This window comes from Microbacterium dextranolyticum (assembly GCF_016907295.1).
In the GTDB taxonomy this organism is placed as follows: Bacteria; Actinomycetota; Actinomycetes; order Actinomycetales; family Microbacteriaceae; genus Microbacterium; species Microbacterium dextranolyticum.
In genome coordinates, this window is sequence record NZ_JAFBBR010000001.1 from 229,658 (window position 1) to 343,807 (window position 114,150).

Here is a 114,150-nt window from a genome sequence, read left to right on the forward strand (position 1 = left end):
GTGCTGACGCCGCTTCTCGGGGACTGGTCGCCGGCCGAGCTGCGCGCGGCCGTGGAGAAGGGTGCGGTCATGGCCGCGGACGAGGTCGCCGAGGCGGTGCTGTTCATGGTCACGCGCCCTGCGGGGGTCACCGTCCGCGACCTCGTGATCCTGCCGACGGCGCTCGACGTGTGAGAGTTCCCTGCGCGCGGCACGCCGCGAGCAGGGAACTCTCAGTCCTCGGCGCCGACCTCCGGGGTGTTCGCCGTCGTGCTCTTCGGCGTCCGCCACACCAGCACAGCGACGACGGCGACGAGGATCACCGCTGTCAGGGCGATCGGCACAGGGATCAGCGGGTCGATCAGCACGAGCATCGCGCCGAGGGGAACGACGGCGTTGACGATCCGATCGGCGCGACGGCGGATGGCCACGAGCCAGACGCCGAGGATGAACACCGCGATCGGCACGGTATACGCGAACGACGCCCACGGCGCGTGCAGGTGGCTCTTGCCCTGCAGCACGTCGATCTCGACCTCGATCCCCGCCGAGAACGCCGCCGCCGCTGCGAGGATCACGTAGTGACCGTAGCCGTACCCGAGCGAGTTGCGCAGCCCCCGGATCGCCGAGTGGTGCGGCGGCCAGAAGTAGATCCACCACAGCGACGCCGTGACGATGAGCGTCAGGGCGGCCACGCCGATGAGGGGCGTGACGTTCTCGGTGTCGTGGAGGGCCTCGATGATCGCGTTGGCCGACGTGAGCAGGCTCTCGCCCAGGACGATGAGGGTGAACAGGCCGTACCGTTCCGTGATGTGGTGCGGATGCCACGGCGTCGTGCGGGCACTCTCCGCGATGACGGGCACCGCGAGCTCGGCGCACACGAGCACGATGATCGCGACGAGGAGCGCTTCTCTCGGCAGGAACAGCGCCACGATCCACAGCACCTGGGCGAGCGCGATCCCACCCGCGTAGCGAAGCGCCGTCGAGCGGAGCGCACCGGCATGCCGTGAGGCTCGCAGCCACTGCGCCACCATCGCGAGGCGCATCACGATGTAGCCCGCGACCGCGATGCGGAAGTCGTCCTCGAACATGGGCGGGATGCCTGCCGCGAGCACCAGCACGCCGCTCATCTGCACGATGGTGAGCAGCCGGTAGAGCCAGTCGTCGGTGTCGAACGACGTGGCGAACCACGTGAAGTTCATCCATGCCCACCAGATCGCGAAGAACGCGATCGCGAACATGCCGATGCCGTGGACGACGTGACCCTCGGTGAGGGCGTGGTGCAGCTGCACCGCCGCCGTGCTGACGGCGACGACGAAGACGAGGTCGAAGAAGAGCTCGAGTGTGGATGCCGCGCGGTGCGGCTCGTGCGGATCGCGCGGCTGCATCGGCACGAGGCGCAACCGCGCGACGGCGCGTGCAGGAGAGGTCATGCGCAGAACAGTAGCGCTCAGTCCAGGACGAGGCGCACGTTCGGATGTCCGGCGAAGACCTCGCACACCGTGTCGAAGTACGTCGGCCCTCGGCCGGCATCGAGTTCGGCGAGCTGGCGGCGGAAGCGTTCCACGTGGAACACCTCGGGGTGCGAGAGCTTCTGCAGATAGTAGGCGCGGGTCGCGGCGACGCCGAGGGCCTCTCGCACCCGCTCGTGATGCCTCATCACGATGATCGGCGACGTCACCTCGGCGAGTTCGCCGATGCCGCCGTAGAGGAGATCGTCGAGGGCGTCGAGGCTGGCGCCGAGCGTCCATTCCTCGTTCGGCATGAGCGCGCGATTGAGCTCGTCGTAGAACGATGCGATGCCGGTGACCCGCCGACCGTCGAGTTCGAACCGCGCTGACTCCACCACGGCACGAGCGTACGTCACCGGCATCCGTCCAGGCCCGCTCGGTACACTCTCCTGTGCTCGAAACCACGCCCGACCCCGCTTCCGACGGCCCGGAGCCCGCCTCGTCGCGCTCGTTCGGTATCGACGCACCCGCCGATGCCGCCGTCTCGATCGACCCCACCGACCTCGAGATCGCGCTCCGCGTCATCGCGGCGGCCGCCGACCTCGACCACGACGATCCGGCCTACATCGCCCTCCGCCGGCAGACCGGCAAGCTCTACAAGGACGTGAAGCGGCAGTCCCGCCGGGAGAAGCGGCAGCGCATCGCCGACGCCGACCGGGCGGTCGTCGCCGCGACCGCCACCGGAGCACCGGACCGCATCGACGACGAGACCCGAGGCATCCCGCTCGCTGCGCGCACCGCCGCGCCGACCGCCGGCGAGCTCATCAAGCCGCGCGCCTGCTACATCTGCAAAGAGCTCTACACGACCGTCGACGCGTTCTACCACCAGCTGTGCCCCGACTGCGCGGCGATGAGTCACGCCAAGCGCGACGCGCGCACCGACCTCACCGGTCGGCGGGCACTGCTCACCGGAGGACGTGCCAAGATCGGCATGTACATCGCGCTGCGACTGCTGCGCGACGGGGCGCACACCACGATCACGACCCGGTTCCCCCGCGACGCGGTGCGACGGTTCTCGGCTCTGCCCGACAGCGCGGACTGGATCCACCGCCTCAAGATCGTCGGCATCGACCTGCGCGACCCCGCGCAGGTGATCGGGCTCGCGGATGCCGTGGCCGCCGACGGTCCCCTCGACATCCTCATCAACAACGCCGCCCAGACGGTCCGCCGCTCTGCCGGCGCCTACAAGCCGCTCGTCGACGCCGAGCTCGCTCCGCTGCCGAACGGGCCGCTCCCCGAGCTGCTCACGTTCGGTCACACGAACGACGCCCACCCGCTGGCCCTGGCGCAGTCGGTGTCGAGCCATCCGATCCTCGCCGCGGCCGCACGGACGGCCGACGAGCTGACGGCCGAGGCCATGGCCGCCGGGTCATCGTCGCTCGAGCGGCTCGCCGCGGGCACCGCGATCGACGCCGGCGGTCTCGTGCCCGACGAGAACCACATCAACAGCTGGACGCAATCGGTCGACCAGGTCGAGCCGCTCGAGATGCTCGAGGTGCAGCTGGCCAACATGACGGCGCCGTTCTTGCTCGTCTCACGCCTGCGCCCCGCGATGGCGGCGTCGCCTGCGCGGCGGAAGTACATCGTCAACGTATCCGCGATGGAGGGGGTCTTCGGTCGCGGGTACAAGGGGCCCGGGCATCCGCACACCAACATGGCCAAGGCCGCGCTGAACATGCTCACCCGCACGAGCGCCCGCGAGATGTTCGAGACCGACCGCATCCTGATGACGGCCGTCGACACCGGCTGGATCACCGACGAGCGCCCGCACTACACGAAGGTCCGACTCGCGGAAGAGGGGTTCCACGCACCGCTCGACCTCGTCGACGGTGCCGCGCGCGTGTACGACCCGGTCGTCCGAGGCGAGGCCGGCGAAGACCTCTTCGGCATCTTCCTCAAGGACTACCGCAAGGGCGCCTGGTGAGCGCTCGGCGGGCCTGATCCCGCGGCTCAGCGCTCGGTGGCCCGATCCGGTGCATCAGCGCTCGGGCAGGAAGTACGTCGCCGCGAGCGGGGCGACCTCGAGGTCGGACGCCTCGGCGCGAGTCACCCAGCGGAGCTCTTCGATCTCGGCGTCGATCACGGGCTCCTGGTCACCGATGTCGACGCGGAACACGTCGGCGACGACAGCGAAGCCCGCCTCGTTGGCGGCTGCTGCACGGTAACGCCCGAGCGGTTCCGCCGTATCCGGGTCGATGCGCAGACCGAGCTCCTCGTGCAACTCACGCACGAGAGTCTGCAGGGGCGTCTCGCCGGGCTCGGGCTTGCCCCCGGGCTGCATGAACGCCGTCGTCCCGGCCTTGCGGACGAGCAGGAGGCGCCCCGATGCGTCCAGGATGCGCGCTGCCGAGACGTGGATCTCGCGCTCGCCCGAGGACGGGGAAGCGGGAGCCGTCGGACCCTTTGCGGTGATGCCGTCGGTGGGGGAATCGAGATCGTCGGACACCCTGGCACGCTATCACCGGCCCGCGACGCGTCACCCGCGCCGGCTCCTGTCGGTGCCTGTCGGAGGTCGTCGGCCCCGCCGAAGCCTCGCAAACCTAGGCTGGAGGAGATGACTCCCTCGCCGCAGTCCCCCCGCCCCCGTCCGCGCTCCCCGCTCATGCGGCGCGATCCCGCTGCGCTCGGCATCCCGCAGGCCGCACTGCTCGCGCTCGCCGATCGGCTCGCCGAAGAAAGCCTCGACCCGCATGCGCTGCTCATCGCGCGCGGCGGTGATGTCGCCTTCGAGACGGCCTGGGCGCCGTACGCGCTCGACCGCCCCGCGCTCGTCTACTCGGCGTCCAAGACCTACACGGCCCTCGCGATCGGCTACCTCGCCGACGAGCGACGGCTGAGACTCGACGACTCGGCGGGCATGCTGCTGGGCCTGCCGGATCCGCACGGGATCACGGTGCGTCACCTGCTGACGATGAACACCGGCCACACGGGTGCGCAGATCGAGGCGATCGGCATGGACCCCGCGCGACTGCTCGCCACCGGGCCGTCGCATGCGCCGGGAACGTTCTTCGCCTACAACTCTCCGGCCAGCCACGCGCTCTCCGCCATCGTCACGGCCGTCACCGGCGAGAGAATGACCGACTATCTGCGCCCGCGGCTTCTCGACCCCCTCGGAATCGGCGAGCGATGGATGGATTCCGTCGATGGCATACAGACCGGGGCGTCGGGGTTCCACCTCACCGTCGACGACCTCACCCGAACCGCGACGATGCTCGGCGCCGGTGGTGTCTTCCGTGGCACCCAGGTCGCCTCCGACTGGTTCATCGAGGAGATGACTCGGCCGTGGTCGAACACCGCGGCCTTCGACGGACCCGTTGCCGCCGCCGGCGAGGTGAACGATTGGGCCCTCGGATATGGCTACCAGGTGTGGCGCAGCCGCCACGGCTTCCGCCTCGACGGAGCCGCCGGGCAGTTCGCCCTGGTGGTCCCCGAGCTCGATCTCACGATCGCCTATCAGGGGGCGACGCTCGACACCCAGGCCACCCTGCGGGCGTTCTGGGCCTTCGTCGACGCCGTCGGAGTCGCATCGGTCGCCGGCGAGGCGGCGGATGCCTCGGAGGGCATATATGCCTCTGAGCTGCCAGCCGCCGGCGATCCGGCGCCCGACACCTGGTCGTCTCGCGAGCGCCTGACGATCATGACCGAGGCATCCTTCGAGGCCGACGGCCTCATGCTCAGCGATGCGGGCGATGGCTGGACGCTAGCGCTGCCGGGCGTCGGCACGCTGCCGGTGTCGGATGCCTGGACCGCAGCCCGGCTCTCGCGCGGCGATGCGCTCTCAGCACCCAGCTCGAGGCCCGAAGCCGTCGCCGACCCGGCGGCGGATGACCTGCGACTGGCCGCTCGAGGTGAGCAGCGCTCCGACGGCTCCGTCCTCGTCCACGTCGTCGACACCACGTCGCCGCACCGGGTGATCGTGATCCGCGAGGCGGACGGTTCGCTGCGGGCGGGATGGCACATCCCGCCGATCGGCGGCGGGTGGGAGGTGCTCCGGGTTCCCTCCGTCGTCACGCGACGCCTCGCGCGGTCATCCGCGCTGCTGCTCGACATGGACGGGACGCTCGTCGACTCGCACGCCGTCGTCGAGCGGCTCTGGACGCAGTGGTCGATCGACCACGGCATCGATCCGGCGTACACGCTCTCGATCATCCACGGGCGCCAGGGCCAGGAGTCGATGGCTCTGCTGCTGCCGGACCGGCCGCCCGAGGTCACTATCGCCGAGAACCGTGAGCTGCTCGCCGCCGAGACCGCTCAGACCGAGGGCGTCGTGGCGATCGCCGGAGCGGGGGCCCTGCTCGAGGGACTCAAGACGCTGCCGCACGCCCTGGTGACCTCGGCGACCCGGGCGCTGGCCGACGCGAGGATGGAGGCCGCCGGCATCCGCATGCCCGCCGTCGCCGTCACCGCCGAGGACGTCGTGCGCAGCAAGCCCGACCCCGAGGGGTTCCTCGCCGCCGCCCGTCGACTCGGAGTCGAGCCCGCGGACGCGATCGTCGTCGAGGACTCGGCCAACGGCATCGCCGCCGGCCTCGCTGCGGGCATGCGCGTGATCGGCATCGGACCGCACGCCGCAGCCGCCGGCCCGACCTGGACGGTGCCGGATGCCACGGCCATCCATGTCCAGGACGACGGCGACGGGGGCATCCGCCTCACCCTCGACTGAGGTCCCGCACGTTCACGCGGTCGCGTGCCCCCGTGCCGTGCCCGTGCCCGGTTGGCGCGGTTTCGGGTCGCGTGTGGCCTGGTGGTGATGACTTCGGGGTCGCGAGGGGTCGCTGGCCGTAGAGGTGAGCGACCACACGAGACCCCGAACCGGCGCGCGAAGGGTCTGCCTGGCGAGAGCGTGAGGGATGGATTCCGTGAGCCGCGCGCGGACGGATGCCGGGGGTCAGTCGGTCTCGTCGTGCGGCTCAGCGACCGCGACGGGCGCCCGATGGCCCTCGTTGAAGCTGAGGCTCTTGCCGAAGGCCTTGCCGATCACGAGCGTGATCCCCACGATCACGAGCCCCAGGGCGAGCCCGGCGACAGCGGAGACGGCTGTCTCGCCGAGCCAGACGACCACGGCTCCGGCGGGCTCGAGCGCGTGCTCGACGGCGTGCAGCAGGTCCAGGGGCGCGTGCCATCCGACCTCGCCGAGGTTCGCCAGCACGAGGTGCCCGCCGACCCACAGCATCGCGACCGTGCCGATGATCGAGATCACCCGGAACACCGCCGGCATCGACCGCACGATCCGCATGCCGGTGTGGCGCACCCGCGCCGACGGATTCTTCGCCATCCGCAGCCCGATGTCGTCGATCTTCACCAGGAGGGCGACCGCGCCGTAGACGACACCGGTCATCGCGAGGGCGATCACGGCGAGCACGGCCAGCCGCGGCCAGAAGTCCAGACCTTCATCGATGTTCGACAGTCCGATCAGCATGATCTCGGTCGACAGGATGAGGTCGGTGCGCACCGCGCCCAGGACGAGGCGCTTCTCGTCGCGTCCGCCCTCGTCCTCCTCCCCGCCGTGGTGGAAGCCGAACCACTCCAGCACCTTTTCGGCGCCCTCGAAGCAGAGGTACGCGCCGCCGACGATCAGCAGCCAGGGCAGCACCCACGGCGCGAAGGCCGTGAGAAGCATCGCCACCGGGATGATGATCAGGAATTTGTTCGCGAGCGACCCCAGCGCAATCCGCCCGACGACCGGCAGCTCGCGCGCGGGGCTCAGCCCCTGCACGTACTGGGGCGTGACCGCCGCGTCGTCGATCACGACGCCGGCGGACTTGGCGGATGCCTTGAGTGCGGCGCTCAGGATGTCGTCGACGACGGCGAGGAGACCTACGGACATGCGTGCCACAGTACCGGCCGCGCCGAAACCGAGGTTTCGCGTCGAGACCGTGACTCGTACCCGGGGTCTCGACGCGCGATCACGGTCTCGGCGCGACGCCCCGCGCCCCGCGGCCGCTGCGCGACAGCAGGCGCACGCGCAGGGTGCCGGTGCGCGATCGCACGCGCAGGCACGCACACGGCGCGACTTGCGATGCGTCGAATCGATTCGATAGGGTGAGGGCGTGGCGCTCCGATCGGGGCGCCGTTCGTCGTCCTCCCCAGAGCAACCATGTCCCGCACCCTCACCACCGGCAGCCCGTGGCGCGTGATCCTCGCGTTCTCGGTGCCCCTGCTGATCGGCAACGTCGTTCAGCAGCTCTACCAGTTCGTCGACGCGATCGTGGTCGGTCGTCACCTCGGCGTCGATGCGCTCGCCGCGGTCGGCGCGACCGGCGGGCTGCTGTTCCTGCTGCTCGGGTTCGCCTGGGGTCTGACGAGCGGATTCGCGATCCCGACGGCCCAGGCGTTCGGGGCACGGGACGTCGCAGCGGTGCGCCGATCGGTCGCTACTGGCACGGTGCTGACCGCCCTGACCACCGTGATCCTCACGGTCGCCGCGCCCCTGCTCGTGCACCCGGCTCTCGTGCTGATGCAGACGCCGGCCGCGCTCATCGAGCAGGCGACGGTGTTCGCCCAGATCAGCTTTCTCGGCACGGCCGCGATCATGGCGTTCAACTACCTCGCCTCGATCATCCGCGCGATCGGCGACTCGAAGACGCCGCTGGTGTTCCTCACGATCGCCTGCGCACTCAACGTCGGCCTCGTCATCGTGATGGTCGGCCCCCTCGGCTGGGGCGTGGCCGGAGCGGCACTCGCGACCGTCGTCGCGCAGGCCGTGTCGGTGCTGCTGTGCCTCGAGTACGTGCGTCGCCGGGTACCCGTGCTGCACGTGCGCCGCGCCGACTGGCGTGTGTCCCGTGCCGACCTCGCCGAGCACCTGCGTCTCGGCCTGCCGATGGGCTTCCAGGCCTCGATCATCGCGATCGGCGCGCTCGCCGTGCAGGTCGCCCTGAACACGCTCGGTGCGGATGCCGTGGCCGCCTACACCGCGGCCTCGCGGGTCGACGGCCTCGCGGTCGCCCTGCTGCAGTCGCTCGGGCTCGCCGCCTCGATGTACGCGGCGCAGAATCTCGGCGCCCGCCGACCCGACCGCATCCGGCGGGGCGTCGTGCAGGGACTCGTTCTCGCCGTGGCATCCGCGGTCGTCCTCGGCGTCCTGCTGATCACCTGCGGCGCGACGCTCGTGCGCCTGTTCGTCGGCGACGGCGCGCCCGAGGTGGTCGACCTCGCGGCGTTCATGCTGCTCATCAACGGCGCCAGCTACGTGGCGCTCGCCGTCCTGTTCATCCTGCGCGGCACGCTGCAGGGCCTGGGGTCGACGGTGATCCCGACCGTGACCGGCATCGTCGAGCTCGTCATGCGCGTCGGTGCGGCGGTCGTGCTCGGCCACCTCTGGGGCTTCGCCGGTGTCGTCTGGTCGAACCCGCTCGCCTGGGTCGGCGCCTGCCTGATCCTCGTGCCCGCGTACATCCGGGCGCATCGCGCGCTCGAGCGCATGCCGGTCGATCCGCTCGAGGTGACCTCAACGACCGCGATCCCGGTCATCGGACCGACGGACGGGTCGATGGTGGTGGATGCCGTCGTCACCGCCCCCATCGGCGTGGTGGCCGACCGCGGCGAGTCCGGGCCGGCGTGGCGTTCGCGCCGCCGGGCGAAGGATGCCACACGGCGTGCACCGAGCACCCGCCAGGGCACCGCGCCGAGCACCGGCCAGGGTGCCGCGCCGAGTACCGAGCGCTCGCATCGGAGCGCGGGGGAGGGCCCCCGAGGTCGGCACCCGGAGTAGCCTGGCCTGGTCGCTCGGCGTCGCTGAGCGGTCCGTGGACGAGGAGACGATCGTGAAAGCCGTACTGGATGACACCGTGATCGCGGAGGCTCCGCGCGAAGAGCTCATCTCGATCGAGGGGAACTGGTACTTCCCGCCGTCGAGTGTGCGACGCGAGTACCTTCGCGACAGTCCGACTCCGTACACGTGCCCCTGGAAGGGGGAGTGCCAGTACTTCACCGTGACGGTCGACGGCACCGAGCTCGCCGATCGGGCGTGGAGCTACCCGCACCCGTATGCCTCGGGCATCGAACGGGTCGGTGCGGACTTCTCGGACTATGTCGCCTTCTGGAAGGAGATCCGTGTCGTCGACTGACGCCGCCACGGCACCCGCCGTCGCCGGGCTCACGGAGATGCCCGATCCGCAGTTCATCATGGTCGGCGACGGCCTGCGCATCGCGACGTATTCGTGGGGCGATGAGAGCGACCCGGTCGCCGTCGTCGTGCACGGGTTCGCGTCGAGCACCAAAGACAACTGGGTCGCCACCGGGTGGGTGCGCGATCTGCTGCGCAGCGGATTCCGGGTGATCGGAATCGATCAGCGCGGGCACGGTGCGAGCGACAAGCCGCACAACTCGAGCGACTACGACCTCCGTCAGATGGCCCGCGACGTCGAGACGGTGCTCGACACCTATCTCGTCGACGACGCCGTCTACGTCGGCTACTCCCTGGGTGCTCGCGTCGGGTGGGAGGTGCTGCAGGACATCGCCGGACGGATCCCTCGCGCCGTCCTCGGCGGTGTGCCCGACGGCATCCCGCTCGCGAGACTCGACATCGGCCAGGTGCAGGCGCTCATCGAGCACGGCACGCCGGTCGAGGACCGCGTGACGCAGAACTACATCCAGCTGACCGAGCGCGTTCCGGGGAACGATCTGCGTGCGCTGCTCGCGATCGCGAACGGCATGCGCGAGTCGAAGACCATCGACCCCGATCCCACGCACGCGCCGGAGCAGCCCGTGCTCTTCGCGACCGGAACCCTCGACGCGATCATCGAGGGCTCGCGCGCACTCGCCGAGGCCTGTCCGCAGGGTCGTTTCGTGGAGATCCCCGACCGGCACCACTTCAACGCCCCCGGATCGCGGGTGTTCCGGCAGGAGGGCATCGCCTTCTTGCAGGGGGATGCCTGACCCCGCCCGCCGCCCGCGCGCGACCACTCCTCGAACGGACGACATGATCAGACTCGCCACCATCGGGACGAGCACCATCACCGAGCGGTTCGCCGCAGCGGTGGCCGCAACCGAGGGCATCCGCATCGACGTCGTCTTCTCGCGCGACATCGAGCGCGGTCGCGCCTTCGCCGACCGCCTCGGCGTCGCGAACGCGACCGACGATCTCGAGAGCCTGCTGCGCTCGGGCACGGTCGACGCCGTCTACATCGGCTCGCCCAACGGCGCCCACGCCGCGCAGGCGCACGCCGCGATCGCCGCGGGTGTGCACGTGTTCCTCGAGAAGCCCGCGACCCCCACCGCGGCCGAATTCGCCGACCTCGTCGCGGCCGCCCGGGCGCGGGGCGTCGTGGTGTTCGAGGGCATGCGCAACGTCTACGATCCGGGGATGGCTCTCGTCGCCGACCTGCTGCCGCAGATCGGCCGGGTGCGTCTCGTCTCGTTCGGACAGTCGCAGTACTCGGCGCGCTACGACCTCGTGCTGCGCGGCGAGACCCCGAACATCTTCGACCCGGCGCTCGCGGGCGGGGCACTGTTCGACCTGGGCGTCTACCCGCTGAGCGCGCTCATCCATCTCTTCGGTGCGCCCTCGTCGATCACCGGATCGACCGTCACGGTTGCGACCGGCGCCGACGGCGCGGGCGCCGCCGTGCTCTCTTACCCCGATCACGTCGCACAGGTCTCCTTCTCGAAGATCGGCGTCTCGCGTCGACCGAACGAGATCCAGGGCGAGCTCGGCACGATCGAGATCGACGAGATCACCGCACCCCGCGAGGTCGTCGTGGCGCTGCGGGGCGCCGAGGCGCAGACGTACCGCGTGGACGGGGCCGAGAACAACATGCGGTACGAAGCGGCCCGGTTCGCCGAGCTCGTCCGCGGCGAGGCCGATGCATCGCCCGACCAGGAGCGCACGCTCGCGGTGCTGCTGGCCGTCGAGGCGATCCGAGCGGCCGACGCGACGACAGGGAACGAGGAAGGCGGACGACGATGACCGAGACGCACAGCGGCTTCAGCGCCGACGAGCGCGCCGCGATGGCACAGCGTGCCGAAGAGCTGCGATCGACCAAGGGGCTGAAGGGCGCGGCCCGGCTCGCGAAAGAGCTCGAGGCGTGCGGTGAGGCGATCGAGGCTCTGACCGGCATCGACGGCGAACTCGCCCGGGCCGTGCATCGGATCGTCTCCGACGAGGCACCCGCGCTCGACCCGAAGACCTTCTACGGCTTCCCGGCGTACGCGACCGACGGCAAGGTGGTCGTGTTCGTCCAGCCTGCGTCGAAGTTCGACACCCGCTACCCCACCGTGAGCTTCACGGAGCATGCGCGGCTCGACGACGACGCGATGTGGCCGGTGTCCTTCGCCGTGGTCGAGGTGACGGATGGCGTGATCGAACGCCTGCGCGCACTGGTGCGCCGCGCGGTCTCCTGAGGTTCGAGGCGGCGGAGCGTTCGGGGCGACGACTTAGACTGGGAGGGTCCCGATTTTTCCCAGCCCGGATGAGCCCCACGTGACCGACGCGACGTCCCGCACCTTCGAGGTGCGCCATCTTCAGCTTGCGCGCGCAGTGCTGGCGGCCATGGCGGCGATCATGATCACGTTCACGGCCGATCACTCCGCGGCCGTCGGACTCGCGGTCTTCAGCGGATACGCGATCGCCACCGCCCTCGTCCTGCTCGTCGCCGCGTGGCTCGTCTACCCCTCCGGCTCGCGCGGACCGGTGGTGCTGCTCGGTGCCCTCACCCTCGTCGCGGGGATGCTCACGGGCATCCCGCCGCTGCGGACCACGACGCTGTTCTTCGTCGCGGTGATCGTCTGGGCCTTCGTCACGGGCATCGTGGAACTCGTCACCGGCCTGCGGGCGCGGCGCGGGCGCGACCCGTTCGCGCGCGACGCCATCCTCATCGGGGCCGTCACGATCGCCCTCGGCGTGGGCCTGCTGCTGGTCAACCCGGGCTACAGCCTCGAGTACGTCATCCGCGAGGCGGGACCCCACGCTTTCACCCTCACCGGCATCACGATCGGCGTCGGCCTCTTCGGCGGCTACGCGGCGATCGTGGCGGTCTTCCTCGGCATCGCCGGCTTCTCACCGCGTCGGGAGGCGTCCGTCCCGTCGGTCGCCGACGGCTCCGCGCAGAGCCCTGACCGTGTCGACGCGGCTCGCGCCGACAACACCCCGACGCACCCCGCAGGAGAGACCGCATGAGCGATCATCGCCCCACCCGCCGCGATCTCATGAAGCCCGTCCAGCTGCTCGGGTTCGGGTTCGCCGCGGCCGCCTTCGCCGGCATCATCACTCTCATGTCGATGGGCTTCTTCCAAGACCTCGACGGCGCCGAACGGATGAAGGTCGTCGTGGTCTCGCTGGTCGTCGCGGGGATCGCGTTCATCGCGACGCTCGTGATCATCGCGCTGCTCATGCTCGCGGTCGACCCCGCGCAGGTGTCGCGCCCCGTCGACCGTGCCGTGCTGCTTCCGCCCGACGAGGGCGACGGCTCCGAGGCGCCCGACGCGGGGGCATCCGGCGGCTCGCACTGACCGCTACGGGCTGCCTCTTGCCGAGCGCCGAGCGCCGAGCGCCACAGGTGCGCACGCGCCCACGGACGCTCACGCCCGGTCGCACCGCGTCGGCGCGCGGCCCGACCGGGCGGTGATGGTCAGCTCTGGTCGACCAGGGCGTCGGCGAGGCCCGTGTAGGTCGCCGGCGTCAGCGCGATGAGGCGGGCCTTGGCATCGGCGCCGATGTCGAGTCCCTCGACGAAGGCGACGAGCTCGGTGTGGCCGACGCGGCGACCGCGGGTGAGGTCCTTCAGCAGTGCGTACGGGTCGGTGATCTGCGAACGGCCGGCGACGATCTCGGCGCGCACGACGGTCTGGATCGCCTCGGCCAGCACCTCCCAGTTCGCGTCGAGATCGGCCAGCAGCACGTCGCGGGCCAACAGGATCTCGGTCAGCCCGCGCTGCAGGTTGTCGAGGGCGAGCAGCGAGTGCCCGAACGCGACGCCGATGTTGCGCTGCGTCGTCGAGTCGGTGAGGTCGCGCTGCATGCGGCTCGTGACGAGGGTGGATGCCAGGGTCTGGAAGAGCCCTGAGGCGATCTCGAGGTTGGCCTCGGCGTTCTCGAACCGGATCGGGTTGATCTTGTGCGGCATCGTCGACGAGCCGGTCGCACCCGCGACCGGGATCTGGGCGAAGAACCCCATCGAGATGTAGGTCCAGATGTCGGTGGCGAGGTTATGCAGGATGCCACCGACGTGCCGCGCACGGTCGTAGAGCTCCACCTGCCAGTCGTGCGACTCGATCTGCGTCGTGAGGACGTTGAAGTCGATGCCGAGGCCCTCGATGAACGTGCGCGAGAGCGCCGGCCAGTCGACGTCGGGGGCGGCGGCGAGGTGCGCCGACCAGGTGCCGGTGGCACCGGAGAACTTCGCGAGGTACTCGCCGTTCTCGATCTGCGCGGCGACGCGCTCGAGCCGCCACGCGAAGACCGCGATCTCCTTGCCCATCGTCGACGGGGTCGCCGGCTGGCCGTGCGTGCGCGAGAGCATCGCGGCGTCGCGGTGCTCTCGCGCGAGGTCTCCGAGCGCGTCGATCACGGCGCGCAGCTTCGGCAGCCAGACGTTCTCGACGGCGCGCTGGACGGTGAGGGCATACGACGCGGAGTTGACGTCCTCGCTCGTGCACGCGAAGTGCGTGAGTTCGGCGATCGCGCCGAGGCCGAGCGTCGACAAGCGATCGCGCACCAGGTACTCGACGGCCTTCACGTCGTGACGGGTCACCGCCTCTTTCGCGGCCAGCCAGTCGATCTCGGCCTGCCCGAAGTCGCGGTAGAGGGCCCGGAGGCTCTCCTTCTGGGCATCCGTCAGCGCCGTCGAGCCGAACAGGCCGCGGTCGGTCAGGGTGATGATCCACTCGACCTCGACCTCGACCCGCGCGCGGTTCAGGCCCGCCTCGGAGAGATAGTCGGCGAGGCCGGCGACGGCGGCACGGTACCGGCCGTCGAGCGGGCTGAGGGGCTGCGGCGGCAGGGAAGAGGCAGAGGTCAAGGCGCGGGGCTCCGATCGGTGAAAATCGGGCGCTCAGGACGTCGTGCGGATCGCGGGTTCGAGCTGCCGGAAGAGCGCCCGGCTCGCACTCTCGATCATAGCGAGCACCTCGTCGAACATCTCCGGCCCCGCGTAGTAGGGATCGGGCACGTCGAGCACATCGCCGGCGTTCGTGTCGAAAGAGAGCAGAAGGGCGAGCTTGTCGGTGTCGTCGGGCGTGCGCGCCCAGCTGGTCAGGATGCGTTCGTGGGAGCGGTCCAGCGCGACGATCAGGTCGTTGCGGTCGAAATCGTCGAGCGTGAACTGGCGGGCGCGATGGTGTGCGCCGTCGTAGCCGCGGCGCGCCAGAGCGTCGATGGTGCGGGCATCCGCCCGTTCGCCGACGTGCCAATCGCCCGTGCCCGAACTCGTCGATGCGACGAGGGCGCCGAACCCGGCCCGCTCCGCGAAGCCGCGGAAAACGATCTCGGCCATCGGCGATCGACAGATGTTCCCGGTGCACACGAAGGCGACGCGGAACGGCTCGGCACGTCGGGGCATTCCCTCATTCTGGCGGTGTCGGGGCCGAAGGGGTAGGTGCGGGCGACATTGCGGTCCGGTGCGGTGCGGTCGCCGGGGTCACCGCCCCCTCCCCGGGTGGCCTCGTGCGCGATCTGTCCACCGATCCGTCGTTCGGGGCGCATCGCTGCGCTCCACGGGGGCAGGGTCGGATCATGCCGACCCTCGCCGACCCTTCGACACTCGCCGCTCTCGCCGCCGCTCGGCGGCTGCTCGATCGTGCCCGCGACGACGCCGTGACGTTGCGCGGCGATGTCGGAGCGCTGGCGGATGCCACCGACTGGCACGCGCGCGCGACCGACGGATATCGGGCGGGCGTGTCGTCGCTGAGTGACAGCCTGGCCCGGCTCGAGCGTCTCATCGACGCGGCGGATGCCGATCTCGCCGCCGCCGCATCCACCCTTTCCCGGGCACCGGACGGTGCCGCGTCCCTGGCGCTGTCGGGGTGGTGGTGAGATGGGCGAGGATCTGGACATCCGCAGCGGCGGGGTCGTGGCCGTCGACACCGAGACCCTGCGTGCCGCTGCAGGTCGCCTGCGGATCGTCGCGGGGGAGTGCGACGGCGTTCGCGACACGATCGAACAGGCCCGCCGCGCTCTCGTCGCGGCGGGCGTCTGGGCGACGACGTGGGCGATCCTGCCGAGCACCGCCGCCGCCGGAGCAGGCGATCGGTGCCGGCGGCTGGCGTCCGACCTCTCCTCCATGGCCGACACGTACGACGTCGCGGAGTTGTCGTCGGCGGCATCCGTCGCCGAGTCCGCGGGCGACACGGCGCTCGCGGCGCAGCTGCGCTCCCGCGCCATCGCGATCATGAGCGCCGACCCGTCGGTGCCGCTGCGCTTGGCGGCCGCGACGCTCGCGTGGCGTACCGAGACCGTGGCGGCCCTCGCCGCCCAGTACCGCGCTCCGACCGTTCCCGGGACGATGGAGCCGTGGGGGGCGGAGGCGCTCGCGCTGCTGGCGACGGGCGTGATCGGCGCTGTGGGGCTCGGTGCCGTGCCGTCCGGCACACGGCTCACGGGTCACCCCGACCCGGTGAGCGTGCAGCGCCTCTCGGCCGGGCGCACCACGGCGCCCACGTCGCTCGCCCAGACCGTCGACCGGATTCCGCAGGGCGACGGGCGCGTGCGGGTCGAGCGCTACACCATGCCCGACGGCGGTCGGCGCTACGTCGCCTACGCCGCCGGCACGGCTCTCGGCGGTCGCGACGACGAGGTGTGGGACATGGACTCGAACCTCGGGCTCTACACGCGCTCGCAGGGCGAATCCCTCGACGCCCTGACGGGCGCGCTCGCCGATGCCGGCGCGAAGCCGGGCGACACGGTCGGACTCGTCGGCTACTCGCAGGGGGCGATGGATGCCTCGTACGCCGCGATCTCGGGTGTCTACGACGTGCCGTTGCTGATCACCTTCGGCGATCCGGTGCAGGCCGAGGTCGGCGACGGAACGCTCAGCGTCGCGGTGCGCCACCTCGACGACCCGGTCTCGGCGCTGTCGGCGGGGGGCTTCGCCGGAGGGGTCGGCGCGGTCGGCAGCTTCGTCGCATCACGGGAGTCGCCCGGCACCGCGTTCAGCGGGCAGGGAATCATCGGTCAGCATGCGCTGGATGCCTACCGCGATACCGCGGTGCTGCTCGACCGTTCGGGTGATCCGCGCATGGACGGTGTCCGCGACCGGCTCGGAGATCTCTCCGCAGCGGTCTCGGTCGACGCCGTCGTCTACGGGGCGGCCCGCAGCGAGGAGGCGGAGGTCAGCGTCGGTCCCTCCGCTGCGGGCGGAGGATGATGCCGAACACCCAGTTGATGAGGGAGATCACGAGGGCGGCGACCACCGCGAGCCAGAAGTCGCCGAGCGACAGTCCCCAGCCCCACCACTGCGTCACCCAGGCGGTGATCCACAGCAGCAGACCGTTGATCACCAGCGAGATCAGCCCGAGCGTCAGGATGTACAGCGGAAAGGCGACGATCTTGAGGACCGTGCCGATGATCGTGTTGACGAGGGCGAACACGGCGGCGACGGCGAGGAGCGTCAGCACGAGCTGGAGCGTCTCGCCGGGGGCGAAGGGCGTGACGACGACCTGCAGCGAATCGATCAGGGTGACCACCCAGATCGCGAAGGCGTTGACGGCGACACGGACGAGGAAGCGCATGGTCCATCCAGTCTTCCACGGTGCCCGGCCGGAGGGAATGGCATCCGGTCACGCGCACCCGTCCCCGCGTCCCTCATAAACTCGGGGCGTGACCGAATCGCCCGTCCGCATCCGTCCCGAGATCGCCGCTCTGCCCGCCTATAAGCAGGGCAAGCAGGCCGGTGCCGAGGCGTTCAAGCTCTCCAGCAACGAGAACCCGTACCCGCCGCTGCCGAGCGTCGTCGCCGCGGTGCAGAACGCGATCGCGTTCAACCGCTACCCCGACGCGTCGTCGCCGCGGCTGCGCGCGCGGCTCGCCGAGCGCTTCGGAGTGAGCGACGACGCCGTCCACATCGCGGCCGGTTCGGTGTCGATCCTGTTCCAACTCGCGCAGGCGACGAGCGGTCCCGGTGACGAGATCCTCTTCTCGTGGCGCTCGTTCGAGGCCTACCCGGGCCTCGCGGTCATCGCCGGGGCGACGGCGGTCACGGTGCCGAACGCCGCCGCGGGCGGGCACGACCTGGATGCCATGGCGGCGGCGATCACCGACCGCACCCGCATGGTGATCGTCTGCAGCCCGAACAATCCGACCGGACCCGTCGTCACGCAGGAGCGTTTCGATGCGTTCCTGACGCGGGTCCCCTCCGACCTGCTCGTCGTCCTCGACGAGGCCTATGTCGAGTTCGCGACCGACCCCGACGCGGTCGACGGTGCGAGCGTGCTCGCCGCCGGGCATCCGAACGTCGTCGTGCTGCGCACGTTCTCGAAGGCGTACGGCCTCGCCGGCCTGCGCGTCGGCTACGCCGTGGGAGACCCGGCGATCCTCTCGGCCGCGCGCAGCGTCGGCATCCCGCTGTCGGTCACCGCCGCCGGCGAAGAGGCGGCGCTCGCGAGCCTGGATGCCGAGGACGAGCTGCTCGAGCGCGTCCGCGACATCGCACTCCGGCGCGACGCTCTCGTCGAGCGCCTGCGCGCCGCCGGCTGGGACGTCCCGAACGCGCAGGGCAACTTCGTCTGGCTGCCCGCGGGCGAGCGCACGATCGACGTCGCCGCGGCCTTCGACGAGGCGGGCCTGATCGTCCGCGCCTTCCCGGGTTCGGGCGTGCGGATCTCGATCGGCGAGCACGAGTCGATCGACCCGATCGTCGCCGTCGCCGCCTCCGTCGCTCCCTCCGTCGCCCTCTGACCCCACGCGCCGCCGCCTCGGCTTCAGAGGCGCCGATCTGCGGGTGCAGCCCCTGGCGCCCCACAATTCGGCGCCTCTGAACCGCGCCCCGTCGCTGTCAGTCCCGACGGCGGATGCCTCGACGCCCAGAGGCGGCAATGTGCGGGTCTCAGGCGGCGCGACCCGCGATTCGGCGCCTTCGAGGGGCATCCGAGGAGCATCCGAGGGGCCTCCAGGCCGCCGAGGCGCCCCGGCGCGGCAGGGGATTGTGGGGCACGGACGGGGGAACGAGGCATCCGTTGTAGCGCGCATGCAGACCCGCGCATGCTCCCGCGGCTACCGTGGAGGGATGACCACGCCCGACGATCCGGCACTCGTGCGCGTTCTGGCCTCCGACGGGACGTTCGCTCCGACGCCCGAAGCGGAGCGCTACCTCCCGCTCATCGACGCGCTCACCGATTCCGACCTCGAGACGCTCTACCGCGACATGGTCGTCGTGCGGGCGTTCGACCGGCAGGCCACGAACCTGCAGCGGCAGGGGCAGCTCGCCCTCTGGCCGCCGTCCTTCGGGCAGGAGGCCGCCCAGGTCGGCTCCGTCCGCGCCGCGCGCCCCCAGGACCACCTTTTCCCCTCGTACCGCGAGCACGTCGTCGCCACGACGCGCGGCGTCGACCCGATCGACATCATCCGCGTGATGCGCGGACTCACGCACGGCGGGTGGGATCCGACCGATCCGAAGAACGGGAACGTGCACATCTACACGCTCGTGCTCGGCTCGCAGACCCTCCACGCGACCGGCTACGGCATGGGCATGGTCTTCGACGGGCGTTGCGGCACGGGCGACCCCGAGCGCGACGCCGCCGTCATCGTCTATTACGGTGACGGCGCCTCGAGCCAGGGCGACGTGCACGAGGCGATGGTCTTCGCGAACACGTATCGCACGCCGCAGGTGTTCTTCCTGCAGAACAACCACTGGGCGATCTCGGTTCCCGTCGCGACGCAGTCGCGCGCCCCTCTCCACCACCGCGCCGCCGGCTACGGCATGCCCTCGACCCTGGTCGACGGCAACGACGTGCTGGCGAGCTTCGCGGTGTCCAAGCTCGCACTCGACGAGGCCCGCGCCGGCGACGGCCCGCGGGCGATCGAAGCGCTGACCTACCGCATGGGCGCGCACACCACGAGCGACGACCCGACGAAATACCGCACCTCCGACGAGGAGCAGTCGTGGGCGCGGCGCGATCCAATCCTGCGCATGCGGGCGTACCTGGAGGGTCGCGGCGCCTCGGCGGCGTTCTTCGACGAGACGGATGCCGCGGCCGCCGCCTATGCCGACGACGTGCGCGTCCGCACGAACGAGCTCGGTGGGCTCGAGGCATCCACGATGTTCGCGCACGTCTACTCCGACCCGCATCCGCTCGTCGCGGAGCAGGGGCGCTGGCTCGCCGACTACGAGGCGTCGTTCGAGGGAGGCGCCGCATGACCGGGTCGATCACCACGATGCCGTTCGCGAAGGCGCTGAACGCGGGCCTGCGCGCCGCGCTCGCCGCCGACGACCACGTCCTGCTCATGGGCGAGGACATCGGCAAGCTCGGCGGCGTCTTCCGTGTCACCGAGGGACTGCAGGCCGAGTTCGGCGACCGCCGGGTGCTCGACACCCCGCTCGCCGAGTCCGGCATCGTCGGAACCGCGATCGGCCTCGCCATGGCGGGGTTCCGCTCGGTCGTCGAGATCCAGTTCGACGGGTTCGTCTTCCCCGCGTTCGACCAGATCACGACGCAGCTGGCGAAGCTCACCAACCGGCTCGAGGGTGCGGCATCCTTCCCCGTCGTCATCCGCATTCCGTACGGCGGCCACATCGGCGCCGTCGAGCACCACCAGGAGAGCCCCGAGGCCTACTTCGCGCACACGCCGGGGCTGCGGGTGGTCTCGCCCTCGACCCCGAACGACGCGTACTGGATGATCCAGGACGCCATCGCCTCGCCCGACCCCGTGATCTTCCTCGAGCCCAAGGCCAAATACTGGCTCAAGGGCGAGGTCGACACCGCCGAGCGCGCGCTGCCGCTGCATGCGTCGCGCGTCATCCGCCGCGGGACCGACGTCACCCTCGTCGGGCACGGCGCGATGGTGACGACCCTGCTGCAGGCCGCCGCGCTCGCCGAAAGCGAGGGAACGAGCTGCGAGGTCGTCGACCTGCGCTCCCTGTCGCCGATCGACTACGGGCCGATCCTCGATTCGGTGCGGCGTACCGGTCGCATGGTCTACGCGCAGGAGGCCCCGGGCAACGTGTCGGTGGGGTCGGAGGTCGCCGCAACCGTCATGGAGCGGGCCTTCTTCGCCCTCGAATCGCCCGTCCTCCGGGTGTCGGGCTTCGATGTGCCCTTCCCCCCGGCGAAACTCGAGGGCGCGTACCTGCCCGACGTCGACCGCATCCTCGAGGCCGTGGACCGCGCCCTCGCCTACTGACGGAGAACCTCATGAGCACGCAGACGTTCCACCTACCCGATGTCGGCGAAGGTCTCACCGAAGCCGAGATCGTCCAGTGGCGGGTCGCCCCCGGCGACGCCGTCGCGGTGAACGACGTCCTCGTCGAGATCGAGACCGCGAAGTCGCTCGTCGAGCTGCCCTCGCCCTTCTCGGGAACGGTCGACGAACTGCTCTCGGCCGAGGGCGAGACGGTGACCGTCGGCGCCGCCATCATCACGATCGAGGGTGCCGCTCAGCAGCCGGATGCCACGTCGGGCCTGTCGGCCCACGGCGAGCCGGCGGCGCCGGCCGAAGACGACGGCGAAGGAGCCGTACTCGTCGGCTACGGTACGGGCGGCGCCGTCTCGTCGCGGCGCAAGCGTCCGGCCGAGCGCAGCGAGGCGGTGCGGGCATCCGTCGGCGTCGTCGCGAAGCCGCCGGTGCGCAAGCTCGCCCGCGACCTGGGCGTCGATTTGGCGCAGGTGGTCCCGAGCGGACCGGCCGGCGAGGTGACCCGCGACGACGTCGTGGCGCACGCCGAGCAGGCGAGCGTCTTCCGCAACATCGCGACTCCCGCCGCCCCCGCTGTGCGCGAGCACATGATCCCGGTGGCTCCGGCGCCCGCCGCGACGCCGACGCCGGCGGCGACCACCCGCGTGCGCGAGGTCGACGACCGCGAAGAGACGATCCCCGTCAAGGGCGTGCGCAAGGCCACGGCCTCCGGCATGGTCCGCTCGGCGTACACCGCGCCGCACGTGTCGGTGTGGACCGACGTGGATGCCACACGCACGATGGAGCTCGTCAAGCGCCTCAAGGCGTCGCCCGATTTCGCCGACATCAAGGTGTCGCCGCTGCTGATCATGGCGCGCGCGGTCATCTGGGCGTGCCGCCGCACGCCGCTCGTCGGCGCCGCGTGGGTCGACAACGAAGACGGCTCGGCCGAGATCCACGTGCGCAACTACGTCAACCTCGGCATCGCCGCGGCCACTCCGCGCGGACTGCTCGTCCCGAACATCAAAGATGCGCAGGACCTCAGCATGCGCGGCCTCGCGCAGGCGCTCGAGAAACTCACGCTCACGGCGCGCGAAGGCCGTACGACGCCCGCCGATCAGCAGGGCGGCACGATCACGATCACGAACATCGGCGTGTTCGGGATGGATGCCGGCACCCCGATCATCAACCCGGGCGAGTCCGGGATCGTCGCGATGGGCACGATCCGGCAGAAGCCGTGGGTCGTGGACGGCGAGGTGCGCCCGCGATTCGTGACGACCGTGTCGGGCTCGTTCGACCATCGCGTCATCGACGGCGACGGCATGAGCCGGTTCATCGCCGATGTGGCATCCATCCTCGAAGAGCCCGCGCTGCTGCTCGACTGAGCTTCGCGATTAGTTCCGGTGGCGGGGCTGGTCAGCGCTGTGGGTGAGATGTCACAGTGTACGTGTGACCGCTAACAACTCTCTCAATGCCCGAGGTGAGACGCCCGCGACGCCGTGGGTGCCCGCCGACGGCCCCGTCTCCGACGCCGACGTCGCCACGATCGACCTGTGGTGGCGCACCGCGAACTACATGAGCGTGGGCCAGATCTACCTGAAGGACAACCCGCTGCTGCGGGAGACCCTGACCCGAGACCACGTCAAGCCGCGCCTCGTCGGGCACTGGGGCACCACCCCCGGGCTGACGTTCATCTACGCGCACCTCAACCGCGCCATCGCGCGCCGGCTGCAGCCGACGATGTACATCATCGGTCCGGGACACGGCGGGCCGGGACTCGTCGCGGCATCCTTCCTCGACGGCACGTATACGTCGACGTACAACAGCATCTCGAACGACGAGGCCGGGCTGAAGCGGCTGTTCACCCAGTTCTCGTTCCCGGGTGGCATCCCCTCGCACGTCGCCCCCGAGACCCCCGGGTCGATCCACGAGGGCGGTGAGCTCGGCTACGCGCTCTCGCACGCGTACGGCGCCGCGTTCGACAACCCCGACCTGCTGGTCGCCGCCGTCGTCGGCGACGGCGAGGCCGAGACCGGCCCCCTCGCCACAAGCTGGCACTCGAACAAGTTCATCGACCCCGCGACCGACGGCGTCGTCCTGCCGATCCTGCACCTGAACGGCTACAAGATCGCCAACCCGACGGTGCTCGCTCGCATCCCCGAAGAAGAGCTCGTCGCCCTCATGACCGGGTACGGTCACAAGCCCTACGTCTTCACCGCGGGTTTCGACGACGAGGACCACCTCTCGATCCACCGCCGCTTCGCGACGATGCTCGACGAGGCCCTCGACGAGATCGCCCGGATCAAGGCCGAGGCCGCGACGAACCCCGACATGGACCGCCCCGCGTGGCCGATGATCGTCATGCGCACCCCGAAGGGCTGGACGTGCCCGCCCGAGATCGACGGCAAGCGCACCGAGAACTCCTGGCGTGCGCACCAGGTGCCGCTCGCCTCGGCGCGTGACACCGACGCGCACCTGAAGGTGCTCGAGGGATGGCTGCAGTCCTACCGCCCCGAGGAGCTGTTCGACGAGGCCGGCGCCCCGCGCCCCGAGGTGACGGCGCTGACCCCTCCCGGCGACCTGCGCATGAGCGCCACGCCGCACGCCAACGGCGGTCTGCTGCTGCGCGACCTCGTGCTGCCCGACTTCCGGGAGTACGGCGTCGACGTGCCGACGCCCGGCGCGACGATCGCCGAGGCGACGCGCGTGCTCGGCGGATGGCTCGAGGCGGTCATGGCGGCGAACCTCGACAACTTCCGTGTGTTCGCGCCCGACGAACTGGCATCCAACCGCATCCAGGCCGTGCTCGATGTCACCGACAAGAGCTGGAACAACGGCCTCGACAGCGATGACGAGCACCTCGGCAAGCGGGGACAGGTCGTCGAGATGCTGTCGGAGCACCAGTGCCAGGGCTGGCTCGAGGGGTACCTGCTGACGGGGCGTCACGGCCTGTTCACGTCGTACGAGGCCTTCATCCACATCGTCGACTCGATGTTCAACCAGCACGCGAAGTGGCTCAAGGTCTCGCGCGAGCTGCCCTGGCGTCGGCCGATCGGAAGCCTGAACTACCTGCTCTCCAGCCACGTCTGGCGGCAGGACCACAACGGCTTCTCGCACCAGGACCCGGGATTCATCGACCACGTCGTCAACAAGAAGGCCGAGGTCGTCCGGGTCTACCTGCCGCCGGACGCGAACACCCTGCTGAGCGTCTACGACCACTGCCTGCGCTCGCGCGACTACGTCAACGTCGTCGTCGCCGGCAAGCAGCCGCAGGCCTCGTGGCTGACGATGGACGAGGCGATCGACCACTGCACCCGAGGAGCCGGCATCTGGGAGTTCGCGTCGAACGTCCCCGCGGGTGAGGAGCCGGATGTCGTGCTCGCCGCCTGCGGCGACGTGCCGACCCTCGAGGTGCTGGCGGCGATCGACATCCTGCGCCAGGAGCTGCCCGACCTGAAGGTGCGGATGGTCAACGTCGTCGACCTCATGCGCCTGCAGCCCGAGGAGGAGCACCCGCACGGCATGAGCGACCGCGAGTTCGACCAGCTGTTCACGACGGACAAGCCGATCATCTTCGCCTACCACGGCTACCCGTGGCTCATCCACCGGCTCACCTACCGTCGCAACGGTCACGCGAACCTGCACGTCCGCGGCTACATCGAAGAGGGCACCACGACGACTCCGTTCGACATGGCGATGCTCAACAAGATGGACCGTTTCTTCCTCGTGCGGAAGGTGATCGAGCGCGTGCCCGGACTGGCGTCGAGGGCGGCTCTGCTCAGTCAGAAGCTCGAGGATCAGCGCATGGCGGCGCGCCGATACGCCCGCGCCACAGGCGAGGACCCGGTCGAGATCCGCGACTGGACCTGGCCCGACGCGCGTGGTCTCGCCGATGCCGGCGCCGTCAGCGCCACCGCGGCGACCGGCGGTGACAACGAGTAATCGCCCCATTTCGACAGCAGGCTGAACCGACGGAGCGCCGCCACGCGGCATCCGCCTCGCGCTCAGCCTGCTGTCGGCGTTTCGGGAGCATCCGTCGTCGTGCGCATGTCGCGAAGCGACGATCCGCTCGGCGCCGAGGGGGCGGAGCCACGCGAATGCTCAGCAACCTCTTAACCGCTGAATTTGATAACGATTATCAGCACGCCTAACGTGGAGGGCATGAAGCGTCCCCTCCTCCTCGTCGCCGCGCTCTCCGTGGCCACTGCCCTCGCCCTCACCGGCTGCTCCAGCAGCGGTGGCACCGCCCCGTCCGCTTCGGGCACGTCCGGCGGCACGATCGCGGTCGTCGCGTCGACCAACGTCTACGGCGACATCGCGCAGACCGTCGGCGGCGACCACGTGAAGGTGACCTCGCTGATCGCCGACGAGAGCAAGGACCCGCACGAGTTCGAGGCCACGGCGACCGACCAGCTCGACATCCAGGGCGCGCAGCTGCTCATCCAGAACGGCGGCGGCTACGACCCCTTCATGGCCTCGCTGAAGGATGCCGCGAAGTCCGACGCCCCGCTCATCAGCGCGGTCACCTTCTCGCCCGAGTGGAAGGGCAGCGACCCGTCGGAGGCGGTCGAGGGCTTCAACGAGCACGTCTTCTACGACCCGCAGACGATCGCTGCGGTCGCCGACGACATCGCCGCGAAGCTCGGCGCCATCGACCCGGCCGACGCCGACACCTTCACCGCCAACGCGAAGGCCCTGCGCGCCGACATCGACGCCACAGTGACGCCGATCCTCGACGGCATCGCCAAGGCGCACACCGGGGCCGAGATCTTCGTCACCGAGCCCGTGCCGCTGTACCTCGCCGAGGCCGCGGGGCTCAAGAACGTCACCCCGTCGGAGTTCAGCGAGGCCGTCGAAGAGGGGCAGGACGTTCCGCCCGCCACTCTGCTCGAGGCGCTGAATCTCATCGGCTCCGGCTCGGTGAAGCTGGTGTTCGTCAACGCGCAGGCCGGCGGTGCCGAGACCACGCAGGTCGAGTCGAAGGCCGCAGAGACGAAGATTCCGGTCATCAAGGCATCAGAACTTCTCCCGGACGGCGACACCTACGTATCGTGGATGACCGACATGGCTACCCAGATCAAGACCGCGCTCGGTTCGTGAGTTCCCCCGTACCTCTTCGCATCGTGGCCGCCGCGCTCTCGCGTGGCGGCCACGAGCTGTGGCGCGGCCTCGACCTCGAGCTGCAGCCCGGCGAGCTCGTCGCTGTCCTCGGGCCGAGCGGGGCGGGCAAGACCACGCTCCTGCGAGCCATCCTGGGCCTCGAACGGCTCAGCGGGGGATCGATCGAGGCGCTCGGCGAGCGGGTGCACCGGGCGGGGAACCGCCGCATCGGCTACATCCCCCAGCAGCGCCCGCTGCCGCGGCACACCTCGATGCGCGGGCGCGACCTGGTGCGCCTGGGCGTCGACGGCCACCGCTTCGGCTTTCCCCTGGTGCGCCGCGGCGACCGCGAGCGCGTGCAGAGCCTCATCGAGGCCGTCGGCGCGGCCGCGTTCGCCGACCGGCCCGTGGGCCTGCTCTCCGGCGGAGAGCAGCAGCGACTGCGCGTCGGACAGGCGCTCGCCGACGATCCCGGTCTGCTGCTGTGCGACGAGCCGCTGACGAGCCTCGACCTCGCCAACCAGCGCGACGTCATCGACCTCATCGACCGGTACCGCCGCGACAGCGGCGCCGGCGTTCTGCTCGTCACGCACGACATCAACCCCGTGCTCGACCAGGTCGACCGCATCCTCTACCTCGCCCGCGGGCGCTTCACGCTGGGGCGACCCGACGACGTGCTCACCTCCGAGACCCTCACCGCCCTGTACGACACCCCGGTCCACGTCGCCCGGGTCGGCGGGCGGCTGGTCGTCGTCGGCGTTCCCGATTCGGATGCCGGGCACCACCACCACGGCGACCACGAGGACGCACCGGTCGCCGCGGCGGGCGCCCAGGCAGGGGAGGCCGCGTGAACTGGGACCAGATCGGGCAGGCGCTCTTCGGCGGGGCATCCCGCTACGGCGAGATCCTCGAGCTCGTGCAGAACTCCGTCTGGGCGGGAGCGGTGCTCGGCATCGTCGGCGGGCTCATCGGTGTGTTCGTGATGCAGCGCGACATGGCCTTCGCCGTGCACGGCATCAGCGAGCTCTCCTTCGCGGGAGCCGCCGCCGCGCTGCTGTTCGGCATCGACGTCGTCACGGGGTCGATCATCGGATCGCTCATCGCTGCGGGCCTCATCGGATGGCTCGGCGCGCGCGCCCGCGACCGCAACTCGATCATCGGGGTGCTCATGCCGTTCGGCCTCGGCCTCGGCATCCTCTGCATCTCGCTCTACAACGGCAGAAGCGCCAACCGGTTCAGCCTGCTGACCGGCCAGATCGTCTCGGTGCAGAGCGACCAGCTGACGATCCTCATCGTGCTGAGTGCGCTCGTACTGGTGGCACTGCTGCTCATCTGGCGCCCGCTCACCTTCGACTCGCTCGACCCGCAGTCCGCGGCGGCGCGCGGGGTGCCCACGACCGCCGTCTCGTTCGCCTTCATGCTGCTGCTCGGCATCGTCGTGGCCGTCGCGGTGCACATCATCGGCGCCCTGCTCGTGCTCTCGCTGCTCGTCACACCCGCCGCCGCGGCGATGCGCGTCTCGACCGGCCCGCTCGCCGTGCCGCTGCTGGCTGCCGGCTTCGGAGTCACCGCGGCCGTCGGCGGCATCCTTCTCGCCATCGCGGGCACCTTGCCGGTCAGCCCGTACATCACGACGCTCTCGTTCCTCATCTACCTGGTGTGTCGGGTGATCGACGGAGTGAAGCGGCGCGGCACCGTCGAGGCGTAGCCCGCGCGGCTGGTGGTGCGGGCAGGGGCGCGGGGGTGCTCTCGGGCCGCTCGCGGGGTGCTGCCCTGGCATCCGCCCCGTGGGGTCGGGGTCGCGTGTGGTCGCTGGGGCGCGTGTTTTTGCGCGTTCGGGGTCGTGTGTGGTCGGGTCGCGGGTCGTGGGGCGGCACGACGAGGCCCCGAACTGTGCGGAGGGATGCCGTGGCCGTGGCCGTGGCCGTGGCCGTGGGCGCGGGCGCGGGCCGAGTCGGGTGGTGAGGGTGGGGCGTTCTTGCCTGGCATCCGCCTCGTTGGGTTGGGGTCGCGTGTGGTCGCTGTGGCTCGTGCGTGTGCGGGTTCGGGGTCGCGTGTGGTCGCGTCGCGGGTCGTGAGGCGGCGCGACGGGACCCCACACCGAGCAGAAGTGGCGCCGAGACGCCGGTAAGGTGCGGGCGAGGGGGCGGATGCCGGGGGTGCAGCGCGGGGCCGCGAGATCTCCCAGCCAGCTCCGAAACCCCACGGGTAGGATTCCGGGCATGGCCCAGCGCAACACCTGGCAGCGCGATCGCGTGCGCGCGGCGCTCGGCGACGCCCCCGGCTTCGTCAGTGCGCAGGATCTGCACGCCGCACTCCGGAGCGACAACACGGGCATCGGCCTGGCGACGGTCTATCGCGCGCTGGCGACGCTCGCCGCGAGCGGTGAAGCCGACCAGCTGCAGAGCCCCGACGGCGAGGCGATCTACCGCGCGTGCTCGACGACCGGGCACCACCACCATCTGATCTGCCGGTCGTGCGGCCGCGCCGTCGAGATCGAGGCACACGAGGTCGAGGCGTGGGCGCAGCGGACGGCTGCCGCCCACGGCTTCACCCAGGCCGAGCACGTCGTCGACATCTTCGGTCTGTGCGGCGCGTGCGCGCTCGCCGCCGACACGGCCGCCTCGGCCGAACCCGTCACCCCGGCCGACGGAGCCGCGCCGGCGACGACCGAGCACGTCACCCCGGAGAACGGTGACTGACCGGGCGCTGACCCCGCGCACCGCGCGACTGCAGCGCGACCCCCGGGTGGGTCGCGCCCTGCGGCAGTCGCTCGCCCTCGGCATCGGGATCGTGGTCGTCGTCGCGCTCATCGTCCTCACCCTGGTCTCGCCGGGCCCCGCCCTGCCGACACGGCTGCAAGACGGACTGACGCTCTCGATCAGCGTCCTCATCGAATCGATGCCGTTCGTCGTGCTCGGTGTGCTGCTGTCGATCGTCGTGCAGGTGTGGGTGCCGCCGGGCGCGATCGAGCGGTGGATGCCGCGTCGCGCCTGGTCTCGTCGGATGGTGCTGTCTCTTCTCGGCATGCTCGTGCCGGTGTGCGAATGCGGGAATGTGCCGTTCGCGCGAGGCCTCATGATGCGCGGCTTCACGGTTCCCGAGACCCTGACCTTCCTCATCGCGGCGCCGATCGTGAACCCCATCGTCATCATCACGACGCATCAGGCGTTCGGGTTCGACGACGGCATCCTCATCGCGCGCCTGCTGGGCGGCTTCGCCGTCGCGAACCTCATCGGATGGCTGTACAGCCGGCATCCCGACCCCGACGGTCTGCTCACCGAGCGGTTCGCCGCGTCGTGCGCGTTCGCGCAGGACTCGGATGCCGCGGGGGGCCGCGACCGCGGTCGTCGCAGCCTCGCGCAGTTCGTCGTCGAGTTGCGCGCCGTGATGCCGGCGCTCGTGATCGGATCGGCGGTCGCCGGCGCCGTCCAGGTGCTCGTGCCGCGCGACGCGCTGCTGGCGATCGGGTCGAACCCGGCGCTGTCGATCGTCGCGATGATCACGCTCGCGATGATCGTGTCGATCTGCTCGAACGTCGACTCGTTCTTCGCGCTGTCGTTCGCGTCCACCTTCACGCCCGGATCGATCGTCGCGTTCCTGCTGGTCGGTCCCCTCGTCGACGTGAAGATGCTGGCGCTGCTGCGCACGACCTTCCGCTCGAGAGTCCTCGTCGGCCTCGTCATCACGATCGTGCTGTTCGCCGTCGCCGTCGGATCGGTGGTGAACCTCTTTGTCTGAGCGTCGTCTGGCGGCCGCGCGTCTGCAGGCGCAGCGCCTCGAGGTCGAGCAGGCCGAGCGGGTCGAGCCGCACGAGCACGCCACCGGCCTGCGGGCGCACATCAACTCGCGCCTTCTCGGGGTGGGGCTCGCGGCGGGCCTGTCGGCGTTGACGATCGCCCTCTGGCTCACCGGGCGACTCGGGCTCTACATCAACCCCGAGTCGACGTGGTTCGCCGTGTCGATGGCCCTCGTCGCGCTCGTCGGGTGCGCCGTGAGCTTCGCCCTGCCGCGCGGTGCCGAAGCCGACCACGGGCACGACCACGGCGACGCGCACGACCAAACCGACCACGGGCACGGGCGCGCCGACCACGGCCACGAAGCGCACGACCACGGCCACGGCCACGCCGAACGCCCCCATGATCACGACCACGCAGCGCCCGCTCACGGACCCGGACGGTTCTGGGGCGGTGCCGCGACGGTGACCGGTGGCATCCTCGCGACGGGCTTCGTCGCGCTCGTGGTGCTGACGCCGCCGGCGACCCTGTCGGCCGAGCTTGCGATGCAGCGGAACACCGGCTCTGCCCCCCTGTTCCAGGGGGCCGACACCGTCGCGCTGGCCGCGACCGGCGACACCGCCAAGTTCGGCGTCGGCGAGTGGGCGAGCGTGTTCGCGACGGCGACGAACCCCGAGACGTTCGACGGCAGTCAGGTCACCCTGACAGGGTTCGCGACCCCCGGCTCGGACGGGTTCGCCCTCACGCGCCTCGTCATCACCCACTGCGTCATCGACGCGCAGCCGGCGAGTGTGGCCATCGCGACCTCCGACGCGGTGAGCACGGGCCAGTGGGTCACGATCACCGGCACGATCCGCGACGACGGCGGTCACCTCGCGGTGCATCTGACGTCGATCGACCGGATCGACGAGCCGAAGGACCCTTATGAGTACTGAGGTCGGCTCGCGGCGCGCACGCACGCGTCGCCGCCGCTCGCGCGCCTATCTGGGCGTGTTCGCGATCGTGCTCGCGGTGCTCGGCGTGCTCGGTCTCGCCGGTGCCGCCGTGACGACGGTGCAGGGGCCGCGCGTGACGCGCGTCAGCATCGATCCGGATGCCGCGGTGAACGCCGCCGGTTCGCGCGTCATCTTCACCACGACGCAGTCGCTCACCGCGGTGCGACCGGAGCAGGTCACCGTGACGCCGGCGACCGCGTTCACGGTCGACACGTCGGGCCGGAGCGTCGGCGTGCGTTTCGCGCTGCCGCTGTGGGACGACACCGACTACACCGTCACGATCTCGGGGGTCACCGGGCTCGGCGGCGGTGCGGCGACGACGATCGACGAGAGCTTCACGACACCGCCGTTGCAGTCCTTCCTCCTGCAGCGGTCGAAGACGGGCGACACCGTGTTCCGCACGGACCTGAAAGGCGATGCCGCCCAGCCCGTCTTCAGCGACCCGCAGATCGAGGACTTCCGGGCGACGTCGAGCCACATCGTCGTCTCGACGGTCGACGACAAGGGCCATTCGCACCTGACCGTGACCGACCTCGACGGCGGGAACGTGCGCGAGCTGAAGCTGCCGGGCACGGGCACGGTGTCGAACCTGCAGAACGCCGACCGCGGCAACCTCATCGGGTACACGTTCACCGACGCCGCCGTGGGGGCCGCGGGGGCGCGGGCGAGTGTGCTGTACACGGCGTCGCTCGCCGACGCGCAGCGCGACGACGAGCCGACGGCGATCACCCGCAGCGGTGCCGAGTCGCGCGTCGACGACTGGCGCTTCGTGCCCGGCACCGACAGCCTGCTGACGCTCACCTTCGACGGTGCGCTGACCCTGGTGTCCCCCTCGGGCGGGCCGCCCGTCGCCCTCGGCAACGCCGTCGCGATCACGGGGATCGCGCGCGGGTCGACGACCGTCGTCGTCGACCGCGTCTCGGGGCCGGTCGCGATCGACCTCGCCACCGCGAAAGAGACCCCGCTGCCGCCGACGACGGCGGGGCTCGGACAGGTGAACAAGGTCATCCCGCTCGCCGACGGGTCGACGCTGCGCGTGCTCGCCGTGCTCGACGGCTTCACCGTGCGCTCGACCACGGTCAACTTCGTCGATACCCAGGGAAACGCACGCGCCGTGTTCTCGGTTGCGCCCGCCGATACCCTGCTCGAGACGTGCGTGTCGCCGAGCGGTCGTTACGCCGCGTTCCTCGTGGCGCCCAATGCCGTCGCGAACCCGTACGACGGCCACGTGCTGCCGTTGCCGCAGACCCTCGAGACCCACGTCGTCTCGCTCACCGACGGCCACGAGGTCGTCGCCCTCACCGGCTTCGACATCTCGTGGTGCCAGACCCCGCCACGGATATGACGCCCCGCGGCGCGCGGCCCGAACACGACGACGGGGCGGCAGCGTCGGGGGCGGCGCCCGCCGGCTCTGGCCCCGGCGGGCGTGCCCTCGCGGGCACCGGCACCTCGCTCGGCTGGCGGCAGGGACTCGTGCCCGCCTCGCGGTCGGCGCTCGACGCCCTGCCGCTGGAGGTCGCGCCCCGCCTGCTCGGCGGCGTGCTCGAGGTGACGACCCTCGCGGCAGGCCCCGCCGTCGCTGCCGTCGATGCGGCGGGTGCCGACGCCGACACCGCCACTGTCGCGGTGCGGATCACCGAGGTCGAGGCGTACCACGGCGCGGGGACGGGCCCGGTGCCCGACCCCGGATCGCACGCCCGGATGGGACGGACCGCCCGCAACGCGACGATGTGGGGTGAGCCGGGGCACCTCTACGTCTATCTGAGCCACGGCATCCATTCGTGCGTCAACGTCGTCTGCGGCGCGGACGGCGAGGCCGGTGGAGTGCTGCTGCGCGCCGGCGAGGTGATCGAGGGGATCGACGTCGCGACGGCACGGCGTCCCGCCGCCCGGACCGCGCGCGATCTCGCCCGCGGCCCGGGGCGCCTCGGCGAGGCCGTCGGCCTGCGCCACGCGCTCCACGACGGGATCGACGCCGTCACGGGCGAGCCTCGCGCGGGTGCCGTCGCCCGGCTGTGGCTGCCGGAACACGCGCGGCGCGATATCGCCCGGGGCCCGCGCGTGGGCGTCGCGGGGGTCGCGGGCACGGATGCCTTCCCGTGGCGCTTCTGGATCGCCGGCGACCCGACCGTGTCGCCCTTCCGGTGGGGGCGCGGCGCCGGGCCGGCGGCCTGACGCCGGGTCCGGCCCGGCCTGCGCCGGCCCGGACCGAGGTTCAGCGGAGCGAGGCCACCCCCGCATACGCCTTCTTGAGCGCGATGAGCTGCCGCTCGTAGCGTGCGGCGATCACGATCAGCAGGATGCCGCCGGCGCCCACCCACAGCCACCACGGCACCGCGGTGTAGCTGAGGGCGATCCACGGCCACAGCTGTGCCACACCGTGCACGAGCAGCACGACGGTGCCGATGACGAGAGGCGCCTGCAGGCGGCGGGTCGCGCCGATCACGACGAGCGCGAGGGCGACGAGTCCGAGCGCGACGATCCGCCACAGGGCGTTCGGGCCGACGTCGTGGAGCAGGGACGGCGCCGTGAGCAGCGCGAGACCCGGCCCGAGCGACGGCCACGAGCGGGCGCTCGGCTCCATGCGCAGGCGGCGGACGCCGAGCACGATGAGGCCCACCGCCGGCGCCGCCGTCACGACCTCGACCGGTCGCGCCGCCCCGACGAGCAGGGCGGTCGCGGCCACGATCACGACGGCGATGACACCGGCGAGGGCCGGGGCGGGTCCGAGGCGAGGCCGTGCGAGGGTGGCACTCACGGCGGCTGCGCTGAGCAGGGCGACGGCGATACCTGCGCGCACCGGGCCGTCGTCGGACAGCCCGGTCATGAGCAGCACGGACTGCGCAACGGCCGCGGTGACGGCGCTCGCCGCGAAGACCCCCGCCACGACGCGGGTCGTGGTCGACGCCGCTCGCAAGGGGGCGCCGCCGGGTCGAGGGTCGTCGACGGATGCCGCCAGGGCGTCGTTCCGGGACGCGCGGAGGGCGACCAGCCCCACGAGGCCCACGGCGACCGCCCCGGCGAGCACCCAGGCATCCGGTTCGAGCCCCGCACCCGACGCGACGCACACGACGAATCGCAAGCCGATGGCGGCGACGGCCGTCAGCGTCGATCCCAGCGTGACGACGCCGGCGACGGCCCACCACCGCGGGCGCGCGAGTTGTGCGGCCACGGCGCATGCGGCGGCGGTCGCGCAGACGGCGATGAGTCCGCTCTGCAGCGCCGACCCGTCACCGCGCAGCGCGACCGTCACCGCTGCCAGTCCGGTTCCGGCCGCGGCGGCGAGGGCCGGCAGCGGTGGAGCGAAGCGTCGCCACACGAGGACCGCCGCGAGGGCGGTCACGCCGCCGCCGGCGACGAGGGCGATCGCGAGCCCCGCCCCCGTCGTGAGCTCGATCGCCGCGCGCAGCCCCATCGCGACCGCTGCCGAGGCGAGGATCGCGATCGACGCGGCGGCGAGCCGCATTGCGCGGACACCTGCCACGACGGCGAGGCCGACGGCGGCCAGCAGCACGGCGGCGACGCCGAGCCATGCCCGGCCTGCGTGCGCCGGAGCGAGCACACTGGGCACGACCGCGACGGCGATGCCCGCGAGCCAGGGCGCCCTCTCCGCCTCGGGCCAGGGCGCCGCGGCATCCGTCGACCTCGCGAGGCGTCGCATGGCGAGTGCGGCACCGGCAAGCACGGCGATTCCCACGGGCGCCGACACCAGCTCGACGGGGTCGACGGCGGGAAGGATCGCACCCGCGACGAGCGCAGCCGCACCGGCCGAGGCCCATCGCGTCGCCGCGCCGAGGGGAGCGATGTTCACGGCTGCGGCGGCGACCGACAGGCCGAGCAGCGTGACGAGAGCGACCGCTGCGATCAGGCCGTCCGTGTGCAGGAAGACGCGGAGGGCGACGGTGGTCCCGCCGAGGACGGTCGCGATCGCGGGAGCACCCACGGCGAAGGCATGCTGCGCGACGCGCGCCGGAGCACCCGGCTGCGCGACTCGTCTCGACGCGCCGACCGTGCCGGCGACCACCGGGGACGCCACCGGAGCCGAGTCGGGGTCGGCCAGGGCGCTGGGGCGGGGTCGGGTCTGTGCCACGCGGGCGAATGCTGCGCCCGCCGAAAACGCGGCGGCCGCCGGCAGCGCCGCCCAGGCGGCGTGGGCACTGCCGGCCCACATCGACATGACGAGCGCGCCCGGCGTGGCGATCGCGAGAGAGGTGACGGCGAGCGAGACGGATGCCGCGGGGACCCGCCGCACCGCGGTCCACGCCGGAACGGCGCACAGCGCTGCGGCGACGAGGGTGGTCACGATGGTGCGCGTCGGGTCGTGGACGACGGTCAACGCGGGCACGCCGACCCCGGCGAGAACGGCGAGGCCGACCGCGATCGCCGCCTCGGTGTGCCGACGCAGCCAGGTGAGGGCGGTGGCGAGGAGCGCGAGCGCGATCGCGGGCGGGAGGGCATAGGCCTCACGCGTCGGCACGGTCGGCGTCGCGGTCGCGAGGATCGTCCAGAGCGCACCCGAGGCGAGGGCGAGCGAGACCCAGACGAGCAGACGTCGGGGCGCGGCCCCGAGGGGAGCACCCGCCGATCCGGATGAGGGCACCCCCGGCAGGGCGTGCGACCGGGGCGCTGCCCACCCGCGGGTGACGCTCATCGCGGTCGCTGTCGCGGCGACGAGCAGCACGGTCACGCCGGCGAGGGAGCGCGGTGCCGTGCCGCCGACGAGGATGATCGTCGCGATCGCGCCGAGGTCGACCCCGACACGCACGTTCCACGGCGCCGATGCGACGGCATCCACGGTGGGGCGACGCATCGACACGACCGCGGCGATGAGGCACAGCGCCGCGGCCGATCCCACGGTGAGCGGTGCGAGGAACTCTGCCCCGCCGACGATGCCGACGGCCGTCACCGCCAGAGCGGCCGTCGCGGGAGAAAGCAGTATGCCCGCGAAGGTGCGGATGCCGTCGACGCGCGATCTCGCCCCCTCCGCACTGCCGGAACCGTGGCGCCAGGTGGCCCAGGCGAGTGCGCCGAGAACCGCGATGAGCGCTGCGCCGCGCACGATGCCCGCCCAGGGTTCTCCGATCGCCGCGGCGACGGCGCCCGCCCGCGGCACGGACCCTGGCGCGGCGGCGGCCCCGATCAGCACCGGCAGAACGGATGCCGCGGTGAGCACGAGCCCGGATGCCGCCAGCGCGCGGGGCACGAGAGCACGGCCCCTGCCGTCGTTCTCGCCGTCGTTCCCGTGTCGGGCGCCGCGTCGTGCGCCGACGAGAGCGAGCGTGAGCGCCGCGAGGGCGACCCACTGCACGAGAGCGCCGCCGGCGTGGACGGATCCCGAGGCATCCTCGATCACGGCGGCGATCGCCGAGGGCGCGACGAGCGCGCTCATCGCGGCGATCAGCACCGCGGCGATGCTCAGTTGCGCGCCCTCGCGGGGCGTGGCTCGGGAGGCGACCGCCACGGCGATCGGGGTGAGGATCGCGGCCACGGCGGCGAGGGTCCACAGTGCGGGCGAGGAGAGTCCCGCCGCATACGCCGTCGCTCCGCCGAGCACGGCGGCTGCGGCCCACGCCGCCGGTCGACGATCACTGCGGGCGATGCCGACGGCCGCGGCGCACACGAGCACGCCGACGCCGACGACGATCGCCGGCACGGCGGTCGCGAGCGCCGCAGCGAGCACCACGACCGCAGACGCCGTCGGGCGCGCGGTGCGCAGGGCGCCCCGCCGCAGCGAGGGCGCGAACCACAGTGCGGCGGCGAGTGCGGCACCGCCGACGAGTGCAGGCAGCGCGCCCGGCGCGAGCGCGGCGACGGCGTCGGTGTGCCAGAGCGCCCAGCGCCGGCCGATGGCCTCGGCGCCCGAGGCGACCCAGCTCGCGGCGGTGAGCAGGGCGCCGACCCCGGCGATGCCGCCCGCCGCGACGACCGCCTGCGCCGGCAGGCCCCGACGAAGGCGCACGCGGTCGGCGACGACGGCGACGGCCGCGGCGACCACCGGTCCCGCGACGGAGATCTGCCACGGCCACGGTTCGCGCAGCGCGAGCTGCCACCCCCACGTCGCCGCGCCGGCCACTCCGATGCACGCGACGGCGGTCGCGAGCAGAGGCGCCCACCCTTCCGCGATCGTCGTCGCGCGGCGGCCGAGCACGATCCACCACGCCGCGGCGAGGATCACGAGAGCCGGGACGATCCAGAGCACGAAGCCGACGCCGTCGTACGCCACGAGGAACGAGCCGCCGAGGGTGGACGCCAGTGCGGCGACTCCGATCGAGGCGAGGGCGGTCCGCTCTCCGCGCGACTCCGCCCGCGCGGCCGACCACGGTGCCGGGAGGGCGAAGGTCAGCGCCCCGGCGGCAGCCGCCGCCAGTCCGACGATGGCCGCGGGTGCCGGTGACAGCCCGGACGCGCCCGCGGCGAGCAGGGCGACGCCCGTCGGCACACCGAGGACCGCTGCGACGTCGGGGGCGCGTAGGCGCGACACGCGGGCCCACAGGCGGCACAGTGCCCCGACCGCGAGAGCGGCGGCCCCGGCGTAGAGGACCGGGTCGGAGGCATCCGCGCCGAACAGGCCGTTGGCGCGGGCGCCCCACGCGTCGAGAGCCAGCAGAACCACCCCGATGACGGCGACGCCCTCGGCCGTCGAGGTCAGCGCGCGGCGGCGCAGGAACGTCGCCGTCGCGATCGTCGCGAGCGTCACCGCCCCGACGATCAGGGCCCGCACGGCCATCGTGGCGACGAACCACGCGACCGTCAGGAAGAAGATCGCCGCGATGCCGACGAGGCAGACGCCCACGATGAGCAGCAGCATCGGAACCGTGATGCGCCGACGTGGCGTGCGGGGCGGGGCGATGGGCTCGGGCCGCGGGCCGTCCGCCGCGACGCGCGGGCGCGGGGATGCCGGGCTCGTCGCCCCCGAGGGCGCGTCGACCGCGAGCGTCGGAAGAGCCGGGGGAGCGGCAGAGATGCGCGCGGCGGGGAGCTGGGCGGCTGGAGCGGCTGCGACGTGCGCAGCCGTCACGGACGCTGCCTGCGGGGCCGTCGCGAGCGCTGCCTGCGCCGCGCGCACCTCGTCGAGCACGGCGCGCCGTTCGCGCTCGAGCCCGAGGATGTTCTGCCCGAGCGTCAGCACCGACGCCAGGCGACGATCGGTCAGGGCGAGGCCGCACCCGGCGCATTCCGTCGGCGGGCCGCCGGCCGGTGTCGGAAGGATCGGGCGGAAGCAGGCCGGGCATCTCGTGGTGTCGGCGAGGTCCTCCGCCCGCCGTGGCCAGGCAGTGCCCGGGGCATCCGTCTCGTTCGTCGACACGTCGTCTCCTCCTCGCTCGGGGGCGGAGATCTCATGGTGGCATCACAGGCATGACCGGCGCGGCATCCATGCACAGTCGGCGTCGGCCCCGCGAGGCTCGGACGTGCTAGGCTGTTTCTTTGTCTGCGCGCACTCCAGCACGCAGTTCGTATCCCACTCACCGAATCCGGCAGGAATGCCGTGCTGCGGCGTGGGGTGCAGACAAGGGATCTTGGGTGAGGCCGTCCGGCCTCACGGTACAGAGGGAGTAATCACCATGGCAGCAGTGTGCCAGGTGACCGGAGCGGTTCCCGGCTTCGGTCACAACATCTCGCACTCGCACCGCAGGACGAAGCGCCGCTTCGACCCGAACGTGCAGAAGAAGACCTACTACGTTCCTTCGCTTGGTCGCAAGATCACGCTGAACGTCTCGGCTAAGGGCATCAAGGTCATCGACGCCCGCGGCATCGAGTCGGTCGTGAAGGACCTGATCGCGAAGGGTGTGAAGCTCTAATGGCGAAGAAGGCTCAGGACGTTCGTCCGATCATCAAGCTGCGTTCCACCGCCGGCACGGGGTACACCTACGTGACGCGCAAGAACCGTCGCAACAACCCCGACCGCATCGTGCTGAAGAAGTACGACCCGGTGATCCGCAAGCACGTCGAATTCCGAGAGGAGCGCTGATCTCATGGCCAAGAAGAGCAAGATCGCGCGCAACAACCAGCGCGAAGAGGTCGTCGCCCGCTACGCCGAGAAGCGTGCCGAGCTGAAGAAGACGCTCGTCGACACGAACGCGACCGACGAGGCCCGCGAGGCCGCCCGCGTCGGCCTGCAGAAGCTGCCCCGCAACGCGTCGCCGGTTCGCCTGCGCGGCCGCGACGCGATCGACGGTCGCCCCCGCGGCTTCCTGTCGAAGTTCGGCATCTCGCGTGTCCGCTTCCGCGACATGGCGCACAAGGGCGAGCTGCCCGGCGTGACCAAGTCGAGCTGGTAAGCACCCGCTTCGCACGAAGGCCCATCCCTCCGGGGGTGGGCCTTCGTCGTCGGCGGGGTGGCCGTCTCGCAGAATCGGAGAGCGGTCTCGGAATCGAACGGAGCGGTCTCAGGCATCCGAATCTGCGACGGTTTTGCGATTCTGCGCGGGTGGGATGCCGGGGGTGCGGCGGCCGCGGAAGGCCGGATGAGGGGCGACACGCCGGTGAAGATGGTGTGGATGAGCCGGAAATCCGCGGAATTCCGGGGTTCGTGGGTATATTCGGGACCGGTCCATCCGACCGCCCCGGGCTCCGGTCCGGTCCGAAGTAACTGAAGGCGGCACCCGCTGCCGTCTGGAGGAACCCCTATGGCTATCACCAAGACCGAGCTCGTCGCCAGCATCGCCAGCGCCACCGGCGAGAGCCAGGCCACCGTCGGCCGCGTCGTCGACGGTCTGTTCTCGGCTGTCACCGAGGCCGTCGCCAAGGGCGAGAAGGTCACGATCCCCGGCTTCCTGTCGTTCGAGACCGTCGCCACCGCCGCCCGCACGGGCCGCAACCCGCAGACCGGTGCCGAGATCAAGATCGCGGCCGGCCAGCGCGTCAAGGTCACCGCGGGCTCGAAGCTCAAGGCTGCCGCGAAGTAATTCCGCCGCACGCCTCGAAGGGGGGATGCCTGCGGGCATCCCCCCTTCGTGGTCCCCGCCCGCGCGGACCGGGCCTCGAGCGGCGCACCGTAGGCTGGACGGGTGCATTCCCGAGGTTTCCGGGTCGCAGGCCCTGCGATCCTCGTCGTCGCGGCGTTCGCGGCCCTCGCCGCGGGGCTGCTGTACGGCGGTGGAGCCGCGCCTCTGCTGATCGGCGACCCGGGCCCGGTCGTGCGCTGGGGCCTGCCGTCGGCGACGCTCGCGGTGAATCTCTCCGCGGCGGGCATGATCGGTGCGCTCGTGCTCGCCCTTTTCGCGCTGAAGGCCGAGACGAAGCCGTTCGACACCGCTCTCGACGTGGCATCCACGGCGGCGGCGATCTTCACCGTCTCGAGCGCTCTCGTCGCGTTCCTGACCTTCCTCAACATCTTCAACGCGACCCCGAGCGCGGGAGCGGAGTTCGGTCAGCAGCTCGGCCGATACCTCGTCGGCACCGACGTGGGCCGTGCCTGGGCGATGACGACGGTCGCGGGAGCGGCGCTCACCGTGTTGATCTTCGCCGTGCGCGGATGGACGGCGACCCTCGTGGTGACCGCGGTCGCCGTGGCATCCCTCGTCCCCATGGCCACGCAGGGTCACGCGGGCGACGAATCCGGGCACAACACCGCGGTCGTCTCGCTGACGCTGCATATCGTCGGCGCCGCGGTCTGGCTCGGCGGTGTGCTCCTGCTCGTCGCGCTGCGTCCGCAGCTCGACCGCATCGCCCTCGCCGACGTGCTCACGCGGTACTCGTCGATCGCGCTCGCGGCCTTCGTCGTCGTCGCGCTCTCGGGTGCCGCCCGCGCGATCGTGGGGGTCGTCGCGGTGCAGAACCTGCTGTCGCCGTACGGGGCGATCCTCGGCATCAAAGTCGTCGCGCTCGTCGCGATCGGCGTGCTCGGAGCCTGGTACCGCACCGGACTGATCGCGCGCATCCGCACGGATGCCTCCGGCACGACCGGTGCCGCATCGAGGCGCTTCTGGGGTCTCATCGGCCTCGAGCTCGCCTTCATGGGCATCGCGAGCGGCGCGGCGGTCGCGCTGTCGCGCACGCCGCCGCCGGTCGACACGAAGCTGCCGCCCGTGCCGAGCCCCGCCCAGGTGCTCACCGGATCCGTTCTTCCTCCGGAGCTCACCCCGGCCCGCTGGGTGACGACGTGGGACGTCGACGTGCTGTGGGCGTTCGCCGTCGGCTTCGGGGCGTTCTTCTACATCGCCGGCGTCTGGCGGCTGCATCGGCGCGGAGACCGCTGGCCGGTGTACCGCACCGTGCTGTGGCTCGGCGGCCTGGTGTCGCTTCTCTGGGTGACATCCGGCTCGATCAACGCGTACCAGGACTACCTGTTCAGCATGCATATGGTCGGCCACATGCTGCTGTCGATGGCGATCCCGATGATGCTGGTGTTCGGCGCTCCCGTGACGCTGGCGTCCCGCGCGATCGCGAAGCGGTCCGACGGCAGCCGCGGGGGGCGCGAGTGGATCCTCTGGGCCGTGCACACCCCGTTCGCGCGAGTCATCACCCACCCTCTGTTCGCGGCGGCGATGTTCATCGGGTCGCTCTGGGCCTTCTACTACACCGACCTCTTCCGCTGGAGTCTGTACGACCACCTCGGGCATGAGTGGATGGTGGCGCACTTCCTCATCTCGGGGTATCTGTTCGTGCAGTCGCTCGTGGGGATCGATCCCGTACCCCTGCGCTACCCGTACCCGTTCCGGCTGCTGACCCTCATCGGCGTCATGGCGATGCACGCGTTCTTCGGGATCGCGATCATGATGTCGACGGGGCTGTTCGTCGCGGAATGGTTCGGATCGATGGGTCGTACCTGGGGGGACACGCCCCTCGTCGACCAGTACACGGGCGGCGGCGTCGCCTGGTCGATCGGTGAGATCCCGACGCTGATCCTCGCCATCACCGTCGCCGTGCAGTGGAGCCGATCGGACGACCGGGCGCAGCGCCGCAGCGACCGTCAGGCGGACCGCACCGGCGATGCCGAGCTCGAGGAGTACAACGCCCAGCTCGCCGCGCTCGCGGCCCGCGACGCCCGCACCCGTCGCTGATCGGCCGCGCGGTCGTCGTGGTCAGTTCCCGTCGGTGACCTGGATGGATGCCGTGCCGTCGGGCAGGATCGTCACCGTGCCGCCGACCGAGAAGGGCACGGCCTCGTCCAGATGGCGGGTGCTGCCGTCGAAGATCGACCGGATCACGACGTCGATGTGGGCCACCGCCGACGCCCGCTGGATCGCCCAGTCCGCGCCGTGGGGCACCAGGCTGATCTGAGGCTGCTGCACCATCGTCCAGGTCGGGGGCGAGTCGATCCGGTTGCGCACGACGAGCCCGAACGGGCATCCGGTCGGCTGCAGCACCTGCTGGGTGGCGCACGCGGTCAGGAAGGACTCGACTTCGTCCTGGATCGCCTGGCGGAAACGGTCGGTCGGCACGGTCTGCAGGTCGACCGGGATGCTCGCCTGCGGGGTGTCGGAGAGCACCGCCACACCCGCCGAGGCCGAGACCGGGGTGTCGACGGAGATCGAGTACAGTCCGGGCGAGAACACCAGCAGTGACACGGGCGTCAGCGGATCGGCGTTCTCGCGCTGCGGCGAGACCTGCCGCGTGTCGACGCCGAAGCCGTTCACCGAGAACTGGCGCGCCCCGCGCACCGTGAGATCGACCGCCGCGAGCGGACTCTTCGCGAAGCGCCAGGTCGGGGCGACGCCGACCCACCCCGCACGCTCCACGCTGAAGACCGTGCTGCCCTCGTGACCGCCGGCGGTGTAGCGGACGGCGACCGCCGTGGTGCCGTCCGGGCGCTCCTCGGCGCTCTGGACCGACACGTCGGAAAGCGCGCCGAGCGCGCTGGAGCGCAACAGCGCCTCACTCGCGCCGGACGGGAGACCCGTGGCGCTCGCCTGTGCCGAGTCGATCGCGACGCCCGGCAGGGCCAGCGCATCCGCCGCCTGCTTGCGGCTGAGGAGGTCGAGATAGCGGGTCACGAACGCTGCCGGGCTGTAGAGGTCGCGGTAGAGCACCGCGCCGGTGGCGGCGAAGGCACCGGTGAGCAGCACGCCGACGACGGCGAGCACCGCGAGGTCGGCCCCCAGAGCGCGGGCGCGCCGACGGCGGCGGCGCGGCGGGGCATCCGCCTGCGCGTCGTCATCCACCGTCTGCACGGCCCCAGTCTAGGAAACCCGGCCTGATAGCTAGCATGGGGACGGTGAGTCTTCCCCCGCTGTCGCGCGAGCAGGAGGAGCTGTTCCGCCTCATCGAGGACACACGTGAGCACGTGTTCGTCACCGGCCGCGCCGGCACCGGCAAGTCGACCCTGCTGCAGCACCTCGCCTGGAACACGGAGAAGCAGATCGCGGTGTGCGCGCCGACGGGGGTCGCCGCGCTCAACGTCGAGGGGCAGACGATCCATTCGCTGTTCCGTCTGCCGATCGGGCTCATCGCCGACAGCGAGCTCGAGCAGCCCGAACCGGCGCGCAAGATCATGAACGCGATCGACACGCTCGTGATCGACGAGATCTCGATGGTCAACGCCGATGTGATGGATGCCATCGACCGCTCACTCCGGCAGGCGCGCCGGCGGAGGTCCGAGCCGTTCGGTGGCGTGCAGATCGTCATGTTCGGCGATCCGTACCAGCTGTCGCCCGTGCCGCCGCGGGGAGACGAACGCCGCTACATCGACGACCACTACCGGTCGTTCTGGTTCTTCGACGCGCAGGTGTGGGCGGGGCCGCGGCCGGACGGCGGGGCGGTGCGCTCGGACGGACTGCTCGACCTCGGTCGGGTGGGGGCGCCGCTGCACATCCGTGAGCTGCGCGAGATCCACCGTCAGGCGGACGACGGGTTCAAGGCGATGCTGAACGCCGTGCGGTACGGGGTCGTGACGGCCGACATCGCGGGGCAGCTCAACGCCGCCGGGGCCAGGCCGGTGCCCGAGCCGGTCGACGGTGAGCCGCCGATCATCACGCTCGCGACCCGCAACGACATCGTGAACCGCATCAACCAGCGCCATCTCGATGCGCTCGCCGGCCCCGTCCAGACCGCGCGCGCCGACATCTCGGGCGACTTCGGCCGAGGCGAGACGGGCTACCCCGCCGATTCCGAGTTGCAGCTCAAGGTCGGCGCGCAGGTGATGTTCCTTCGCAACGACATCGGCCATGGCGGCGACGGCCCGCGCTGGGTCAACGGCTCGATCGGCACGGTGACCCGTATCGCGGGCGGCACCGTCCGAGTCGAGCTCGACGGCGAGGAGCACGACGTCGAGCCCGCCGTGTGGGAGAGGTTCCGCTACGCGTACGATCCGGCGACCCGCAAGCTCAGCCGTGACATCGTCGCCGAGTTCACCCAGTTCCCGCTGCGGCTGGCGTGGGCGGTCACGATCCACAAGTCACAGGGCAAGACGTACGAGCGTGCCGTGATCGATCTCGGCTCGGGGGCCTTCGCCCCCGGCCAGACCTATGTGGCGCTCTCGCGCTTGACCTCACTCGACGGGCTCTACCTCACCCGGCCGCTCCGGCCGAGCGACATCCTGGTCGACGCGGACGTGCGCCGGTTCATGGCCGGCGTCCGGGCATCCGGGTTCTGATCCGGCTCCACCGCGGCTGCTGCGGCGCCCCCTCCGCGCGCTCAGGCCGCGGCGGCCTTCGCGGCGGCGAGGTCGACGAACAGGTCGGTGTTGAGCTGGTACGCGTAGAGGACCTCCTCGATGACGCGCTCAGCCTCGGCGGCATCCCACGGCGCGGCGTCGAGCTGCTCGCGGTAGACGTCCTTGAACGCGGCCGGGTCGGCGATCTCGTCGAACACGTAGAAGCCGATGCCGTTGGTGTCGAACCCGAACTGGCGCGCCATGAGCTTTCCGATGAACTGGCCGCCGGACAGGTCGCCGAGGTAACGCGTGTAGTGGTGCGCCACGAACCCGCCGGCCCAGCCGTCGCGGGCGATCTCGTCGATGCGCGCGACGTAGCGCTCGGTGGTGGGAACGGCGGTGATCCGCTCGCGCCAGTCCGCGCCGATCAGGTAGTCGAGGTCGGACTCGAGCGCGGGCAGTCGGGTCAGCTTGTCGCTGATGAACGGAGCGGCCACCTCGTCGTCGGCGAACCGCGCCGCGGCCGACTCGAGGGCCGAGTAGATGAACCAATGCTGCGCGACGAGGGCGACGTAGTCGTCGCGCGTGCCCTTGCCGCGCATCAGGTCGGCCATGAATCCGGCGTGCTCGCTGCCGGAGTGTGCGGAGCGCGAGCGCTCGCGCAGAGCGGTCGAGAAGGAGATCACTTCCGTCATGACCGTCAGCATAACTGAAAGTAAGGCTCAACTAAACTGAAGGTTCGGAGAGAATCGTCTGTCCGTGCGCCGCATCGCGACGCAGACATCAGTCGTGCGGGCGGGCGTCGACCCCTAGGCGCGCGCAGGCGGCGTCATACAGAGCCACGATCTCGCGCCGCACCTCGCGTCGCTCGGCGATCTCGCCGCCCGGCCACGGCACCTGGATGACGTCTTCGACGCCGTCCGCCGTGATGACGTGCCACTGGCCGGCTGCGCCGTCGAAGGTCGTCATCGTCGCGGAGATGACGTCGGCGATCGGCGAGAAGGCGCGCGCGATCAGCAGGTTGTCGTCGGAATGGTCGCGATTCATGTGGCCGAGGACGCCCGTGAGCGTCTCGTCGTCGAACGTGTGGGGCATGCCCCCACTGTATTGGTCGCGCCGCGTGCGGCCCCGGGCCGGGGGCTGGGCGGAGCCGGCGCGGCCCGGCCTGCGGAGCACGCCGGGCCTACGACCTTCGTATATCGGTCGGGTCACGCTGCCGGGTCCGCATGGCATCGTCAACTACGCTGGAAGGGAGTATCGGGGGTAGGGATGGCACGACCGCATCGCATGCGGCGTTTCGCGGCGGCGGCGGTCGCGACGGTGTTCGCGGCAACTCTGGTGGCGTGCTCGCCCCAGGCATCCGTCACCGTCCATCTGCCGTCGCAGGTGGACGCCGCGCTGCCCGACGACGCGCAGGCGCAACTGCAGACCGCCGTCACCCGCGCTGTCGCCGCGTCGGGGGCGACGGGCGCCATCGTCGGCGTCTGGGCGCCCTGGGCGGGCACGTGGCTCGCGGGCGTCGGCACGCTCGGCCCCGACGGAGCGGCGACGACGACGGATGCCGGTTTTCCCGCCGGGGCGATCACGCGGCCCATGACCTGCGACATCCTCTACGGACTCGTCGCCGACGGCACCGTGCACCTCGACGACCCGGTCGGCACCTACGTCCCCGGGATGATCGGTCACGAATCGGTGACCCTCGAGCAGCTCTGCGACTCGACGAGTGGACTTGGCTCGTACACGCCCGCGCTCGCCGGCCGGTTCATGTCGAACCCCGACCGCACGTGGAAGCCGCGCGAGCTCGTCGGCTTCGGCACCGGCCTGAACGTGACCGGCCAGCCGGGCGCGGGATTCGCCGACTCCGACACCGGCTACGTCCTTCTCGGCATGGCGCTGGAGCGGGCATCGGGACGCACGGCCGCTCAGCTGCTGGACACCTACGTCTTCCACCCGACGGGCATGGGCTCGAGCTCGCTGCCGCAGGACGCCGACCCCGACCTGGTCGGGCTCTGGAGCCCCGACGCGCAGGGCGGCGGCGTCGCGTGCACCGCCCCCACCGTGGTGGGTCCCCTGTCGCCGAGTGCCGGGTTCACGGCATCCGGTGTGATCTCGGACCTCACCGACCTCGGGCGATACACCCAGGCCCTCGCGACGGGCGGTCGCTCGTACGACGCGCCGGGCCGGTTCGAGACGACGCTTCCCGCGGCCGCCGACGCCCCCTCGTGGTTCACCGCCACGGGCGGCGCGTATCAGGCGGGCAGTCTCATCGGCCAGTACGGCTCGACGCTCGGCTACCTCACCGCGGCGTTCGCCGACCGGAACACGGGCATGACCGTCGTCGTCGTGCTGAACAACTCGCGCGGCTCGGCCGTGATCGCCCGCAGCCTCGCGTGGCAGCTCGCCGCGGTCGCCTCCAAGCTGCCCGCGGCGGCGGGACAGACCACGCCCGACGCCGGACTGCCCTGGACGGCCGACGACATGGGGGCGCAGGTGACGGCTGCCGCCGTCTGCCCCATTCCGTGACGTCCACCCCCGCCGGAGGATCGACAGCTCGCAGCCGTGCCGGATCCGCCGTGCTGCTGGTCGTCGCCGGCCTCGCCTGCCAAGAGGTCGGCGCATCCATCGCCGTTCTGCTGTTCCCCGACACCGGGCCGCTGGGCATGGTGATGCTGCGCCTGGTGTTCTCGGCTCTGATCCTGCTGCTCGTCGCGCGGCCCTCGGTGCGCGGTCACGGGCGCGCCGAGTGGGTCGCCGTCGTGCGCTTCGGGCTCGTGCTCGCCCTGATGAACGGGGTCTTCTACCTCGCGCTGGAGCGCCTGCCCCTGGGCGTCACGGTCACGATCGAGGTGCTCGGGCCGCTGGCCCTGTCGATCGTCGCGAGCCGTCGTGCGTCGGCGTGGGTGTGGGCGGCGCTCGCGCTGGCCGGAGTGGCGGCGCTGGCGGGCGGAGGGTGGGACCGCCTCGACCTGCTCGGGGTCGCGTTCGCCCTCGTCGCCGCGGCCGCGTGGGCGTTGTACATCGTCGCGTCCGCGCGGGTCGGTGCGGCCTTCCCGCGCCTCGACGGGCTCGCCCTCGCGATGGCGGTCGGTGCTCTCGCGTCGATCCCCTTCGGCATCGCGGATGCCGGTGCCGCACTGCTGCGCCCCGAGATCCTCGGTCTCGGGGCGGCCGTCGCGCTGCTGTCGTCGACGCTGCCGTACGCGCTCGAGCTGATCGCCCTGCGCCGGCTCGCAGCCTCGGCTTTCGCGATCCTCATGAGTCTTGCACCGGCGACCGCCTCGATCGCGGGGTTCATGCTGCTGGGGCAGCACCTCTCATGGCTCGAGGTCGCCGGGATCGCCCTCGTCATCGCGGCATCCGTCGGCGCGGTCCGCGCGGCCGGCCGGCACGCGCGAGACGCCGCCGAACCCGTCGGCTGAGGCGGGGGGCTCGGCGGGCCGCGTGGGGCTCGGGAGGGGCTGGGTGGAGCTCGGGCCGAATGGGGCTGCGGCTGGGCTGGGTGGGGCTGGGCTGCGCTGGGCTGTGAGCAGCTTCGCTCTGTGTCGCGGTTTTCGCTGCGTTCCGTGTCGGGTTAGGTGGTGCCGATGACGAGGGTGCTGCGGGCGGCTTCGACGACGTCGTTGGTGATGACGTCGAGCTCGTTGATCTTCAGGACACGTTGAATCTGTGGGAGGAGACGTTCGAGGAGACGGAAGTTGCCGCGGGTGATGCGTTCGACGGCGGCGATGGCTTGCGCGTCAGTGAAGTCGTCGGGGTCGAGGGTCTTGCCGAGCTTGCGCCATTGACGTTCGAGGACGAACAGCAGCTCGTCGTGGCCGAGGGGGCGGTACTGGTGGGCGAACCCGAGTCGGCTGTAGAGCTGTGGGTAGTGAGTGAACTGCTTCTCGATGCCGGGCATGCCGATCAGGATCATCGCGATGCCTGTTCGGTCGTACTGGTCGCGGAGCCACTCGATGGCGTTGCCGGTGAGGCGTTCGGACTCATCGATGATGATCAGCTCGAGCAGTGACGGGTTGGGGCCGTGCGCGTGGTCGACGTGGCCGCCGTGGAGGACGAGGTGTTCCTCGATGCAGCGTTCGGTGCGGATCATGTCGTGCCGGAGGTCCTCTTGCAGGGCGCGCATCGTCGCGGAGACCTCGGGCGTGTAGAAGACGGTCCGGGCGCGGTGGGCCGCGGCATAGATCTTGGTGTCGTCTTCACTGCGTGCGGCCCACCTGGCGATGAACGGGCCGATGCTGTCCCAGTGCGCGTAGCGGCGCGCTGAGAGGGTCTTGCCGACGCCGGCGGGCCCGAAGCAGACGCCGATGGTGTTCTGCTTCCGGACCGCGTCGGCAAACTCTGCGAACCGGCGGTGCTCCTTGGTGACGATGAACTGGCTCGTCATGACCGGTCCTCCTCGTAGGTCTTCAGTCGCGGCCGATCCGTCTCGACGGCTGCCGGTGTGGTGGTGTCGTCGAGTTTGGGATTGACGATCGCGATGCGTTCGTGGATCTGCCCGCGTAAAGCCCGGCGGTGAGCGTTCCTGGCGGCTTGGATCTGCTTGAGGCTGATCGTCTCGGTCTGGTGCTCGGTGCTGATCGCGGTGCAGAGGAACACGTCGCGGTGGAAGACGCGGATCTCGGTGACGTCGCGTGGGTCGTACCGGACACTCACGGTGCTACCGACGAACGGCGCGAGAGTGGCCGCGGTGTAGCGGAGGCCCTCGAAGTGGATGCCATCGCGCTGCACGACCCGCGTCGTGGGGACGGTGAGCAGGAACCCGTCGAGCTGTTCAAGGGACTCCGGGAGCCGTGGCAGCCACCCGTCTGCAATCCACGCGTGCAGTGGGCTCGTCCGGAGCTCGCGGTGGGTGCGGGCGTTGTAGCTGCGGATGAACGTGCTGATGGCACTGTCGACGCCGCCGAGATCCAGCGCCGGCGTCGGCGCCGAGGATCCGGCTGCGAAATGGCCGGGGAGCGTTGGGAGCAGTTCGGTGTTGATCGTGCCGAAGAACCGCTCGATCTTCCCGCGCCCCTGGGGCCGGGCGACCTGCGAGTGGATGATGCGGAGGTGCAGCACAGCGGCGGTGTCGCCGAGACGATGGCTGGTGAAGTCGGACCCGTGGTCCGTGTAGAGCACGTCCGGGATCCCGCAGACGGGCCAGTCCGGTTCCGGCTTGTGCCAGATCGCTTGGCGCAGCGCGAGCGCGGTGTTCGCCGCTGACGGGGCACCGAGGAACACCATGTACCCGCAGATCGCGCGGGAGTAGTCGTCGAGGATCACCGTCAACCACGGCCGTGCGGGCTTGCCGTTGGGCCCGACGATGAGCAGGTCAAGCATCGTGTGGTCCGCCTGCCAGATCGCGTTCGGGCGGTCCGCGCGACGTCGGAGCAGCAGCTCGTGTTTGTCACGGTATGACGCTGGCCCCTCGAGTGCGAGCGTCACCATTCCGGGATCGAGCCCGTTCACGATCGACCGCACGGCGGAGTACGACGGCGACGGCAGTCCCCGTTCAGCGCAGTGGACGCCAACCTGACGGTGAATGGTGGCGATCGACGGCCGCGGCTTGGTGAGCGCAAGCCCTTCGACCAGGCGGACGAGTTCCGGTGCTGTGCGTCGGACGCCATGGTCGGCGCGAGCGTCGTCGGCGAGGGCGGCGTATCCGCCTGTCCGGTAGCGGGCGAGCCAGCGTTGCAGGGTGCGCTCGGTGACGCCCGTGCTGCGGGCCAGAGTGGCAAGCGGGATTGCGTCCTCGACGTGCAGTCGAAGGATTCGCCACCGCTCGCTCGCGTCCATGACCGGCTACATCGTCGGTGAGGGCTTTGCGCGTCGGCGGGCGACGGGTTCGGCGTGCTTCGCGAGCGTCCGGTAGATGGTGGTGCGGCTGACGCCGAGGACATCGCCGATCTGCGCGACGGTCATGTCCTGCTGTTCGTAGAGCCGGCGTGCGGTGCGCACCTGGTCCGCGGAGAGCCGAGATGGTCGGCCGCCGGTTCTGCCGCGGGCTCGGGCGGCGGCGAGGCCGGCGTTGGTGCGTTCCTTGATGAGGTCCCGTTCGAACTCCGCCAGCGCAGCGAAGACGTGGAACACAAGCCGGCCACCGGGTGAGGTGGTGTCAATGGTCTCCTGCAGCGACCGGAACCCGATGCCGCGTTCGGCGAGTGCGTGCAGCTGGTCGATGAGGTGCCGGATGGATCGACCGAGCCGGTCGAGTCGCCAGACGACGAGAGTGTCGCCGGGGCGGAGCTGGTCGAGGAGCTTGTCGAGCTCGGGCCGGTGTTGCAGCGACCCGGACATGGTGTCGACGAACACGCGGTAGCAGCCGGCGGCGCCCAGCGCGTCGATCTGTAGCGACGCGTCCTGGTCGGTGGTGGACACGCGCGCGTACCCGAGGAGGTGACCCATGGAGAGAACGTAGCGAAACTCGACCAGGAGGGGTAGTGGCGGCACGTAGATTCCGGGATTGGGTTCCGTTACAAGACACGCCGCCTCACACGCTGCCGAACCGTCGGCACGGGCAGTTGTAGCGGAGTCGTTCGTATTTGCTACAGCCGGTGAGTCAGCGCCGCGAGCCGGAGCGCTCGGACGGAACGTCGTTGTTGTTCCGCGCGATGGCGGCCGTTGGCCGGAGAGGGGTGTGGTGCCGCGATGACGGGTACGAGTCGGGGGTGCTCGTCCAGGGTGAGGTGCCGCATGACTCCGTCGAGGGCGGCGGTACCGTACGTGACGATGGCATCGAGCACGGGGAGCACCTTGAGCAGAGTTTCGAGGGCGTGTCGCCCCTCGTCGATGTCCACAGGTCGGACGCGGCCGAGAATCTCCCACGGGATGAGGTTCCAGCGGAGGTAGTCGTTGCGTGCGAGTCCGGACTCGATGCGGGCTGCGCGGAACGCGGCCGCGGTCGGGCCCGGGTTGTCCTCGCTGCAGATCGCCGTGTGCGCTGCGGCGATCGTCTGGGGGCCGGGCGACTGCATGAGGACCAGGACGCGGCTGGATGTGCCGCCGGATCTCGGGTCGAAGTTCGGGACGAACCGCCGTGAACCGTCGGGTGCGGTGCGCCATGCCTCGGCGAGGGCGTTCAGGGATCGAACGTCCGCGACCTCGTCCGCGAGTTCGTCGGGGGTGCTCATGCCGGCTGTGGTGGTGCGAGGAGTGTGCCGCGGATGACGGAGCCGTGGAAGGTGCGGACGGCAACGGTGATCCACGCGGCGACGAGGCCCACGTAGTAGACGACTGCGAGGACGGCGACGACGGTGAGTCCGGAGTGCAGGGCCAGGCCGTTCAGGCCGGTGACGCAGGTGCCGACGGGGAACGTGAATGACCACCAGGTCAGGCTGAACGGCAGGTGTTCGCGGGCGGTGCGGATGGTGATGGCGAGGGCGATGACGGTCCACAGCAGCGCGAAGCCGAGCATCGCGAACCCGTACACCAGCGCCACGACCAGCAGTGCGTGGGCGGTCGACGCGTCGACGACGGCGGGGGCGTTCGATGCGAGGAGGTTTACCGCGGTGATGGACTGTCCGACCGGTCCGAGGACGATCCACAGGGTCGGCACCATACCGGCGGCACCGACCTTGTGTTGCGCGAGCCGGTTCCAGATCAGGGCGATGACGACCAGCGACGTGATGAGGCTGAGGCCGAAGAAGCCGTAGCAGGACCACAGCAGCGTCTCCCGCGCCTGTCCGGCGGGGGCATAGGGCAGCAGGAGCGCACCGGTGGAGGCGGACACCATCGGCGGGACGATCGGCATCAGCCAGCCGCCGAACGCGGAGTCGGGCTTGTTCTCGTGGCGGGTGAACGCGAGGTACGGCACCAGGACCGCGGTGAGCAGGCCGCCGATGGTGCCGATGGTCCAGAGGACCCAGTCGATGGTGACGGCGGCGGGGAGGCCGATCCAGTCCTTGCCGAGGAGGATCGTGCCGGCGCCGACGGTGAGGAACGCCATGGGCGGTGCGCCGTAGAAGTGGGAAATCACCGGGTTGAGGTGGTGCTTCGCTGCGGTGCTCCGGTAGCGGACCCAGTGCAGGACCGTCGCGATGGTGAGGGCGACGAGCAGGACCGCCGCGATCGCCCAGACGACCGTCGCCGCCGTGCGCAGACCGGGGAACTGCAGCGGTAACGACGCGGCCGCGACGGCGACGATCCCGGTCCCCATGATCGACGCGAACCAGTTCGGGGTCAGGTTCGACACGATCAGGCCGGGCCGCTCCAGCTCCCGGAACAGCCGCCGGTCGCGCACACCGTGCTCAGAGGCTGCGGGTGCGTGGGCGAGGTGAGCGGACATGCACCCATCGTGCGCGTGTGCCCCGTGGTTCGGGAACGGCGGACTCGTTGGCAGGGCACAATGGTTGCTTGTGGCACTGCGGCGGTTGACGGACCGGATCCTGGACCTCGACACCCTCGAGGTCCTCGTCCGCGTCGCGGAGACCGGGTCGTTGACCCGCGCGGCCGAGGTGTTGGGGGTGACACAGCAGGCGGTGTCTGCGCGCTTGCGTGCCGCGGAGCAGGCGACCGGTCAGCCGCTGGCGCACCGGACGGCATCCGGGACCGCGCTGACCGACGCCGGCCGGGTGGTGCTCGGTCTCGCCGTCCCGGTGTTGGAGGCCTCCCGGCGGCTTGAAGCAGGCGTCGCCGCGCTGCGGGAACCGGCGGGATCCCTCGTGATCGCAGCGTCGCAGACGATCGCCGAACTCCTGCTGCCCGGATGGCTGCTCACCCACCGTGCTGCCACGCCGGATGCGTCGGTGCGTTTGATCGCGGGGAACTCCGCCGACGTGACCGACCTCGTCCGTTCCGGCGCTGCCGACGTCGGGTTCACGGAGACTCCTGCTGCGCCGATTGGCCTCTCATCGTTGGTGGTCGATGAGGACGAACTCGTGGTCGTCGTCGCCCCGCACCATCCTTGGGCAAGCGCTTCGGCCATCACCTCGGATGACCTCGCGGAGACGCCCCTGCTGCTCCGTGAGGAAGGGTCCGGCACCCGCTCCACGGTCGAAGCGTGGCTCGACGACGCGGGTCTGACCCTGGTCCCGCCGGCTGCAGTGCTGGAAACGACTGGCATCATCCGCGCCAACGCTCGAGCGGGCATCGCGCCCGCGGTGATGAGTCTCCGCACCGTCGACACTGACCTCGAAGACGGTGCCCTCGTCCGGGCGCTACTGCTCGGCCCGCCACTGATCCGGCCGCTGCGAGCGATCTGGTCAGGCCGCCCGGGGCCCGCTGTGACGGCGTTCCTGGACACTGCTCGCAGCTCGAGTACCGGTGGTCAGATCAGTCCGTAGGGCAGCTCCGGGTGCTGCTCGGCGATCTCGGTGAGCCGGTTGTACTTCGCGACGCGTTCCCCGCGGCCGGGTGCGCCGGACTTGATCTGCCCGGTGCCGGTCCCGACAACGAGGTCCGCGATGAACGTGTCCGTGGTCTCCCCAGAACGGTGGGAGACCATGCTGGCCATCCCGATGCTCTTGGCGGTGGCGATCGCGCCGAGGGTCTGGGAGACGGTCCCGATCTGGTTCGGCTTGATCAGTGCCGCGTTCGTCAGCTGCTGCTCGCCGCCGTCGCGGATCCGCTGTGGGTCGGTGACGTAGAGGTCGTCGCCGACGATCTGGATCCGGTCGCCGAGCGCCGCTTGCATGCGGCGGAACCCCTCATGGTCGTCTTCCGCGAACCCGTCTTCGATGCTCCGGATCGGATACGTGTCGATGAGGTGCCGGTAGTAGTCGACCAGCCCGTCCCGGTCGAGGCTGTCGTTGAGCACCCGGTAGGAGCCGTCGCCCTGGGAGAACTCGTTCGCGGCCGGATCGAGCGCGATCGCCACCTGATCGACGCCCGGCTCGTAGCCGGCGGTACGGATCGCGTCGACGAGCAGGTCGAGCGCTTCCTCGGGCGCAGCGATCGACGGTGCGAAACCGCCCTCGTCGCCGAGGCCGAGGCTGCCGAACCGGTCCCGAACCAGCGCCGCGAGAGCGTGGTACACGTCTGCGCCGATTCGGACGGCGTCTGCCATCGAGCCTGCGTTGACGGGAGCGATCATGAACTCCTGGAAGTCCAGCTCGTTCGCTGCGTGCGCGCCGCCGTTGAGGACGTTGAAGTGCGGGACCGGCATCCGCGGCGTCGAGCCGGTGATCTCAGCGATCCACTGCCAGAGCGGGAGGTCCGCGGCATGGGCGAGGGCCCTGGATGCGGCGATCGAGGTGGCGACAACGCTGTTCGCGCCGAGCCGGCGGTACCCGGTGGTGCCGTCGAGTTCGGCAAGGGCGGCGTCGATCTGCCCGATCGCCGACCACGACCGGCCGGTGAGGAGCCCTGAGATGTCGGTGTCGATCAGGTGGAGCGCCTGGGTGACGTCGCGGCCGCCGAACGCGGAACCGCCGTCGCGGAGCTCGACGGCTTCGTGGGCGCCGGTGGATGCGCCCGCGGGGGCGTCCCCGGTGACGGTGCGGCCGTCGTCGAGCTCGAGGGACACGCGGACGGTCGGGTAGCCGCGGGAGTCGAGGATGCGGGCGCCGTGGACGGCGTCGATGGTGACGGGGTGGTCGTGGTGGGTGACGTACTCACCCTGATGGGCTCCGTGGTGGTGGATGCCGCTGATGTAGTCGTTCATGGTGACGCTCCTTCGGTTCGGTTCGGGTCATGCGTCGAGCTGGTCTGTGGTTGGAAGGGGAAGCCGCGGGGAGGCGGAGGGACGACCTGCTGGCGATCACTCAGCGCCAGTGCCTCCCCGCGGCAGTCTGTGGACCCGTGGGTCACGGGTGTCGGGTGTGGGCGTTCTGTGCGGTGCGGATGACGGCTTCGGCAGCAGCACGGTCGGCCCACCCGTTGGTGGTGACGTGCTTGCCGTGCTCGATCTCCTTGTAGTGGGCGAAGAAGTGCTCGACCTCCGCCAGCGTGTGTTCCGGCACATCGGTGATGTCCCGCAGCTGCGCGAAGCGGTCGTCGCCAGCGGGAACGGTGAGGATCTTGTCGTCGCCGCCGTTCTCGTCGACCATGCGCAGCATCCCGACCGGCCGGACCGTGATGACGACGCCGGGGAACGTGGGACGGGGCAGGAGCACCAGGGCGTCGAGGGGGTCGCCGTCATCGCCGAGGGTGTTGTCGATGGAGCCGTAGTCCTGGGGGAACACCATGCTGGTGAACACCGCCCGGTCGAGCCGGATCCGGCCGGTGGTGTGGTCGACCTCGTACTTGTTGCCGCTGCCGCGGGGAATCTCGATCGTGACGTCGAACAGCATGGGTACCTCCGGTGCTGGAGCGGGTGTGTGGTCAGTGAGTGGGGTGGTCACAGGGTGCCGCCGAGGAGGATGCCGGCGGTCGCGGCGGCGACGGAGACGACGAGCATTCCGAGACCGTTGATCGCGGCGGCGGTGATCCGTCCGCTGCGGGCGAGGCGGACGGTTTCGAAGCTGGCGGTGCTGAACGTGGTGTAGCCGCCCATCACCCCGGTGCCGAGGACCGCGACCGGCACCGCGCCGAGGTGCGTGGCGGCGCCGACGATGATCCCCAGCAGCAGCGACCCGGTGATGTTGATCGTCAGCGTGCCGACGGGGAGCCGGAACTCCCGGCCGGTGTTGATCAGCCCGTCGAGGAGGAACCGACCGGCAGCGCCGGCACCGCCACCGAGGGCGACGACGACGATGAGGGCGGCGTTCATGCTTCCTCCGTTCGGGGACGGAACCAGCCGGCGACGACGAGACCGCAGGCGGTCGCGATCGCGCCGGATAGGACAGTGAGGAGCGCGTAGCCGGTGCCAGCGAGGCCGTGGCCGTCGAGGAACATGGCGGCGGTGGACTCGGCGAGGGTGCTGTAGGTGGTGAACCCGCCGAGGACCCCTGTCCCGAGGAGCAGCCGCAGCACCCTCCGGCGACCGGCATCGGGCCCACGGTGCGCGAGCGCTTCCAACAGCACACCGAGGGCCAGCGCCCCGGTGATGTTGATCCAGAAGATCGACCAACTCACCCCGCCATCGGCAGGGAGCACGCTACTGATGACGTCGCGGAGGGCAGTACCGCCGGCCCCACCGACGGCGACGAGGCCGACGTACCGCCACCGCAGATGCACCGGCCGCATGGTCGTTGCCGGGTCGGAGACGTCGACGTCCGGGTCGGGAGGGAGCTGGTCGTCGGGCATCGGGGTGTCCGTTCGGGTGGTCATGTTCCGCCTTCTGCCGCGACCAGCGCCGCGGCGTGCTGTGCTGCTACCGGATCCAGGAACGCCCCACCCCGCGGGACGAGAGCACCCGTCGGGGCGAGGTGGTACTGCACGGGTTGCCCGGTCGGCAGGTTGAGCTGCTCGAGCTCCGGGTCGGTGAGGTCGTCGATGCATGCGCAGAGTGCGCGGAGCGAGTTCCCGTGCGCGACGACGAGGACGCTCCGCCCTGACCGCACCATCGGCAGGAGCCGGTCGTGCAAGACGGGGCGGACCCGCTTGATGACGTCCGAGAGTGCCTCGGTGCGTCGGAGGGCGCCGTCGGGCAGGCCGCGCAGCGCGGAGCTCGACCGCAGTTCCTCCCACAGGTGCAGCGACATCGGTGGCGGTGTGCCGGTACGGGACCTGCGGAGCCGCACGTACTCGTCGTCACCGAGCATCCGACGGGCGTCGGTCTTCGTCATCCCGGTCAGGGCACCGTAGTTGCGTTCGTTGAGCTGCCACACCGCTTCCGTGGGCAGCTGTGTCCCGAGGGCGTCGCAGACCAGTTCGGCGGTGCGGACGGCACGGCGCAATGTGGAGGTGACCACGACGTCCGGCGTGATGTGGTTCGACCGGAGGAGCTGTCCGGCTGCGGATGCTTGCCGTTCGCCGCGGTGCGTGAGCGGGACGTCGAGGAGCCCGGTGAAGGTGCCGGCTTCGTTCGCGGTGCTCTCCCCATGCCGCAGGAGCGTCAGCATGCCCGTCACGGGGCTTCCGACGGGAGGAGGACGGTGGCGCCGACCGGGTCGTGCGGGACGACCAGTATCGGCCGGTGCTGCTGATGCGTCAGGTGCGCGGCGACGGACCCGGTGAGCAGTTCCGCTATCCGGCGTCGGCCAGCCTGGGATCCGACGACGATCATCACCGCGTCACGTTCCTCAGCCACCGCAGCGAGTGCGTGACTCGGGTCCCCGACGCGGGAGACGAAGTCCACGTCGACCGATCGCGCCGCAGCAAGATCTCTGATGACCCGCATGTCTTCGTCGGGGAGCTGCTGCGGGTCGCTGTCCGCCGTGTCCGGGTCGATCGGTTCGATGATCTCCGACCCGTCCGCACGCACCCCCGCTGACAGCAGCGCCGGATCGACGACCACACACACCAGGCGGGCGCTGAAGCGTTCAGCGACGGCAGCCGCGACACCGACGACGTCGTGCCCCTGCCCGGACTGCACACCGACCACGACAACACCGGCAGTGCTCGACTCGACCATGACATCTCCCTACCTCAGGCGCACAGAAGCGCAACCAGCTGAGATAGGGACTGTTGTCGACGAGTGTCGAGGTTGGGTCCGGCAAGCCCCACTGCCGGGTCCGAAGACACCACCAGTATGCACCCACCACCCCATGCCCGCACCGACGATCTTCCGCACCTCGAGAACCGGTCCGCTTCGTGACGCGGGACGACAGGGAGAGAAGCTTGAAGGGCGACACTGAGCGGAGCTGCTCACACGCTGGGCTGCGCTGGGTCGCAGTGGGCATGTCCCGAAAACTGCTGCTTCGGGATGCTCGGAGCGACACTTCCTGGGACATGCCCCGCCGAAAAGGGGACATGGCCTGCCGCAAGTGGGACATGCTCTGTGATCAGGGCGGGCGAGCCGTCGGGTGGCAGGGGCAGGCCGCGGTCGGTCCATCGGGGTCGCGCATGTCCCGAAAACTGCTGTTCCTGGGTGCCTGAAGCGACACTTCCTGGGACATGCTCCGCCGAAAAGGGGACATGGCTGGCCGGAAAGGGGACATGCCCCGCTCAGTGGTGGGCAGGCCCCGCCTTCGTCGGCGAGCGGGCCGGCGGCGGGGCCGGGCGCGGGCAGCCCACCCGGGGCAGCCATGTCCCGATAACTGCTGATTCTGGGTGTTCGGACAGGTACTTTTTGGGACATGTCCCGCCGAAAAGGGGACATGCCCTGTAAAAAGGGAACATGGCCTGCGGAGCGCAGCAGCGGTGGCGGTGGGGCGGGGTCAGCGGCAGCTGTCGACGAATGTCTCGTCGGACAGGGCCGTCACCAGATGCTCGGCCGACGGCCAGAACTTCGCGTAGTGGTCGGGGTCGCGGTTGATCTGCACGCGGTGGGCGATGTCGGTGGGTTCGAGCGTCGACCGCTCGGGTTCGGGCACGTCGGCGATCATGGCCCGGTAGAACAGGGCCGCCGCGGTGGCGGGGTCGAGACGCTGCTCGCGGGTACCCCAGCCGTTCTGCTGTTGGAACAGGCCGAGCGAGGTCGTCGCAGTCCCGTCGGGATTGGTGACACCGCTCGTCTCCCAGTCGCCGTAGTCGAGGTTCCGCAGGCTGGACTCGCCCATCGCGGTCATGACGGCGATGGCCTGGTCGCGAATCGGCAGGCCGTCGGCCCGCCCCACGGCCATGATCGTGCGGGCATTGTCGAGCTGTGCTGCGTCGTACGCGGTGAAGACCTCGCAGCGAGCGGCGGCAGCGGATGCCTGCGCGAGCGCGATCACGCCGACCACTGCCGCGACGGCGAGGACCGCGCCGATGGCCAGCGCGACGGCGCGGCGGGCACGGAGCACGCGCCGCCGACGTGCGGACGGCCTACGGCGAGGCGCGCGGCGACCGGCCGCGGAAGGCCGTCGGCGTCTCGTGCCCGCTGTGCTCACCGCGGCATCCTGTCACGCGCGGCTGGCGATCCGCCCAACGGCCGAGCGCCGCGCACGAACGCAGGGTGAGCGCGGGGCGCAGGGGGTACGAACGCAAGGTGAGCGCGGGGCGCAAGGGTAGGGGTGCGCCGGACGGGTGCAGGTGGACAGCGGGCGCGGAGCACCAACTCAGACGGGAGAGCCCGGGGCGCAGAGGGTACGAACGCAAGGTGAGCGCGGGGCGCAGGGGTGCGAGCCCGAGGGGCGGGTGCAGGGGACGGATGCAAGGGGCGAGCGCGGAGCACCAGCCCAGATGTGCGAGCGCGGGGCACGAGCCCGGACGGGCGAGCGCGGGGCACCAGTGCGGACGGGCGGGCGCAGGGGCAAGCGTCGAGCACGAGCGCAAGGTAAGCCTGCACAGGCGTGGGGGCGCCCGTTCGGGCGGGCGCCCCCACCGGCGCGTCAGCCGGTGATCCGGTGCCGGCGGCGCAGAATAACTCCGGCGGCGATCAGCAGCGAGGCGAGTGCGCCGAGCACGAGCCACGGCGTCGCGTCGCCGCCCGATCGGGCGAGCGAGGTCGCGCTGGCGGCGTCGGAGCTCCCGGCACCGGCCGATGTGCCCGAGCCTGTCCCCGCCGAGCCCGTACCCGCGCCCGGGTCGACCGACGGCGCGGTGACCGTCGGGGTGAACGTCGAGCTGGCGACCGTGCCGCGGGTGTCCGCGACGCGGTACGTCACGGGCGCGGGGGTGCCCAGGTATCCGGCGTCGGGGGTGAACACGATGCGGTCGCCGTCCAGCGTGTAGCGCCCGGCCTGCGGCACGGTGACCGCCGTGGCCGCGGCGCCGTCGGCGCCCACGAGCTGCAGCGTCGAGGCGACGAGCGGCACGTCCGCGTCACCGGGCTCGTCGTTCGCGAGCGGTGCGACCGAGATCGCCGATCCCGTGGGGCCCGAGGCGGTGTCGGGGTGGGCGATCGGCGTGACCGCGACGTAGCCGTCGCCGAGGTCGGCGACGAAGGATGCCACCCAGGCCAGCGCCGAGTTCCAGTTCACCGTGATCTCGTTGACCGACCACGCACCGAGGTCGTCGACGTAGCAGGTCTGGGGTGCGCAGCCCTTCAGCCACGCGCCGGCGACCGGGTCCTGAATCGACGAGTTCGGACCACCCGCGACCGTCCCCTTCGGCGGGTGCGGCAGCGACGGGTCGAGCGCGTGCGCGTACCAGCGGCTGTGCTGGTTCTGCGAGTACTTCGTGCCGTAGCCGGTGACGTACGACTGGGCGAGGGCGTTCCGACCGAACAGGTAGTCGTAGCCCTCGATGACGGCATCCGCGTACCGCGGACGGTGCGTCAGATCGAACGCCGTTCCGATGACGACCTGATTGTTCAGGATGCCCGAGTTCGATCCCCAGTCGTAGAGCCCGCCCTTCGGCGCGTACGGCTGGCCGAACGGCTCGGCCTTCTGCGCGGCGACGAGAGCGTCGGCGGCGGTCACCACCGATGCGCGGATCTGCGCGATGTCGGGAAGAGCCGTGCCGAATCGGGCGAGCTGCATGCGGGCGATCGCGGCGACGTCGCCCCAGAAGAACCCGCCGCCGGCGAAGACGTCGGACGTGTGGAGCGGGTTCGACTCGACCGCGTCTCGGTAGATGTCGGCCCCGGTCGTCAGGTAGAGCTCGGCGGCCGCCCAGTAGAACTCGTCGGTGACCTTCGTGTCGTCGTAGGTGCCGCCGCCGGTGCCGTCCTCGGCCGGAGCGTAGAGGTCGGGGTGGGCGAGCGCCGCCGCGTACGCGGTCTCGGAGGCGGTGAGCAGGCGTGCGGCGAACGCGGCGTCGTACGGGGCGAACAGGCGTGACCCCTGTGCGGCCACGGCGGCGAGGATCAGCGTCGCCGCCGTGGACGGGCGGTGCAGCAGACGCTCCTGCGGGTCGAGGTGCGGCAGCAGGGGCAGACCCGTCCAGTTGCGGTCGGTGACCTTGTGCCACGCCATGCCGGCGAGGTCGTCGCCCGCGGGAACCTGCATCTTCAGCATCCACTCGAGCTCCCAGCGGGCCTCATCGAGGATGTCGGGAACACCGTCGCCGTGCTCGGGAACGGCGAGGGTCCCGTCGGCGAGCGCTGCCGTGGTGCCCGCCGCCTTCGCGCGTTCCCAGGCAGAGAGCACCTGTGCGACCGCGATCCCGCCGTTGACGACGTACTTGCCGTGGTCGCCGGCGTCGTACCAGCCGCCCGACACGTCGTGCCGGTCGGTGCACGTCCAGCCGTCCGACCAGGTCTGCGGCTCGAGGCAGGTCACGTCGACATCGCCCTGGTTCGGTGAGACGCCGATGTGCCCGGCCGGTCGCGCGTAGGCGTCGCCCGCGACGTCGCCGCGGATGGGGGTGCCGGAGCGGTTCGTGTAGAAGAACCGCATCGAGTCGGCGCGCAGCGACTGGAAGACGTCGTCCGAGATGGCGAACGGGTAGCTGTCGGAGCCGCCCGCGGACAGGACGTAGCCGCTGCCGTCGGCGACGACGTCGCTGAAGTCGATCACGTGCACGTTCTCGCCCGCGCTGGGGTCGACACCGGCGGGCTGCGTGTCACCGGAGGCGACGGTGTCGCCGGCCGCGTTGCGCAGCGACCAGGGGAGCGGGGTCGTCGCGTCGGTGACGAGAGTCGCCCGCTTGGGGCCGTGGGTGAGGTAGCCGACCTGGTTGACCTTCACGGCGGGCCCGGCGTCGGCGTGGTAGGTGTACTTCGTGCCGGTGAGGGTGACGTCGTCGAAGCAGACGACCGTGCCCACGGGCATCCCGCCGATGCGGAACTGCACCTGTCCGAGGTGGAACGTCGACGCTGCGGTGGTCGTGAACGTGAAGGCGAAGGATGCCGGTGCGGAGCTCAGTTCGAACGAGCGCTGCAGCCACGCGACCTGGTCGGGGCCGGAGTAGGTGCCGACCTGCGTCGACGCCGTTACGGGGCTGGAGTCGCCGGGGGTCACCGCGGAGGCCGTGAAGGCGAGCCGGAAGGCCGTGTCGCCGGGCATCGGGATGTCGTTGTGGCCCACGAGCAGGTCCCAGACGTTCGCGGTCGATCCGCCGATCGTCGCGCACATCCGCTGGTCGGGGTTCGAGAGGCTCACCTGCCCGCTCGTCCACCACGGCGCGGTGCCGTCGGCGAAGGTCGGGTTCGGCAGCAGCTGGTCGGTGCCGACGGCGGGCTCGGTCGGACCGACCGGACCCCCGGAGTCGCCCACGCGTGTGAGTGAGACGTCGTCGAGCCAGAACGAACCGGCCGTGTTGCCGCCGAGGCGGAACTGCACCGTCGAGGTCGTGCCGTGCCCGAAGTCCTCGGCCGTGAGCGTCGTGGTCACCTGCTGCCACTCGGCGCCGAGAGTGGTCGACACACTCGCGAACGTGCGATAGGCCGCGTCGGGCTCGCTCGGAGCGATCTGCGTCACCAGGGCGACATCGGCGCGGTCGGCCTTCACACGTGCCGAGAACGTGTACTGCTGGCCGGCGACGAGCTCGAGCCCGTCCTGTGCGACCATCGCGTCCCAGGGGTTCGTCGTCGTGGGGAACGCGGCGCGCAGCGCGCCGTCGGCAGGAGCGATGGTCGTTCCGGAGGTCGCCCACCACGGGTCGGTGCCGGTGGCGAAGCCGCCGTTGGCGATCAGGTCGGACGAACCGGCCGCGAGAGCCGGCGGCGCGGTCAGGACGGATGCCGCAGTGAGGGCGGCCACCACCGCCACCAGCAGTCGGCGTGGGCGTCGTCGGGGTGCGGACATGCAAGCTCCTTCGCTTGAGGTGACCGGGAGGGGGGATCCGTTCTCACCGTGAATGGTGTGGGAGCGCTCCCAGGGAGCGCTCCCACGAACGTAGCAGATCGGTCGCCGACATGGCATCCGATCTTCGTCGTGAATCGTCAGGCGACGCGGCCCGCCTCGAGTGTCACCACGCGATCGGCCGCCGCGATCACCGCAGAGTCGTGCGAAACGCAGAGCACCGCGGTGCCGGCGGCGGCCTCGTCGCGCAGAACCGCGCGGATCCGGTCGCCGCTGTCGCGGTCGAGGCCCGTCGTCGGTTCGTCGAGCAGCAGCAGGTCGGCTCGTCGAGCCAGGGCCTGCGCCAGCAGCGCCCGCTGGCGCTGACCGCCCGACAGAGTCGCAAAGGGGCGCCCGGCGAGGGGGGCGAGTCGCATCCGCTCGAGGGCTGACGAGACGGCGTCGCGCGACGCGGCGTCGGAGCGCCGCCAGGCGCCCAGGCGCCCCCACGTGCCGATGGCGACGACGTCGCGAACGGTGACCGGAAGGCGATCGGGAAGTGTGCTGCGCTGCGGGACGAAAGCGACTGTGCGCGCCGCGGACTGTCGGATGCCGGACGTGGGCTCGCGTGTGCCGGCCGCCACCTCGAGGAGCGTCGACTTGCCCGCGCCGTTCGGACCGACGAGCACGGTGAGCTCGCCGAACGCGAGGTCGAGGTCGACGCTGTCGAGGGCGGGCGCGCCGTCGAAGCGGACGCCGATTCCGGCCAATCGGACGGCGGTGGCGATGCGCGCGGCAGACGCGGGGTCAGAGGGCGCGGCGGGAGGCATCCGTTCAGTATACGAGTTTGAGAATCGTTCTCATTAACAGTACGGTCGAACCCCATGACCCTTCCTCCGCCCTCTGCGACCCTCGCCCTCGCGAGCGCCCGCAGTCCGCTCGACGGCCTCGCGGCGCTGGGGGAGCCCCTCGGCAGCGTGTTCTTCCAGCGGGCACTTCTGGGCGGAGGGCTGGTCGCCGTGCTGTGTGCGGTCGTGGGCACCTGGGTCGTCATCCGCGGCATGGCATTCCTCGGCGAGGCACTCGGCCACGGCATGCTGCCCGGCGTCGCGCTGGCGACGGTGATCGGATTCCCCGTGCTGCTCGGCGGCGCCGTGAGCGCCGTGGCGATGAGCCTCGGCGTCGGTGCGCTGCAGCGGCGCGGGCGGATGTCGTACGACACCAGCATCGGCCTGCTGTTCGTCGCGATGCTCGCCGCCGGCGTCATCATCGTGTCGCACTCGGGAAGCTTCGCCACCGATGTGTCGACGATCCTGTTCGGCGAGATCCTCGCGATCGGCACGGGCGACCTCGTCGTGCTCGCCGTCGCGACCGTGCTCGGCCTGGTCGTCGCCGCGCTCGCTCATCGCCCGCTCGTCGCGCTCGCCGTCGACCCGCGCGTCGCCGCGACGCTCGGTCTGCGTCCGCGACTCGCACAGGGTGTTCTCGTCGGCCTCGTCACCCTCGCCGTCGTCGCGTCGTACCAGGCGGTCGGGTCGCTCCTCGTGGTCGGACTGCTGCTCGCACCTGCGGTGGCGGCGAGCCCGTGGACGACCCGCATCCCGACGCGGATGCTGCTGGCATCCGGTATCGGCATCACCTCGGTCATCGGGGGGCTGTTCGTCTCGTGGTTCGCGGCGACGGCCGCCGGCGCGACCGTGGCTGCCGCGGCGATCGGCGCGGCAGCGATGTCGGCGGGCATCCACGCCGCGCGCGCGGGGTGGCTCGCGTGCCGAGAGCGTGCTGCAGACCGCCGGCCCGCGGCGATTCCCGTGTCCTGAACCTCATCGCCCCCCGCTGAGATCTCGTCCGACTCGACAGAAAGGCTCGCGTGCCCTCTCGACCCTCTGCCCCCTCGACCCTCTTCGCACTCGCTCTGGCGGCCCTCGTGCTGTCGGGATGCGCCGGCGGCGCGCCGAGCCACGATGAGGCGTCTGCCCCGACGGACGCCCACGGCGCGCGCGCCGACGCCGTCGAGGCGGCCGAGCCGCAGCTCGCGCTGACGATGGTCACCGCCTCGGGCGCCGTGACCCAGCTCGATCTTCTCGACGAGAGCGTCCGCACCGTGGGCACGGTCGGCGCGCCCGCCTCGACCCACACCGACGGGCGTTACCTCTTCGTCGGCACCGGCACGGGCGTCGACGTGGTCGACAGCGGCGTCTGGACCTGGGATCACGTCGACCACTTCCACTACTACCGGGCCGAGCCGCGCATCCTGGGCACGGTTCCCGGCACGGGCGCGGCGACGGTGGCGACCACGACCCAGTCCACATCCGGATCGACGGGGGTATTCTTCGCCGACTCGGGTGAGGCGGTGCTCGTCGACACCGAGGCGCTCTCGCGGGGCGAGGTCGTCGAACGCTTCCGACGGGCGGGAACACCTCATGCGGGGCTGGTGGTGCCCGTCGGCGCCTTCGCCCTTGTGTCCGAGCCTGCCGAGGCGTCCGACACGGCCGGCACCGACCGCGGCGAGGCCGACCGCGTCGTCGTCTACACCGAGGACGGTCGCGCGACCGGGCGCACAGAGCAGTGCCTGAAGGCACGGGGAACGATCACGACCCGGGTCGGCGCGGTGATCGGATGCGCCGACGGCGCGCTGCTGGCGACGGCCGACGACGCCGGGCCGACGATCCAACGCATTCCCTACCCCGCGGACGTCTCCGCCCCCGCGGCGACCGCCTTCGCCAACCGTGAGGGGCGGCCCGTCGTCGCGGCGCTGGCCGGAACGGATGCCGTGTGGCTGCTCGACACACGGGCGCGCGCGTGGACGCTCCTCCCCGCCCCGGCGCCGCTGGCCGCGGCCACCGCCGTCGACGACCAGAACGACCACGTCCTCGCGCTGGCCCGAGACGGGCGGCTGTTCGTGCTCGACGGCGCGAACGGCGGGGCCGTCCTCGCCGAGACCGAGCCCCTCCTCGCTGCGCCGCTCGGCGAGGCCGATCCGGCGCCGGTCCTCACCGTCGATCAGCACCGCGCGTACCTCGGGGGAGGGGGCCAGTCCCGCGTTCTCGAGATCGACTTCGCCGACGGTGCGCGCATCGCCCGCACGTTCGAGCAGGCGCAGCCGCTCGGCGGCTTCGCCGAGACGGGACTGTGACCGTGCAGGGCATCCGCCGCACCGCGCTCGCCGCCGCGGCCGCCATCGCCACGTTCGTCGGCCTCATCGGGTGCGCCGCGGGTCCCGCCGACCGCCCGCTCGTCGTGGTCTCGACCAACATCCTCGGCGACGTCGTCGGCCAGCTCGCGGGTGATCAGGTCGAGGTGCTGACCCTCATGAAACCCAACGCCGACCCGCACTCGTTCGAGATCTCGGCGCGCGAGGCCGCGCGGATGCGTGCGGCCGACCTGCTGGTCTCGAACGGACTGGGCCTCGAAGAGGGACTGCAGAAGCACCTCGACGCCGCCGCGGACGAAGGTGTCCGCACCTTCGTCGCCGGGGATGCCATCGACGTGCTCGACTACGCGGAGGGCGACGCGGCCGGCACGGCGGATCCGCACTTCTGGACCGATCCGGCGCGGATGCGCGCCGTGGTGGATGCCCTCGAACCGGCCCTCGCCGCCATCGACGGCATCGACGGTGCCCGCCTGCACGCGGCGACGGAGGGCTATCGAGGACGGCTCGCGAGCCTCGATGAGGAGATGACGACGGCGTTCGAGGCGATCCCGGCGGCGCAGCGTGCGCTCATCACCAACCACCACGTCTTCGGATACCTCGCCGACCGATTCGGATTCGCCGTCGTCGGCGCCGCGATCCCCGGCGGCACCACACTGGCCGCACCCTCCGCGTCGGACCTCGCCGAGCTCGTCTCGGCCATCGAGACGAGCGGCGTGCGCACGATCTTCGCAGAGTCATCGTCGCCCGACCGGCTCGTGCGCGCGCTCGCCGACGAAGCCGACCTGCACGTCGACGTCGTCGAGCTGTACACCGAGTCGCTCACCGACCGGGGCGGCGAGGCCCCCGACTACCTGACCATGATGCGCGTCAACACGGAGCGCATCGCCCGCGGGCTCTCGCCCTGAGCGTCCGCACGCCACCGAAAGAGGAGAACATGCACGAATCCCCCATCCGTACGCCCGCCGCGGGTGCCGCCGGCGCCCCGCCGAGGCGCATCGCCGCCGTCGCCGCGCTCGTCGTCGGCACCGCTCTCGCCGTCGCCGGCTGCGCGGCGCCCGCCGCGGATGCCCCGGCATCCGACACCGCCTCATCGCCCGCGAGCGCGGCGGCAGACGGCGAGGGGCGCATCGCCGTCTCGTACGCGGGAGGCATCCTCGTGCTCGATGCTGACACGCTCGAGACGCTCGCCGACGTCGACTCCGAGCAGTTCACCCGGCTGAACCCGGCGGGCGATGACCGCCATGTGCTGGTCACCACGAGTCGCGGGTTCCAGGTGCTCGACACCGGAGCGGGCGGCGCGGGCGAGGCCCGGCTCACCGACCTCGTCTTCGAGGCGCCGAAGGCGGGGCACGTCGTCCGACACGGCGGAAAGACGATCCTCTACTCCGACGGCACGAGCGACACCACCGTGTTCGAGACGGCGGCGCTCGCCTCCTCGCCGGGCAGCCTTCCGCCGGTGCAGGTCACCCCGGGCGTCGAGGCGCACCACGGCGTCTCGATCGTGCTCGAGGACGGCACGTTCCTCACCACCGTCGGCGGCGCCTCGGGTCGTACGGGCATCTCGGTCGCCGATGCCTCCGGCGCTCAGATCGCCCGCAACGACCAGTGCCCGGGCGTGCACGGCGAGGGCACGGCGCTCGGCGAGGCGGTCGTCTTCGGCTGCGAGAACGGCGCCCTGCTCTACCGTTCCGGCGAGATCGTGAAGCTCGACGCCCCCGACCAGCCCTACGGGCGCATGGGCAACGCGTACGTCAGCGAGACGAGCCCGATCGTCGTCGGCGACTACAAGAACGACCCCGATGCCGAGGGGTACCTGCTGAATGCGGTCACCCTGATCGACACGAAGGCCGCGACGCTGAAGGTCGTCGACCTGCCGAAGGATGTCGCCTACACGTTCCGCGACGTGGCGCGCGGCCCCGGCGACCTCGCCTACATCCTCGCCAGCGACGGCGCCGTGCACGTGCTCGACCCCGCGACCGGGCAGATCACGAAGCGACTCCCGGTGATCGCCCCGTGGCAGGGCCCGGCGCAATGGCAGGATGCGCACCCGGCGATCGTCGTGTCGGGGAGCACGGCCTACGTGACCGAGCCTGCGACGAAGAGCATCCACGCCGTGGACCTCACCACGGGCGCGGTGCGCGCGACCGGCACGCTGAAGGCGGCACCCAACGAGATCGCCCTCGCGATGGGCTGAGCGGGTCTCGGTTCGGGAGGTCGATTCCGGTACGGTTCGACCTCCCGAACCCCGAAAGCGTGCCGAGGGATGCCGCGCTGAGGCATCCGGGGGAGCGCGCGACGTGGCGCCGCGCGCTCCCCCGGCCGCGCGCTCCGCTGCCGCGGGTCGTCGGGTCAGTTCCCGACGTGCCCGCGGTGCTCGCCGCGGTGCTCGAACGAGCTGAGCGCGATGGGAAGGGCGACCGCGAGAGACACCAGAAGGATGCCTGCGACAAACACGAGTCCCTCGAGCCCGGGGACGGTGGCGGCGTACCCCATCAGGCCCATGCCGCCGAGGAACAACACCAGATACAGCACGAACACGATCCGCATCTCCCTGTTCTGCGGGCGCTCGCGCGAGTCGCGAGGCTGAAGCCCGCTCATACGCACGATGATTCGCGCATAGATACTTAGTGTACTAAGTAAAGCGCCGAGCGACAATCCCCACCGCGCGGCGTCAGGGTCAGCGGGTCGAGTGCCGGGCACGCTCCGCGAGGTCTGCGAGGCCGTCGCGGTCAAGGCCCGGGTGACCATGCAGGATCGCCACCTCATCGGTCGGCAGGTCGGCGACTCCCCACAGGGCGCCCGCGAGCCCGCCGGCGATGGCGGCGACGGTGTCGGAGTCTCCCGAGCGCACCGCGAGGTCGAGGCATGCGCGCGTGCTTGTCGCGTGACCGACAGCGCTCCACGCGGCACGAAGGGCGTCGACGCTGTAGCCCGAGTTCGCGAAGTCCCACGGCATGAGGCCGTCGGCGGCGTCGCGCTGCAGACGCTCCGTCCACACTGCTCGTCGCTCGGCACTCAACTGGGCGAGCCCGCGGTCGAGAGTAGGGCCCTCGCCCCGCCCGTCGCGTAGTACGGCCGTGATCGCCACGGTCCAGATCACGCAGGACTCCTCCGAGTCCTGGCCCGGGTGGGTGAGCGCCGAGACGGCGCGCGCGACCGCCGCGACCTCGTCGTCGGCGCGATCCTGCAGAGCGATCGCGACGGCGTGCGTGCGCATGAGAGAGCCGTTACCACTCGAGCCCGTGGTCTCGAACGCCCGCCGAGCGGCTGTGCGGGCGGCATCCGCCAGCACCGCGTCGTCGTCCGACGCGCCCACGCTTCGACGCACGTCGCCGATCACGCGGGCGGTCTGGTTGCCGATGTCTTTGGTGACGAGGGCCCACTCCATCCAGTGGCGGAAGGCGTGCCCCTGCGCGTCGTCGGATGCCAGGTCGAGCCCACGCGCCGCCGCCTCGAGCAGGGGAATGGCCATCGCGGTGTCGTCGGTCCACTCGCCGCGCTCCCACATCGCGTTCGCGTGCAGCTCGATGGGCTGGGGAGGCAGGACGATGGGGATGAACTCGTACGGTGCGCCGAGAGCGTCCCCGTAGGCGGATGCGAGGGCGACGTCCTGTCCCGTGGTCATGGTGTCCATCATCGCCCGTGGGGAACAGGGTGGCGGGGTCGTCGCGTCGGCGCGCTTCCTCGCGCCGAAACAAAAACCCCCGGTCTGACCGGGGGTTTCTCGTATGGAGGGGCTGACGGGAATCGAACCCGCGCTGTCTGCTTGGGAAGCAGAAGTTCTGCCATTGAACTACAGCCCCGTGGCGCGACGACGATTCGGCGCGACATCCTCAGCATACCGGGCGCGCTACGGGCAATGTCGCATCGCCGAACCTCACATCGACCCCACACCCCGGCGACCTCGCGCGACGTCCCGGCGTATGCGTCGTCGTGCGACGGTTTCTTTCGTCCTGTTGCACTCCGTGTCGTGTGACGTTTCATCACGTCGCCTCGGCGGGGGACGCTGAGTCAATGCCGCACCTCATCGATGTCGCCGAACTGCGCGCGCAGCTCGCCGGCGCGCGTCCGGTGCGACTTCTCGACGTGCGGTGGCGACTCGATCTGCCCGAGGGACGCCCGGCATATCTCGCGGCGCATCTGCCGAACGCCGTGTACGTCGACCTCGAGCGAGAGCTGGCGAGACCGGGGCATCCGGAACAGGGCCGCCTTCCGCTGCCGCAGCGCGACGACCTCGAGCGCGCGGCACGACGCTGGGGGCTCGACGACGGCGACGTCGTTGTGGCCTACGACGACAACGCCTCGGTCGCCGCCGCGCGGGCGTGGTGGCTGCTGCGCCCGCGCGGCGTCGACATCCGGGTGCTCGACGGAGGCATCCGCGCGTGGATCGCGCAGGGCCTGCCCGTCGGCCGGGGCGACCACGTGGCGGTGCCGGGAACCGTGCGGCTCGGCGACGTCGGCCCCCGTGTCGCAGAGATCGAGGATGCCGCGAGAGCCCCGTACCAAGGGACGCTGATCGACGTGCGCGCCCCCGAGCACTACCGTGGCAGCGCCGGCGGGGCCGACCCGGTGTCGGGGCACATCCCCGGCGCGATCAACCTGCCGACCGCGACGCACATCGCCGAGGACGGACGATTCCGCGATGCCGAACGGGTGCGGGCGGCGCTGCACGAACGCGGCATCGCTCCGGGGGACGACGTCGTGATCTACTGCGGCGCGGGGGTCGCCTCGGCGCACTCGGCGCTCGCGCTCGCGACCGCCGGCGTCACCGCCTCGGTCTACGCCGGGTCATGGAGCCAGTGGTCGCGCGACCCCGAGCGGCCGGTGGCGGTCGGCCCCACCCCGGAAGGCGTGTTCCAGGGCTGGTGACCGCCCCCTGCGGCCACGGTGCCACGGCGCGGCGCGTCAGAGCGGCGCCTGCACCGAGCTGAACCGCGTGCGCCGACGCAGGTGGAATCCGAGCCGCTCGTACGTGGCGATCGCCCCCGTGTTCGATGCCGCGGCATGCAGCAGCGCCCGATCGCCCCGCTCCTGGATGTGGAAGGCGACGTCGAGCACGAGCCTGGACGCGAGTCCCTGACGGCGGTGACCCTCGTCGACCGCGACGGCGCTGATCTCGGTCCATCCCTGGGGGTGCAGCCGCTCACCGGCCATGGCGACGAGACGCCCGCCGCGACGGATGCCGATGTAGCGCCCCAACTCGATCGTGCGGGGTCGGAACGGGCCTGGTTGATTCCGCTCCACGAGCGCCAGCATCTCGGGCACGTCGCCCTCGTCGAGGACGACCGCATCGGCATCGGGACGCGTCTGCAGAGCCGGCGTCTCGACGAGCTGCACACCCTCGGCGCCGCCGAGCACCGTCCAGCCGGCGGGCGCCTCGCCCTCGAAGCCCGAGGCGCCGAAGCTCTCGCCCGGCTCGAGGATCTCGCGAAGGGCATCCCACACCGCGGGCTCGTCCCACGAGCGCACGGCGACGAACGGCGACACGTCCTCGGGATAGCGGCGTGCGAGATCGCCGCCGATCGCGAACGCCGCGTGCGGACCCGTCAGCGACGACCAGGGAGCGTTGTCGAGCACGCTCTCGTGCGCGTGCGGCGGGCGGGCGACGGGCTCGGCGGAGGTCATTCGTCCACTGTCGGCGTTCGCGACGACGAACGCAAAGCGCACGGGCCGCACTGACATCACATCTGGCGCACGAAGTCCGCAGGATGTGACGAAGTCCGCACTGATTGCGGGGGTTTGGTGCGGAGTTCGTGACGATCTGCGGAGTTCGCGGGCCGACCGACCGCAGGAGCCACGCCGGCGGCCCATCGGAGCAGGTCTCCCCGGGCGATTGAGCGGCCCGGCGTCCAGGCGCTTCTCGGGGGGAGCCAGGTAGAGGACGCAATCGCGAGAGCAGTGAGCCGTCCCGAGGGATGCCGCGCCGACGGATGCCGCGAGGCCCGGCCCCGCTCGGCGCGGCCGCCCGCGCTCAGCCCTTGAGCCCCCGGAAGTCGCTCTCGCGGAACTCGGTCTCGATGCGTTCGCCGGCGCGCGCGATCTCGCGATCGCGCAGCTCGACGCGGCGGATCTTGCCCGAGATCGTCTTCGGCAGCTCGGCGAACTCGACGCGCCGCACCCGCATGTAGGGCGGCATGTGCTCGCGCGCGTGCGCCAGGATCGCTCGGGCCGTCTCGGCATCCGGCGTCGCTGTCGCACTCAGCTGCACGTACGCCTTCACGACGTTGAGGCGCACGGGGTCGGGCGCTCCGACGACCCCCGCCTCGGCGACGGCGGGGTGGGTGAGCAGGATCGACTCGACCTCGAAGGGCGACACCTTGAAGTCGCTCGCCTTGAACACGTCGTCGGTGCGCCCGACGAACGTGAGGAACCCGTCAGCGTCGCGCACGGCGACATCGCTCGTGTGGAAGAGTCCGTCGTGCTCGACCTTCGCCGTGCGCTCGGGCTCGCCCAGGTAGCCGGGGGTCAGGTTCAGCGGGCGGACGGGCACGGTGGGCAGGCAGATCTCGCCCTCGTCGGCCTCTTCGCCGGTGACCGGATCGATCAGCACGATGTCGTTGCCCGGCAGCGGCCGGCCCATCGACCCGGGCTTCAGCGGGGTGCCGGGGGTGTTGCCGATGACCGCGGTCAGCTCGGTCTGCCCGTAGCCGTCGCGGATCTGGATGCCCCACCACCGCTCGATCGTCGCGATGACCTCGGGGTTCAGGGGCTCACCGGCCGAGAGCAGCTCGCGCAGGGCGTGCGGGCGCTTCTCGAGCGAGGCCTGGATGAGCATCCGCCACACGGTCGGGGGCGCGCAGAAGGTGTTCACGCCGACCCGGTCGAGCTGGGTGGCGAGCGCCACCGGATCGAACCGCGTGTAGTTGTAGACGAAGACCGTCGCCCCCGCGATCCACGGTGAGAAGAAGAGGCTCCACGCGTGCTTACCCCACCCGGGAGCGCTGATGGTCATGTGCACGTCGCCGGGGCGCACGCCGATCCAGTACATCGTCGAGAGGTGCCCGACCGGATAGGTCAGGTGGGTGTGCTCGACCATCTTGGGCCGTGAGGTGGTGCCGGACGTGAAGTAGATGATCGCGGCATCCGTCGAGGCCACCTCGACGCCCGGTGCGTCGTCCGAGGCGAGGTCGGCGTCGTCGAAGGTCTGCCACCCGTCGCGACTGCCGCCGGCGACGATCCGCACGAGGCTCGGGTCCAGGTCGTCGAACTTCGCGGCATCCTGCGCATCGGCGATGACGGCTCGGATCTCGGCCCGCTCGATGCGCTCCGCGAGGTCGTCGGGACCCAGCACGATCGAGGTGGGCAGCATCACCGCTCCGATCTTCATGATCGCGAGCATCGCCTCCCACAGCTCCATGCGGTTGTCGAGCATCAGCATGACGCGGTCGCCCCGGCCGACGCCGTGGGCGCGCAGCCAGTTCGCGACGCGGTTCGACTGCCGGCGCAGGTCGTCGAAGGTGACGGATGCCTCGCTGCCGTCCTCCTCGGCGATCCGCAGCGCCACCGTGTCGTTGTCCTCGGCGATGCCGTCGAACCAGTCCACGGCCCAGTTGAAGTGGTCGCCGACATCGGGCCATTCGAAGGCGGTGCGGGCCGCGTCGAGGTCGTGGGCGTTCTCGAGCAGCAGGTCGCGAGCGGCGCGGTAGGCGGCGCCGGCAGGAGTGAGGGGCATGGCGGTTCTCGATCTGCGCCGCGGGGCCGCCGCGCGTTCTCGCCAGTCTACGAGCGCGCGGGCTCCGCGCCCCGGGGACGGGCCGTGCCTACGATGAGACGCGCGACGCGAAGGGGGAGCGGATGGGGTGGCGGATTCTCGGCCGACGTCACGGCGGCCCCGACCGGCGGCACGCGCCGGCGGCGCGGCCCGGGGTCGGCTTCACCTCGCTCGCGGCGACGCCCTATGGTTTCGCCCGACCGGGCGCGCGCGATCTCTCGACCGCGTTTCCGGCGCTCGTGGGTGCGCCGATCCCGACGGGGGCGGAGCTGCGGTACGCGATCCTGCCCGAGTGGGGTGACGACGGTCGCGGCCCGTTCCGGCGCCTCGGTGACGAACTGCAGGCCTGGTGGGCCCGACGGGCGGGGCGAGGTGAGATCGAGCCGATCGACGCGGCGCGGTGGGCGGACCGGTTCGCCGCCGACGCGGTGGTCGTCGACCTCGTGTTCACGGACGGCTCACGGCTCAGCGGTCTCGCCGTCGTCGACCAGTACGGAATCCGGCTCGACGCGACGGCGCAGCACGACGGGGCGATGGCGCACCCCGATCAGTGGCACCTCGTGCGGGTGGGGCTGGATGCCGCGGCGGGCCGCACCGTCGCACGCGTCGAGCTCGTCTTCACCGACCCCCGGACGCGGCGACGGGGAGAGGTGCGGGGCTGGGTCGATGCCGTTGCGCTCGCGGGCGTGCCACCGCTCCCCGGGCGGCCGGTCGAGTGGGCGCGCACACGGCAGGGCACGCATTCCAGTGATCGGCTCTCGCGCGGCGGAAGCGCCCCGAGCGTCGGCGTGCCGAACGGGTTCGTCAGCGGCATCCCCGTCACGAACGCGCGCGAGATCGGCTGGCCGTATGCCTGGCATGCCGACAACGGCGACGACAACCGGCCTGCGCTGCAGGCGTTCGCGACCTCGCACCTGCCGAGCCCGTGGATGGGCGAGCGCGGCGCGTTCCAGATCATGCCGGTGATCGTCTCGCCCGGCGGGGCGGTCGACGGCTCGCCGCGCGGCCGGGCCCGCTCGTTCGACCACGACGCCGAGACGGCGCACCCGCACCTCTACCGGGTCGCTCTCGTCGGCGGCATCGAGGCAGACCTCACCGCCACCGACCACGTCGTGCTGCTGCGCGTGCGCTTTCCCGAGGGGGCGACCGAGGGAACTCTCGTGTTCGACCAGATCCGGGGCGACGGCGAACTGCGCCTGCCGTCGCCGGACGGCTCTGGGGCGTTGGGTGCGTCGGGGGTGTCGGGGCCGGATGCCGCGGTCACCGCGCTCACGCGTGACGAACGCAGCGTCGGCGTCGACCGCGCCGCCTCCCCGCCGTACCACCTGCACGCGGTGTTCGATCGCCCGGTGATCGCGACGGGCATGCTGCCCCAGCTAGGCGCCGGCGACGTGCGCGGGTGGGTGCGCGTCGCCCTCGGCGCCGACCGCACCGTCGTCGTCCGCGCCGCGACGAGCGCGATCGGGGCGGATCAAGCGGCCCGCAGCATCGCGCTCGACGGCGCCGACGCCCCCTTCGACACGGTCGTCGAGCGCGCCGCGGATGCCTGGGACGACTGGATCTCGCGGGTCGAGATCGACGGGGCGACGCCCGAGCAGCGTGCCGTGATGGCGACCTGTCTTTTCCGTGTCGGGCTGTTCCCCCGCCGCGGCCACGAGAACCTCGGCACGGTCGAGGCGCCCGCACCCCACTACGCGAGCCCATTCGAGCCCGCCGAGCCCGCGGCGCCCGCCGCACGCGTCGTCGCGGGCGAGCTCAGCGTCGACCAGGGCTTCTGGGACGTCTACCGCACGGCCTGGCCGCTGTACGCCCTGCTCGATCCGGCACGCTCCGCGCGGCTGCTCGACGGGTTCGTCGAGCACTACCGCGCGAGCGGGTGGACGAGCCGGTGGAGCGCACCCGGGCCGATCGACTCGATGACCGGCACCTCGAGCGACGTCGTCTTCGCCCATGCGGTGGCCGCGGGCATCCCGACGCGCACCGAACCCGCCGACGGCCAGGGCGACCACCGCCTCGACCTGTGGTCGGCATACGATTCGGCGCTCCGGAATGCGACCGCGCCCTCGGACGAGACGAGAGTCGGGCGCAAGGGGCTCTCGCGCGCGATCTTCCGCGGGTTCGTGGACACCAGCGTGCACGAGGGGCTCTCCTGGACGCTCGACGGGGCCATCGGCGACCTCGCTGTGGCACATCTCGCGCGCGAGCTGTCGACTCGTGTGGGCGACGACCATCCGCGGGCGGGCGAGCTCCGGGCATCCATCGCCTACTTCACGGCGCGGGCGGGGGCGTACGCCGCCTCGTTCGACGAGCGGGTCGGCTTCTTCCAGGGGCGCCGGCCCGATGGGCGCTTCCGGCACGACCCGGATCGCTACGACCCCCGTGTGTGGGGCGGCGACTACACCGAGACCGACGGGTGGGGGACGGCGTTCTCGGCGCCGCACGACGGTGCCGGCCTCGCAACGCTGCACGGCGGCCCCGCGGCGCTCGCCGACCGGCTCGAACAGCTGATCGCGACGCCCGAGACCGCGTCGTGGCTGCTGAAGGGCAGCTACCCCGTCGTCATCCACGAGATGGTCGAGGCGCGGAACCTCCGGTTCGGCCAGTGGGCGCCGTCGAACCAGCCCGCGCACCATATTCCGTTCATGGCATCCTTCGCGGGACGACCCGACCTCATGCAGCGTCTCGTGCACGAGGCGGCGACGCGGCTGTTCGGCGGCGGCGAGATCGGCCAGGGCTGGCCGGGCGATGAGGACAACGGCGAGATGAGCGCGTGGTGGATCTTCGCCGCCCTGGGGCTGTACCCTCTCGTCCCCGGCACGGCGGGATACGTGCTCACCGCCCCGATCGTCCCGCACGCGCGAGTGCGGCTGACCGAGGGGCGCGCGCTCACGATCGAGGCCCCGGATGCCGGGCGCGACCGCCCCTACATCGCTTCCGTCACGATCGACGGGCGGCCGTGGACCTCGACGTTCGTGCCGCACGAGGTCGTCGCCGCCGGGGCGACGATCCGGTTCGACCTGTCGGCCGAGCCGCAGGCGTGGGGCACGGATGCCGCCGCGCAGCCGCCCTCGCTGACGCCGCCGGGCGAGCGACCGACGGTGCTGCACGACCTCGCGGACGAGGCGCGCGTCACGGCGGTGATCGGCGGACGCACGATGGATGCCGGGGCCGTGATCGACGACGACTCCGAGACCCCGGGCCTGCGCCTCGCGCCGGGCGATGCCATCGAGTTCGCTTTCGATCACGACGTGGTGCCCGAGCTGATCACCGTGACCCCGCGCGCGGCGGGAACCGTCGCGTTCCGGATCGAGCGGGTCGCAGGCCGCGATGGTGCCCCCGAGTCCGCGCGCTGGGTCGAGCCGTTCCGATGGGATCGCCAGATGCGGCCGTTCCTCTGGGACGATGCCGCTGGGCACTCGCCCGCGGCAGCGAGGATCTGGCGCTGGGTCGCCGAGTCCGACGTCGACATCGTGCAGCTCGAGCTGCTCCGCCGCGCCCCGTGGCGTGCGTGACCGCGGCGCGTCGCCGGGGCGCGGCCGCGGCGCTGCGCCGCGGTGTTCGTCGCGTGCATGCACGGATGCGGATCACCCGTGCGCACTAGGCTGACGACGTGCTGCTGAGCGACCGCGACATCCGCCTCGAAATCGACAACGGACGCGTCGGGCTCGACCCGTGGGACCCGCAGATGGTGCAGCCCTCCAGCGTGGATGTGCGCCTCGATCGGTACTTCCGGCTGTTCGACAACCACAAGTACCCGTTCATCGACCCCGCCGTCGACCAGCCCGAACTGACCCGGCTCATCGAGGTGAAAGCCGACGAGCCGTTCATTCTGCATCCCGGTGAGTTCGTCCTCGGCTCCACGTACGAGCAGGTCACGCTGCCCGATGACATCGCCGCGCGCCTCGAAGGAAAATCCTCGCTCGGGCGCCTCGGCCTGCTGACGCACTCGACCGCCGGGTTCATCGACCCTGGATTCTCGGGGCACGTCACCCTCGAGCTCTCCAACGTGGCCACCCTGCCGATCAAGCTGTGGCCGGGCATGAAGATCGGCCAGCTGTGCTTCTTCCGGCTGTCGTCGGCGGCCGAGAACCCCTACGGCACCGGGCCGTACCTCAACCGGTACTTCGGGCAGCGCGGTCCCACGGCATCCCGCTCGTTCCAGAACTTCCACCGCACCGACGTCGGTGCGTCCGACGCGGGGTCCCGCGGCGCCTGAGCATCCCCGCCTGAGCATTCCCGCCCGAACCGCCGGGATCGGCAGACCGCTGGGCCGGATACCGGCTGCCGCGGCGGCGTCGGATCAGTGCGAGGTCGTGACCCCGACGAGGTCGTGCACGAGAACGGCGGCGACGCGCGCGCCCTGGCCCGCGGCGACGATGAGCTGCTGCGGCCCCGATGCGGCGTCGCCGGCCGAGTACAGGCCCGGCACGGACGTGCGGCCCGCGCGGTCCGTCGCGAGATGGCCGGCGGCGTTCCGCTCGACGGCGACGCCGCGCAGCAGGTCGAGCGCCGGCTCCCACTCGGGGCGCACGAACCCGCCGTCGATCGGCACGGCGTCCCCGCCCTCGAGAGCGACCTCCGCGACCGCTCCGCGCTCGCCGCGCAGCGCCGTGATGCGGCGCCGGTCGACGGCGATCCCGAGAGCGGCGAGTTCCGCCTCGTCGGCGGCGTCGACCGCGGTCGAGCCGTGCGTGAAGACGGTGAGCCGGTCGGTCCAGCGTGCGATGAGCCGGGCGCGATCGGCCAGGTCGTCGCTCTCGCCGATCAGCGCGAGGGGTCGGCCCTGCAGCTCCCACGCGTCGCAGGCGGCGCAGCTGAACAGCGACATCCCGTAGAAAGAGCGCAGATCGGCGATGTCGGGCAGGGTCTCTCGCAGCCCGGTCGCGACGACCACGCTCCGCGCGTGCACGACCGGCAGTTGCACCGCACCGCGGCCGGTGAGCGCGACCTCGAAGCGGATGCCTCCGTCGCCGTCCGCGGGGACGATGGACTCCGCCAGGGTGCGCTCGAGGATGCGGACGTTCGGATAGGCGGCGAGTTCGGCGTGCGCGAGCTTGCGCAGTTCGATCGGTGGGATGCCGTCGCGAGTGAGGAATCCGTGCGAGCGCAGGGTCGCCGCGTTCCGCGGGCGACCGGCGTCGATCACGACGACCGTCGCGCGCGCCCGCGCGAGGTTGAGTGCGGCCGACAGGCCGGCCGGGCCGCCGCCGATGACGACGGCGTCGACGGATGCCTCCGTCGGAGGCGCCTCGTCCGCCGGCGTCCGACCGCCGTCGGATGCGGTCACGACCCGACCAGAGCGCCGCTCCGCGAGACCGCGACCTGCTCGTCGCGCGGCACGACCTTGACGCGCTCGCGCGCGTGGGCGTGCGCCTCGCCGAGAGCGCGCTCATGGGCATCCAGCACCCGCCAGCCCTCCCACGTCGTGTACTCCACGCCGCGCGCGTCGAGCTCGACGAGAACGTCGCCCGAGACCGTCGGCACCGAGAGGGCGCCCGCGTGGGCGTCGGCGACGAGGTGCGTCACCGTCTCCAGAGCATCCGACTTCGTGTGGCCGATGAGGCCGACGGGGCCGCGCTTGATCCAGCCCGTCGCATACAGTCCGGCGATCGGCTCCGCGGTCTCGTCGACGACGCGGCCCTCGACGTTGGTGATGACGCCGCGCCGCTCATCGAAGGGCGCCCCCGGCACGGGCGTGCCGTAGTAGCCGACCGCGCGGTACACCGCCTGCACCGGGATGTCACGGATCTCGCCCGTGCCGCGGACGACGCCGTCCTCGGCCGGTGCGGTCCGTTCGAAGCGCAGTCCCTCGACCGCATCGTCGCCGAGGACGGCGACCGGGGCGTGGAAGAAGTGCAGGTGCAGTCGTCGAGCGCGTTCGCCGTGCGTGCGCTCGGCCTCAGGTTCGCGCGTGCGCCACGTGTCGAAGATGCGGCGGATGACCTTCAGCTGGTTGCCGGCCGGCGCGCCCTTGACGACCGGCGCCTGAGCGGCCGCGACGATCGCGGCATCCAGTGCGGCGAAGTCCTCGTCGGCGAGCACGATGTCGACCCCCGGCACCTCGCCCAGCTCGCGCAGCTCGATGGGCGTGAACTTCACGTCCAGCGGCCCGCGGCGGCCGAACACGTGCACGTCGGTGACGGCGGATGCCTCGAGACCTGCGAGCACGTTGTCCGCGACCTCCGTCGAGCGCAGGTCCTCGGCGTGCTTCGCGAGGATGCGGGCGACATCGAGCGCGACGTTGCCGTTGCCGATGACGGCGACCTCGCGTGCCTCGAGCGGCCACGTGCGGGGCACGTCGGGATGCCCGTCGAACCACGCGACGAAATCGGCGGCGCCGTACGAGCGGGGCAGATCGATGCCCGGGATGTCGAGGTCGGCGTCGCGGATCGCCCCGGTCGCGAGGATCACGGCGTCGTAGCGTGCGCGCAGCTCGTCCAGCGAGATGTCGCGCCCGACCTCGACGTTGCCGATGAAGCGGATCGACCCCGTATCGAGCATCTCGTGCAGCGAGTTCACGATGCCCTTGATGCGCGGGTGGTCGGGGGCGACGCCGTAGCGGATGAGACCGTAGGGCGCGGGGAGCGACTCGAACAGGTCGATCGCGACCGTGCCGCCGAGCTCCGACACGGCGTTCGAGAGGATGTTGCCCGCGTAGATGCCGGCGGGTCCCGACCCGACGACGGCGACACGGAGGGAGAGAGTGGTCACGAGGATGCCTTTCCGAGGACGGGTTCCTTGACGGCGACGCTGGCGGCGAGCTCGGCCGGCGCGAAGGGGCTGAGGGCCACGACGTCGCCGACCACGACGACGGCGGGTGAGCGGACGCCGCGGGAGGCGGCCTGATGCGCGATGGTCGCGAGGGTGCCGACCGTGACGCGCTGGCGCTCGCCGAAGCCGTCCTCGACGATCGCGACGGGGCAGTCCGCCCCGCGCTCTCCGCGCGAGAGGGTCAGCGCGGCGTGCGCGAGGGTGCCGACACCCATGAGGAGCACCACGGTGTGGTCGCGCGCGCCGCCGAGTGCGGAGATCTGGTCGTGCGCCGTGACGACGGTGAACGCCGTCGCGATGCCGCGATGGGTCAGCGGGATGCCCGCGAGCGCCGGAACCGAGACGGCGCTGGTGACCCCCGACACGACCGTGACCTCGACGCCGTGCGCACGGCAGTGCGCGAGCTCTTCGAGGCCGCGTCCGAACACATAGGGGTCGCCGCCCTTCAGGCGCACGACCGCCTTCCCGGACTGGGCGAGCTGCACCAGCAGGGCGTTGATCGCATCCTGCGGCACGGCATGGTGGCCGGGCGACTTACCGACATCGACGATCTCGGCCGTGAGCGCGTATCCCTCGGCGGCGAGGCCGTCGAGCACGGCGCGCGCACCGAGCCGGTCCGCGACGATGACGTCGGCCTGCTGCAGCGCGCGCAGGCCCCGAAGGGTCAGCAAGCCCGCGTCGCCGGGGCCCGCCCCGACGAGCATCACGCGCCCGCTCATGCGCCGGACCCCACGAGCAGGCCGCGGTTGCGGAGCATCCGTCGCTCGAGCGGCGCGAAGACGGCCAACTCGACGAGGATGCCGATCGCGAGGATCACGAGGATCGTCGCCAGGACCCCGGCGAGGTCGGCGAGCTGCCGGCTCTGATCGAGCATCTGACCGAGACCGAACCCGATCGTGCCGCCCGTCGTGATGATCTCGGCGGCCATGAGCGAGCGCCACGAGAACGCCCATCCCTGCTTCAACCCCGCCACGTAGCCGGGGAGCGCAGCGGGGAGCACGATCAGCAGCGGCTGCGTCACGCGATTCGTCCCGAGCACGGTGCCGACGCGCCGCAGCTGCGGCGGCACCTGCGCGACGCCCGCGATCAGCCCGTTGACGATCGAGGGGATCGCTCCCATGAGGATCACGAAGTAGACGGTGGCGTCGGTGAGGCCGAACCACAGGATCGCCGCGGGCACCCAGGCGACGGAGGGCAGCACCTGCAGACCCGAGATGATCGGGCCGATGGCACGCCGCAGAGGGCGGACCTCGGCGAGGAGGAGTCCGATCGGCGTTCCGACGACGATCGCGATGACGAAGCCGATGAGGCCCCGTTCGAGGCTCGTGACGACGGCGAGCTGCACGCGCCCGAGGTCCCAGGCGTCGCCGAGCGCGGTGGCGACGTCGAGCGGCGAGGGCACGATGTCGGGTCGCGGGTGGGCGATCACGACGTAGAGCTGCCACACCACGAGCAGGACGAGCACGAACAGCACGGGCGGGAGTGCCCCCGCCGTGACGCGCCGCCACCGGCTCGGTGTGTGCTCCGCGTCGGTCTGGAGTCGGTCCAGTCCGGCCGCGAGAGTGCGGAGCTCTTCGTCCGAGGCGGATGCCGCGGCATCCCCCCGCGCGGCGGTCGTCGTCTCAGGCGGCATTGCGGCGGATCTCCTTGCGCAGACGGTCGGTGATCTCCGCCGACAGCTTCGACACCTCGGGCGACTCGATGCGCCGAGCGGTCGTTCCGGGAACGCGCCACTCGTCGGCGATGCGCCCGGGACGGCTCGAGAGCAGGATGACGCGCTGGCCGAGCCGCACCGCCTCGCGCACGTTGTGGGTCACGAACACGATCGTGCGGCCCGTCGCGCGCCACACCCGCTCGAGCTCTTCGTGCAGCAGGTCGCGCGTGATGGCGTCGAGCGCGGCGAACGGCTCGTCCATCAGCAGCACGGGTCGGTCCTGCGCGAGAGCGCGAGCGAGGGCGACGCGCTGGCGCATGCCGCCGGAGAGCTCGTGCGGGCGCTTGTCGGCGGCGTCGGCGAGGTTGACGATGTCCAGCAGCTCCCGGGCGCGCTCGCGGCGCTGCGCGCGCGCGACGCCGCGCAGCTGCAGGGCGAGCTCGACGTTGCGCGACGCGGTCAGCCACGGCATGAGAGCCGACTCCTGGAACATGACCGCCGTGCCTTCGGCGGGCGTCTCGATCGACCCGGTGGATGCCGCGTCGAGCCCGGCGATGAGGTTCAACAGCGTCGACTTGCCGCAGCCGGAGGCCCCGATGAGGCACACGAACTCGCCCGGTGCGATGTCGAGACTCACCCCGTCGAGGACGAGAGGACCGGCGCCGAAGCGCTTGCCCACGCCGTGCAGACGGACCAGCGGCGGCACGACCGGCTCGGCGGGTGCGGGCGGTGCGGCGAGGTCGAAGCTCGGGCCGAGGAGCGACGGTGCGGGCGCTGTCGACGCGGGAGGCGCGGCAGACGTCGGCGGCGTCGTGGGGCGGGGATGAGCCACGGTCACTCCTTGCCGAGGCCGCCGGCCGAGACGGCCGGGGCACCCTTCTCCGTGAGCAGCCCGTTCAGCAGGCGCAGGTCGAACAGGCCCTCGATCGAGCCCTTCTTCTGCGTGCCGGCGTCGCGTCCGTGGTCGACGAGCGTCTGGAACGTCTCGGCGTGGGGATCGGCCGAGAACGTCACGTGTGCGAGCGCGCGGGCGAGCACCGCCTCGCTCAGACCCTTGCCGGTGTCGGCGGTGAGCTTCGCGTTGATCTCGGCGGGAGCGGTGTCGGCGTGATCGGCGATCCACGAGATGGCGTCCAGGTTGCCCTGCACGAGCGCCGACACGGTCTGCGGGTGCGCGTCGAGGTAGTCCTTGCGCACAAGCAGCACGGTGGTCGGGAAGGCGCCGTTCGGCCACAGATCGGCCTCGTCGACGAGCACTCTCGCGCCCGCGTCGACGACCAGTCGAGAGACCCACGGCTCGGGAAGCCACGCGCCGTCGATCTGCCCCTGCTGGAACAGCGTCAGCGTCTGCGCGTTCTCGGTCGGCGTGACGTGGACGTCTCCGCCGCCGGTCGTGTCGGTCGTGAATCCCTGATCCTTCAGCCAGCTGCGCAGGGCGACGTCCTGCGTGTTCCCGAGCTGCGGCGTCGCGATCGTCGCACCCTTCAGGGCAGCCGGGCTGTCGATCCCCTCCCGGACGACGAGCGCCGCGCCGCCGGTCGTCGCACCAGCGACGATGCGCGCCGAGGCCCCGCCCGACTGGATGAACGTGTTGATCGAGGGGTTGGGACCGATGAAGGTCGCGTCGATCGCGCCCGCGGAGAGCGCCTCGATCGCGGCCGGTCCGGCGTTGAAGGTCTGTGTCGTGAGCGTCGTGTCGCCCAGCACCTTCTGGAAGATGCCCTCCTGCAGCCCGATCAGCGCAGGGGCGTGGGTCACGTTCGCGAAGTAGCCCAGGCGCAGCTCGGTCGCCGGCGTGCCCCCGGTGGGGTCGCCGTCCGTGTCGGCGGATGCCGCGGAGGAGCAGCCGGCGAAGGCCAGCATGCTCGCCACGGCCAGTGCGGTGAGGGTGAGGATACGGGTGGGCTTCTTCATCGGTTCGCCTCCTTCGGGATGCGGGTGAGTGCGCGGGCGCGCGGGTCGTAGGGGTAGTGCGGCCAGGGCGGAGTCAGGCCTGGATGGTGCCGGCCGCGAGGGTCGCGCCGTCATGCGGGTGGATGACGAGGAACGATCCGGTCTCGCGATTCGTCGCGTACGGCTCGACGGCGAGATCGGCCGACAGACGCAGCGTGGCGCGACCGATCTCGTTCACCGCGATCTCGGTCGCCGGCTCGTGGGCGAGCGTGTCGAGGTCGCGCCGCGAGGCGATCTCGGCGACGAGGGCCTGCACGGTGCTCGTGCCGTGCTTGACGAGCACGCGGGCGCCGGGCATCAGGGCGCGCGGGTCGAGCTGGAAGAGCTCGGCGTCGATCGTGCGCGTGGCATCCGGCAGCGTTCCGGCCCCGGCGATGACGGCGCCGCGCGCGGCATCGACCTCGTCGGCCAGCTGCACCGATACCGACTGGGGCGCGACCGCCTCGTCGACGGGGGCGCCGGCGACGTCGATCGCGGTGACGGTCGTCTCGACTCCCGCCGGAAAGACGGTCACGCGGTCGCCGACCCGCACCGCGCCCGATGAGATCCGTCCCGCGAACGAGCGGTGGTCGCGGTAGCGCTCAGCGGCGTCGGGGTCGGCGGCGAGTTCGGGCGCGAGGCCGCCCTGCGGCCGGAGCACGAGCTGTACCGGCAGGCGGAAGTCGTCGGAGGGCGTCTCGAGCTCATCCCGTGCGGGAAGAGCTTCGAGAAGTTCGAGCAGGGCCGGCCCGTCGTACCACGGCGTGCGTGTCGAGCGTTCGACGATGTTGTCGCCCTCGAGCGCCGACACCGGAAGCACGTGCACGTCGGCGATGCCCAGCTCGCCCGCGACGGCGTGCACCTGCTCCGCGACCGGGGTGAAGCGGTCCTCGGCGAAGTCGAGCAGGTCGATCTTGTTCACCGCGACGACGACGTGCGGCACGCGCAGCAGGGCGACCACGGCGAGATGGCGCCGGGTCTGCTCGAGCACGCCCTTGCGGGCGTCGATCAGCACAACGACGGCGTCCGCCGTGGTGGCGCCGGTGACCATGTTGCGTGTGTACTGCACGTGGCCCGGGCAGTCGGCGAGCACGAACGAGCGGGCGCCGGTGGAGAAGTACCGGTAGGCGACGTCGATCGTGATGCCCTGCTCGCGCTCGGCGCGCAGACCGTCGGTCAGCAGGGCGAAGTCGAACGCGCCGTGCGCGAAGCCGCGCTCGGCGGAGGTGCGCTGCACCTGGGCGAGCTGGTCGGCGAGGATCGCCTTCGAGTCGTGCAGCAGCCGTCCGACGAGGGTCGACTTACCGTCATCGACCGAGCCCGCCGTGGCGAAGCGGAACAGCGTCGGCGTCTGCGTGCTGGTCGCGGTCATCAGAAGTACCCGTCCTTCTTGCGATCTTCCATGGCGGCCTCTGACAGCCGGTCGTCAGCCCGGGTCGCGCCGCGCTCGGTGAGCGTCGTGGCGGCGACCTCGTCGACGATGGATGCCACGTCGGCGGCATCCGATTCGACGGCGCCGGTGCAGCTCATGTCGCCGACCGTCCGGTAGCGCACCGTACGGAGGACGATCTCTTCACCGGGGCGCGCGGGCGAGAACTCGCCGATCGCGCGCCACATGCCGTCGCGGGCATACACGTCGCGCTCGTGTGCGAAGTACAGCGGCGGCAGGGCGATGCCTTCGCGCTCGATATAGCGCCAGATGTCGAGCTCGGTCCAGTTCGAGATCGGGAAGGCGCGCACGTGCTGGCCCGGCGTGTGCCGCCCGTTGTACAGCGACCACAGCTCGGGGCGCTGGTTGCGCGGGTCCCACTGGCCGAACTCGTCGCGGAGCGAAATGATCCGCTCCTTCGCCCGCGCCTTGTCCTCGTCTCGGCGCGCGCCGCCGAAGACGGCGTCGTGGCGGCCGGCGGCGATGGCATCCAGCAGCGGCTGCGTCTGCAGCGGATTGCGCGTGCCGTCGGCGCGCTCGTGCAGGCGACCGTCGTCGATGTAGTCCTGCACGCGGGCGACCTCGAGCGTGAGCCCGAGCCGAGCCACGGTCTCGTCGCGGAAGGCGAGCACCTCGGGGAAGTTGTGTCCGGTGTCCACGTGCAGCACGGGGAAGGGCACCTTGCCGGGGAAGAACGCCTTCGTCGCGAGGTGCAGCACGACGACCGAATCCTTGCCGCCCGAGAACAGCAGCACGGGGCGCTCGAACTCGGCCACCACCTCGCGGATGATGTGGATCGCCTCGGCCTCGAGGAGGTCGAGCGTGCTCAGACGCGCCGGCGCGGGCGCGAGATCGATCGTCATTCGTGCAGCCCGCATTCCGTCTTGGCGGTGCCGGCCCAGCGGCCGGACCGGGGGTCGTCGCCGGGCGCCACGGGGCGGGTGCACGGCTGGCATCCGATCGACGGATAACCGAAATCGAGAAGGAGGTTGACCGGCGCCTTGTGGGCGGCGGCGTAGCCCATGAGTTCGTCGAAGCTCCACGCGGCGACAGGGTTGACCTTCACCAGGCCGTTCTTGCCATCCCATGTGATGAGCGGGGTGTGCGTGCGGGTGGGGGCCTCGTCGCGGCGGACGCCGGTGAACCACACCTCGTAGCCGCCGAGCGCGCCCTGCAGCGGCTCGACCTTGCGCCGGGCGCAGCACAGCGACGGGTCCCGCTCGTAGAGATGCTCACCGAACGCGGCATCCTGCTCGGCGACGGTCTGCTCGGGCAGCACGTCGACGACCCGCACGTCGAGCACCCGCTGCACCTCGTCGCGCGTGATGCGCGTCTCGGAGAAGTGGTAGCCCGTGTCGAGAAAGAGGACATCGACTCCCGGAAGCTGCTCGGCGACGAGATGGGGGAGGGAGGCATCCGCCATCGAGCAGGCGACCGCGGCCGCCTCGGGGGCGAAGTTCTCAGCGACCCAGCGTACGACCTCCGCAGCGGACGCCTCGCGGTCGGTCAGGCTGCCGAGCGCGGCGTTGCCCACCTCGGCGAGGGCCTGCAGCTCCTCCGCGGTGCGGCGGGTCTGCGTGCGAGGCGCGAGCGAGACGCTCATACGAGGGCCTCTTCGTCGACGCGGTGCGCCCACTGGGCGAACGTCTCGTCGGATGCCTCGTCGCGGCTTTCGAGGAAGCGCGTGACGACCCGCTCGACATAGTCCGCGATGCCGTCCGCGGCGACCTTGAGCCCCCGGACGGTGCGGCCGAGGCCGGCCTCGTCGCGGTCCGTCGAGGCGAGTCCGCCGCCCAGGTGCACTTGGTAGCCGGGAACCTGTTCGCCGTCGATCGTGACGAGCTGGCCCTTCAGCCCGATATCGGCGGTCTGAATGCGCGCGCACGAGTTCGGGCAGCCGTTCACGTGCAGCGAAATCCGGTGCGGCAGCTCGAACTGCGCGAGGCGCTCCTCGAGGTCGAGGACGGCCCGCGTCGCGTGCCCCTTCGTCTCGACGATCGCGAGCTTGCAGAACTCGATGCCGGTGCACGCGATCGTGCCGCGGCGGATGAGGCTCGGCCGGGCCGACAGGCCGAGCTCGTCGAGCCCGGCGACGAGGGAGGGCACGCGGTCTTCGGGAATGTCGAGGATCACGAGCTTCTGATGCGGTGTCGTGCGCAACCGCGTCGAGCCGTGCGCCTCGATCAGGTCGGCGAGCGTCGCGAGGGTGGGACCGGAGACCCGGCCGACGATCGGGGTGACGCCGACGTAGAACCGGCCGTCCTTCTGGCGGTGGATGCCGACGTGGTCGCCGGCGCTCGCCGGCTTCGGAGCGGCGGGGCCGTCGGGGAGGGCGTACCCGAGGTACTCGTCCTGCAGTACCTGGCGGAACTTCTCGGGGCCCCACTCGGCGAGCAGGAACTTCAGGCGCGCCTTGTTGCGCAGGCGCCGGTAGCCGTAGTCGCGGAAGATCTGCGCGACCCCGTGCCACACCTCGGGCACCTCGTCCGCGGTGACGAACACGCCCAGGCGCTCGCCGAGGCGCGGGGCGGTGGAGAGGCCGCCGCCGACCCACAGGTCGTAGCCGATGCCGAGCTCGGGGTGTTCGAGCGCGACGAAGGCGACGTCGTTGATCTCGTGCACGACGTCCTGGCTGGGGTGGCCGGTGATCGCCGACTTGAATTTGCGGGGCAGGTTCGACAGCGTCGGGTCGCCGATGAAGCGTGACTGGATCGCCTCGATCTGCGGGGTGGGGTCGATGAGCTCGGATGCGGAGATTCCCGCGACGGGCGAGCCGAGAATGACGCGCGGCACGTCGCCGCACGCTTCGGTCGTGCCGAGGCCCACGGCCTCGAGGCGGCGCCAGATCTCGGGCATCGACTCGACCTCGATCCAGTGCAGCTGGATGTTCTGCCGGTCGGTGAGGTCAGCGGTGTTCCGGCCGAAGTCCTGCGAGATCCCCGCGATGACCCGGAGCTGCTCGGTGGTCAGTTGCCCGCCGTCGATGCGGATGCGCAGCATGAAGTAGGCGTCCTCGAGTTCATGCGGCTCGAGCGAGGCCGTGCGCCCGCCGTCGATGCCGGGCTTGCGCTGCGTGTACAGGCCCCAGACGCGGACGCGCCCGTGCAGATCGGTGGGGTCGATCGAGGAGAAACCGCCCTGCGCGTAGATGTTCTCGATGCGCTCCCGGACGGCGAGGCCGTCGTCGACCTGCTTCCACTCCTCATTGGCGTTGAGCGGCGCCCTGCCGTCGATCTTCCACTGGCCGTGCGGCTTCGACGCGGGACGGGCCGGGCGAGAGGCGGAAGCCGTCGCCGGGGCGCCCGTGGTCTGCGCGCGTCGCGCATCCACGCGCGGCAGCTGCGCGCCGCGTGCATCGGTGTCGCTCGTGGTCATTCCGCTCCTCGGACATCAGGCGCGGCGAGCTCGCCGCGACCGCATCAGGAGAGAGTAGGAAGACCGCCGGAGGCGGCATCGCGGTGACCGACATCTCGCGTCATGTGTCGTCATCTGACGACACAATGCGGATGCGACAGCCTGCGATGTGCTGCGCCAGGTGTGCCCGCCTGGGTGCCGCGGGCGCGGAGAGCGCAGACGGGGGAGCGCGCCGAGGCCTCGTCAGGCGGTGCTGCGGAAGCGCGCGACGACCAGATCGACGAGGGCCGCCGCAGGTGGGTCGGCATCGAGCAGCGGTCGGGCGACGATCGCGCCCGGCGCCTCGCGCACGGCGAGGTCATGGAAGTAGCCCGGAGCGAGCAGGTACGTCGCCACGAAGACGCGGTGGCCCCCGGCGGATGCCCGCGCGACCGCTTCTCGCACGCGCGGCTCCGCCGCGGCGAGAAAGGCGATGCGCACGGGGCGCCCCAGGCGCCCGGCGAGCAGACGCGCCGTCTCGCGGCAGTCCTCGTTCGCGCGTTCGTCGCTCGATCCCGCGACGGCGAGGATGATCTCTGCATCCGCCCCGTCGCGGTAGCCGGCCTCGACGAGACGGGCGACGAGCACATCGACGAGCCGATCGTCGGGGCCGAGGGCCGCCGTGATGGTCACGTCGGCGCGGTGGGCGATCGCCCGTCGCAGATCGACGTGGACGTGGTATCCCGCCGACAGCAGCAGCGGCACGAGCGTCACCGGTTCGGCGGTGAGCGCGGAGAGTGCGGCGGCGACGTCGGGCTGCTGGACGTCGACGTGCCCGAGTCGGACGACGGTATCGGGCAGTGCGGTGGTGACCCCCGCGACGAGGGCGGCGACCGCGTGCTGCCCGGCGGCATCCGCCGTTCCGTGAGAGATGCCGAGGAGCGCCGTCATGCGGGCCATTGTCTCGCATGCCCGCAGTCGACGACGGCGCGAGGGAGACCGGGGCCTCCCTCCGTCGAGATGCTCGCGCTCAGGCCGCGTCGGCCTCGCGTCCTCGTGCGAACCCGGCGTCGAAGCCGCGCTCGTACGCGTGCTCGGCGCGGGGGTCATGTCCGTGGCGCTCGCCGCAGCCGCCGTGGCCGGGGCCGAACCCGTGACCGGGCCCGAACCCGTGACCGGGCCCGAACCCGCGAGCGGGGTCGAACCCGTGGCGGCCGGGCCCGAATCCGCGATGCCCGAATCGGTGCGGCATCCGCTCGTCCGGCGTCCCGCCGAACTCGCGGACGAGCGCCTCGAGGCTCGCCTGGGTGGTCGCGAGGTCGTCGTCCGAGACGGCCGTCGAGATGCGCGTGCGGACGCGCTCGGTGGCCTCGTCGAGGCGTGCGGCGGTGGCGCGCCCCTCGTCGGTGAGCGTCCAGGCGCCGTCGTTCTCGGCGACCCAGCCGCGTTCGACGAGGCCGCGCAGCTTCTTTCCGCCGTGGCGGCGGATACGCTCCGCGAGTTCGGGCGGCAGACTCTCCGCGCCGAGCAGGGTCAGCAGGCGCGCGTCGCGACGGCCGATCCCTTCCGCGGTGACGGCGGCCCGCAGCTCGCGGGAGATCAGTCCATGGGCGGCGCGGAGCCAGAATCCGAACGGGCGTGTCGGGGTGTGGGGTGTGTCAGAGGTGTTGTCGTGGGTCTCCATGGGAGAGGTCCTTTCGTGAAGAGATGTGAGGGGCGGTGCGATGACGCTTCGCCGATGCATGTCATTGTGCATGCACATGCAGTATGACATGTAATTTTCTTGCATGTCAAGGTGCATGTAAATTCGTCGTATGACGGATGCCTCCCCACCCGGCTCGGGTTCGCCCGACATCGATGCGATCGCCGCAGCCCTCGCCCGGCTGCGCGGGCGAGGGCGCGGACCGGCAGGGTTCGGCGGGCCCGGAGGATTCGGCGGCCCGGGAGGAGGGGGCGGCCCGCACGGGCACCACGGCCATCGCAGCATGCCGGAGAGGCCGGGCCCGGAGGGACCCGGTCCGTTCGGGTTCGGCGGCGGAGGACGTATGGCCGGCCTCGCCCGCATGCGCATGCTCGAGGCTCTCGCCGGGGCATCCCACGCGCTGAGCGTCAGCGAGATCGGCGAGACGATCGGCGTCGATCAGCCGCGTGCCTCACGCCTCATCCAGCAGGCGGTCGAGCTCGGGCTCGTGCGGCGCGAGGCCGATCCCGATGACGCGCGTCGCACGCGGGTCGCGCTCACTGACGAGGGTGCGCGCCTCGTGAGCGGCTTCCGCGGCCAGCGTCGCGCACACCTCGAACATGCGCTGCAGGACTTCTCCGACGCCGAGCGCGCCGAGCTCGCCAGGCTGCTCACGAAGCTCGCGACGGCGTGGATGCCGGAGCGCTGACCCGCCTCTTACGGTGTGCGCCGTTTCGGCGCAAGGGGGCGTACACGGTTCGATTGCGGGGGAAGCCGGCGGTTAGCCTGGGGCGATGACCGAGATCCAGCCGGCCGCCGATCCGCTCGCCCCTCGGGGCATCTCTCCCTGGGTCTTCTGGCCCGCCGCCGTGGTGGTGGTGGTCATCGCGGGGTTCGCGATGATCTTCCCGGCTGTCGCCGAAGAGACCTTCGCGGAGTTGCAGGCCGCCATCGTCAGCACGTTCAGCTGGTACTACGTGCTCATCGCCGCGTTCTTCGTCGCGTTCGCCCTCGTTCTCGGCTTCAGCCGCTTCGGCGACATCAAGCTCGGCAAGGACGACGACGACCCGGAGTTCTCGCTGGGCGCGTGGTTCTCGCTGCTGTTCGCCGCGGGGATGGGCATCGGTCTCGTCTTCTACGGTGTCAGCGAGCCCCTCAGCCACTTCGTGAACCCGCGACCGGGCGTCACGGGCACCGACGCGCAGCTCGCCCAGAACGCCCTCATCCAGACCTATCTGCACTGGGGTGTGCAAGCGTGGGCCATCTACGTCGTCGTCGGCGTCGCACTCGCTTACGCGATCCACCGTCGGCGCCGGCCCATCTCCATCCGTTGGGCACTCGAGCCGTTGCTCGGAAAGCGCGTGCGCGGCGTCTGGGGCAACGTGATCGACGCCCTCGCCCTCGTCGGCACGATCTTCGGTGTCGCGACCTCGCTCGGGCTCGGCGTTCTGCAGATCGGGGCGGGGTTGGATGCCGCCGGGTTCGGCGCGCCCGACACGTTCACGCAGATCCTCATCATCGGTGTGATCACCGTGTTCGTGCTGGCATCGGTGCTCTCGGGTGTCGCCCGCGGCATGAAGTGGCTCTCGACGTTCAATCTTCTTCTCGCAGGCCTCCTGCTGGTCTTCGTCCTGTTCGCCGGTCAGACCGTCTACCTGCTGCGGGAGTGGGTGCAGTCCATCGGCTCGTATCTGCAGAACTACATCGGGCTGAGCTTCACCGTGAGCGCCTTCCAGGGCGAGGCCGGCGAGCAGTGGCAGGCGGCGTGGACCTCGTTCTACTGGGGCTGGTGGATCTCGTGGGCGCCCTTCGTCGGGATCTTCATCGCGCGGGTGAGCAAGGGACGCACGGTGCGCGAGTTCGTGCTCGGCGTGCTGATCGTTCCGACGCTCGTGGGCATCCTCTGGTTCGCCGTGCTGGGCGGGTCGGCGCTGTATCAAGAGCTGCAGCAGCCCGGATCGATGCTCACGCCCGACGGTGGGGTCAATCTGCAGGGTGCGCTGTTCCAGCTCTTCACCCATCTGCCGGCCGGTCAGGTGCTGACGATCGGCGCGATCATCCTCATCGCGATCTTCTTCGTCACCTCCGCCGACTCCGGCGCGCTCGTCATGGGCATGCTCGCCACGGGCGGCGACGCCGAGCCCCGCCGGTGGATCCGCGTGTTCTTCACTGTCGCGACCTCGGTGCTGGCGGTGGCGCTGCTGCTGGCGGGCGGCCTCACCGCGCTGCAGACGGCGGCGATCACGATCGCGCTGCCGTTCAGCGTCGTGATGCTGCTCATCTGCTGGGCGACCGTCATCGCATTCCGACGCGAGCGCCGCGTCTACGACCGTGCCGAACGTGCGCACCTGGTCGAATACGTCGGCGAGCACTACGGGCTCGACGTCGAATCCGGTAACGAGCAGGGCGTTCGGATGCCGTCGTGGCTGCGGCCGCGACGGTCGTCGCCCCGCTGACCTCGCGCTCCGGCGGGCTCCGGCGGGCTCCGGCGGGCTCCGGCGGGCTGATGGGCGACTCTCGCGGCGGGCCGCTCGCGGTCAGTGTGACGCGTCGGGCGCGGTCCGCGGCGGTGCCGTGACGAAGACGAGCATCACGAACCCGACGGCGAGCACGAGCGCGATCCCCAGAATGCCGTAGAGCGTCTGGTTGGCCGCGAGGGCGATGAACACGCCCCACAGCAGCGAGGCCATCCAGCTCGCGGCGCGCCCCGTGGTCGCGTACAGGCCGAAGACCTCGCCCTCGGTGCCGGCGGGGGTCACGCGCGCGAGGAACGACCGCGACGCCGACTGCGCCGGCCCGACGAAGACGGCCAGGACGATCCCGACGACCCAGAACAGGCCCTTGCCCGCGCCCGCCGCGAAGAAGACCGCGAGGCAGCACAGCACGATCCCGCCGATCGCGACGAGAATCACCCGTTTGGGACCGAAGCGGTCGTCGAGCCGCCCCGCGAAGATGGTCGAGACGCCGGCGACGAGGTTCAGGGCGATGCCGAAGACCACGAGGTCGGTGAATCCGAAGCCGAACACCCGCCCCGCGATGACGGTGCCGAACGTGAAGACCGCCGCGAGGCCGTCGCGGTAGACGGCGGATGCCAGCAGGAACCAGAGCGTCGGGCGGGCGTCGTGCCACAGTCGCCGGATCGAGCGGACGACCTCGGCGTAGCCGGCGAAGAAGCCGACGTCGCGCGAGCCCGTGCCCGCGGGCGGCTCGGGCACCCGCAGGAAGATCGGGATGGAGAAGACGAGGGTCCACACCGTCGCTCCGGCAGCGACGAGCTGGAAGGTGATCGACTGCGTTCCGTCGAGCACGCCCGCGAGGATGAGCCCGACGACGATCGTGAGCGCGATGATCCCGCCGAGATAGCCGAACCCCCAGCCGAGGCCCGACACGCGGCCCACGGTCATCGGCGTCGACACCGACACGAGCAGCGCGTTGTAGTTCGCGCCCGCGATCTCGCTGACGACCGTGCCGAGCGAGATCATCGCCACGCCGAACCAGAACATCGCGGGGATGCCCGGCACGAAGGCCATCGCGAGCTGGCAGGCGATGAGTGCGCCCGTGAAGACCCCGAGCATGAGCTTGCGGCGACCCAGGGCATCCGCTCGCTGCCCGACCACGGGCGCGATCAGGGCGATCAGCAGCCCCGCGATCGTGATCCCCCAGCCGAGGCTCGCATCCAGCGATCCGAGCGACCGGCAGTACTCCGTCGCGGTGTTGGCGGCCGTGTCGCAGTCGATCGCCTTGCCGTCGACGATGCCGCTGCGGGCGACCGCCGGATCGAGGAAGAACGGCGAGACGAGAAAGCTCGGCACCCAGACGAAGGTCAGCAGCACCGAGTTGAACGGCTGCGTCGCCCAGTCCCACAGCGCCCAGGCGAAGACGCGACGGCGCGATCGGGGACCCGCGGAGCCCGCATCGCGCTCCTGAGCGGCGGCCACGGCATCGGGGGCGGGATGATCGGGGAGCGACATGCTCGTCACGGTAAGCGGTCTCGGTGAACGATCGGTGCGCCGCGCCGGAGCGTCGCGCACCGGTCATCCCCTTTCGGGGGAGCTCTCGCAGCTGAACCGGGGCGATCAAGTGAGACGGAGCCGCACCATCACCGTGTGATCGCCATGCGCGGCATCGAGGACCAACTCGCCGGTCACGGTGGTCAAGTCCCCGGTGCCCGACCCCGGGATGACCTCGTACCGCAGGGCCTCCGCACCATCGGCCATCGAGCCGAGCTGCTGGAACGCGATCGTCCCCGTCCGACCATCGATGGAGCCTTCGAACACCTCGATCGCGACGTATCCCGCTGTTCCGCTCGCCGGGTCGCCGGCCGAGAGCATGACGCCAGCCGAGGTGCCCTCGATTCCGCCGGTCCATCTCTTCGTGAAGTCGAACCGGCCGGTGCCGGCAAGCAGCGCGTCCGCCGGGGCGATGTCGATATCGAAGCGTCCAGAAGCCATCACGTCAGTCATGTGTCAAGGATCATGGATGGATGGAGCGACGCCTAGAAGATTCGCGCCAGCACGACGAGGACATGCTGGCCCGCCATGCGAGTCGGGGAGTCCTCTACCCGCACCTCCTGCCGCAGTTCACTCGGAGAATGCCAGATGCGCTGCTTGCGGAGAGAGTGCGCTGGTTCTGGGCCGCATCCTGGCATCTGCCTCACGGCGTTACGTCCGAACAGACGCTGTTGCCCTTCGCCGCAGCCAACCTTGCCGTCGAGCCAACCGACGTCACGCTTTCCGGGCCGAGCGCCAGCACTGTCGCCACCATACTGAAAGGCAGCGGATGGGTGGTCGCGGCGAACCTGCAACCCGCCGCCACTGCCGCTCTCCTGGGCGGCCAGACCGTGATTCCCGACGCCACCCGGATCATCGTCGCGGCTGATCTCATTGCCGAGGTCGCCCAGGTGTTCCACCGCATCGAGGACTTCGACGCCGCCGTGGATGCCACCGTCGCCGCACTGTCGGCGTGGATCGTTCAGCGGGTACCGCCGCCCGGCGACTCAGCGATCAGGGCGAACCGCCTCCTCGCGCTGATCGAGAACGATCCGAACGTCACGACCCTCGGAGAGACCGCAGAAGCACTGCACATCTCCCCACGCACGGCCCAACGCATCGCCCACGACGACATCGGCATGTCGGTCGGCAGGATCATCCGTCGCTCCCGCCTGCAACGCACCCTGCAGCACGCCCGCGAGTCACCCACCGAATCCCTCGCCGCCATCGCCGCTGCGAACGGGTACTCGGATCACTCCCACATGGCCGCCGAGTTGCGAACCATCACTCGCCAGACGGCCACTCAACACCGAGCGGCCGTGCGCGCACCGAACCGCTGAGATGGTGGAGCAGGAGATCGACGGTCGCCGTACAGCCGACGACGACAGGCTGCGGAATCTCGGCGCGAAGCTCTCGCCCGAAACCCCCACCGCCCTCGGTGCGCCGGATCGGAGCGGCGCGTACCGGGTTCGCTCAGCACTCTCCCAGTACCGTGGGGGGATGACCATCGAGAATGCGCCCGACGAGGCGCCGGCGACCCCCACCCTCACGTTCGCCGATCTCGGCCTCGACGACGCGGTGCTCCGCGCCGTGCGCGACGTCGGCTACGAGACGCCGTCCGCAATTCAGGCCGCGACGATCCCGCCGCTGCTGTCGGGCCGCGACGTCCTCGGCACCGCCCAGACCGGCACCGGTAAGACCGCGGCGTTCGCGCTGCCGATCCTGTCGCAGCTGGATCTGTCGCAGAAGACGCCGCAGGCGCTCGTGCTCGCCCCGACGCGCGAGCTCGCCCTGCAGGTGTGCGAGGCCTTCGAGTCGTACGCCGCGCGTCTGAAGGGCGTGCACGTGCTGCCCGTCTACGGCGGCCAGGGCTACGGCCAGCAGCTGTCCGCGCTCCGCCGCGGCGTCCACGTCGTCGTCGGAACGCCCGGCCGCATCATGGACCACCTCGACAAGGGCACCCTCGATCTCTCCGAGCTGCGCTTCCTCGTGCTCGACGAGGCCGACGAGATGCTCAAGATGGGCTTCGCCGAAGACGTCGAGACGATCCTCGCCGACACCCCCGAGGGCAAGCAGGTCGCCCTTTTCTCCGCCACGATGCCCCCGCAGATCCGCCGCCTCGCCGGCACGTATCTGAAGGATGCCGAAGAGATCAACGTCAAGGCGAAGACCTCCACCGCGACCAACATCGCACAGCGCTACCTGATCGTGTCGTACCCGCAGAAGGTGGATGCCCTCACCCGCATCCTCGAGGTCGAGAACTTCGAGGGCATGATCGTCTTCACGCGCACGAAGAACGAGACGGAGACCCTCGCCGAGAAGCTGCGTGCCCGCGGCTACGCGGCAGCGGCGATCAACGGCGACGTTGCCCAGGCCCAGCGTGAGCGGACCGTCAACCAGCTCAAGGACGGCAAACTCGACATCCTCGTCGCCACCGACGTCGCCGCGCGCGGTCTGGATGTCGAGCGCATCAGCCACGTGGTGAACTTCGACCTGCCGATCGACACCGAGTCCTACGTCCATCGCATCGGCCGCACGGGGCGGGCCGGACGCACGGGCGACGCGATCAGCTTCGTCACCCCGCGCGAGCGGCGCATGCTGGCATCTATCGAAAAGGCGACGCGCCAGCCGCTCACCGAGATGTCGCTGCCGACCGCCGAGGACGTCAACGCGACGCGACTGACCCGTTTCGACGATGCGATCACCACCGCCCTCGCCGACACGGAGCGGATCGACCGATTCCGCGACATCATCAACCACTACGTCACGCACCACGACGTGCCCGAAGCCGATGTGGCGGCGGCTCTCGCCGTCGTCGCGCAGGGCGAGACGCCGTTGCTGTTGGATGCCGCGGCCGACGAGCCCGCACGCCGCGACCGCGACCGGTTCGAGCGCGATCGCGACCGTGGGGATGTGGGCAGCGGCTCGGGGGATCGCCCCCGCCGCGAGCGCCGGGGGTCGGGCCCGACGGCGACCTACCGCATCGAGGTGGGGCGTCGGCACAAGGTCGAGCCGCGTCAGATCGTCGGAGCCCTCGCGAACGAGGGCGGCTTCCGCCGCGAGGACTTCGGCGCGATCCAGATCCGCCCCGACTTCTCGCTGGTCGAGCTGCCCGCCGACCTGTCGCGCGAGACGCTGCAGCGCCTGGAGAACACGCGCATCTCGGGCCGGCTGATCGAGATCAAGCCCGATCGCTTCCAGCGCTCCGCGAAGCGCCCCGAGCGCGGCTACGGCGATCGGGACCGCGGCGGCTACGGCGACCGCGACGAGCGGCGCCCGCGCCGGGACTGATCCTCGCGCGAGCACACGAGACGAGGATGACCGGTCGTGCCGAAGATCGTCGACCATGACGCCCGCCGCGCCGAGATCGTGCAGGCGACGTGGCGCGTCATCGCCCGAGACGGCATGGAGGCCACGACCATGCGCGGCCTCGCCGCGGAGCTCGGGATGGCCAACGGGGCACTGGCCGGGTACTTCCCCAACAAGCGGGCGATCCTCGCGTCGGCGTTCCGGCACGTGTTCGACGTCACGAGCCGCCGCTACGCGGACGCGCGAGCGCAGGGGCTGCGCGGCGCGGATGCTCTTCGTGCGTTCCTCGCCGAGCTCTTCCCGCTCGACGAGGAGCGACTGCTGGAGTCGCGGATCGTGATCCCGTTCCTCGAGTACGCCGCGCACGACCGCGAAATGCGAACGTTGTACCGCGAGCTCGTCGGCCAGTGGGAGCGCGAGTTCGAGATCCTCCTCGGGGAGATGCAGGATGCCGGGGAGCTCGCCCCGGGGCTCCATTGCCGCGCCTACGTCGACCACCTTCTGGCGACCGCCAACGGGGTGCAGGCCTCGGCGGTGCTGATGCCCGAGACGGCCACGGCCGAACGTCTGAACGGACTCATCGGCTCACTCCTCGCCGCCGCGCGCTGACACACCGTCGTCACGAAACGCCCCCGCGTGTACCGGGGGCGTTTCGTGATGTAACGCCCATGAAAAATCTCCGCGCGAAGCGCTCTGCGGCGTTGCGCGGCGACGATCCGGATGTCATTTTTGCTCTACCGCTGTAGAGGTAAAGATCCTGCGATTCGCCCGGGGTCGATCCGCCGACCCGACCTCTCGGCCCGACCCGCATCGGAGAACCCGTATGAGCACCGCACCGCAGATCGACTTCCTGTACCTGTCCGAGCCCGACATGATCCGGGCCGGAGTCACCGACATGGCCGCGTGCGTCGACACGATGGAGGAGATGCTGACCCTTCTGCACGCCGGCGACTATCGGATGGCAGGGTCCAACAACGACTCGCATGGCGCCATGGTCGTCTTCCCCGACGAGTCGCCGTTCCCCGCTATGCCGAAGCCGACGGCCGACCGGCGATTCATGGCGATGCCCGCCTACCTGGGCGGCTCGTTCGGCACGAGCGGATGCAAGTGGTACGGCTCGAACATCGCCAACCGCGAGAAGGGTCTGCCCCGCTCGATCCTCATGTTCACGCTCAACGACACCGATACGGGGGCGCCGCTGGCCTTCATGTCGGCCAATCTCCTGTCAGCGTACCGCACGGGAGCGATCCCCGGCGTCGGTGCGCGACACCTCGCCCGCGAGGATGCCGAGGTCGTCGGCATCCTCGGTCCGGGAGTCATGGCGCGCACCTCGCTCGCCGCCTTCCTCGCGGTGCGCCCCGGCATCCGCACCGTCAAGGTCAAGGGGCGCTCGGCGGCGAGCGTCGACGCGTTCCGGGCCTGGGCACTCGCCGAGCACCCGCACCTCGAGATCATCGATGTCGACACGATCGAGGAGGTCGTGCGCGGCAGCGACATCGTGACCTTCTGCACGTCGGGCGAGACCGGCGACCCGTCGACCTACCCGCTCGTGAAGCGCGAGTGGGTGAAGCCCGGCGCGTTCCTCAGCATGCCGGCCAGCGCCGACATCGACGAGGCGATGGAGGGACCTGGCGTGCGCAAGATCGCCGACAACATCGGCCTCTACGAGGCATGGGCCGACGAACTGCCCTCGCCCGCGCACCACCACGTGCCCGTCATCGGCTGCAAGTTCATGGACCTGATCGCCGAGGGGCGCATGGATGCCGCGGACCTCGAGGACCTCGGGGCGATCGCCGCGGGGGTGGTTCCCGGGCGCCGCGACGACGAGGAGATCTCGATTCTCTCGGTCGGGGGCATGCCCGTCGAGGACGTCGCTTGGGGCACCGTGCTCTACCGCCGCGCGGTGGCACAGGGCATCGGCGTGAGCCTCAACCTGTGGGAGACCCCGGCGCTCGCCTGAGCGGCGAGGACCGGACGGGCACGAAGAAGAAAAGGACAGGGAATGTCGCAGACCAGAGTGGATGTCGTCTTCGTCGGGCTCGGGAGCATCGGGGCCATGGCGCTCTGGCGTACCGCGCTCGCGCTGAAGGGTACGGGCAAGACGGCGCTCGGGATCGAGCAGTACGGGCCGCTGCACGCGGCAGGGTCGTACACGGGGGAGTCGCGCCTGTTCCGCGTCGCCGCGAAAGAGGGGCGCTTCTTCACCCCCGCGCTGCTGCGCTCGCGAGAGCTGTGGCACCAGCTCGAAGCCGAGAGCGGGCGGCGCCTGCTGCTCGAAGCCGGCGCCCTGAGTCTCGCCCCGTCGGACCACCCCGACATCGCCAAGACGCTGCAGGCGATCGACGAATTCGACCTCCAGGCCGAGGTGCTGGATGCCGCGGCGCTCCGCTCGCGGTTCCCGCAGTTCGCCATCGAGGACGACGACCTCGGCATCCTCGACCCGCTCGGCGGGGGATCGCGGCCCGAGGCATCCGTGCTCTCGGGAATCGAAGCGGCCGAGCGTCTCGGCGCACAGGTGTGGAGCGGGGTCGAGGTGCAGCGGATCGAGCCGACGGGCGACGGTGTGCGGATCGCCACACCGCGCGGTGAGGTGGTCGCCGACCGGGTGATCGTCACGACCGGGTCGTGGACGACGCGGCTCGTGCCCGAGCTCACCGACCTGGTGACGGTCGCCTCGTACGGTCTCACCTGGCTCGTGCCCCGGCACATCGAGTGGTTCACGCCCGACCGCTTCCCCGGGTTCATGCGCGACCTCGGCGACGTGCACGCGTTCGGAGTGCCACCCTCGACGGTTTCAGCATCAAGATCTGCCCGCACGTGATCCTGCCCGAGGTCGGCGACTACGTCGACCGGTTCACCGAGCTCACCCCCGAGCAGCTGCGCTGGATCGGCGAGCAGGCGCAGAGGATCATCCCCGACCTCGTGCCCGACCCGGTGCGCTGGTCGGTGCATCCCGACTCGCAGACGGCGGCGCGCCTGCCGATCGTCGACACGATCGCCGACGGGGCGATCGTGATCGCTACGGGCATGAGCGGCAACGGCTTCAAGTTCTCGCCGGTGTGGGGCGAAGCCCTCGCCCAGCTCGCCGTCGACGGCCGCAGCGACTGGCAGAACCCCCTGTTCTCGATCGCCGCGCACCGGGAGGGGCGGGCGATCGCCTGACCCGCGCCGGTCGGAGGCGTCGATCCGCGGGTACCCGAAGGGTTCACCCGCGCATTGACGCCTCCGAGCCGTCGGGCGCGCCCGAATGTGGGCCGCGTGAGCGCGGGGGGAGGAAAAGTGGGGGAGGGCGGGGCGGCGTGTGTGAGAAAAGTTGAGCCGATCCATATCAACTTCACTTGACATGCGCATCGAGGGTCGGTAACGTGGCATCCGTCACAAGTTGAGCCTCTACGACTCAACCCTCAGCTTTCCTCATCAGCCACGAACAAGGAGAAACACACATGGCACGTGCAGTGGGTATCGACCTCGGGACGACGAACTCGGTCGTCTCCGTCCTCGAGGGCGGCGAGCCGAAGGTCATCACCAACGCCGAAGGCTTCCGCACGACCCCCTCGGTCGTCGCGTTCACGAAGGACGGCGAGGTGCTCGTCGGCGAGACCGCCAAGCGCCAGGCTGTGACCAACGTCGACCGCACGATCTCCTCCGTCAAGCGCCACATGGGCACCGACTGGAAGACGCAGCCGATCGACGGCAAGCAGTACACGCCGCAGGAGATCTCGGCGCGCATCCTCCAGAAGCTCAAGCGTGACGCCGAGCAGTACCTGGGCGACAGCGTCACGGATGCGGTCATCACGGTGCCGGCGTACTTCAACGACGCCGAGCGTCAGGCCACGAAGGATGCCGGGGAGATCGCCGGCCTCAACGTGCTGCGCATCATCAACGAGCCCACCGCGGCGGCCCTGGCCTACGGCCTCGACAAGGGCAAGGAGGACGAGCTCATCCTCGTCTTCGACCTCGGTGGTGGCACGTTCGACGTCTCTCTGCTCGAAGTGGGCAAGGACGACGACTTCTCCACCATCCAGGTGCGCGCCACCGCCGGTGACAACCGCCTCGGCGGCGACGACTGGGACCAGCGCCTCGTCGACTACCTGATCAAGCAGTTCAAGGACACGACCGGCGTCGACGTCTCAGGCGACAAGATCGCGCTGCAGCGCCTCAAGGAGGCCGCGGAGCAGGCGAAGAAGGAACTCTCGTCATCGACGAGCACCTCGATCAACCTGCCGTACCTGTCGCTCACCGACTCGGGCCCCGTGTCGCTGTCGGAGACGATCACGCGCGCGAAGTTCGAGGACCTCACGAAGGATCTGCTCGACCGCACGAAGAAGCCGTTCAACGACGTCGTCGCCGAGGCGGGCATCAAGGTCGCCGACATCGACCACGTGGTCCTCGTCGGCGGCTCGACCCGCATGCCGCAGGTCACCGAACTCGTCAAGCAGCTCACCGGCGGCAAGGAGCCCAACAAGGGCGTCAACCCCGATGAGGTCGTCGCCGTGGGTGCCGCCCTGCAGGCCGGTGTCCTCAAGGGCGAGCGCAAGGACGTGCTGCTGATCGACGTCACCCCCCTGAGCCTCGGTATCGAGACCAAGGGTGGCATCATGACGAAGCTCATCGAGCGCAACACCGCCATCCCGACCAAGCGCAGCGAGACGTTCACGACCGCCGACGACAACCAGCCGTCGGTCGCGATCCAGGTGTTCCAGGGTGAGCGCGAGTTCACGCGTGACAACAAGCCGCTCGGCACCTTCGAGCTGACCGGCATCGCGCCGGCTCCCCGGGGCATCCCGCAGGTCGAGGTCACGTTCGACATCGACGCGAACGGCATCGTGCACGTGTCCGCGAAGGACAAGGGCACCGGCAAGGAGCAGTCGATGACGATCACGGGCGGCTCGAGCCTCCCGAAGGAGGACATCGACCGCATGGTGCGCGAGGCTGAGGAGCACGCCGCCGAGGACAAGAAGCGTCGCGAGTCGGCAGAGGTGCGCAACCAGGCCGAGACGCTCTCGTACTCGATCGAGAAGCTCATCAAGGACAACGAGGACAAGCTGCCGGCCGAGGTCAAGGACTCCGTCCAGGCCGACGTCGACGCGCTGAAGTCCGCGCTGGCCGGTGAAGACGAGGATGCCGTGAAGACGGCCTTCGACAAGCTGAACGCGTCGCAGTCGCAGCTCGGCGAGGCCATCTACGCCGCGTCGCAGGCCGAGGGCCAGAGCGCCGACCCGTCGGCGACCGACCCCGGTGCCGGCGAGGTGCCGAACCCCGAAGAGGATGTCATCGACGCCGAGGTCGTCGACGACGAGGACGAGAAGAAGTAAGAAAGCGGATCATGACCAAGGACTTCGAGAACGAGGTCCCCGGTGACGAGGGGTCGGATGCCACGGCATCCGGCCCCGACTCGCAGGAGGACTCCCTGACGGTCGACGACATCCTGGGCGCCGAGCAGACCGACGACGCTGCCATCGCCGAGGCATCCGATGAGGACAAGGATCTGCTGCTGGACCTCAAGCGGGTGCAGGCGGAGTACGCCAACTACCGCCGGCGCACCGAGGAGCAGCGCCAGGTCGAGATCGACCGCGCCAAGGGCTCGGTGGCCAAGGGCCTGCTGCCCGTGCTCGATGACCTGGACCGCGCCGAGAAGCACGGCGATCTGGCCGAGGGCTCGGCGCTGTCGGTCATCGCGGACAAGCTCCGCGGCGTCGTGTCCCGCCTGGGAGTGGAGACCTACGGCGCGGCCGGCGAGGCGTTCGACCCGCAGCAGCACGAGGCGATCTTCCAGGCTCCCACTCCGGGTGTGGAGACTCCCACGATCCTGGAGGTCGTGGAGGTCGGCTACCGACTCGGCTCGCTCGAGCTTCGCCCCGCGAAGGTCGTCGTCGCCGTCCCGGCCGAGTAGTCGGAGAGGACCCGTATGGCCAGTCAGGACTGGTTCGACAAAGATTTCTACAAGGTGCTGGGGGTGTCCAAGGACATCTCGGACGCCGATCTGAAGAAGGCGTATCGCAAGCTGGCGCGCAAGTACCACCCCGATTCCAACCAGGGTGATGCGGCCGCCGAGGCGAAGTTCAAGGAGATCAGCGAGGCCTACTCGGTGCTCTCCGACAAGAATCAGCGCGAGGAGTACGACCAGATCCGTGCGATGGGGTCGGGCGGCGCCCGCTTCCAGGCGCCCGGTGCCGGTGGCGCGGGCGGGTTCGAGGATGTCTTCAGCCGCTTCGGCGGCGGCACCCGCGGGTCGTACCAGCAGGCCGACTTCGACGACCTGTTCTCGATGTTCGGGCAGCAGAGCGGCGGGTTCGGCTCGGGCCGGTTCGGTCAGTCGTCGGGCGGCTTCCGCGGCTACGGCGGGCCGCAGCGCGGCGCGGACGTCACGGCGCGGACGACCCTCGACTTCCAGACCGCGGTCAAGGGTGAGACGATCAGCCTCGCCGGCGAAGACGGCAAGCCGTTCAAGGTGAAGATCCCCGCCGGCGTCGCCGACGGACAGAAGATCCGCCTGCGCGGTCGGGGGCGCCCCTCGCCCGACGGCGGCGAGCCGGGTGACATCGTCGTGCAGGTCAGTGTGCGGCCGCATCCCGTGTTCACGCGTGACGGCCTGAACCTGCGCCTCACGGTGCCGGTCACCTTCACCGAGGCTGCGCTCGGCGCCACCATCGAGGTGCCGACGCTCGGCGGCGACCCCGTGAAGCTGCGGGTCGCGCCCGGCACCCCGTCGGGGCGCGTGCTGCGGGTCAAGGGCCGCGGAGTGCAGTCGTCGAAGGGCACCGGTGATCTGCTCGCCGAAGTGCAGGTGGCGGTGCCGACGCACCTCGACGACGAGGCGAAGGAGGCGCTCGAACGCTTCCACGAGCTCGAGCCGAAGGAAAACCCGCGCGCAGAGCTCATGGCGAAGGCCCGGGAGTAGCCATGGCGACGGACGAGATCCCCGACGACGAGGAGCCGATCTTCGCGATCGCGGTCGCGGCCGAGCTCGCCGGAATGCATCCGCAGACGCTGCGGCAGTACGACCGGCTGGGCCTCGTCACGCCCGGGCGCACGCAGGGCGGCTCCCGTCGCTACTCGCTGCGGCACGTCAAGCAGCTGCGCGAAGTCGCGGCACTGTCGGCGGAGGGCATGAACCTGCCCGCGATTGCGCGCCTCATCGAGATGGAGAACGAGGCACGCGTGCTGCGGCGCCGTGTCGCCGAGCTCGAGCAGCAGTTGCGCGACGAGGTGGAGCGTCGCTCGCGCATCTTCGCCGCTGGCGCGTCCGGCTCGGTCGTGACGCTGCGCCAGGGCACGCGCGTGCGCCGTGCCACCGACGTCGTCGTGTGGCGCCCGGCTCAGCCGACGACCGAAAGTCGCCGTAGGACCGAGGGCGCGGCGCGGGTGCCGTCGATCTCTGACGGCGGCTGCCGTGCGGCCGGTCAGCGCCCGCGGGCGACGAACGCGTCGTAGTCGCGGCGCGAGAGCTCGGCGTAGGCGTACGACCACTCGACGATCGCGTCGGCGACGGCGGCGCCCGTGCCGATGTAGCCGACGACCTCCGCGGCCGTCGGCGACTGGCCGTGCGCCCGCGCGAGCACCGTGGCGCATGCCTGCCCGTAGAGGACGAACGACGCATCGTCGAGCGTCTCGGCATCGATGCCGCCCTTCATGTCGCGGAACTGGCGGACGTAGTAGTCGTGCCCGCCGGCCGAGAAATGCCCGAGGCACGGGTCGGACACGCCCTGCAGGATGCGCTGCATGGCGACGACCCGGCCCCCCTCGCCGCTGCCGGCGACGTACGCCTCGACCTCGGCTGGTTGCGGGCGCGCGCCGTACCCGGCGAGGACGCTGCGGCCGGCCTCCTTGGTCTGCATGAGCAGGGTGTCGCCGTCGCCGTCGACGAGCGCCGTCACGAAACAGCGCGTCCCGACGCTGCCGACGCCCACGACCCGGCGTGCCGTGTCGGCGATCGTGTAGTGACGCAGCAGCAGGCGGATGTCCGCATTCGTCGTCTCCAGGTACTCTTCGAGCCCGGCGGTGAGAGTCGCCTCGAGCTCGGCGTCGAGGTGGACCGTGGTCGGGGGTGCCTCGACGAACCGCGGGCGACCGGAGGCATCCGGTGCGATGAGCTTTCGGGCCGCCCGGTCGGACGTGCGCTTCTCGGCGTCGGCGATCGCCGCGCGCAGCACTCGTCGCGCGCCCTTGCTCGACGAGTGCAGCCCGCCTTCGGCGTCGAAGTGCTGGTAGTACCGCGCGGGGGGGTCGCCTCGCGCGCCTCGCGCAGCGCGGTGGTGTACGCGCGGACAGTCGCCCGCGCGGCATCGGCGACCACCGCGTCGTCGCGTGCGGTGGCCTGGCCGGCGATCACCATGCTCGCCACGAGCCGCTTCACGTCCCACTCCCACGGCGCCCACGCGGATTCGTCGAAGTCGTTCAGATCGAAGACGAGAGTGCGCTGAGGAGAGGCGTAGAACCCGAAGTTCGCGACGTGCGCGTCGCCGCACGAGGCGACCTGGATGCCCGAGGTGGGGCCCGCCGCGAGATCGGCCGCCATGAGCGCGGCCGTGCCGCGGTAGAAGGCGAACGGGCTCGCCGACATGCGCTCGACGCGCAACGGCACCAGGTCGGCCAGACGCGTCGCGTTCTGGTCGTCGAGGATCCCGAGGGGATCGCGGCCGGTGGTGACGAGCTCGCCGAGCGAGCGCCGGGGCACGGCCCGGCGGATCGTGCGCCCGTGCGCGAGCGCATCGGCGGTGGTCGCGGCGGTGTCGGTGTTCGGGCTCACGGGGTCATCCTGGCACTGCCGGGAACCGGGCGACACCTGGGCGCGCTCAGGAGGGATCGATGCGCAGGACGGGGCCGCCCTCGCCCACCGTGAGGTCACCCGCGATCCGAAGCGAGCGGGCGAGGTCGTCCACGGCGCCGATCACGGTGCCGAACCGCTCGCGGTCGCCGCCGACGGCGGTCACCGTGACGAGGTGAGAGCCGTCGTCCCACGTGTACGTCGCGAACGGCGGCGGCACGGCGCCCTCGCGTGCGGGCGGGGTCGGCATGACGAGTTTCTCGCCCACGCCGAGGTAGGTGCCGCGGAAGGACTCCGTGTCGTCGTACTCCATCGGCATCATCGCGCGAGCGGCCCGCAGCTGCGGCGTCAGCGGCTGCACCTGCGCCATGACGACGACCAGCTCCGGCTCGGGCTTCCAGACCCAGACCAGCACACGGCCGTCCGCCCGACGCAGCAGTGCCGGAGCGGCCTGGCTCATCGCCCAGGCGGCGATTCGTCCGCCCGGCCGCTCGGCGGCGCCCATCGCCGCATTCGCCTGCGACAGCAGCATCCGAATCGCTCGCTTGCGCGCGCGGCGCCCGCCGAACCCGAACGAGTCGGTGACGGGAACCCAGCGGGCGGGGTCGGCGTCGGCCTGCAAGCGCATCATGCCTCCAGGGTAAGCGCCCGCCTCTCGCCCCGCCGGGCCCCGCGACACCTCACCTCTGTACGCTTTCGCGGCGTGTTGCGTGACACACGGGAGGTTTCGCGGGGGTTGCCGCGGGCCGGGGCGTCTCAGCGGGTTGCCGGGTGCCCTCGGGTAAGCTGACGGGCACCGCCGGCGCACCCGTCGGCGATGCCGCAGAGAGTAAGCAACCACCACCCGTGACTCCCACCGCGATACCTCCCGCGCATCCGGAGGGCGAGCCCCGCGCGACCCGCGAGCCCCTCACGATCGTCATCGCCGCCGACACCTTCGCGCCCGACGTCAACGGCGCCGCCCGCTTCGCCGAGCGCCTGGCCGCAGGTCTCGCCGGCCGCGGCCACCACGTGCACGTCGTGACCCCCAGCGTCGGCCACCGCAACCACGGCGTGTTCACCGAGAACATCGAGGGTCAAGACATCACGGTGCATCGCCTGCCCGGCGTGCGCTGGCCTCCACACGACTGGCTGCGTTTCGTATGGCCGTGGCGCAGCAAGCACTATGCGCGCAAGGTGCTGGATGCCGTGCAGCCCGACGTCGTGCACAGCCAGTCGCACATCGTGATCGGCCGGGGCCTCACCCGCATCGCGCACCAGCGCGGCATCCCCGTCATCGCGACGAACCACGTGATGGCCGAGAACATCATCGACTTCACGACCCTGCCTCCCGTGCTCGACAAGATCGTCGTGAAGCTCGCGTGGGACGACGCGAAGCGCACCTTCGACATGTCGCGCGCCGTCACGACGCCGACCCGGAAGGCCGCCGAGTTCCTCGAGGACACGATCGACATCACGGGCGTCATCCCGATCAGCTGCGGCATCGACAAGCGCAACTACACGCCCGACCTGACGCCGCGCGAGCATCACCGGGTGCTGTTCGTGGGCCGCCTCACCACCGAGAAGCACGTCGAGGTCACCCTTGCCGCGATCGCGAAGCTCGCACCCGAACTGCCGAACATCACGTTCGACATCGTTGGCGGCGGGGATCAGCGCCGCAACCTCGAGCAGACGGCGCAGCGCCTCGGCGTCTCGGACCGCGTCACGTTCCACGGGCGCGTCGACGAGCAGCAGCTGCGCGCGTCGTACGGCACCGCGGACGTCTTCGCGATCGCCTCGATCGCCGAGTTGCAGTCGATCGCCACGATGGAGGCCATGGCATCCGGCCTGCCGATCGTCGCCGCGAACGCCGTCGCGCTGCCGCACCTCGTGCAGGATGGCGTCAACGGCTACCTCTTCGAGCCGGGTGACGTCGACGACCTCGCCGACAAGTTGCGGCGCGTGCTCACCGCCTCGCCGGAGGAGTACCTGCGCATGCAGCAGGCCTCGCTCGACGGCGTCGAGATCCACGACATCGAGAAGACGCTCGACACGTTCGAGAAGCTGTATCGCGGCGAACCGCTGAGCTGAGCGGCATCCATGCGCCTGCTCTTCGACGCGCGGTACATCCGCACCGACTTCCACGACGGCATCAGCCGCTACTCCGCCGAGCTGGCCGCCGCCGTCGCCGCGGCGGCGCCGGCGCGCGGCGTCGAGGTCGTTTTCCTGATCCACGACGAGGCGCAGCGGGCCTTTCTGCCCGAGGGAGCGAAGGTGCTGCGCTTTCAGGCCCCGACGTCGGTCGCCGAGCCGTTCGCGGCGCTGCGCCTGAATCGCCGCCGACCGGATGCCCTGTTCTCGCCCATGCAGACGATCGGAGCGCTCGGGCGGCGGTTCGGGCTCATCCTGACCCTGCACGACACGATCTACTACCGCCACCGCACGCCGCCGCGCGACCTGCCCTGGTACGTGCGCCTGGGGTGGCGGCTGTTCCACCTGTCGTACGTGCCCCAGCGGCTGACGCTGAACGCCGCCGATGCAGTCGCGACCGTCAGCGACACGAGCGCTGCCGAGTTCGCCCGCGTGCGACTGACGAAGAGGCCGGTCGTGGTCGTGCCCAATGCGCCCCAGCGGCTGTCGGACCTGCTGCCCGAGGGCACCGAGGTCGTGCCGGGTGCCGAGAACCTCGTCTACATGGGGTCCTTCATGGGCTACAAGAACGTCGAGACGTTGCTGCGCGCCGCCGCCGCCCTCCCCGGCCGCACGCTGCACCTGCTCTCGCGCATCAGCCCGGAGCGCCAGGCAGAGCTCGAGGCGCTGATCGAGCCGCGCGGGGCATCCGTCGTCTTCCATGGCGGCGTGACGGATGCCGAGTACGCGGCTCTTCTCGCCGATCGGGCCGTGCTCGTCACGGCATCGCTCGACGAGGGCTACGGTCTTCCCGTCGCCGAGGCGCTCGCCCTCGGCGTACCCGCGGTCGTCACCGACATGCCGATCTTCCGCGAGGTCGCGGGCGACGGTGCGCTGTACGCCCCGGGCACGGATGCCCCGGCCTTCGCCGCGGCCGTGCGCTCGCTCGACGACCCGGACGTTCACGCCGCGACGGTCGCGGCGGGAACGGCCCACATCGCGCGATTCTCGTGGAGCCGGTCGGCCGAGGTGCTGCTCGACGCCGTCGAGGCCCTGCCGCGCCGCTGACCTCGCGGCCTCGACGGCCCCAGGGGCGCCGCGTCGGGAGCGGCTGTGCGCCCGGCATCCCCCGTCCGGAGGCGCCGTTGTGCGGGTGGTTGAGGCATCCACCCGCGGTTCGGCGCCTCTGAAACGCGAGCGAGCGAGCGCGCGCGCCGCGGCGCCGCCAGGGGCAGGAGCAAGGGCGGATGCCTCAGGGGAGTCTCGAGCGGTCGGTGCGGACGGGGCGATAGCCGTCCGTGACGAGGGCGTGGACGGTCGCGCCGACGGACACGACGACGACGAGAGCGGCGATGATGAAGAAGATGACCATGGCAGAAAAGCTACGGGCGCTTTGAGAAGGTCACGAGTGGCAGGACTGCACAAAGGAGTACGATTCCTGCCATGAGAACCGTCGCGTGCGTCGTCCAGTCCGGATTCGCCCCCTTCGAGTTCGGACTCGCCTGCGAGGCCTTCGGTCTCGATCGCTCGGACGATGGCATCCCGACCTTCGACTTTCGCGTCGTGACGCCCGATCCGGGCGCCGTGCCGAGCAACCTGCGCTTCTCGATCAACGTCGACGACGACCTCGCGTTCGCCGACGAGGCCGACCTCGTCGTCGTCACGCCGATCCCGCGTGAGCGGTGGTCGAGCGTGGACGCACGCGTCGTCGAGGTCGTGCGCCGGGCGGTGGAGCGGGGTGCCTGGGTGCTGACGGTGTGCAGCGGCGCGTTCGTGGTCGCGGCGGCGGGGGTGCTCGACGGCAGGCGAGCGACGACGCACTGGCGGTATGCCCAGACGATGGCCGCGATGTACCCCGAGATCGACGTCGATCCGAACGTGCTCTACGTGCAGGACGGGCGCATTATCACCAGTGCCGGCACCGCGGCGGGGCTGGATGCCTGTCTGCACCTGCTGCGACTCGAGCTCGGCGCCGAGATGACCAACACCATCGCCCGGCGCATGGTCGTCGCGCCCCAGCGCGACGGCGGTCAGGCGCAGTTCATCGCGAAGCCTCTGCCCGAGTCGACGTCGCTGTCGCTCGCGCCGGTCACCGAGTGGATGCTCGAGAACCTGACCCTGGACCTGTCGGTCGACCAGCTCGCCAGTCGCGCGCACATGTCGCCGCGCACGTTCGCCCGCCGGTTCAAGGCCGACTACGGCACGACTCCTGCGGCGTGGCTCGGGCGTCAGCGCATCATCCACGCGCAGCGGCTGCTCGAGCACACCGAGCTCGGGCTGGATGCCATCGCCGCCGACTGCGGGTTCGGTTCCGCGGCGGTGCTGCGGCAGAACTTCGCGCGCACGCTCGGGGTCACCCCGACGGCCTATCGGGCGCGCTTCACGTGCGCACCCCGCGAATCGGCACCCGCGGAGCGGGAGGCGATCGCCTCCTGACCGCGGGTCGCTCGGCCCCGGGCATTCGGCACCCGGCGCCGCGCGCGTCGCGACCCGGGGGTCAGGCGAGGCGGATGCTGCGCGCGAGCTCGTCGACCACGGGGTCGAGAGCCTCCGCCAGCGGCAGGTCCGAGCCGGCCGTCAGGACGACGATGTCGCGCTCGGGCGTGCGCCACACCCAATTGGTCGCGCGGACGATCGTGTCGCCCTCGGTGCGTACCCACCGCGTCGACTTCGTGCCCGCTCCCAGCGACTCCGAGGCGAAGGCGACGACCTCGGGCTCGCGGATGGCCGGCCCCTGATCCTCGTGGGTGAGATCGGTCAGGGCGACATCCTCCCGGCGCGGCAGGTCGTAGACATCGACGATCGCGTGCGGAGCCGTGATGTTCGGCAGGTGCACGAAGCGGATCGTGCCCGAGCGATTGCTCCGCACCGCGCCGACCAGGTACGCGCGCAGCCAGTCGACCAGCGAGGCGGGCGCCGCGGTGCGTCCCTCCCCACCGAAGGCGCGCGCGACGGCATCCGCCCACTGCGTCTCGTCGGCGAACGACTCCCAAGGGAAGACGTTCGGCACGTAGACCCATCGGTCGAGGTCGTAGTCCATCTCGATCGCCATCGGAGTCCTCTCAGTCCCACCGGAGTGTGCGCAGCAGCAGGTCGCCGAGCTCAGTGAGCCCGTCGACGATCGGAGCGAGCTCGGCATCCGCTTTCCCGCTGATCGTGCAGATCGCCCGTAGCTCACCGTCGCCGCCCGGGATCGGCCAGACGAAGCGCAGGCGCAGGAGCGGCGCCATCTCGTCGGCGCTCGCCGGGGGCGTGAACCTCACCGTCTCGCGCACGGCCTCTCCGGCCGACGTGGTGACGGTCTCCCGCGCCGCCGAGGGCGACGGATCCTCCTCGTCGCTGTCGGCGGCGGGCGCGGTGCTCCTCGAGGGAGCGGGCGCGGTGCTGATCGCGATCGTGAGCGACACGGGCGCACGCCACGCCACACCCATCGGAACGACGAGGTCGAGCGCCCCCGCATCGCGCGCGCTGCGGGCCGAGGCGACGAGCTGCGCCGCGGCGCGATCGATCTGCGGGCCGTAGCTGTCGCGAGGAAGATCGCGGTAGTGCCGGCGGACGAGATCCGCGACCTCGTCGTCGGTCGAGCGCGCGACGGGGATGAGCAGGAAGCCCGGCGGCAGGACGAGCCGGTAGCGCGGGGGTGCGATGTCGTTCACGGGGTCCTTCACTGGCGCGGAGGGCGACGCGTCACCCAGTCCCAGGGTCGTCGCGGCGTGCGGCGCACGATCTCCTTCGGCGGCACCACCGTACCGTCCTCGTCGATGTACTCCCGCCAGGTGCGCGGCACGAGTCGCAGGGCACCCAGCAGCATCCGCGCCACCGTCACGACGATGAGCGCGAACTGGAGGAGGGCGAGGATGTCGACACCGAAGTAGTTCGCGCGGCCCTGATGCGCCTCCGCGGCGGCGGTGGCGGCGGCGAGGAACACCGTGGTGCTGAAGGTGAAGACGAGTACCGTCAGGAACGTGCCGCGGGTCGTCGCCCGCGGGCCCTTCAGCGGCAACGGCAGTGAGCCGATCGCCAGCACGGCGAGAAGCAGCGTCATGGGGTACGCCGCCCACCACGGCGGCACGAACGCCGGGAAGCCAGCGGGCACGCTCCCCTCCGTCACGAAGGCGCCGGTGACGAGCTGACCGACGAGCAGTCCGACCGTCGGCAACGCGCCGAACACGATCCAGAGAATCGTCGCGAGGAAGAGGCCGTCGCCGAAGCGCGCCTCCCGGGCGACCTGACGCGTCAGCCTCATGGCGCGGAAGGACTGCGCCAGTCCGCCCCCATCGGCGCCTCGAAGAGGCCGGGAATGGCCCCGTACACCTCGTTGAGACCGGTCGTGAGGGTGCTCAGCGGGGTAGGTACCCCCGTCTGGTCCTCCGCCCAGTGGATGAAGTCGTTCCCGCGGCCGATGCCGATGCCGACCATGTTGTAGCCGTCGATGGCCGAGCCGATCTTTCCCATGGTCCCGACGACACCCTTCAGGCCGTCGACGCCGCTCGTCACGAGGTCGTCGATGGCCCCTCCGGCGCCGAGTCGGGCCTGCGAGGCGATCTGGTCGAACTCGGAGATGATGATGCTGTCCGACTTGCGGATGCCCTTGATGGCGTCGTCACCCCAGTGCGTGACCACCTGGGCGAAGTTCGGCCGCGCGCGCAGCACGCCCGCGCTCTCTTCGGCGACCATCCGCATCGGCTGGCGGAGCGAACCGACGAGACCGCGGTCGAGCAGATTGCCGACGACCTGGCGTGCGCCGTTCCCCCAGACCATGCCGGGGCTGCGCACGGCGAGCGTCGCGGCGCGCCCGCCGCGTAGGGCGACCGTGCCGAGCTTGATCCCCGCCAGAGCGGCGGTGCCGACGCCGAAGGTCAGCACGCCGATCGCGTCGAGAGCGAAGTCGAACCACGAGCCGTCGCCGGAGGAGGCCAGCAGGAAGCTGAGCCCCATGGATACGACGGCGAGCCCGAGGGCGATGGGGGCGAGCACCGGGAAGAAGATCGACAGGACGCCGACGATGGCCGTGACGACCGTCAGGATGTCCTTGACGACCTTCAGCCATCCCGCGTTCTGGTGCACCCAGTCCAGGACGTTGTCCCACACCGAGTCGTTGAGCTCATCGCTGGACACCGTCTGCGAGATCGTGGATGCCGCCGCGTCACCCGCGCGTTGGACCCGTTCGACGGCGGCGGCATAGGCGGACTCCGCCTGCGCCAGGTCGGTCGTGGCCGTCGCGCTCATCGACGAGTAGCGTCGCGCGGCATCCGTCGCCTCGGCGAGCTCGTCGGGGTCGACCGTCTGCCGGCTGGCCTCGCGAGCCTCGGTCAGATTGCGCTGGGCGTAGCTGTGTCGCAGCTGGGCCGCGCCGTGGGCGAGGATCGCGGACTCCGCCTGCTGCTGCGCGTGCTCGAGCTCACTCGCGAACGTGGTGAGAGCCGAACCGGCGACCTCGTAGCGTTCACGGATGCGGGAGAGGAACGTCTTCGTGTCGCCGATGGTGCCGGCCAGGGCGTCGACGGCCTCGCTCGTCTCGCTCTCGGAGGCGTCGATGACCGCCTGCAGCATCTCGACCGCGTCCGAGACGGCGCGCGCAGTGGAGCGGTAACGCGAGGCGTGCTCGCGAATGCCGGCGACGTCGCCGCCGATGGGTGCCATGGTCATCCGTTGCTTCCGTTCTGGAGTTTGTCCGCCAGCTGGCCGTCGACACCCTCGAAGGCA

General features: G+C 71.1%; 102 protein-coding genes, 1 tRNA gene and 3 pseudogenes (2 of these 106 only partly in view). 55 read left to right on the forward strand and 51 right to left on the reverse strand.

Annotated elements, in window-relative coordinates; all coding sequences use genetic code 11:
• On the forward strand, positions 1 to 174 hold the 3' portion of the coding sequence (locus JOE64_RS00970) for an SDR family oxidoreductase (RefSeq protein ID WP_204962504.1). The gene continues 555 nt to the left of window position 1, outside the view; 174 of the gene's 729 nt are visible here — the last part of the coding sequence; the start codon falls outside the window, past its left edge; its stop codon occupies positions 172 to 174.
• 38 nt (positions 175 to 212) lie between these two features.
• Here the strand turns inward: JOE64_RS00970 and JOE64_RS00975 are convergent, their stop codons facing one another.
• Both JOE64_RS00975 and JOE64_RS00980 read right to left on the reverse strand, forming a co-directional pair.
• Positions 213 to 1,409 (reverse strand): low temperature requirement protein A, encoded by a 1,197-nt coding sequence (locus tag JOE64_RS00975; RefSeq protein WP_204962505.1) that lies wholly within the window; start codon positions 1,407 to 1,409, stop codon positions 213 to 215.
• Positions 1,410 to 1,426: 17 nt separating this feature from the next.
• Complete coding sequence (locus tag JOE64_RS00980; RefSeq protein ID WP_271202409.1) at positions 1,427 to 1,825, reverse strand: barstar family protein; 399 nt, start codon at positions 1,823 to 1,825, stop codon at positions 1,427 to 1,429.
• A gap of 53 nt (positions 1,826 to 1,878) precedes the next feature.
• On the opposite strand from JOE64_RS00980, the gene JOE64_RS00985 reads away from it, so the two are divergent.
• A complete protein-coding gene (locus JOE64_RS00985; RefSeq protein ID WP_372432876.1) occupies positions 1,879 to 3,411 on the forward strand; it encodes an SDR family NAD(P)-dependent oxidoreductase in 1,533 nt (510 codons plus the stop codon).
• Positions 3,412 to 3,465: 54 nt separating this feature from the next.
• Here JOE64_RS00985 and JOE64_RS00990 read toward each other — a convergent pair whose 3' ends face one another.
• Entirely contained in the window at positions 3,466 to 3,900 is a 435-nt protein-coding gene (locus tag JOE64_RS00990; protein WP_204964889.1) for an NUDIX hydrolase, read from the reverse strand.
• A gap of 141 nt (positions 3,901 to 4,041) precedes the next feature.
• Here JOE64_RS00990 and JOE64_RS00995 point away from each other — a divergent pair, with 141 nt between their 5' ends.
• Positions 4,042 to 6,150, forward strand: coding sequence for an HAD-IA family hydrolase (locus JOE64_RS00995; RefSeq protein WP_204962507.1), 2,109 nt, complete (start codon positions 4,042 to 4,044; stop codon positions 6,148 to 6,150).
• Between the two features lie 225 nt (positions 6,151 to 6,375).
• On the opposite strand, the gene JOE64_RS01000 is transcribed toward JOE64_RS00995, so the two are convergent.
• A complete protein-coding gene (locus JOE64_RS01000) occupies positions 6,376 to 7,314 on the reverse strand; it encodes a DUF808 domain-containing protein (RefSeq protein ID WP_204962508.1) in 939 nt (312 codons plus the stop codon).
• Positions 7,315 to 7,584: 270 nt separating this feature from the next.
• On the opposite strand from JOE64_RS01000, the gene JOE64_RS01005 reads away from it, so the two are divergent.
• The 7 genes from JOE64_RS01005 (at position 7,585) to JOE64_RS01035 (ending at position 12,938) form a co-directional block, all read left to right on the forward strand.
• Complete coding sequence (locus JOE64_RS01005; RefSeq protein ID WP_204962509.1) at positions 7,585 to 9,201, forward strand: MATE family efflux transporter; 1,617 nt, start codon at positions 7,585 to 7,587, stop codon at positions 9,199 to 9,201.
• Positions 9,202 to 9,253: 52 nt separating this feature from the next.
• Positions 9,254 to 9,556 carry a DUF427 domain-containing protein gene (locus JOE64_RS01010; protein ID WP_204962510.1) on the forward strand — a complete coding sequence of 101 codons (303 nt, stop codon included), beginning with the start codon at positions 9,254 to 9,256 and terminating at the stop codon, positions 9,554 to 9,556.
• 37 nt (positions 9,557 to 9,593) lie between these two features.
• Positions 9,594 to 10,367, forward strand: a complete 774-nt coding sequence (locus tag JOE64_RS01015) for an alpha/beta fold hydrolase (RefSeq protein WP_204964890.1) — start codon at positions 9,594 to 9,596, stop codon at positions 10,365 to 10,367.
• Between the two features lie 43 nt (positions 10,368 to 10,410).
• Positions 10,411 to 11,397 carry a Gfo/Idh/MocA family protein gene (locus JOE64_RS01020; RefSeq protein WP_204962511.1) on the forward strand — a complete coding sequence of 329 codons (987 nt, stop codon included), beginning with the start codon at positions 10,411 to 10,413 and terminating at the stop codon, positions 11,395 to 11,397.
• Complete coding sequence (locus tag JOE64_RS01025) at positions 11,394 to 11,831, forward strand: hypothetical protein (RefSeq protein ID WP_204962512.1); 438 nt, start codon at positions 11,394 to 11,396, stop codon at positions 11,829 to 11,831. The genes JOE64_RS01020 and JOE64_RS01025 overlap by 4 nt, the downstream gene beginning before the upstream one ends.
• 79 nt (positions 11,832 to 11,910) lie before the next feature.
• A complete protein-coding gene (locus tag JOE64_RS01030; protein WP_204962513.1) occupies positions 11,911 to 12,606 on the forward strand; it encodes an acyl-CoA synthetase in 696 nt (231 codons plus the stop codon).
• Positions 12,603 to 12,938: an amino acid transporter gene (locus JOE64_RS01035; protein WP_204962514.1), complete on the forward strand. Its 336-nt coding sequence runs from the start codon at positions 12,603 to 12,605 to the stop codon at positions 12,936 to 12,938. The genes JOE64_RS01030 and JOE64_RS01035 overlap by 4 nt, the downstream gene beginning before the upstream one ends.
• A 119-nt stretch (positions 12,939 to 13,057) precedes the next feature.
• Here JOE64_RS01035 and purB read toward each other — a convergent pair whose 3' ends face one another.
• Together purB and JOE64_RS01045 are read right to left on the reverse strand one after the other, a co-directional pair.
• Positions 13,058 to 14,446, reverse strand: coding sequence for an adenylosuccinate lyase (gene purB, locus JOE64_RS01040; RefSeq protein ID WP_204962515.1), 1,389 nt, complete (start codon positions 14,444 to 14,446; stop codon positions 13,058 to 13,060).
• Between the two features lie 33 nt (positions 14,447 to 14,479).
• On the reverse strand, positions 14,480 to 14,986 hold the full coding sequence (locus JOE64_RS01045) for a low molecular weight protein-tyrosine-phosphatase (RefSeq protein ID WP_204962516.1): 507 nt from the start codon (positions 14,984 to 14,986) through the stop codon (positions 14,480 to 14,482).
• 173 nt (positions 14,987 to 15,159) lie between these two features.
• Here JOE64_RS01045 and JOE64_RS01050 point away from each other — a divergent pair, with 173 nt between their 5' ends.
• Positions 15,160 to 15,459 (forward strand): hypothetical protein, encoded by a 300-nt coding sequence (locus JOE64_RS01050; RefSeq protein WP_204962517.1) that lies wholly within the window; start codon positions 15,160 to 15,162, stop codon positions 15,457 to 15,459.
• A 1-nt stretch (position 15,460) separates the two neighbouring features.
• Positions 15,461 to 16,789 (forward strand): hypothetical protein, encoded by a 1,329-nt coding sequence (locus JOE64_RS01055; protein WP_204962518.1) that lies wholly within the window; start codon positions 15,461 to 15,463, stop codon positions 16,787 to 16,789.
• Here JOE64_RS01055 and JOE64_RS01060 read toward each other — a convergent pair.
• Positions 16,755 to 17,153, reverse strand: a complete 399-nt coding sequence (locus tag JOE64_RS01060; protein ID WP_204962519.1) for a phage holin family protein — start codon at positions 17,151 to 17,153, stop codon at positions 16,755 to 16,757. The two genes, JOE64_RS01055 and JOE64_RS01060, sit on opposite strands and share 35 nt — an antisense overlap.
• An 88-nt stretch (positions 17,154 to 17,241) precedes the next feature.
• Between JOE64_RS01060 and JOE64_RS01065 the strand changes: the two genes are divergently transcribed.
• The 13 genes from JOE64_RS01065 to JOE64_RS01125 all read left to right on the forward strand — a co-directional run bounded on the left by JOE64_RS01065 (position 17,242) and on the right by JOE64_RS01125 (position 32,758).
• A complete protein-coding gene (locus tag JOE64_RS01065; protein WP_204962520.1) occupies positions 17,242 to 18,318 on the forward strand; it encodes a histidinol-phosphate transaminase in 1,077 nt (358 codons plus the stop codon).
• A gap of 328 nt (positions 18,319 to 18,646) precedes the next feature.
• Positions 18,647 to 19,777: a thiamine pyrophosphate-dependent enzyme gene (locus JOE64_RS01070; RefSeq protein WP_204962521.1), complete on the forward strand. Its 1,131-nt coding sequence runs from the start codon at positions 18,647 to 18,649 to the stop codon at positions 19,775 to 19,777.
• Positions 19,774 to 20,760: an alpha-ketoacid dehydrogenase subunit beta gene (locus tag JOE64_RS01075; RefSeq protein WP_204962522.1), complete on the forward strand. Its 987-nt coding sequence runs from the start codon at positions 19,774 to 19,776 to the stop codon at positions 20,758 to 20,760. The genes JOE64_RS01070 and JOE64_RS01075 overlap by 4 nt, the downstream gene beginning before the upstream one ends.
• Before the next feature lie 11 nt (positions 20,761 to 20,771).
• Positions 20,772 to 22,136, forward strand: a complete 1,365-nt coding sequence (locus JOE64_RS01080; protein WP_204962523.1) for a dihydrolipoamide acetyltransferase family protein — start codon at positions 20,772 to 20,774, stop codon at positions 22,134 to 22,136.
• A gap of 64 nt (positions 22,137 to 22,200) precedes the next feature.
• Entirely contained in the window at positions 22,201 to 24,693 is a 2,493-nt protein-coding gene (locus JOE64_RS01085; RefSeq protein WP_372432877.1) for a phosphoketolase family protein, read from the forward strand.
• A 219-nt stretch (positions 24,694 to 24,912) separates the two neighbouring features.
• The gene (locus JOE64_RS01090; RefSeq protein ID WP_204962524.1) at positions 24,913 to 25,851 is read left to right on the forward strand and encodes a metal ABC transporter solute-binding protein, Zn/Mn family; all 939 of its coding nucleotides are present in this window, start codon (positions 24,913 to 24,915) and stop codon (positions 25,849 to 25,851) included.
• Positions 25,848 to 26,702, forward strand: a complete 855-nt coding sequence (locus JOE64_RS01095; RefSeq protein ID WP_204962525.1) for a metal ABC transporter ATP-binding protein — start codon at positions 25,848 to 25,850, stop codon at positions 26,700 to 26,702. The genes JOE64_RS01090 and JOE64_RS01095 overlap by 4 nt, the downstream gene beginning before the upstream one ends.
• The gene (locus JOE64_RS01100) at positions 26,699 to 27,559 is read left to right on the forward strand and encodes a metal ABC transporter permease (RefSeq protein ID WP_204962526.1); all 861 of its coding nucleotides are present in this window, start codon (positions 26,699 to 26,701) and stop codon (positions 27,557 to 27,559) included. Before JOE64_RS01095 ends, JOE64_RS01100 begins: the two co-directional genes overlap by 4 nt.
• A gap of 514 nt (positions 27,560 to 28,073) precedes the next feature.
• On the forward strand, positions 28,074 to 28,553 hold the full coding sequence (locus JOE64_RS01105; RefSeq protein ID WP_204962527.1) for a Fur family transcriptional regulator: 480 nt from the start codon (positions 28,074 to 28,076) through the stop codon (positions 28,551 to 28,553).
• 82 nt (positions 28,554 to 28,635) lie between these two features.
• Entirely contained in the window at positions 28,636 to 29,592 is a 957-nt protein-coding gene (locus JOE64_RS01110; protein WP_271202427.1) for a permease, read from the forward strand.
• The gene (locus JOE64_RS01115) at positions 29,585 to 30,523 is read left to right on the forward strand and encodes a TIGR03943 family putative permease subunit (RefSeq protein WP_307821434.1); all 939 of its coding nucleotides are present in this window, start codon (positions 29,585 to 29,587) and stop codon (positions 30,521 to 30,523) included. Before JOE64_RS01110 ends, JOE64_RS01115 begins: the two co-directional genes overlap by 8 nt.
• Positions 30,513 to 31,928 carry a hypothetical protein gene (locus JOE64_RS01120; protein WP_204962528.1) on the forward strand — a complete coding sequence of 472 codons (1,416 nt, stop codon included), beginning with the start codon at positions 30,513 to 30,515 and terminating at the stop codon, positions 31,926 to 31,928. The genes JOE64_RS01115 and JOE64_RS01120 overlap by 11 nt, the downstream gene beginning before the upstream one ends.
• A gap of 128 nt (positions 31,929 to 32,056) precedes the next feature.
• Positions 32,057 to 32,758, forward strand: coding sequence for a DNA-3-methyladenine glycosylase (locus JOE64_RS01125; RefSeq protein WP_372432895.1), 702 nt, complete (start codon positions 32,057 to 32,059; stop codon positions 32,756 to 32,758).
• 40 nt (positions 32,759 to 32,798) lie between these two features.
• Here JOE64_RS01125 and JOE64_RS01130 read toward each other — a convergent pair whose 3' ends face one another.
• Entirely contained in the window at positions 32,799 to 37,889 is a 5,091-nt protein-coding gene (locus JOE64_RS01130) for an SCO7613 C-terminal domain-containing membrane protein (RefSeq protein WP_204962529.1), read from the reverse strand.
• 256 nt (positions 37,890 to 38,145) lie between these two features.
• Between JOE64_RS01130 and rpmB the strand changes: the two genes are divergently transcribed.
• The 5 genes from rpmB to JOE64_RS01155 all read left to right on the forward strand — a co-directional run bounded on the left by rpmB (position 38,146) and on the right by JOE64_RS01155 (position 41,586).
• On the forward strand, positions 38,146 to 38,382 hold the full coding sequence (rpmB, locus tag JOE64_RS01135; protein WP_005051771.1) for a 50S ribosomal protein L28: 237 nt from the start codon (positions 38,146 to 38,148) through the stop codon (positions 38,380 to 38,382).
• On the forward strand, positions 38,382 to 38,552 hold the full coding sequence (rpmG, locus tag JOE64_RS01140; RefSeq protein ID WP_005051772.1) for a 50S ribosomal protein L33: 171 nt from the start codon (positions 38,382 to 38,384) through the stop codon (positions 38,550 to 38,552). The genes rpmB and rpmG overlap by 1 nt, the downstream gene beginning before the upstream one ends.
• 4 nt (positions 38,553 to 38,556) lie before the next feature.
• Positions 38,557 to 38,862, forward strand: a complete 306-nt coding sequence (rpsN, locus tag JOE64_RS01145; RefSeq protein ID WP_204962530.1) for a 30S ribosomal protein S14 — start codon at positions 38,557 to 38,559, stop codon at positions 38,860 to 38,862.
• Between the two features lie 348 nt (positions 38,863 to 39,210).
• Positions 39,211 to 39,489: an HU family DNA-binding protein gene (locus JOE64_RS01150; RefSeq protein ID WP_204962531.1), complete on the forward strand. Its 279-nt coding sequence runs from the start codon at positions 39,211 to 39,213 to the stop codon at positions 39,487 to 39,489.
• 102 nt (positions 39,490 to 39,591) lie between these two features.
• On the forward strand, positions 39,592 to 41,586 hold the full coding sequence (locus tag JOE64_RS01155; RefSeq protein WP_204962532.1) for a bifunctional copper resistance protein CopD/cytochrome c oxidase assembly protein: 1,995 nt from the start codon (positions 39,592 to 39,594) through the stop codon (positions 41,584 to 41,586).
• A 21-nt stretch (positions 41,587 to 41,607) separates the two neighbouring features.
• Here the strand turns inward: JOE64_RS01155 and JOE64_RS01160 are convergent, their stop codons facing one another.
• A complete protein-coding gene (locus JOE64_RS01160; RefSeq protein WP_271202411.1) occupies positions 41,608 to 42,696 on the reverse strand; it encodes a hypothetical protein in 1,089 nt (362 codons plus the stop codon).
• 35 nt (positions 42,697 to 42,731) lie between these two features.
• Here JOE64_RS01160 and JOE64_RS01165 point away from each other — a divergent pair, with 35 nt between their 5' ends.
• On the forward strand, positions 42,732 to 44,117 hold the full coding sequence (locus tag JOE64_RS01165; RefSeq protein WP_204962533.1) for an ATP-dependent DNA helicase: 1,386 nt from the start codon (positions 42,732 to 42,734) through the stop codon (positions 44,115 to 44,117).
• Between the two features lie 41 nt (positions 44,118 to 44,158).
• Here the strand turns inward: JOE64_RS01165 and JOE64_RS01170 are convergent, their stop codons facing one another.
• A complete protein-coding gene (locus JOE64_RS01170; RefSeq protein ID WP_204962534.1) occupies positions 44,159 to 44,812 on the reverse strand; it encodes a biliverdin-producing heme oxygenase in 654 nt (217 codons plus the stop codon).
• An 88-nt stretch (positions 44,813 to 44,900) separates the two neighbouring features.
• Positions 44,901 to 45,212, reverse strand: coding sequence for a DUF2470 domain-containing protein (locus JOE64_RS01175; protein ID WP_204962535.1), 312 nt, complete (start codon positions 45,210 to 45,212; stop codon positions 44,901 to 44,903).
• Positions 45,213 to 45,386: 174 nt separating this feature from the next.
• Between JOE64_RS01175 and JOE64_RS01180 the strand changes: the two genes are divergently transcribed.
• Together JOE64_RS01180 and JOE64_RS01185 are read left to right on the forward strand one after the other, a co-directional pair.
• Positions 45,387 to 46,640, forward strand: a complete 1,254-nt coding sequence (locus JOE64_RS01180; protein WP_204962536.1) for a serine hydrolase domain-containing protein — start codon at positions 45,387 to 45,389, stop codon at positions 46,638 to 46,640.
• Complete coding sequence (locus JOE64_RS01185; protein ID WP_271202412.1) at positions 46,637 to 47,536, forward strand: EamA family transporter; 900 nt, start codon at positions 46,637 to 46,639, stop codon at positions 47,534 to 47,536. The genes JOE64_RS01180 and JOE64_RS01185 overlap by 4 nt, the downstream gene beginning before the upstream one ends.
• Before the next feature lie 152 nt (positions 47,537 to 47,688).
• On the opposite strand, the gene JOE64_RS01190 is transcribed toward JOE64_RS01185, so the two are convergent.
• From JOE64_RS01190 to JOE64_RS01210, 5 genes are all read right to left on the reverse strand, one after another.
• On the reverse strand, positions 47,689 to 48,501 hold the full coding sequence (locus JOE64_RS01190) for an AAA family ATPase (RefSeq protein WP_002857202.1): 813 nt from the start codon (positions 48,499 to 48,501) through the stop codon (positions 47,689 to 47,691).
• Positions 48,498 to 49,892 carry a TnsB C-terminal domain-containing protein gene (locus JOE64_RS01195; protein WP_002857201.1) on the reverse strand — a complete coding sequence of 465 codons (1,395 nt, stop codon included), beginning with the start codon at positions 49,890 to 49,892 and terminating at the stop codon, positions 48,498 to 48,500. The genes JOE64_RS01190 and JOE64_RS01195 overlap by 4 nt, the downstream gene beginning before the upstream one ends.
• Before the next feature lie 6 nt (positions 49,893 to 49,898).
• Complete coding sequence (locus JOE64_RS01200) at positions 49,899 to 50,501, reverse strand: recombinase family protein (protein ID WP_002857200.1); 603 nt, start codon at positions 50,499 to 50,501, stop codon at positions 49,899 to 49,901.
• 140 nt (positions 50,502 to 50,641) lie between these two features.
• Positions 50,642 to 51,226 (reverse strand): uracil-DNA glycosylase family protein, encoded by a 585-nt coding sequence (locus JOE64_RS01205; RefSeq protein ID WP_058749365.1) that lies wholly within the window; start codon positions 51,224 to 51,226, stop codon positions 50,642 to 50,644.
• Complete coding sequence (locus JOE64_RS01210) at positions 51,223 to 52,380, reverse strand: TDT family transporter (protein WP_204962537.1); 1,158 nt, start codon at positions 52,378 to 52,380, stop codon at positions 51,223 to 51,225. Before JOE64_RS01210 ends, JOE64_RS01205 begins: the two co-directional genes overlap by 4 nt.
• A gap of 70 nt (positions 52,381 to 52,450) precedes the next feature.
• On the opposite strand from JOE64_RS01210, the gene JOE64_RS01215 reads away from it, so the two are divergent.
• A complete protein-coding gene (locus JOE64_RS01215) occupies positions 52,451 to 53,377 on the forward strand; it encodes a LysR family transcriptional regulator (protein ID WP_002854169.1) in 927 nt (308 codons plus the stop codon).
• On the opposite strand, the gene eno is transcribed toward JOE64_RS01215, so the two are convergent.
• The 9 genes from eno to aztA all read right to left on the reverse strand — a co-directional run bounded on the left by eno (position 53,362) and on the right by aztA (position 63,435).
• Positions 53,362 to 54,696 (reverse strand): phosphopyruvate hydratase, encoded by a 1,335-nt coding sequence (eno, locus tag JOE64_RS01220; protein ID WP_082687493.1) that lies wholly within the window; start codon positions 54,694 to 54,696, stop codon positions 53,362 to 53,364. The two genes, JOE64_RS01215 and eno, sit on opposite strands and share 16 nt — an antisense overlap.
• Positions 54,697 to 54,838: 142 nt before the next feature.
• Positions 54,839 to 55,324: an inorganic diphosphatase gene (locus tag JOE64_RS01225; protein WP_204962538.1), complete on the reverse strand. Its 486-nt coding sequence runs from the start codon at positions 55,322 to 55,324 to the stop codon at positions 54,839 to 54,841.
• Positions 55,325 to 55,371: 47 nt separating this feature from the next.
• On the reverse strand, positions 55,372 to 55,743 hold the full coding sequence (locus JOE64_RS01230; RefSeq protein WP_002854166.1) for a fluoride efflux transporter FluC: 372 nt from the start codon (positions 55,741 to 55,743) through the stop codon (positions 55,372 to 55,374).
• Positions 55,740 to 56,243 (reverse strand): fluoride efflux transporter FluC, encoded by a 504-nt coding sequence (locus tag JOE64_RS01235; RefSeq protein WP_239531661.1) that lies wholly within the window; start codon positions 56,241 to 56,243, stop codon positions 55,740 to 55,742. The genes JOE64_RS01230 and JOE64_RS01235 overlap by 4 nt, the downstream gene beginning before the upstream one ends.
• A complete protein-coding gene (locus JOE64_RS01240) occupies positions 56,240 to 56,977 on the reverse strand; it encodes a 2,3-bisphosphoglycerate-dependent phosphoglycerate mutase (RefSeq protein WP_063718739.1) in 738 nt (245 codons plus the stop codon). Before JOE64_RS01240 ends, JOE64_RS01235 begins: the two co-directional genes overlap by 4 nt.
• Positions 56,978 to 56,982: 5 nt before the next feature.
• Complete coding sequence (locus tag JOE64_RS01245; protein WP_076693227.1) at positions 56,983 to 57,489, reverse strand: universal stress protein; 507 nt, start codon at positions 57,487 to 57,489, stop codon at positions 56,983 to 56,985.
• Between the two features lie 745 nt (positions 57,490 to 58,234).
• Entirely contained in the window at positions 58,235 to 58,801 is a 567-nt protein-coding gene (locus JOE64_RS01250; protein ID WP_204962539.1) for a peptidase M23, read from the reverse strand.
• 528 nt (positions 58,802 to 59,329) lie between these two features.
• Positions 59,330 to 62,629, reverse strand: a complete 3,300-nt coding sequence (locus JOE64_RS01255; RefSeq protein ID WP_204962540.1) for a glycoside hydrolase family 9 protein — start codon at positions 62,627 to 62,629, stop codon at positions 59,330 to 59,332.
• A 137-nt stretch (positions 62,630 to 62,766) separates the two neighbouring features.
• Positions 62,767 to 63,435, reverse strand: coding sequence for a zinc ABC transporter ATP-binding protein AztA (gene aztA, locus JOE64_RS01260; protein ID WP_204962541.1), 669 nt, complete (start codon positions 63,433 to 63,435; stop codon positions 62,767 to 62,769).
• 54 nt (positions 63,436 to 63,489) lie between these two features.
• Between aztA and aztB the strand changes: the two genes are divergently transcribed.
• Genes aztB through aztD form a run of 4 tightly spaced genes read left to right on the forward strand, consistent with a single transcriptional unit; the run spans position 63,490 to position 67,953 of the window.
• On the forward strand, positions 63,490 to 64,425 hold the full coding sequence (aztB, locus tag JOE64_RS01265) for a zinc ABC transporter permease AztB (RefSeq protein ID WP_204962542.1): 936 nt from the start codon (positions 63,490 to 63,492) through the stop codon (positions 64,423 to 64,425).
• 50 nt (positions 64,426 to 64,475) lie between these two features.
• Entirely contained in the window at positions 64,476 to 65,741 is a 1,266-nt protein-coding gene (locus JOE64_RS01270; RefSeq protein WP_204962543.1) for an ABC transporter, read from the forward strand.
• Entirely contained in the window at positions 65,738 to 66,664 is a 927-nt protein-coding gene (aztC, locus tag JOE64_RS01275) for a zinc ABC transporter substrate-binding protein AztC (protein WP_204962544.1), read from the forward strand. Before JOE64_RS01270 ends, aztC begins: the two co-directional genes overlap by 4 nt.
• A 29-nt stretch (positions 66,665 to 66,693) precedes the next feature.
• Positions 66,694 to 67,953 carry a zinc metallochaperone AztD gene (aztD, locus tag JOE64_RS01280; protein ID WP_239531662.1) on the forward strand — a complete coding sequence of 420 codons (1,260 nt, stop codon included), beginning with the start codon at positions 66,694 to 66,696 and terminating at the stop codon, positions 67,951 to 67,953.
• Positions 67,954 to 68,108: 155 nt separating this feature from the next.
• Here the strand turns inward: aztD and JOE64_RS01285 are convergent, their stop codons facing one another.
• The 3 genes from JOE64_RS01285 to JOE64_RS01295 all read right to left on the reverse strand — a co-directional run bounded on the left by JOE64_RS01285 (position 68,109) and on the right by JOE64_RS01295 (position 69,562).
• A complete protein-coding gene (locus JOE64_RS01285; protein WP_239531663.1) occupies positions 68,109 to 68,357 on the reverse strand; it encodes a hypothetical protein in 249 nt (82 codons plus the stop codon).
• A gap of 79 nt (positions 68,358 to 68,436) precedes the next feature.
• Positions 68,437 to 69,384, reverse strand: coding sequence for an ADP-ribosylglycohydrolase family protein (locus JOE64_RS01290; protein WP_204962545.1), 948 nt, complete (start codon positions 69,382 to 69,384; stop codon positions 68,437 to 68,439).
• A 104-nt stretch (positions 69,385 to 69,488) separates the two neighbouring features.
• A tRNA-Gly gene (locus JOE64_RS01295) sits at positions 69,489 to 69,562 on the reverse strand.
• Positions 69,563 to 69,773: 211 nt separating this feature from the next.
• Between JOE64_RS01295 and JOE64_RS01300 the strand changes: the two genes are divergently transcribed.
• The gene (locus JOE64_RS01300; protein WP_204962546.1) at positions 69,774 to 70,628 is read left to right on the forward strand and encodes a sulfurtransferase; all 855 of its coding nucleotides are present in this window, start codon (positions 69,774 to 69,776) and stop codon (positions 70,626 to 70,628) included.
• Positions 70,629 to 70,664: 36 nt separating this feature from the next.
• Here JOE64_RS01300 and JOE64_RS01305 read toward each other — a convergent pair whose 3' ends face one another.
• A complete protein-coding gene (locus tag JOE64_RS01305; RefSeq protein ID WP_204962547.1) occupies positions 70,665 to 71,384 on the reverse strand; it encodes a GNAT family N-acetyltransferase in 720 nt (239 codons plus the stop codon).
• A 346-nt stretch (positions 71,385 to 71,730) separates the two neighbouring features.
• Positions 71,731 to 73,431 carry an AMP-binding protein gene (locus JOE64_RS01310; RefSeq protein ID WP_204962548.1) on the reverse strand — a complete coding sequence of 567 codons (1,701 nt, stop codon included), beginning with the start codon at positions 73,429 to 73,431 and terminating at the stop codon, positions 71,731 to 71,733.
• 122 nt (positions 73,432 to 73,553) lie between these two features.
• Between JOE64_RS01310 and JOE64_RS01315 the strand changes: the two genes are divergently transcribed.
• The gene (locus JOE64_RS01315) at positions 73,554 to 76,982 is read left to right on the forward strand and encodes a GH92 family glycosyl hydrolase (RefSeq protein ID WP_204962549.1); all 3,429 of its coding nucleotides are present in this window, start codon (positions 73,554 to 73,556) and stop codon (positions 76,980 to 76,982) included.
• A gap of 98 nt (positions 76,983 to 77,080) precedes the next feature.
• On the forward strand, positions 77,081 to 77,686 hold the full coding sequence (gene dcd, locus JOE64_RS01320; RefSeq protein WP_204962550.1) for a dCTP deaminase: 606 nt from the start codon (positions 77,081 to 77,083) through the stop codon (positions 77,684 to 77,686).
• Positions 77,687 to 77,770: 84 nt separating this feature from the next.
• Here dcd and JOE64_RS01325 read toward each other — a convergent pair whose 3' ends face one another.
• The 12 genes from JOE64_RS01325 to JOE64_RS01380 all read right to left on the reverse strand — a co-directional run bounded on the left by JOE64_RS01325 (position 77,771) and on the right by JOE64_RS01380 (position 90,273).
• On the reverse strand, positions 77,771 to 78,757 hold the full coding sequence (locus JOE64_RS01325) for an NAD(P)/FAD-dependent oxidoreductase (RefSeq protein ID WP_204962551.1): 987 nt from the start codon (positions 78,755 to 78,757) through the stop codon (positions 77,771 to 77,773).
• Positions 78,754 to 80,181, reverse strand: a complete 1,428-nt coding sequence (locus tag JOE64_RS01330; protein WP_204962552.1) for an FAD-dependent oxidoreductase — start codon at positions 80,179 to 80,181, stop codon at positions 78,754 to 78,756. Before JOE64_RS01330 ends, JOE64_RS01325 begins: the two co-directional genes overlap by 4 nt.
• Positions 80,178 to 80,960 carry a uroporphyrinogen-III C-methyltransferase gene (cobA, locus tag JOE64_RS01335; RefSeq protein WP_204962553.1) on the reverse strand — a complete coding sequence of 261 codons (783 nt, stop codon included), beginning with the start codon at positions 80,958 to 80,960 and terminating at the stop codon, positions 80,178 to 80,180. Before cobA ends, JOE64_RS01330 begins: the two co-directional genes overlap by 4 nt.
• On the reverse strand, positions 80,957 to 81,874 hold the full coding sequence (locus tag JOE64_RS01340) for an ABC transporter permease (RefSeq protein ID WP_204962554.1): 918 nt from the start codon (positions 81,872 to 81,874) through the stop codon (positions 80,957 to 80,959). The genes cobA and JOE64_RS01340 overlap by 4 nt, the downstream gene beginning before the upstream one ends.
• A complete protein-coding gene (locus tag JOE64_RS01345) occupies positions 81,864 to 82,592 on the reverse strand; it encodes an ABC transporter ATP-binding protein (protein WP_372432896.1) in 729 nt (242 codons plus the stop codon). The genes JOE64_RS01340 and JOE64_RS01345 overlap by 11 nt, the downstream gene beginning before the upstream one ends.
• Before the next feature lie 137 nt (positions 82,593 to 82,729).
• On the reverse strand, positions 82,730 to 83,809 hold the full coding sequence (locus JOE64_RS01350; protein WP_204962555.1) for an ABC transporter substrate-binding protein: 1,080 nt from the start codon (positions 83,807 to 83,809) through the stop codon (positions 82,730 to 82,732).
• 73 nt (positions 83,810 to 83,882) lie between these two features.
• Positions 83,883 to 85,199 (reverse strand): sulfate adenylyltransferase subunit 1, encoded by a 1,317-nt coding sequence (locus tag JOE64_RS01355; RefSeq protein WP_204962556.1) that lies wholly within the window; start codon positions 85,197 to 85,199, stop codon positions 83,883 to 83,885.
• Positions 85,199 to 86,119, reverse strand: coding sequence for a sulfate adenylyltransferase subunit CysD (gene cysD / locus JOE64_RS01360; protein ID WP_239531664.1), 921 nt, complete (start codon positions 86,117 to 86,119; stop codon positions 85,199 to 85,201). The genes JOE64_RS01355 and cysD overlap by 1 nt, the downstream gene beginning before the upstream one ends.
• Positions 86,116 to 86,859, reverse strand: a complete 744-nt coding sequence (locus JOE64_RS01365; protein ID WP_204962558.1) for a phosphoadenylyl-sulfate reductase — start codon at positions 86,857 to 86,859, stop codon at positions 86,116 to 86,118. The genes cysD and JOE64_RS01365 overlap by 4 nt, the downstream gene beginning before the upstream one ends.
• Positions 86,856 to 88,631 (reverse strand): nitrite/sulfite reductase, encoded by a 1,776-nt coding sequence (locus JOE64_RS01370; RefSeq protein ID WP_204962559.1) that lies wholly within the window; start codon positions 88,629 to 88,631, stop codon positions 86,856 to 86,858. The genes JOE64_RS01365 and JOE64_RS01370 overlap by 4 nt, the downstream gene beginning before the upstream one ends.
• A 222-nt stretch (positions 88,632 to 88,853) precedes the next feature.
• Positions 88,854 to 89,540: a sirohydrochlorin chelatase gene (locus tag JOE64_RS01375; RefSeq protein ID WP_239531665.1), complete on the reverse strand. Its 687-nt coding sequence runs from the start codon at positions 89,538 to 89,540 to the stop codon at positions 88,854 to 88,856.
• Between the two features lie 79 nt (positions 89,541 to 89,619).
• On the reverse strand, positions 89,620 to 90,273 hold the full coding sequence (locus JOE64_RS01380) for a MarR family winged helix-turn-helix transcriptional regulator (RefSeq protein ID WP_204962561.1): 654 nt from the start codon (positions 90,271 to 90,273) through the stop codon (positions 89,620 to 89,622).
• Positions 90,274 to 90,403: 130 nt separating this feature from the next.
• Here JOE64_RS01380 and JOE64_RS14415 point away from each other — a divergent pair, with 130 nt between their 5' ends.
• Both JOE64_RS14415 and JOE64_RS01390 read left to right on the forward strand, forming a co-directional pair.
• Positions 90,404 to 90,979 (forward strand): MarR family winged helix-turn-helix transcriptional regulator, encoded by a 576-nt coding sequence (locus tag JOE64_RS14415; protein WP_239531666.1) that lies wholly within the window; start codon positions 90,404 to 90,406, stop codon positions 90,977 to 90,979.
• An 85-nt stretch (positions 90,980 to 91,064) separates the two neighbouring features.
• A complete protein-coding gene (locus JOE64_RS01390; RefSeq protein WP_204962562.1) occupies positions 91,065 to 92,726 on the forward strand; it encodes a BCCT family transporter in 1,662 nt (553 codons plus the stop codon).
• A gap of 81 nt (positions 92,727 to 92,807) precedes the next feature.
• Here JOE64_RS01390 and JOE64_RS01395 read toward each other — a convergent pair whose 3' ends face one another.
• Complete coding sequence (locus JOE64_RS01395) at positions 92,808 to 94,241, reverse strand: MFS transporter (protein ID WP_204962563.1); 1,434 nt, start codon at positions 94,239 to 94,241, stop codon at positions 92,808 to 92,810.
• Between the two features lie 105 nt (positions 94,242 to 94,346).
• Positions 94,347 to 94,733, reverse strand: coding sequence for a DUF3224 domain-containing protein (locus JOE64_RS01400; RefSeq protein WP_204962564.1), 387 nt, complete (start codon positions 94,731 to 94,733; stop codon positions 94,347 to 94,349).
• 128 nt (positions 94,734 to 94,861) lie between these two features.
• On the opposite strand from JOE64_RS01400, the gene JOE64_RS01405 reads away from it, so the two are divergent.
• The 9 genes and pseudogenes from JOE64_RS01405 to JOE64_RS01445 all read left to right on the forward strand — a co-directional run.
• Positions 94,862 to 95,599: a helix-turn-helix domain-containing protein gene (locus tag JOE64_RS01405; RefSeq protein WP_204962565.1), complete on the forward strand. Its 738-nt coding sequence runs from the start codon at positions 94,862 to 94,864 to the stop codon at positions 95,597 to 95,599.
• Between the two features lie 160 nt (positions 95,600 to 95,759).
• Positions 95,760 to 97,550: a DEAD/DEAH box helicase gene (locus tag JOE64_RS01410; protein ID WP_204962566.1), complete on the forward strand. Its 1,791-nt coding sequence runs from the start codon at positions 95,760 to 95,762 to the stop codon at positions 97,548 to 97,550.
• Between the two features lie 36 nt (positions 97,551 to 97,586).
• Positions 97,587 to 98,177, forward strand: a complete 591-nt coding sequence (locus tag JOE64_RS14740; protein WP_204962567.1) for a TetR/AcrR family transcriptional regulator — start codon at positions 97,587 to 97,589, stop codon at positions 98,175 to 98,177.
• Positions 98,178 to 98,391: 214 nt separating this feature from the next.
• On the forward strand, positions 98,392 to 99,528 hold the full coding sequence (locus tag JOE64_RS01420) for an ornithine cyclodeaminase family protein (protein WP_204962568.1): 1,137 nt from the start codon (positions 98,392 to 98,394) through the stop codon (positions 99,526 to 99,528).
• Between the two features lie 96 nt (positions 99,529 to 99,624).
• A pseudogene (locus tag JOE64_RS01425) lies at positions 99,625 to 100,730 on the forward strand (FAD-dependent oxidoreductase).
• A gap of 281 nt (positions 100,731 to 101,011) precedes the next feature.
• Positions 101,012 to 102,883 (forward strand): molecular chaperone DnaK, encoded by a 1,872-nt coding sequence (gene dnaK, locus JOE64_RS01430; RefSeq protein ID WP_204962569.1) that lies wholly within the window; start codon positions 101,012 to 101,014, stop codon positions 102,881 to 102,883.
• A gap of 8 nt (positions 102,884 to 102,891) precedes the next feature.
• Positions 102,892 to 103,461 (forward strand): nucleotide exchange factor GrpE, encoded by a 570-nt coding sequence (locus JOE64_RS01435; RefSeq protein ID WP_271202428.1) that lies wholly within the window; start codon positions 102,892 to 102,894, stop codon positions 103,459 to 103,461.
• Between the two features lie 15 nt (positions 103,462 to 103,476).
• Positions 103,477 to 104,469 (forward strand): DnaJ C-terminal domain-containing protein, encoded by a 993-nt coding sequence (locus JOE64_RS01440; RefSeq protein ID WP_204962571.1) that lies wholly within the window; start codon positions 103,477 to 103,479, stop codon positions 104,467 to 104,469.
• Positions 104,470 to 104,471: 2 nt separating this feature from the next.
• Positions 104,472 to 104,894: pseudogene (locus tag JOE64_RS01445) on the forward strand (heat shock protein transcriptional repressor HspR); the annotation flags it as partial.
• A gap of 77 nt (positions 104,895 to 104,971) precedes the next feature.
• On the opposite strand, the pseudogene JOE64_RS14865 reads toward JOE64_RS01445, so the two are convergent.
• Positions 104,972 to 106,131, reverse strand: a pseudogene (locus tag JOE64_RS14865) (DUF2252 domain-containing protein).
• 232 nt (positions 106,132 to 106,363) lie between these two features.
• Positions 106,364 to 106,966: a hypothetical protein gene (locus JOE64_RS01455; RefSeq protein WP_204962573.1), complete on the reverse strand. Its 603-nt coding sequence runs from the start codon at positions 106,964 to 106,966 to the stop codon at positions 106,364 to 106,366.
• A gap of 215 nt (positions 106,967 to 107,181) precedes the next feature.
• On the opposite strand from JOE64_RS01455, the gene JOE64_RS01460 reads away from it, so the two are divergent.
• The 3 genes from JOE64_RS01460 (at position 107,182) to JOE64_RS01470 (ending at position 110,880) form a co-directional block, all read left to right on the forward strand.
• Positions 107,182 to 108,405 carry a glycosyltransferase gene (locus tag JOE64_RS01460; RefSeq protein ID WP_271202414.1) on the forward strand — a complete coding sequence of 408 codons (1,224 nt, stop codon included), beginning with the start codon at positions 107,182 to 107,184 and terminating at the stop codon, positions 108,403 to 108,405.
• Between the two features lie 9 nt (positions 108,406 to 108,414).
• Positions 108,415 to 109,512, forward strand: a complete 1,098-nt coding sequence (locus JOE64_RS01465) for a glycosyltransferase (protein WP_204962574.1) — start codon at positions 108,415 to 108,417, stop codon at positions 109,510 to 109,512.
• A 375-nt stretch (positions 109,513 to 109,887) separates the two neighbouring features.
• Positions 109,888 to 110,880, forward strand: coding sequence for a GlxA family transcriptional regulator (locus JOE64_RS01470; RefSeq protein WP_204962575.1), 993 nt, complete (start codon positions 109,888 to 109,890; stop codon positions 110,878 to 110,880).
• Positions 110,881 to 110,941: 61 nt separating this feature from the next.
• On the opposite strand, the gene JOE64_RS01475 is transcribed toward JOE64_RS01470, so the two are convergent.
• The 5 genes in view from JOE64_RS01475 to JOE64_RS01495 are tightly spaced (at most 10 nt apart) and all read right to left on the reverse strand, a layout consistent with a single transcriptional unit that may run on beyond the window.
• Positions 110,942 to 111,496: a hypothetical protein gene (locus JOE64_RS01475; RefSeq protein ID WP_204962576.1), complete on the reverse strand. Its 555-nt coding sequence runs from the start codon at positions 111,494 to 111,496 to the stop codon at positions 110,942 to 110,944.
• Between the two features lie 10 nt (positions 111,497 to 111,506).
• The gene (locus tag JOE64_RS01480; RefSeq protein WP_204962577.1) at positions 111,507 to 112,100 is read right to left on the reverse strand and encodes a hypothetical protein; all 594 of its coding nucleotides are present in this window, start codon (positions 112,098 to 112,100) and stop codon (positions 111,507 to 111,509) included.
• Between the two features lie 8 nt (positions 112,101 to 112,108).
• Positions 112,109 to 112,690: a hypothetical protein gene (locus JOE64_RS01485; protein WP_204962578.1), complete on the reverse strand. Its 582-nt coding sequence runs from the start codon at positions 112,688 to 112,690 to the stop codon at positions 112,109 to 112,111.
• Positions 112,687 to 114,093 (reverse strand): hypothetical protein, encoded by a 1,407-nt coding sequence (locus JOE64_RS01490; protein ID WP_204962579.1) that lies wholly within the window; start codon positions 114,091 to 114,093, stop codon positions 112,687 to 112,689. Before JOE64_RS01490 ends, JOE64_RS01485 begins: the two co-directional genes overlap by 4 nt.
• Positions 114,090 to 114,150, reverse strand: the final stretch of a protein-coding gene (locus JOE64_RS01495; protein ID WP_204962580.1) for a hypothetical protein. 233 nt of this gene lie beyond the right edge of the window; only the last 61 of its 294 coding nucleotides appear in the window; its start codon lies beyond the right edge, outside the window — the gene reads right to left on this strand; its stop codon occupies positions 114,090 to 114,092. Before JOE64_RS01495 ends, JOE64_RS01490 begins: the two co-directional genes overlap by 4 nt.

Excerpts from the sequence above, each read along its gene's own strand:
- JOE64_RS00975 (WP_204962505.1), bottom strand. The coding sequence starts at position 1,409 with ATGACCTCTCCTGCACGCGCCGTCGCGCGGTTGCGCCTCGTGCCGATG.
- JOE64_RS00995 (WP_204962507.1), top strand. The coding sequence starts at position 4,042 with ATGACTCCCTCGCCGCAGTCCCCCCGCCCCCGTCCGCGCTCCCCGCTC.
- JOE64_RS01000 (WP_204962508.1), bottom strand. The coding sequence starts at position 7,314 with ATGTCCGTAGGTCTCCTCGCCGTCGTCGACGACATCCTGAGCGCCGCA.
- JOE64_RS01005 (WP_204962509.1), top strand. The coding sequence starts at position 7,585 with ATGTCCCGCACCCTCACCACCGGCAGCCCGTGGCGCGTGATCCTCGCG.
- JOE64_RS01015 (WP_204964890.1), top strand. The coding sequence starts at position 9,594 with ATGCCCGATCCGCAGTTCATCATGGTCGGCGACGGCCTGCGCATCGCG.
- JOE64_RS01020 (WP_204962511.1), top strand. The coding sequence starts at position 10,411 with ATGATCAGACTCGCCACCATCGGGACGAGCACCATCACCGAGCGGTTC.
- JOE64_RS01025 (WP_204962512.1), top strand. The coding sequence starts at position 11,394 with ATGACCGAGACGCACAGCGGCTTCAGCGCCGACGAGCGCGCCGCGATG.
- JOE64_RS01035 (WP_204962514.1), top strand. The coding sequence starts at position 12,603 with ATGAGCGATCATCGCCCCACCCGCCGCGATCTCATGAAGCCCGTCCAG.
- JOE64_RS01045 (WP_204962516.1), bottom strand. The coding sequence starts at position 14,986 with ATGCCCCGACGTGCCGAGCCGTTCCGCGTCGCCTTCGTGTGCACCGGG.
- JOE64_RS01050 (WP_204962517.1), top strand. The coding sequence starts at position 15,160 with ATGCCGACCCTCGCCGACCCTTCGACACTCGCCGCTCTCGCCGCCGCT.
- JOE64_RS01055 (WP_204962518.1), top strand. The coding sequence starts at position 15,461 with ATGGGCGAGGATCTGGACATCCGCAGCGGCGGGGTCGTGGCCGTCGAC.
- JOE64_RS01060 (WP_204962519.1), bottom strand. The coding sequence starts at position 17,153 with ATGCGCTTCCTCGTCCGTGTCGCCGTCAACGCCTTCGCGATCTGGGTG.
- JOE64_RS01070 (WP_204962521.1), top strand. The coding sequence starts at position 18,647 with ATGACCACGCCCGACGATCCGGCACTCGTGCGCGTTCTGGCCTCCGAC.
- JOE64_RS01075 (WP_204962522.1), top strand. The coding sequence starts at position 19,774 with ATGACCGGGTCGATCACCACGATGCCGTTCGCGAAGGCGCTGAACGCG.
- JOE64_RS01080 (WP_204962523.1), top strand. The coding sequence starts at position 20,772 with ATGAGCACGCAGACGTTCCACCTACCCGATGTCGGCGAAGGTCTCACC.
- JOE64_RS01090 (WP_204962524.1), top strand. The coding sequence starts at position 24,913 with ATGAAGCGTCCCCTCCTCCTCGTCGCCGCGCTCTCCGTGGCCACTGCC.
- JOE64_RS01105 (WP_204962527.1), top strand. The coding sequence starts at position 28,074 with ATGGCCCAGCGCAACACCTGGCAGCGCGATCGCGTGCGCGCGGCGCTC.
- JOE64_RS01120 (WP_204962528.1), top strand. The coding sequence starts at position 30,513 with ATGAGTACTGAGGTCGGCTCGCGGCGCGCACGCACGCGTCGCCGCCGC.
- rpmB (WP_005051771.1), top strand. The coding sequence starts at position 38,146 with ATGGCAGCAGTGTGCCAGGTGACCGGAGCGGTTCCCGGCTTCGGTCAC.
- rpmG (WP_005051772.1), top strand. The coding sequence starts at position 38,382 with ATGGCGAAGAAGGCTCAGGACGTTCGTCCGATCATCAAGCTGCGTTCC.
- rpsN (WP_204962530.1), top strand. The coding sequence starts at position 38,557 with ATGGCCAAGAAGAGCAAGATCGCGCGCAACAACCAGCGCGAAGAGGTC.
- JOE64_RS01150 (WP_204962531.1), top strand. The coding sequence starts at position 39,211 with ATGGCTATCACCAAGACCGAGCTCGTCGCCAGCATCGCCAGCGCCACC.
- JOE64_RS01165 (WP_204962533.1), top strand. The coding sequence starts at position 42,732 with ATGGGGACGGTGAGTCTTCCCCCGCTGTCGCGCGAGCAGGAGGAGCTG.
- JOE64_RS01170 (WP_204962534.1), bottom strand. The coding sequence starts at position 44,812 with ATGACGGAAGTGATCTCCTTCTCGACCGCTCTGCGCGAGCGCTCGCGC.
- JOE64_RS01175 (WP_204962535.1), bottom strand. The coding sequence starts at position 45,212 with ATGCCCCACACGTTCGACGACGAGACGCTCACGGGCGTCCTCGGCCAC.
- JOE64_RS01180 (WP_204962536.1), top strand. The coding sequence starts at position 45,387 with ATGGCACGACCGCATCGCATGCGGCGTTTCGCGGCGGCGGCGGTCGCG.
- JOE64_RS01190 (WP_002857202.1), bottom strand. The coding sequence starts at position 48,501 with ATGACGAGCCAGTTCATCGTCACCAAGGAGCACCGCCGGTTCGCAGAG.
- JOE64_RS01195 (WP_002857201.1), bottom strand. The coding sequence starts at position 49,892 with ATGGACGCGAGCGAGCGGTGGCGAATCCTTCGACTGCACGTCGAGGAC.
- JOE64_RS01200 (WP_002857200.1), bottom strand. The coding sequence starts at position 50,501 with ATGGGTCACCTCCTCGGGTACGCGCGCGTGTCCACCACCGACCAGGAC.
- JOE64_RS01205 (WP_058749365.1), bottom strand. The coding sequence starts at position 51,226 with ATGAGCACCCCCGACGAACTCGCGGACGAGGTCGCGGACGTTCGATCC.
- JOE64_RS01210 (WP_204962537.1), bottom strand. The coding sequence starts at position 52,380 with ATGTCCGCTCACCTCGCCCACGCACCCGCAGCCTCTGAGCACGGTGTG.
- eno (WP_082687493.1), bottom strand. The coding sequence starts at position 54,696 with ATGAACGACTACATCAGCGGCATCCACCACCACGGAGCCCATCAGGGT.
- JOE64_RS01225 (WP_204962538.1), bottom strand. The coding sequence starts at position 55,324 with ATGCTGTTCGACGTCACGATCGAGATTCCCCGCGGCAGCGGCAACAAG.
- JOE64_RS01230 (WP_002854166.1), bottom strand. The coding sequence starts at position 55,743 with ATGAACGCCGCCCTCATCGTCGTCGTCGCCCTCGGTGGCGGTGCCGGC.
- JOE64_RS01235 (WP_239531661.1), bottom strand. The coding sequence starts at position 56,243 with ATGACCACCCGAACGGACACCCCGATGCCCGACGACCAGCTCCCTCCC.
- JOE64_RS01240 (WP_063718739.1), bottom strand. The coding sequence starts at position 56,977 with ATGCTGACGCTCCTGCGGCATGGGGAGAGCACCGCGAACGAAGCCGGC.
- JOE64_RS01245 (WP_076693227.1), bottom strand. The coding sequence starts at position 57,489 with ATGGTCGAGTCGAGCACTGCCGGTGTTGTCGTGGTCGGTGTGCAGTCC.
- JOE64_RS01255 (WP_204962540.1), bottom strand. The coding sequence starts at position 62,629 with ATGTCCGCACCCCGACGACGCCCACGCCGACTGCTGGTGGCGGTGGTG.
- aztA (WP_204962541.1), bottom strand. The coding sequence starts at position 63,435 with ATGCCTCCCGCCGCGCCCTCTGACCCCGCGTCTGCCGCGCGCATCGCC.
- aztB (WP_204962542.1), top strand. The coding sequence starts at position 63,490 with ATGACCCTTCCTCCGCCCTCTGCGACCCTCGCCCTCGCGAGCGCCCGC.
- aztD (WP_239531662.1), top strand. The coding sequence starts at position 66,694 with ATGCACGAATCCCCCATCCGTACGCCCGCCGCGGGTGCCGCCGGCGCC.
- JOE64_RS01285 (WP_239531663.1), bottom strand. The coding sequence starts at position 68,357 with ATGAGCGGGCTTCAGCCTCGCGACTCGCGCGAGCGCCCGCAGAACAGG.
- JOE64_RS01290 (WP_204962545.1), bottom strand. The coding sequence starts at position 69,384 with ATGACCACGGGACAGGACGTCGCCCTCGCATCCGCCTACGGGGACGCT.
- JOE64_RS01300 (WP_204962546.1), top strand. The coding sequence starts at position 69,774 with ATGCCGCACCTCATCGATGTCGCCGAACTGCGCGCGCAGCTCGCCGGC.
- JOE64_RS01305 (WP_204962547.1), bottom strand. The coding sequence starts at position 71,384 with ATGACCTCCGCCGAGCCCGTCGCCCGCCCGCCGCACGCGCACGAGAGC.
- JOE64_RS01310 (WP_204962548.1), bottom strand. The coding sequence starts at position 73,431 with ATGCCCCTCACTCCTGCCGGCGCCGCCTACCGCGCCGCTCGCGACCTG.
- JOE64_RS01315 (WP_204962549.1), top strand. The coding sequence starts at position 73,554 with ATGGGGTGGCGGATTCTCGGCCGACGTCACGGCGGCCCCGACCGGCGG.
- cobA (WP_204962553.1), bottom strand. The coding sequence starts at position 80,960 with ATGAGCGGGCGCGTGATGCTCGTCGGGGCGGGCCCCGGCGACGCGGGC.
- JOE64_RS01340 (WP_204962554.1), bottom strand. The coding sequence starts at position 81,874 with ATGCCGCCTGAGACGACGACCGCCGCGCGGGGGGATGCCGCGGCATCC.
- JOE64_RS01350 (WP_204962555.1), bottom strand. The coding sequence starts at position 83,809 with ATGAAGAAGCCCACCCGTATCCTCACCCTCACCGCACTGGCCGTGGCG.
- JOE64_RS01355 (WP_204962556.1), bottom strand. The coding sequence starts at position 85,199 with ATGACCGCGACCAGCACGCAGACGCCGACGCTGTTCCGCTTCGCCACG.
- cysD (WP_239531664.1), bottom strand. The coding sequence starts at position 86,119 with ATGACGATCGATCTCGCGCCCGCGCCGGCGCGTCTGAGCACGCTCGAC.
- JOE64_RS01365 (WP_204962558.1), bottom strand. The coding sequence starts at position 86,859 with ATGAGCGTCTCGCTCGCGCCTCGCACGCAGACCCGCCGCACCGCGGAG.
- JOE64_RS01370 (WP_204962559.1), bottom strand. The coding sequence starts at position 88,631 with ATGACCACGAGCGACACCGATGCACGCGGCGCGCAGCTGCCGCGCGTG.
- JOE64_RS01375 (WP_239531665.1), bottom strand. The coding sequence starts at position 89,540 with ATGACGGCGCTCCTCGGCATCTCTCACGGAACGGCGGATGCCGCCGGG.
- JOE64_RS01380 (WP_204962561.1), bottom strand. The coding sequence starts at position 90,273 with ATGGAGACCCACGACAACACCTCTGACACACCCCACACCCCGACACGC.
- JOE64_RS14415 (WP_239531666.1), top strand. The coding sequence starts at position 90,404 with ATGACGGATGCCTCCCCACCCGGCTCGGGTTCGCCCGACATCGATGCG.
- JOE64_RS01390 (WP_204962562.1), top strand. The coding sequence starts at position 91,065 with ATGACCGAGATCCAGCCGGCCGCCGATCCGCTCGCCCCTCGGGGCATC.
- JOE64_RS01395 (WP_204962563.1), bottom strand. The coding sequence starts at position 94,241 with ATGTCGCTCCCCGATCATCCCGCCCCCGATGCCGTGGCCGCCGCTCAG.
- JOE64_RS01400 (WP_204962564.1), bottom strand. The coding sequence starts at position 94,733 with ATGACTGACGTGATGGCTTCTGGACGCTTCGATATCGACATCGCCCCG.
- JOE64_RS01405 (WP_204962565.1), top strand. The coding sequence starts at position 94,862 with ATGCCAGATGCGCTGCTTGCGGAGAGAGTGCGCTGGTTCTGGGCCGCA.
- JOE64_RS01410 (WP_204962566.1), top strand. The coding sequence starts at position 95,760 with ATGACCATCGAGAATGCGCCCGACGAGGCGCCGGCGACCCCCACCCTC.
- JOE64_RS01420 (WP_204962568.1), top strand. The coding sequence starts at position 98,392 with ATGAGCACCGCACCGCAGATCGACTTCCTGTACCTGTCCGAGCCCGAC.
- dnaK (WP_204962569.1), top strand. The coding sequence starts at position 101,012 with ATGGCACGTGCAGTGGGTATCGACCTCGGGACGACGAACTCGGTCGTC.
- JOE64_RS01440 (WP_204962571.1), top strand. The coding sequence starts at position 103,477 with ATGGCCAGTCAGGACTGGTTCGACAAAGATTTCTACAAGGTGCTGGGG.
- JOE64_RS01455 (WP_204962573.1), bottom strand. The coding sequence starts at position 106,966 with ATGATGCGCTTGCAGGCCGACGCCGACCCCGCCCGCTGGGTTCCCGTC.
- JOE64_RS01465 (WP_204962574.1), top strand. The coding sequence starts at position 108,415 with ATGCGCCTGCTCTTCGACGCGCGGTACATCCGCACCGACTTCCACGAC.
- JOE64_RS01470 (WP_204962575.1), top strand. The coding sequence starts at position 109,888 with ATGAGAACCGTCGCGTGCGTCGTCCAGTCCGGATTCGCCCCCTTCGAG.
- JOE64_RS01475 (WP_204962576.1), bottom strand. The coding sequence starts at position 111,496 with ATGGCGATCGAGATGGACTACGACCTCGACCGATGGGTCTACGTGCCG.
- JOE64_RS01485 (WP_204962578.1), bottom strand. The coding sequence starts at position 112,690 with ATGAGGCTGACGCGTCAGGTCGCCCGGGAGGCGCGCTTCGGCGACGGC.
- JOE64_RS01490 (WP_204962579.1), bottom strand. The coding sequence starts at position 114,093 with ATGACCATGGCACCCATCGGCGGCGACGTCGCCGGCATTCGCGAGCAC.